The following is a 115,343-nucleotide window of genomic DNA, read 5'->3' as shown; positions in this document are numbered from 1 at the left end:
TTCTAAATCATTAAAGTTAAAATGATTTCTTAAAAATTCATTTTCTTGTGGTGTTGCGTCCTCAAAATCGTACCAAACAATTGTTGCTTCACTAGGAATATCTTCAATTCGACTCACCTTTTTTAAAGGTTCGGTAGATGTTTGGTATCGAACAGTCATTGTCATCTCCATTTACCCCCTGTTAAGCAGTTCTTCATTATTTTATCATGAATTGAATTACGTGTATGTCTTAATTTAATTTAGTAAAATAATTAGCAAGCACACAAAAAAGGAGTAGTTGTCATGTCTCAAACATTTAAGGTAAGTAAAACGGTGACTGAAGATTTTATCGATCATAATAATCATATGCATGATGCATATTATAATATCATTTTTAGTGATGTGATTGATGATTTTAATTATAGTCATGGTTTATCATTAGAAGAACGTGAACAATATAAATACACTACATTTACAATTGAAGAACACACTACATTTTTATCTGAATTAACATTAAATGAGCATTATGATGTTGAGTTATATATTTATGATTATGATTACAAACGTGTTCACTTTTTCTTAAGAATGGTCCGTAATGATGGTAATGTTGCAGCTACAAATGAAGTAATGATGATGGGCATTGATCAAAAACAACGACGCTCAGCTGCCTTTCCAGAAGACTATTACAAACAAATGCAACACTATGCTGACCAACAACAGCAAACAATTGAATGGCCAGACCAATTAGGCCATCGAATTGGTATCCCTCACAAGGAGGATAAATAATGAACGATTCTATTCGCTATACAGTACAAAGTGAATTATTAGATTTATTCGATGATGTTAAATATGCGCTTAGTGACTTAAACGAACAAAAAGCTTTAACGATAAATGGTCCAGGTTCAAAATTATTTAAACGTGCAACACGAATGAGTTACACTCAAGGTCAAAAACAAGCTATTGATGAAATAAATCAACTTCTTGAAAAATATGATGATGACAATCAATTTCTCGAACACTATAATCAACTTGCGAATCGTGTACGAAATGATAATATTGAAAAAGTCTTTTCATTTAGTAATTTAACCGACATACCAAGTCATTTTGAGGACACAATTGCTGACTTATATTTTTCAAAAGGACAAAACTTTATTATTAAACATATTAATTCTATTATGGAATAATATAAAAAGGACGTTTAGCTAAATATCAACTGCTAAACGCCCTTTTCTTTATTTATACATGCTATTTATTTAAAGCTTTGGTAATTTGTTTAACAACTTTATGTGATTCACGAATCGGATAAAGTGGAAAATCATGAACCATTCTTGGATATTCATAAAATTCAATATCTTGTCCAACTGATTCCAATGTATCCTTAAATAAATGCATATCTGGATTAATAATTTCTCTACCTCCACCAAACATAAACACTGGTGGTAATCCTTCAATCTTGCCATATATTGGTGATACACGTGAATTGGTAAGTGGCAATTCATCTGCCCAACGTTTCATAATTTCATTCACACCAAATCTGCTCACTAATATATCTTTGTCTAATAGGTCATCAGTTATATCTTTGTTTGATAATGTCGCATCTAATAATGGTGAAATTAAATATAATTGACGTGGTACTTGTTCATTTTGTTCGATCAAGCTTTGCACTAAGTTTAATGCTAATCCACCACCAGAGCCATCTCCCATGACAATAATATGTTCTGCACCCACTTCAGATACTAATTGATCATAAACATCTTTAACAGCTTTTTGTGTATCATTGATATGATAATCAGGTGCTTTAGGATAAATAGGAAATACAACTTCATGTAACGTTGATAATGTCAATTTATCTAAGAATCTCCAATGAAATGGTGATGGTTGTAATGTATTATATCCACCATGAATATACAAAATTTTTCTTTTGGATTCATGTCTAAAATTAAATCTAAAAACTTGCATATCTCCTAGCATAAGTTTATCTAGATTGGCTTTCACATTCAGTGTAGATGGTTGCTTATGTTTTTTCTCATTTTCAATTTGTCTTTTTTCGAAAAATTTATCCACTGCTTCATCATTATCGAAAAATATTGAACGATTGTGTAGAATATATTTGTTTACTACTCTGTTCATTAAACGATTCTTCATAAATAACTAAACCTACCTCTTATCAATTTTTAAAATTAAAAAACAATTTGATTAAAAACCTACATTCGCAACATAAAAAGGGATATAATTTAAAGTATATTTTAATTTAGTCATGAATTTCATTTTATAAATTGTCTAATTTTTTACTGTCTTTGAATAATCATTATTATAACAAAATCAGACTAGAAATGATAAAGAAAGATATGACTATTTCAAGGGAGGCACCTGCATGTCTAATCAACAAAGCAGATTGGAAAACTTTGACGATGCATTTCAAACGCAAGGTTTGCATCGAGGTAAACAATATGGCAAGAAAAAGCGTTCATGGGTAAGCATGATTATTCAATTAATTGTGCTTGTGTTGACTGCAATTACAGGTTATAGCATGTATAAACAACCCATATTCAATATTGTATTTGCCAAACAAACTATTGATTTTCATCAACTTAAAAATTTCCAAGATACTGTTACACAAATTGGAAATATTAATATCAATTTAGGTAATATTGATCAATTACAACAATCAATTGACCGATTATTGATTGTCTTTTACGCCTTTTTCGCATTATGTATTCTTAGTTTAATTTTATCGATTTTAACAATTATTTTTAATCGTAGTGCTTTAAAGGTTGTAAATATGTTGTTTCTTGCCATTATGCTAGTGATAACAATGTACTTTAGCTATATTATTCATACATTAGCTGAGAAAATTTCTGATTCACTTAAACAATATTACTTAACTGTCTCACCAGATCAGGTAGTGGTAGAAGCCGATGCTATTCACAACGCGCTTATTTTATTAGCTTGTAGCATTGGATTACTAATTATTAGTCTATTCTTTAGAAACAGAAAAATCCGTATTAAATAATATATCTTTTAATAATTAAAAGCGTGTCGAAAGATGATCTTGATAAAGATGTCTTTCAACACGCTTTTTGTGTTTTATTTATTCTTTAGTGGCTCTAACTCATTTCATTCGTTCTTTTCGGTTCGCCTTAAACCATTCTGAACTTCGTTCATATATTGGCAGTAGATGTCTGTCTTGAACGTGCGTATTTCATACTTCCTTCAAGTCTAGCCATCCTTGCCGGGGTGGAACGACGATAAAGAACATCTTAGTCAAAACTAAGATGTAAGTACTACTAACCTAATAAAATTAGGAGTAGTACTTTACATTTCTGTTCTACTCCCATAAGTGGCTCTAACTCATTTCATTCGTAAGAGCCACTAAAAAAAGGGATCGATATCAAAATTGATACCGATCCCTTAAAAATCATGCCCCCACAACACAATTTTTTTAATTAAACTTTATTTAATGTCTATCAACAATTAATCTTCTGCTCTTGATTTTGCAGCTGATGCATCAGCTTTCTTCTTACTTTGTAAGAAGAAACTTAAAATAAGTGCTAATAAACTTATCATAGTTGCAATAACGAATGCATCGTTTATACCTTCAACAGAAGCCAATTTATTTATAAATTGTAATAATACTTTCATTGCACCTTGTTCTCCACCATATTGTTGAGCCAATTCACGCATATGATCTTGAACAACTGGATTTGTTTTATCTAATTCTGTGCCAAATGCGGCAACATGATTAGTTGTTTGTGTTGTCATTACTGTAACAAGAATCGCAGTACCAATAGAACCTGCTAATTGTCTCATAGTATTTACAAATGCATTACCATGAGAAATTAATCGACCTGGTAAAGCGTTCAAGCCTGCAGTCATGATAGGCATCATAATAAATGCCATACCAAATGAACGCAACACATAAATACCCATGATTGAGAAATATGGTGTGTCCATATTTAACTTAGTTAATTCCCAAGTTGCATAAGTCATTATAGCAATACCAAAAATAGCTAATGGTTTAATACCAATAGTATCTAATAACTTACCTGCAACAGGACCAAGTACACCCATTACTAATGCACCCGGAAGCATTAATAGGCCTGAATCTAACGCAGAGAATCCACGTAAATTCTGTAAGTAAATAGGTAATAAAATCATACCACCATATAAACTCATCATAACAATCATATTAATAACTGTTGTTAAAGTATATGTTGGGTATTTCAATACTGTTAAGTTTAACATTGGTGCTTTCATTCTTAATTCTCTAATAACGAATAAGATAATGAATATAACACCAATCACAAACATCGTAACGATTTCAGTTGAACCCCAACCTTTATTACCAGCTTCAGAGAAACCGTATAATAAAGCACCGAAACCAATAGTACTGTAAATAATTCCTGGTACATCGGCTTTAGGGTTTGTGGTTCTTTGATAAAGTCTAAACCAGAAATAACCTACTATGATAGCTACTAATCCTATAAAGAACATACCATAGAACATTATATTCCAATGATAATTTTGAACAATATAACCTGATAACGTTGGGCCAATAGCTGGAGCTAATATCATAGCCACACCCATAATACCCATTGCCGTACCACGTTTTTCTGGTGGGAAGATTGTAACAATAACGTTAGAACCTAAAGGCATTAAAATACCAGCACCAATAGCTTGTAATACACGTCCTACCATCATAATAGGGAAATTCATTGAAATAGCACAAATCAATGATCCTATAGTAAATAGTACAAGACCTATAAGAAATAACTTTCTATAAGAATATTTATTGAATAGAAAAGCACTTATCGGTATTAAAATACCATTTACTAACATAAATCCTGTCATTAACCATTGTCCAGTTGATGCAGAGATATTAAATTCAGTATTAATTTTAGGTAGCGCAACGTTTAATAGAGTTTGGTTTAAAATAGCAATAAACATCCCAAATAACATTGCTGCTAAAATTTTACCTCTAGTGATACCATTACCAAAGATAAAATCACTATGTTGTTTCTTGATTTTTTCATTAACTCTGCCCTCTTCTGAGTCAGGGTTAATTGGATTATGCACTTCTTCGTCTACATCTTCTGTTTCTTCTCTATCAATATTGTTACGAGAAGAATCGTCTGAACGACGTAGTTTCTCTTGGTCATGTGCATTGTTGTTGTCATTTTCAGATTCATTCATTGATTCGAAATGATGTTTTCTTTTATCGTCTTCTATATGATTTGAAGTTGAACCAAAATCATTAGGAGATGTTGTACGTGACTCAGATTGTTTGTCTAAATCACTTGCTTTAAATTTAGATTGATATGATTGACTCTCAGAACCTTTTGTTGAGCGTTGTTCCACTTTTTGGTTTTTAGACTTTTTCTTACTTTTAGAAATAAAGAAATTAATCAAACCAAGAAGTATGAGCGCGATTATAATATAAACAATAATGAAGGTCGCTGTCATTTAATGACCCCCTTAATTTTTATGAATTTTGACTTCAGCGTTCATACCTGGAACAACATTTTTAGATGGTTCAGAATCTAGAGAAATTTTAACTGGTACAACTTGTGATACTTTAGTGTAATTACCATCACTATTTGATGAAGGCATTAATGAGAAGCTATTTGCTGTAGCATCACCAATTTGTTCTACTTTACCACTTACAGTTGCTTTTTGACCGTCGATATCAATATCTACGTCATTTCCTTTTTCAATATCAGCAACATCTTTTTCATCAACGTTGGCAGTAACATATAAATCATCTAAATTATACGCATAAGCGATTGGGTTCCCAGCTTGAGCCATTGAACCTTCCATACCATCTGTTTTTACGATTGTGCCATCTTTAGGCATTTTGATGCTCATTTTTTTAGATTGACCATCTTGACCTTGTCCAACTACTTCAGCTACTTTGTCACCTTTTTTAAGTTTGTCACCTTGTTTTGCATCAAATGATTTGATTTCACCTGCAGTTGGGCTTGCTATTTTCATTTGATCGCCGTCTATTTTGGCGTTATCAGTACTAACATAGCTTGTTGCATTGTTCCAGAAGTAAAAGCCTAATACTCCAATAACAATTAATACTATGATAGTAATGATATTAATTAATACCATTTTCTTCATATATACTTCCTCCTATTTGCTTTTAAAATTCACTTTATCTATTATAGTTACATAGATATAAAAAAAACACCGACACTTTAAAAAAATGTGTCGGTTAAATGAACAAAGGTGAATACTAATGAAAAGAAAAGCAAAATATAAAATTATACAAAGTATGATTGATCTATTAGATGAGTACCCCTTTGAAGATATTACTATTAAAATGATATGTGCTTATAGTGGTGTTAATAGATCTACTTTTTATGATAATTATAAAGATAAATATGATTTACTAGAAAAAATCCAAAACTATCATCTCTCTAAATATACTAAATTACTTACAGCTTTATATAATAATTTTGAAAGTGTAAGAGTAGATACAAGCAAATTATATAAATTTTTCTTAATTGTAGCTAAATATATAAAACGAAAAGAATCGTTTTATCGTGCTATTTTCATTACTTATCCAAATAAAGGATTAGCGTTTGATTATTTTCAAGCTACAAAAAAAACATATGAACATGTTATTAATGATTATCCAAATTCAATTCGTAATAAGTCTTTATTTATCACTTACTCAATTGGTGGTGAAGTGGGTGTTATATTTTATTGGCTACGTAATGGCTGCCAAGAATCACCAGAAGAAATTGCTGAAAATTTACTAGCAAACACAGTTAAACTACAGCGATAATTATATTTGGTAAATGATGAAAAACAACCAAAGTGATTGTATTAATCACTTTGGTTGTTTAATTGTTACGATGTATTTTTGAATTAAGTAATTGTAATATAATTAAAATAATAGCCGTTGAACTAATAATCGTTACATAGGGCATTACATTATGCTCGCCCATAACATTAACCAATGAAGACATTACGCCACCTAATAGGAATTGTACTAATCCTAATAAACTAGATGCACTACCTCTACCTCGTGTACTTTCATCTATAGCAATTGAAAAACCTAAACTTGCCACTGCTGTTACAGGAGAAACTAATATAATAAATCCAATCACTAAAATCCAAAAACTCATATGATTTAACAAAGTAAAGATAACTAAAACTACACCAAATATTTGAATAAAGGTCACTATTTTTAATAAGCGTTGTCTATCCACATAGTCTACAAGAAAGCCTACTAACTGACTTGAAATAATTAATGTAATACCTATACCGGCAAACATAATACTGAATTGTAAAGCTGACATGTGATAGATTTTTTGAACTATAAATGGAGAAGCTGAAATATAGGTAAATAACATAATAAAAGAAAAACCTTGAATTGCCATCGGTAGTACAAACTTAGGTGTAAATAATAAATGCTTAAAGTTTTTAAACATTTCTCTAATACCATTACTATCTTTTTCATCTTCTTGTAAAGACTCTGGCACCTTCGTTAATGTACCAATAACCATTAATACACCAAATACAGTTAAAATAATAAATACCATTCTCCATACCGCAAAGCTTAGTATAACGCCACCAATAGCAGGCGCTATAACTGGTGCAACACCATTAACTAACATTAGTAAAGATAAAAATTTAGTTAATTCTTTACCTTTATACATATCACTAGCAATCGCTCTCGAAATAACAGATGCTGCCCCACCAGTAATTCCTTGTATAAAACGCAAAGCTATCATCACTTGTATATTCGTAACGAAGACAATACCTAAACTTGCAATAGTATAAATAAGCATTGATATCCATAACGGTTTCCTTCTACCAATAGAATCTGATATTGGTCCAGCAAATAAATTACCTAATGCTAAACCAATCATAAATAGAGATAATGTTAATTGAGCATTTGAAGTTGTTGTATGAAAGTCATTTTGTATATCTGGCAACCCAGGTAAAAACATATCTATAGATAATGCGCCTATTGCAGTAAGTGCTCCTAAGATGATTACAAATATAAGAGATTGTGATTTTGCTCGTTCTTTACTATTCATTTTTTGAAACCACCTTGTTTTTATTTTTAATAATAAAAGTTCTAATATTATATGATATAGAAATATTTAACATATGAGATTTTGATAATTAAAAAAATGAGACGTAGGACAATGTCCATAAATGTAAATGAACTTCATTGTACTACGTCTATTTCTCTAATCTGTTTCTTTAATTAAGTTAAAGTCATTCCCACTAGAAGCTTGCTCTAACTCATACTCATTATTAACATACTGACCATTTTCATCGATATGTTGTACAGTTGTTAATATTTTATCTCCACTTTTGCTAGCACTCAATACTTGTGGTGATTGTAATGATACAAGTTGTTGATTACTAATACTATTTTTCATTTTGTCATACATTGAAGAATTCTTTTTAAAATAACTTGATATTAAATCAAAGTTACTTTGATTTTTGGCTGAAGTTAAAGCCATAGAATAACCACTAAAGAATTGTGTGAGTTTGTTCTTCAAACTATTTTCTTCTTTTTCTTTTTTAGTCACATATTTACTTATTTCATCACTATCAAAATCTAAAGTAACTGACGTATTATCTTTTAAGTTAGACGCTTTAATTGTCTTAGTTTCAGATTCAAATGTTTTACCTTTCGCCTTACCTTGAGCTGAAATTGTTATATCTTTATTTTTAGGATAAGGACCGAATTCTTTAGAATTTGAATATGACATTGTACGATCATTAATGATTACTTTTTTCGATTTACTTGTCAGTTTCGTTGCACCTTTTAATTTGATATTTAAATGCGCTTCTTCAAAGTTTTCGTTAACATCTACAGTTTCACTATTACTATTCTTGAAATTAAAATCAAGTGTACCTGTGAATACGCCATTTTTTGTTTCTTTAGTTGCGTCTATGTGATAATTACCAGGAATAAAATAACCTAATGGTGTTGTTTTATTTGCATCTGCAATGACTGTTTTACGTTTACCACCTGATTTAAATTCATATTTAGTATCCACTTTAGGTTTAACGATAGGTTGTTTTGTAGGTGCATTAAAACTCATATTATCAAAAATAAAATATCGTCTTCCGTTTTTACTTACACGTAAAATATCTTGCCCATCTTTAGTTTGGATATACGATGCAACACTTGAATCGCTTTTGTTTAATTTATCAACCGTATTTCTAACATCTCTAACGAAATGCTTCATGCCCACTTCTTTTTTAATATATTTGATGTACGCAGCCGCTTCATCAGGATCGACCTTTTTGTCTTTCGTACCAAGTAAGGTTGCTACCTTTTGATTATCGTCGTTATCAATTGCATTCACTAAAATTTTAGCTTGAGCATTGGGTGAATTATAATTTCTTAGAAGGAAAAATAAAATAACTAATAGTATGATAATAAAAAATATAATTGCCACTGGCACAACTTTTCTGATTTTAATATTCGATGATTGATTAGTTGATTTGTTAGTTCTATCTTTTCGTTTAATATTGTTATTTTTACTACTTTTCTGATTTATTTCTTTTTTTAATGACTGGCCGCAATTATGACAAGTGTGCTCATCATTTTCAACAGAGACGCCACACTGAGGGCACTGTTTCATCGTATCACCTCTATTCACTTTCCAAACTTACTACCATTTATAAATAGTTATATCACTATATTTATATCAAGGGGTTTAATTACTTATGCATCATTTTTTAATATTTAAAATTTATAAATCTTTATTTTTACAGATATTTTCATTATATGACTAAATGAATAACAGTAACATACGTATTTAGTCTTATGTCCAATGTATATACAAATTATATTCCTAATTCTTCTATTGTGTATAGTCTTTATTTAATAATTTTTAAGATAGTTTAGAACTATAATTCGTCATTCTATGATTAATAATATCTAAAACATGTCTTACTTGTTCTAAATCTTCCGCAGAAAAATCATTTGTAAAATCATGAGCAATACTATTAATCAAAGCTTTACGCTCTTTTATATATGATTTTCCGTTATCAGATAACATAATAAATTTGAGTCTTTGATCTATATTAGCGTTAGGTTTTTCTAAAATAACTAAACCTGCATCTAGCAATTTACTAATTCTTCTACTCACTGCCGCTTTATTAACGCCTTGCTTCTCCGTAATTTGACTAATAGTCATAGATTCGTTACTAAGCATCGTTAACACATTAGATTGTTCTAAAGAAATGCCATATTCATTTTGCAAATCTTTCAATAATTTAGCCGTTAAAGTATTTACATTATTGATAAATGTTTATAAAAATGCAATATGATCTTCTAATTGTCTAGTCATATGTATCTCCTCAAATACGCGTAGATTTATATAAAATATTTATTTTTCATCTTATAAATGATATCAAGAAAAATTATAAAATGAAACCTTAAAAACAGTTTTAACTCAATATCTTTTAAGTTGCTTATTTAACTCTTATCAACTACATTTATATATACATATAAGATAGAGGTGGCCCTTTCATGATTCCATTGCTTTTCACTTTATTAATTTTAATAATATTGTTTTCTTTATTTTTCAACCAATTTATAACTTTAAGTATAACTGGATTTATTTCTACTATTATATTAGGTTTTATAACTCTAATTTACCATCTGATTAGTTATTCAATACCTTATGAACTAATAGCAATAATAATAATGATATTTATGTATATCATATTAAAGCATGCCTCTATCTTTCGTAATAAACAAGGGCGTCGTTTTATTAAGCAAATGACTTTAAGTGGAGTTCGGTTAATCCTATTTATAATTGCTTGTTTCTACATTAGTACTTGTCCTATTCCAATATTGAATGGCATTACACTATGGCTTAGTTTCATTGGTTTGTCTACTTTATTCGCTTTCTTTTGTTATGTCTTTTGGTCTTCTGCATATGGTTCAACTCATTTTCAAAAACCAATCGATTTAATCATTATTTTAGGGGCAGGTATTTTTACTGAAGAAGTTACACCTATGCTTAAAGAGCGTTTAGATCGAGCATATGATATTTACCGACAGTTCCATAATTCTCCTATGATTTTAGTTTCTGGTGGTCAAGGTCCAGATGAACCTATTACTGAAGCTTTAGCTATGCAACGCTATTTAATTCATCGCGGTGTCCCAAAAGAACATATATTATTGGAACAACAATCAACAAATACAAATACTAACTTTATATATTCGAAAGAAATAATTAGAAAACATTTCAATATTAAACCCAAAATACTATGTGTAACTAGTCAATTTCATATTTTAAGAGCACTTAAATTGGCTAAAAATCATGATATTCATGCCTATGGTATTGGCAGTCATACACCATACCATTTTTTCCATATTGCGTTAATCAGAGACTTTTTAGGTGTAATGTACCAGTATCGTCTTTTACTAACCATATACTTTGCACTAACCTTTTGGTTAAGTATTATCATTTTATGGATTAAATAAAAGAGACAGTGTACATTCTATACGAATGTATTACTGCCTCTATTTTTATATTAATTTTTAATTAGTCCATCTTCTAAGTAAATAACTTTATCTGCATATTCAAACAATCGCTGATCATGTGTCACCATAATCCCACACATTTGATTGTTTGAAATTTCTTTTTTAATCATTTTTACAACAGATAATGCTCTTTTAGCATCTAAACTTGCTGTGGGTTCATCAGCTAATAATACTTTAGGATTATTCATTAGCGCTCTCATAATAGCTACTCTTTGTTTTTCACCACCTGATAACATATGGGGGTAAGCATTCATTCTTTCATACAATCCTATATCACTTAATAATTTTTCTGCACGACGATATGCTATTTTTTTAGACATTCCTGCTTCACGTCCTACAATTATCAATTGATCAATGACGCTTAAATAAGGTACTAAGTGAGAAGATTGGAAGATAAAGCCTATCTCTGATAATCGACGTTCACTATTTTGTTTAGACGATGAAAATAAAGGTTGTTGTTCATAGTTTATATCCCCATCAGTAGGAGAAAGTAGACCTCCTAATATAGATAACAATGTTGATTTACCCGAACCTGATGCACCTGAAAGAATTACAAATTCACCAGGCTCTATTGTTAAATCGATACCCTTTAATACTTCTGTCTTAGTACTACCTTCTCCAAACGTTTTAATTAATTGTTTAACTTGCAATGTCACTATTCTCCACCTCCAATAGCATCTAATGGATCGATTTTAACGACTTTAATAAATGATAGTAATGAGCCTATGCATGCTACGAGAATGAAAATGACAATAACTAAAATGTAATTAGCGTAGGCTAAATGAAATGGCATTGTTACTGGTATTATGAACGAAACACTTATAATCATAGCGACTGATATTAAAACTGATAATAATGTAATCATTAAAATTTGTGAGGTTAAGGATTTAAGCAAGTGTCTTGTCTTTATACCAATCGCTTTTAAAATACCTATTTCTGATACTTTTTGGATTGTCATGACATAAAAGAAGGCACTAAGAACAATAGCAGAAATAACGAGTAAACTCACTATCATCATGTTTAGTGGTGCTTGTTCAGCTTTATAACTAGCAATATTATCTTTTAATTCATTTTCATCTGTAACTTGGATACCTGTAATATCCTTTAGCTGTTGTTGTTCATGCTTCGATAGTTTATTGAATGGATAAAATGTAGCATACTGTCCTTTAATATCACTGAATCCTTGTTGATTCATCATTACGATTGAACTATGTGAATACATCGCATCTTTAAGAAATCCTGTTACTTTATACGCTTTCTCTTGATTTTTAAATTGGACTTTATCTCCAATATTTATCCCCTTTCCTGTTAATTTTTCATTCACAACAATTTGATTATCGTTTTTCGGATAATGGCCCTTTGACAACTTAAACTTATGTTGTAATGAAGAATCGATTGCTAATACATCTTCATTATTTTCTCCTTTAACATTTAAAGTTTGTTGTTTCATTTTCAAGGGTTTAGTGTTAATGATATTTTCAACCTTAGATTGTTGTTTTTTCGTTAATTGAGATTTTTCAATTTGAGGTGCTTTCATATCTTGGATAATATAATGTTTTGATTTAAGCTGACTAAATAATGAAACATTTTCTCTGCCAAGCCCTTGTGCTAAACCACTAATAAATAACACCATCATACTTAATAAGACAATAATTAGCATAATCAATATATATCTTAGCTTATAAAATTTTATTTCATTCCATGCTAATTTCATTCATATTCACTCCTATTCGATATTTTCACTAGTTGTATATTAATTACTTTTTATGAACTGAATATGAACAATTTCATACATTGTTTTATAAATTTTGCTCATAGTATAATTAAGTAAAAAAGATAGGAGTGTGTATATGAATCGCTGTCTTATCGTCGATGATGATTTAAAAATATTAAATTATGTCTCGACACATTTAGAAAAAGAACACTTTCAAACTTATACTCAAATGAATGCTAAAGATGCACTTGAATGTTTAAATCGTAATCAAATAGATATTGCTATTGTCGATATTATGATGGAAGGTATGGACGGGTTTGAATTATGTCAAATTATCAAAGAAGATTTTGAGTTACCTGTCATTATGTTGACTGCAAGAGATGCACTAAGTGATAAAGAACGAGCATTTCTAAGTGGTACGGATGACTACTTAACGAAGCCATTTGAAGTCAAAGAACTCATATTTCGTATTAAAGCTGTTTTACGTAGATATGATATACATGCAGAAGAACAATTAGTAATAGGTGATTTAACACTCCAACAAGCGTATATGGAAGTTATAGTAAACGATAAAACGATGATGTTACCGAATAAGGAATTTCAACTTCTTTTTCTATTAGCCACTAATAAGAAGCAAATACTTACAAGAGAGCATCTTATTGAAAAAATATGGGGGTTTGATTATGAAGGTGATGAAAGAACAGTTGATGTCCATATTAAGCGTTTACGACAACGTTTAGCTCAATTACATTCTAATGTCACAATTAAAACAGTTCGTGGACAAGGATATAAGGTGGAAGTAAATGTTTAAATCTTTATATATTCGAATTGCTGTATATACAATCGTCGTCATTTTATTTAGTGCGTTTATCAGTTTTATTTTCACAAACATTTATTATCATTTTAATCTAAAACCCTCTAATGATGCGAAAATTATGAAGACATTAAAAGAAGCTAAGGAATTTGAAGATAAACAATCATTTGAACATATTAATACATATTTTAAACACTTGGGAGATATGAATTATCAAATTATGACTGTTGATCAACATGGTAACAAACACTTTTATGGCGCTCCTTTTAGAAAGGATAGCTTACCCAAACATGATATCCAAAAGGTTTTACACGGCGATACTTATCATGGGATAAAAGAGAAGCCTTTTAAACTTTTTATAACGGGTTTCTTTGATAATGAAACTGATAATACTGTAGGTCTTCAATTTAAAAATAATCATCAAGCTATTGCAGTATTTATGCGTCCTGATATAGAGGAAACATTTAGCGAATTCAGAATATTTTTAGCAGTGCTATTAGCATTATTGTTGATAATTTCAATCTCGTTAGTTATAGCTTCTACCTATTCTATAGTAAGACCTGTAAAACAATTGAAACGTGGTACAGAAAGATTAATGAATGGAGATTTTAACACGCCGATTAAACAAACACGAAAAGACGAAATCGGCACATTACAATATCGTTTTGACACAATGAGACAATCTTTAAAGCAAGTTGATGAAATGCGACAACACTTTGTACAGAATGTTTCTCACGAGATCAAAACGCCCCTAACTCATATTAAACAATTATTAGTGGATTTAGAACAAACCGATAATGAAAATAAACGACAAAATAAAATAGAAGAAATCAATCAAATTACAACTCAACTTAGTGATTTAACAAGAGAATTGTTATTATTATCGGAACTTGATAATGCACAACATCTTACATTTTCAGACAATATACAACTTAATATATTGATCAAAGACATTATTCGACATGAACATTTCGCACTAGATAATAAGTCATTAATGATAATGTCTAACTTGGAATCTATTTATTTCCTTGGAAATGAAAGACTATTACACCAAGCTATAAATAATCTTATTATCAACGCCATTAAGTATGCTTATCACGATTCAGTTATTAACATTGCATTAAGGCAAACATCACAACATATTTTAATTCAAGTTACTAATCATGGTGATGTTATAACCGAAACACAACAATCACGAATGTTTGAACGCTTTTATAAACTTAGCCATGATAACAATAGTAATGGCTTAGGTTTGGCAATTACAGAATCAATTATTAAACTTCATCACGGTAAAATTTACGTCTCAAGCACTCAACATGAAGGAACTACATTTACGATTCAATTACCTAACACTTAAATAGCCTATAATATACGATATGCGGTTAATATGATTATATTTTAACCGCATATCTTTATATAGCTACCACATATCTCAATTTAGAGGTATATATACTTAATTCATGATTAAATATGATGTATAGAGGAGGTTAACATTGTGCAATTAAAGTTATTTATCAGTCCTAAAGAAAAAGAGCGTTTTGTAGAGATTCATTCCCCTAGTATGGATAATGATATTAATCACATCATTGAAGCCGTCCAAAATATTGAAAAATTAACTGAAATCAATGGAAGACAAGAAGAAGATATTTATAATTTGAAAATAGAAAATATCACTACATTTCGTACTTTTAATAAACAAGTTATAGCTATTACAAAAGGCGAAATCTATTACATCAAATATAGACTTTATGAATTAGAGCAACATTTGCCAACATCATTTATTCGTATATCCAAGTCTGAAATCGTAAATCGCGATGCAATTATAAAACTTCAATTAGAACCTAATGGATTGATTCGCATTTATTTAAATAACTTAGATAATGATTTTACATACTCCTCTAGAAGATATTTAAAATCTATAAAGGAGAGATTATCATTATGAAAAATATTTATAAATCTCTATTCATTAGTTTAATGATTGGATTAAGTTTGTCTATTATATTTAGTTATCTTTATGCTGAGGGGAATTATCATCCATTATCACCAGTATCTACAATAGGCAAAATTTATTACCAACATTTAACAGAACCAATCATCATGCTTTTATCTATCCTCATTTGGATGCTAATAGGTTTATTATTCTCTATTAATAATTTGATATTTAGTGCAACTGATTGGGGTATTACAAAAGCTACTATTGTCCATTTTATTTGTAGCTATTTCCCTTTTACCATACTAGCTATTTTAGCCGGATGGTTCCCATTAAAATATGATAGTTTAGTTTTCTTCACATTCACCTTTATCATTATTTATATTATTATTTGGTTTGTTAGCTATATAAAAACTAAGAAAGAAATTTTAAAAATAAACCAACAACTTAAAAACTCGCATTCCAAATAAACAAGGATCTGGGACATAAAGTTCTTGGACAAATGAAAAAAGGTAATTTCTATTTTATTTTAATAGAAATTACCTTTTTATTACTTCTTTAATTTTTTAATATGAAATCACATATAAATACGTAGTATTTATGGCAAGACTCCTGAGGGAACAGTACTAGTTGAAGACCTTAGAAATTCTCACAAATTTATCTGTGTAGTATTTCTGGCTGAAACTGTACCATAGGAAGGGACCCAACACAGAGAAACTGATTAAATCAGTTTCTACAAGCAAAGCAAGTTGGGCATAGCGTAGCCATACAATACGAAGTATTGGCATAAAGAAAGTACTAAGATTATTAACATAAATCACCTTAGTGCTATTATTTTGGATTTATGTCCCAGCCTCTTTACTATTTATTTAACTTTCAAATATTTAACTATTTCTTTATTAACAGCATGATAAACATCTTCATGTTCAGTTAATTTTAATCCGAATGAAGGAACCATTTCTTTTATAGCAGATTCCCAACTGTCAAAGTCATCTTTATAACATTTTTGAAGTACATCGAACATAATATCTACAGCAGTAGATGCACCTGGTGATGCACCAAGTAAAGCAGCTAACGTACCGTCTTCTGATGTAATTACTTCAGTACCAAATTGTAAATTACCTTTTGAATCTTTAGTATCTTTAATCACTTGAACACGTTGTCCTGCAGTAATAACTTCCCAATCTTCATCTTTAGCATTTGGTAAGAATACACGTAAGTCATCTATTCTTTCCTCATTAGAAAGCATTAATTGTGATACTAAATATTTTGTTAAGTCAAATTCTTTAACACCTGCAGTTAACATCGTAACGATATTATTAGGTTTCACTGATTTAATTAAATCTAAATATGATCCAGTTTTTAAGAATTTTGGTGAGAAACCTGCAAATGGTCCAAATAGTAATGAACGTTCACCATTTACAAATCGTGTATCTAAATGCGGTACTGACATAGGTGGCGCACCCACCTCAGCTTTACCATAAACTTTTGCATGATGACGTTTAATAACATCCGGATTTTTACATCTTAAGAATAAGCCACTAACTGGGAAGCCACCGATATGTTTAGATTCTTTAATTCCAGTTTTTTGTAGTAATGGTAGGCTTGCACCTCCAGCACCAATAAATACGAAATCAGTTTCATAAGTTGTAACTTGATTATTAGCTAAGTTTTTAACCTCAACTAACCAAGTTCCATCATTTTGTTTAGTTACATCTAAAACTTCATGTTTATAATTAATATCTACATTTTTTTGTTGTAAATTACTAAATAACTTTTTAGTTAGAGCTCCAAAGTTAACATCTGTACCAGTTTCATCATAAGTGATAGCAATTGGTTCTTTGTCTGTTCTACCTTCCATCATGAGAGGTACCCATTCAGCAATTTTATTTTTATCTTCAGAAATTTCCATTTTACTAAATAAAACATTCTTTTGAAGACTTTCAACACGTCTTTTTAAGAAATCAACATTATTCGCACCTTTAACGAAGCTCATATGAGGTACTGTTTTAATAAAGTTTTCTGGATTTTCTAATTGTCCTGTTCTAACTAAATAAGCCCAAAACTGTTTAGAAATTTGAAACTGCTCGTTGATTTTAATCGCTTTAGTAATATCTACAGATCCATCTTTACCTTCTTTAGTATAATTCAACTCACATAATGCTGAATGCCCTGTACCAGCATTATTCCAAACATTTGAACTTTCTTCACCGGGTTGATTCAACTTTTCAAATATTTTAATTTCTTTATCAGGTGATAATTCTTTCAATAATGTTCCTAACGTTGCACTCATGATACCGCCACCGATTAAGATGACATCTGTTTTGCTATGTTGTGTACTCATAACAAATACAGTCCCCCTTTTTTAGTTGATTAATAAAACTATCAAATGACCTAGATTTATATTAAAGCGCTTTCTAAATAGGTAAAAAAATAAAATCAACGATTTCCATTAATTCTAAACAACTTTTATTTTAGATTTATAATTAATGTAATCTAGTCATAATTACTCAATACATTACCTAAAATATGACACTTAAAACATTTAATATTGTACCATATAATCAATACTTAAATGAAATAAACACCTATTTGAAAATGTCAATTTCTTAGTAACATCACACATAGATCAAAATGATATATCTCATTTATTGTTAATACTTATATTTTAACATATTCATTTAACTCATTTGTGAACTATGTCATGATATAATCAATATAAATTCATAAAAATTAAGAGGTGTTCAAATGAAGTCGTTCACATTTTTCATGCATAACATCTATGCAATAGGCGGAACGGTTAAATCTATTTCACAACTTGCTAATGCATTAGCTGAAAAAGGTCATCCAGTTACTATTATTTCTGTCTTCAGAGGTGCCGACAAACCCTATTTCAAATTGCATAAAGATATCAATATTAAAGTATTAATTGATTACCGTATGAAACCATCTAATATTAATGCTATTATTGCGAATCGTATTAAAAAATATACACCGTTCTTAAAACCTAAACAATTATCACAGTATGAACCTGGACTTAATCAATTTTCGAGTTATGTTGAGAAGAAAATGATAAAAGCTATTAAACATGTTTCTACGGATGTTCTCATAGGTACAAGAGCAAGTTTTAATATTTTAATCGCTAAATATCAAAATAAAAAAGTTACAACTATCGCTATGGAACATATGAATTTCAATGCACATGATACAAAGTATCAAAATCAAATCATTAATGCATATCGAGAAATCAATAAAGTCACAACTTTAACTTCAGCAGATCGCGATATTTATCAATCAAAACTAAAAACACCTGTTTATGTTATACCTAATATCATTGATAACAAGAGAATTGCTTCTCAAAAGAAAAATATTATTATTGCTGCAGGAAGATTAGAATATGAAAAAGGATTCGATCTTTTATTAGAAAGCATTAGATTAATTCAAGACGATTTGAGACATTTAAACTATGTATTGCACTTATATGGCGATGGACAAGAAAAAGATTCATTAATTCAATTTATAAATCAATATCATTTACAAGATATTGTCGAACTTTATCCATCAACACCTAAACTTGATCAAAAGCTTGCTCAAAGTAAAATTACTGTCGTTCCATCAAGAAATGAAGGCTTTGGTATGGTCTTACTTGAAGCGATGGCTCAAGATAACATTGTCATTAGCTTTGCTGGTAATACTGGCCCTGATTCTATTATTAAAAATGGTAAAAATGGTTATTTAGTAGAACATGATGATACATCTCAATTGGCTAAACGAATTGATTTAACGATGCATAATGATAGTGAACTCCAATATATCATCAATGAGGGTCGACATACGCTAGAAAATTATACTGCCGAAGCTGTTTATAAAGATTTCATGAAAATGTTCAGCTAAAGTACATTATTAATTAATATTAGCTTTAAAATTTTTAACAGTATATACGTCAAGACACCTTAAAAAGCATATTAATAATATACAAAAAACTGATTTCTCGATATATGAGAAATCAGTTTTTTAAGTTTAACTACTAAATTTAATTTTATAATAATACTGATAAGATGAATGTCCAAATACAGATGAATATTAGTAAGCCAATACTATATCTCAAAGTCATTTTTAGTAATTCAGATTCTTTACCTACTTCTTTAACAGCTGCAGTTGCAATAGCAATAGATTGTGGTGAAATTAATTTAGCTGCAACCCCACCAACTGTATTAGAAGCAACAAGTAATGAACCACTCGTACCAATTTGTTGTGCTACAGATGCTTGGATAGGCGCAAATAATGAGTTGTTATTAACTACTGATCCAGTCATGAACACGCCAATCCAACCTAATATTGGAGAAAGTAATGGGAATACGTTTCCAGCTTTAGCAATACCTTGACCCATTGCACTACTTAATCCACCATAAGTAGTTATTTTAGAAATAGCTAATATGAAGCAAATTGTTAAAATAGGTAACCATAATTCTTTGAAAGTTACACCGAATAAACGTCCCGCATCACCAAAGCCAACTTTTTTAGACATTAATACTGTAATAATAATAGTGATTAAAATCGCAGTACCAGTTTGACCTATAAGATTTAATGATAATGTAATTGGTTTATGTGCAACTTCACTAAATGTTCCCGGTAAATTAAAGTTAAATACTAATCCAGAAAGTTTACCATTAGGTAAGAATAAATTCTTAAATGATGGTGCGCTCCAAATCATAACGATAACTGTTAAGATAACAAATGGGCTCCATGCATAGAAAATTGATTTTGCGCTATGATGTTTAACTGGTTCAGGTTCAACATCTTTTTGTATTCTAAATGTATGTTTCGGTTGGAATTTTCTTGAGAATAAAGCTAAAGCTAACATTGATGCTAATGGAGGAATAATATCTGCTAATTCTGGTCCATTAAATACAGTTAGTAAAGCTTGTAATACAGTATACGTAATAGAAACGACTAATATTGAAGGTAATGTTTCTTTAATTCCTTTAAAACCATCAATTATAAAGATTAATAAAAATGGTATGAAGAAGTTAATAATAACTAAAGTAAATACTGATGTTTGGGATACTCCCATTGCTGTTACACCACCAGGTAAATGAAGTGTATCAACAATCCCCACTGGAATACCAATGGCACCAAATGCACCTGAAGCTGCGTTAGCTACTAAACACAACATAGCAGCTTGTAAAGGTTTAAAGCCCAATTGCGCTAATAATAAAGCACAAATTGCAATCGGAACACCAAATCCTGCTGCCCCTTCTAAAAAGGCATTAAATGAAAAACCTATCAATAATAACTGGATACGTTGGTCTTGAGAAATACTTGTAATACTATCTTGAATCGTAGAAAATTGTCCAGATTCTAATGTGATTTTATATAGTAATACAGCCATCATTACAATATAACCAATTGGAATGATACCTTGGAAGAAACCTTCCACTACCGCACCTGAAGCAATTCCTACAGGTAATTTAAAGAATGGAATTGCAATCAATAAAGTAACGACTAATGTTGTTATAGCAGCATAAATTCCTTTCATTTTGAAAACAGTTAAACATAATAAAAATAAGATAATTGGTACTGCAGCAATAATACTTGATAACACTAAATTATCAAATGGATTGAATGAATTTACTAACATAGTATGACTCTTCCTTTACTTTAAATTTGTTTGTCTCTAGCTAGAGTTATATCAAAATAAAAATATTTATTATCTTTGATTGTGAGTCTTCTTCAAATTGAATTCATTTATAACTTGTGAACTTTTTCACAATTAAAATATATCATCTTATCGTTAAAATTACAACATTGATTTTATAGTTTTGCCCAATTATTTCCCTTTATTTTTTTATTCTTTATTTTTGTCTCAAAAGCTTGTTATGATAACGCTTACATAAATCATTAAACGTCCTCATTATGAATTAATGTGTTACACATGATAAAATAAGAAGAATAAATTTAGCCTAAAGAGGTCAGCGATATGATAAAGCAAATTAATATAACTAGTTTAGAAAACTTAGATATTCAACTTATGAAAGCTTTAGATGAAGGATATACACATTTTGTTCCATACTCTAATGATATAATGCTTCATCAAAAAATGCTTGATGCTGTTGAATTAAAGAGCACTTCAATTATTGTTGATTATACAATAGATAAAACCTATTTAAATGATTGCAGATATTTTGGGTTAGAAACAGTTGATTTTATAGATTGGGTTAAAAATATTAATCACTTTCCTAATGTGATTTATGAAATTAAATCTGCCCTAGTTCATCTTGAAAAATTTAATATTGAGACTATTTTTGATTTAGCTTTAATAACCATTTTAAAAGGCCAACTTGCAGTAGATGGACATGTTGTCTTTGATTTTAAAACACCTATTTATACTAGTAGTCAACTTTGGTCATCTATTGATAAAAATAATATTAGTAAAATAAATCAATTTTATTTAAACAAAATCGCATATGAACATCGTCAAAAAATCCCATTCCCTAGATTTACTTATAATGATCATAGTGAATTAAGATACTCAGATTCTGTATTGTTAAGTACAAAATTCAGATTACCTAAGTGGATGTTCAAACCATTTAAAAATCATTCTTTAAAAAAACATAGAGAATTAAGTTATATCTATGATAAAGATAAGTCATTGCTTAAAGAACATGTTGTCTTTATGGGATTTGATTATGGTTATCGTGGTAATTCTAAATACTTATTTAATTATTTTGTTAAGAGAAATCCAACCATCAATACTTATTTTGTGACAAATGATAGACAAGGGCCACATTTTATATCACCTGAGGATTCTGAAACAAAATCTATGATAGAAACTGCTAAAGTAGTTGTCACGGAAAGTTATATTCCAGATGACATCAAACCAAATGGTACTATTATTCAACTTTGGCATGGTACTCCAATTAAAAAATTATTTTTAGATAGTCATGAACCAAACCAAAACTTAAATATATATAATTATAGAGCTCGTAAATATAACAAGTTAGCTAAACAAGATTACTTAGTATGTGATTCAAAATTTGCTATGGATATGTTCCATACAGCTTTCCCTACTCATGATACTGAAGTGTTACCTATTGGTTATCCACGCGTGCAATATTTACTAAACAAACTAAGTGAGTCATCATTTTATGAACAACTCAAACGCGACTTAAATTGCGACCTAAATAAACCAATATTACTTTATGCTCCAACTTGGTTATCAAATAATGAGTTAGACCCAACATTACCAATCACCGACCAATTATTGGATAAATATAACGTCATATTTAAAGGTCATGTCGAAAGTAGTCAAACCGTAAACTTACCTGATGAAGTGATTATTCCTCAAAAAGGAATAGAAACTCAAGATTTACTACTTATTTCTGATATCGTACTTACAGATTATTCATCTATAGTATTTGATGCACTAACAATTGATAAACGTGTATGCTTATATACACCTTATCATGACCAATACAAAGAAGAGCGAGGTATTTATAATCGTGTGATGAAAAGCTTAGCTAATGTTTGGTATACGGATCCTGATTTATTACTAAATGATTTAGTAACAGATATGATTCCTAAAAACGATAATCCGTATATCAATAAAAATAATCAATCCTTACAATATCTTACGAAGCTAATTCAAAAAGAGTTAAAATAACTAGAAACTAATGTTCTTATAAAGGCGTATCACAAAGTATTTACATTTGATGATACGCCTTTTTTATATCTATATATTTTGAAATAACATACTTTTATTTTCCATAAGCTGGGTCAACAACAACTGGTTCGCCTTGGCTATTTACAGTAACTATAGAATAAACACCATTTTGTTGTGGGTCTTTGAAACTAAATACATATCTATAATTGGCATTCTCACCTTCAATTGCATAATCATTATACGTTTTATTACTACTGCCATATAAATTTGCTTCTTGTCTTGCTAAATCTAAAGCAGTTTGGAAGTTAGGTAATTGTTTTAATGCAGTTGATTGATTAACATTTGATTTTGATAAATTTCTAGCTACTGATGTGGCATTTTCTGATTGATATGGTGCTACGTAACCACTTGTACTTTGTGTTGATTGTGAAGATTGATTTGATGTTTTTTGATTGTTAGTATTACTAGCAGTTTGGTTTGAATTATTATTAGATGTATTCGCGTCATTCATATTATTAGATTGCTGAGTTGAATTGTCAGTACTTTTAGCTTGTTGATTTGAATCATTTCCACTATTATCATCTTGATTCTGACTTGTTGAATCATTACCACTTGTATTGTTTTGGTCATCGTTTTGATCATTATTTTGGTCATCTTTACTTTCCTTAGAATTGCTTTGATCATCTTTATTTGATGTTTTATCTTTTGAATGATCATTTGACTTTTTATCCTTTTGTTCAGTTTTAGATGACTCATCTTTAGAGTTGTCTTTATCTTTGTTGCTATCATCATTCGAACATGCTGTGGCACCTAATAAAAGTGATAATGCCAACAAACTCGTATATAATTTTTTCATCAGTACAACCTCCTAAATAATATTTTTTATTTCCAAAACATCTTCTCACCCTTTTTGTATTTATCTCTCTTTTTAAATATATGAACACACCAATGTCTTGGTCTACAATTAAGCATGTATTTTTCATAAAAAGAAACGAATATAAAAAGGGTATAATATTTAATTACTCATAAATATTATACCCTAAATTTATTAATTTTTCGTGTTATTTTATTAAAGTTTATTCTTCAATATTTTTATGAATTAATTCACCAATATATTGTGATGCTTTACCATCATCTACTGAACAGAATCGATTATAAAAGGCATCAATTTTATCTTGATAATCATGTTGAACTTTATCTAAGTCTTTTAGTTGTTTAGCTAATCCGTATGGTTCAGTAAAAATAGGACCTGGTAAATCTTTTTTATAATCCATATAGAACCCACGTAAGCCTTTATCATACTTGTCTATATCATATGCAAAGAAGAATTGTGGACGTTTTAAAATGCCGTAATCAAACATTACTGATGAGTAATCTGTGATTAGACAATCACTGACTAAGAATAATTCTGAAACATCATTATAATTTGATACATCGATAGCAAAGTTTTCAAATCCAGTTAAATCGATAGCATTTGAAATTAAATAATGCATACGTAATAAAATGACATAGTCTTCTCCTAATTCGTTGTATAGGTTGTCTAAGTCGATTTTTAATTCAAATAGATACTTACCTTTACTTACGAATTCATCATCTCTCCAAGTAGGTGCATACATGATGACTTTTTTATCTTCTGGAATGTTTAAATTCTTTTTGATTTCATTTTTAAATTCTTCGTCGTCTGCTCTATTTACTAAAACATCATTTCTAGGATATCCAATTTCTAAAATTCTTGGTTCATCCATCCAGAACGCACTTTTGAATATTTCTGATGAATATCTATTAGGTGAGATTAAATAATCCCATCTTGACGTTTCACGGTTGAAATTACGTTTATATTTTGGTGTTGTGGTACCTGGCATACGAACTACTTTCATATCATTTGCTAAACGTTTTAATGGTGTACCATGCCATGTTTGGATGTATGTTTGATTTTCTTTTTTATTTAAATATAAAGGCAATCTTGCATTTGAAACCCAGTGACTAGCTTCTGAATAAGCTTGATAAAATGCTTCTGAATTACGCTTAACCACTTCAGCGTCACCTGGGATAACATGGTTATTTGGGTTTTTAAATGACCATACATAACGATAATTTGGATAATACTTTTGCATATATTCATAAATATATTTCGGACTATCGCTATAATTTTTACCACCGAATGATTCAAACACAATCGTTTTAGGTTTTACGTTTTCTTGTTTATCTGTTAATTCATAAACTGAACGATTTTTATTTTTATTACGTAAGACAATATTTTTCACATGTCTTAATGTTTTTCTGAACTGGTTAACTTGGAACGCTTTGTCAGTGTCATCATTCATCAGAAGAATCGTCTCAATTTTATTAATAAGATGTTGATGTTTGATTAAATTAACGTTTAAATAACGTGCTAATTCAACTAATGTTTCTTTGTGTGCAGCATATCTTTTCTTAATATCATGATGTGTTGGATCAAAATCTCTTGCAATTTGTTGTTCCAACTTGTCAATAATGAATGATTTTGTTTCTTTAATTGTGACACGATTCATAGCATCGTAGAACATTTTGACATAATCTTCGAATAAAATATCAAAGTCTTGTTCACTCAATGTTGTACCTTCGAATGGGTCATATACTTCTCCTCGATAGTAGAAAGAGAAATTGGTAATTCTCATGAATTTATTTACATATTTAGAGTATTCGATGACGAAAGACCAATCCGTATATACACTCAAATCTTCGTTGAATTCCAATTGATGTGCTTTTACAATTGCTGTTCTAAAAATAATATTACAAGCTGTTTGCTTTCTTAAAAATGAATTTATATTACTTTTACCAACATAATAATTAACTTTTACTCTATCTAAATCAACAAATTGTGGCTTTTTAAGCGTAAACGAATGTATAGGAGCTATTAAACCATCAGTGAAATTAAATTTTTCCAAATAAAAAGTAATGGCATAAGATGCAAGTTCATCATCTGCATCTAAAAACATGAAATAAGGTGTTTCTACTTCTTTCATTGCAACATTACGAGCATGTGCATGTCCTTGATTCTCTTCTAATTTAATGTAATTGATTTTCTTATCATAATCTTTAAGTGACTCGTTCATTAATCTCTCAGTTTGATCGGTAGAACCATCGTTTACAATGATAACCTCAAAGTCCTGAGTACGTTGTTGCTTAATACTTTCTATACAATTTTGGATATATTCCTCTGAATTGTAATAAGTGACAATAATTGTCAATGAATGCATCTAATACGTCCTTTCCAACGATAAATCTTTTATTTATAACAATATATTTTAAACATAATTTAAAAAATTAACGTCATCATTATATCTGAATTTGAACTAAGATGCGAATATTTCAATACTTTTAATTGATTATAAAAGTCAATTATTTGAAATTATAATTCTTTTTCCATAATAATATCTCTATCAACAACATCACCTGTATAGAATTCATGTTGACCAGTCTGAACAAATCCTCTTGATTTATAAAATTGAATTGCATTTGGATTATGTTCCCACACACCAAGCCATATTTTAGATTTTCCAAATGATTTGGCTTTTTCTACAGCTAAATTAATCAATTCTTTACCTCTTCCTCCACCTTGATGAGTTTGATAGAAGTAAATACGTTGTACTTCTAGGTAATCTTCTCCATGAGGTTCAGTTTGTGCGTTATCAATATTAAATTTCGTATATCCAACAATTTCATTATTTTCTTTAAAAAAGTAATGGAAAGATTCGGGATTGTTTAATTCTGTTTTTAACTTTTCAATATTATATGCGTCCTCAAAAAACTTTTGTAAATTTTCTTCAGTATAATATGGTTTAAATGTTTCATAAAATGTATCAATAGCTATTTTTTGAAGTGCTTTAACATCTTCAATATTAATTTCTTCAATTTGTCTCATTATATGATAATCCCCCTTTAGTAATGCAATTTAACAATACTCTATATTATTTTTCAGAATATTTCATTTATTATATATTATAAACTAGAATAATTGAAGACGATTAAACTATTTTGAGTGAAATGCATTTAATATAACTACGACGATTAAATTACTACAAAAACCAAATTATTTATTGATAATCTTTATCAATAAGTATAAAGTTATAATTAATCAAGTACTATTATAAAGGATGATAAAAATGGAAAACATGTTTGTATTAGGAATCGCTGGACCAACAAGCCTTGTCATTATAAGTATTATTGCATTAATTATTTTTGGACCAACTAAATTACCTCAATTTGGTCGTGCTATTGGATCTACGTTAAAAGAATTTAAATCAGCTGCTGAAAATATAGATGAAGATTCTACAGAAACTCCCAGTAAATCTTCAAAATCACAACGTGAACAATCAAAATAGTGCTACTTTACTAGAGCACTTCACTGAATTAAGACAACGCTTAGTACGCGTACTCATATCATTTATTGTCGCAACTATTATCATTTATATATCGTCTCATTGGTGGATTAAACCTTTTTTACATTATATAAAGCGTTCAGATGTAACATTGCATACATTTTCTTTTACTGAAACGATTCAAATTTATATTATGATTATCTTTTCAGTAGCTGTATGTATCATCGCACCCATCATCTTCTACCAACTTTGGGCATTTATTGCACCAGGTTTACACCACTATGAACGCAAATTTATATATAAATATAGTATTTTTTGCGCTGGATCATTTTTAATTGGTGTTGTATTTGCCTTCTTTATTGGGTTTCCGCTTATTATTAATTTTTCAATTAATTTATCGGATGCTCTTAGTATTGAACCTATTATCGGTTTAAAGGCATACTTAGGTGAATTAATACGATGGTTACTTGTCTTTGGATTTTTATTCCAAATACCCGTGTTATTTATGGGATTAGCTCATTTTGGTTTGATAGATCCTCATCAATTAGGAAAATATCGTAAATATATTTACTTTGCTTGTTTTGTTGTAGCAAGTATTATAGCACCACCAGATTTAGTTCTTAATTTACTATTAACGTTACCTTTAATCATCTTATTTGAATTTAGTATGTTAATTGCTAAAATCACTTACAAAAGGCAAAAAATCTCGAATGAAGTCTAGTTATTATAACTTCACTCGAGATTCTTTTTTTATTTTTTACGTCTTTTTAAGACAAATGCAAGTATAAGTATGATTAAAATCACTTGTGCAATAATTGTTTCTACACTTGGATAAAAACCAATCCAACTAATTGTTGGTAAGCCTTCAATACTATGTTGGGACATATAACCTAGTAATTGTAATTTTTGAATACTTACACCTAACATTTTAAATGTCATAACAAATATTAATATGGATAATACTCTGAAAATAAAGCGTACTGGGATTAATTTAAGAATAAATCTAAATGCAAAAGCAAAGATAACTAGTATTACTATTGCTAGTGCTATACCTAGAATAAAATCTTTTGTAGTGATACTACCTATCATACCCATATAGAATATGATAACTTCAACGCCTTCTCTTAATACTGAGATAAGACCAATAGTACCGAGAAGTATTAAGTTTCCATTGCTCATTGCACTGTTATACATATTTTGAATCATTTCATTCCAACGTTGTGCATTAGATCGACGATGCATCCAAATACCTACAATGTACATTAAGACAACAGCAACAATGCCGAGCACCGCTTCCATACCTTCTCTGACAACGCCATTATTACCTATTGTATAAATAAAGGCAATACCTAGACCAATACTTAAAGCAAGCCCTAATAATCCACCACCAATAACACTTGATGTACCTTTAACATCATTAACTTTACGTGTCATTGTTGTTAACGTCATGATAATTAATAAGACTTCTAGACCTTCTCTTAAGAAAATAATCATTACATCAACAAAAGAATATTCACCTTGACCAACTGTATCTTTAATTTCTGTATTCATTTCTTGTAGACCTTTTTTCACACGATCTTTATTTGAATCATCTAAAATACTTTGGTAATAAGGAATTTTGTCTTCTATTTTAGTGTATAAGCTACTATTTTTAGTTTGAATTTTACCCTCAACGTAAGGCCATATTTTAACAAATCTTGATAATGACGCATCTGCTTTATCTAAATCATTATCATTGATTCCAGCGATAGCTTTATCTAATTCATCATTAAGTTGAGTTACTTTGTATTTATCTGAATCTGTATCAGATTGCTTTTGATCAACAGTATCAATACTATCTTTAAATGTAGACCATGTAGATTTAACTTTATCCACATCTAAAGGTTCTTTTTGCACTGCAACTCGTAATTGCATTAAGTTCACTTCGATTTGGCCATATTTCCCGTCATCATAATTACGAATAACGGTTTCATTACTTGTCCAAATTGTATTCAGTTGATTGTTAAGCGATTGTAACTCTGTTTGATTTTTATCTTTGATTGCTTTTTTCATTGGTGCATCTTTTGCATCAACTGCTTGCTTTAACTCTTTGATTTTTCCTGAAGCATCTTTTGAAGATTGTTTATCTTCATAAGCAATAAGCGCCTTTGTTAACTCAGAAAGTTTATCAGCTTTAGTTTCATCTGATGAAGCATTTTCAACTTCCTTCAACTTACTGTTAACTTTCTTGCCTTCTTTACTATTTTTTATTTTTAAAGATTTGATTTCTTTTTTTACTTCTTTTAGTGCTTTAGATTTATCTGATGCACTTTTATCTTTATCTTCTATTGTTGATTTTGCATCTGTAATAGCAACATATGTTTCGCTCATTGAAGAAGTTTCGGCATAAGCAGGCGCAAACTTAAAGATAGTTAACCCAAGAATGATAATAGTAACAATCTTAATTAAATAGCGATTCACCTAGGTAGCCTCCCTTTTGTACACCTGGTAATACAATAAATGTTGCAGTTCCTCTATGTGTAATATATTCATTCAATTTGTCTTGATGTCCTAGATGATTTTGAATATCAATGAATTGTTGTGGAGACTTTTGGAAACAAATAAATAGTAGACCTGTTTCTAAGTTTCCTGTTTTCTCATTTGTTCCTGCCGTATAGTTATATGCACGTCTTTTTATTGACGTTTTAGCCTCTTTCGCTAAACGCGCATGTGCATCTTTAGGAATAACATATTCCCCTGTACTATCTTTAGCTTTAAGATCCATTTCATCAAATTCTTTTTTACCTGTTAACGGTGCACCAGAAGCTCTTTTTCTACCAAATGTAGCTTCTTGTTCTTCTAGTGCTGTACGATCCCACGTTTCAATATGAATTTGAATTCTACGTATAATGCAATATGTACCATTTTTAGCCCAACCATCATCAATATATACATAATCCTTATATTCATTTGTTTTGCGTGGATTGACTGTACCATCTTTAAATGCCATTAAGTTTCTAGGTGTTTCTTTTCCTTTGACTGATACAAAACCATTTTGAGACCATTTCACTTTGATTAAATCTCTAAATGGACGAATTAAATTATGCACAGCATGAAACGTTACCTGTTCATCATTTGAACATGCTTGAATCATGATATCGCCATCACTGTAATCATCTGTAATTTGGTCATTAGGGAAATGCGGTAAATCTTTATAATCTTTTCTAATTTTATTAGAAAGACCTAATTTTTTTAAAAATGATTTACTTACTCCAAAAGTGATGGTTAATTTACTGGCACCTAATCCAATAGCTTCACCTGTATCAACAGGTGGTAATAATGGATTTTTACTATCCTTTTCTACTGCATCGCCATCTGTCATATTGGCAGCCATCTTAGTCCATTCTTTAAACATATCTTTGATCGCATTTTTATCTTTAGATTTCAGTTCTAAAGATACGAAATTACAAGTTTTCTGAGTTGGTGTAGTAACACCCGCTTGCACTTTACCATAAAACTCGTAAGCATCTTTTTCTTCATCTTCTGGAGTGTCAAACATTGATTTAAATGAAAATACACTTCCTGCACCACTAGCACCTATAACGACACCGGCGCCACCTATACCCATCATTTTTAAAAATGATCGTCTAGTTACAGATGATGACTTTTGATTGTCTAGTTTACTCATTCAGTAACCACGGCCATTTTACTTAGCGGTTCTCCTAATGAATTCACAGCATCTGAAAGTGCTTTTCTATCTTTCTTAGTTACATCATTATATGATTTATAGCCATCGCCATCTTTATATTTATCTAGTAATTCATTTACTTTATCAAAGTTCTTTTGAATATCTGCACTTAATTTTTTATCTTTTTTCTCTAAAGTTGGTTTGAATAACTCATAGATTTTTTGTGCTCCTTCAATATTAGCTTTGAAGTCATATAAGTCTGTGTGTGAATAAATTTCTTCTTCACCAGTAATTTTAGAAGTAGATACTTCGTTTAATAAATCTACTGAACCTTGTAGCATTAATTTAGGTGTAATATCTAAAGTATCTGCTTTGGCGTGTAATTCTTTGGCATCTTTAAGTAATTGTTTAGCATCTTTTTTAGTTGTATCATCAATTTTGTTGTCTTGGTAAAGTTGCTTTTCAATTTTATGATAACCAGTCCATTCGTCCTCTTTCTTTTCTTCTTTCATATCTGCTAAACGCGCATCAATTTTAGGATCTAAATCACCAAAAGCTTCTGCAACTGGTTCAGAACGTTCATAATACATACGTACTTTAGGATATAATTCTTTAGCTTTATCCATATCATTGTTATCAATAGCATCTACAAATTGTTGTGTTCCTTTTAAGAACTCGTCTAATTGTTTGTCTGTGTATTTTTCATATTTTTTAGTAGCCTCTTTTAATTCGGCTTTATTTCCACTATCATTATTGCTCTTATTAGAACTATCTTTACTACTTTCTCCGTTATTTCCACACGCTGCTAAAAGTAATGACGACGTTAATAAAATTATTGGTAATTTTTTCATTATTACACCCCTACATAAATTTTTATTATTAAAAACAACTAGTCGCAATTGATAATCATTATCAAAATAATTATATGTTTCTCCTTTAATTGTGTCAATAACAATTCTTTTCAAAATTTATGAAACACTTTTTTTAACAATTTTATTTCTAAAACTTTATGACAATTCGTCACAATTTATATTAAAATAGTCGTGGCTAATTTTTGTCATTTTAAATTAAGGAAAGTTTTTATCATTTTAATAAGTAGAAGAAAACTTTATAATGAAGGTCATAAATATTGAAGGAGTGAACTTATAGTGTCAGAAAAATTTAAAGCTTATCTCGTAGATAGAGACGATGAAGGAAACGTCTCTTCAGATTTTAAGCAACTTACAGTAGATGATTTACCTGAAGGTGATGTACTGATTAAAGTACATTATTCAAGTATTAACTATAAAGATGCATTAGCTACTCAAAATAACAATGCAATTGTAAAACAATACCCAATGGTACCGGGTATCGATCTATCTGGTGAAATTGTTGAATCAAATGCACCAGGCCATTATGTAGGTGATAAAGTTATAGTAACTAGTTATGATTTAGGCGTAAGTCATTTTGGAGGATATAGTGAGTATGTTCAAGTTAAAAGCGAGTGGATTATTGATTTACCAGAGGATTTAACTTTAGAAGAAGCAATGATCTATGGAACAGCAGGCTATACTGCAGGATTAGCCATCGAACGTCTAGAAAATGATGGAATGACTATTGAAAAAGATAGTGTACTTGTCAGAGGTGCTTCTGGTGGTGTAGGTATGTTATCTGTTTTAATGTTAAATAAATTAGGTTATGACGTAGTTGCTAGTACTGGACGTAAAGATGTAGATGATAAATTAAAAGCGATTGGTGCTAAAGAAGTTATCGATCGTTTACCTGAATATGATCATAAGCCTTTAGCATCTAGAACATGGCAAGCAGCCATCGATCCTGTAGGTGGTGACAGTTTATCTAATATTGTAAATAGACTCGATAATAATGGTAGTGTAGCAGTAATCGGCATGACTGGCGGTACTAAATTTGAAAGTTCTGTCTTTCCGCTTATTTTAAGAGGCATAAGTGTACTAGGTATTGATTCGGTATTCACTCCTATCAAATTGCGTAAATTAGTTTGGCGTCGTCTAGCCAAAGATTTAAAACCAAAACAACTGCATGATATTAAAGATGTCATTTCATTTAAAGATTTACCAAAAGGTATCGAACGTGTGATGAATCATCAACACATGGGTCGTATCATCATTGACTTTGGTGTTAAATAAATCTTAAAAATAAAATAAAGACGTGCTCGTTCAATATAATGTAAACTCAAAAATTTAGATTAAAAGTTCTAATTTTTGAAGTTCATTACAATGATGAGTACGTCTTTTTATTATCCTAAAATAGGATATACATACCTGTTGAATGGGGTTCAGTAGACTGGAACCCAAATTTTTCATATAGTTTATCAGCTGGATAATCGGCCATTAAGCTTACATATGTACCTGTTACAGCATTTTCTTCCACATATTTCATAATATGTTCCATAATTGTACGGCCATAACCTTGTCCTTGATAATCAGGATGTAGTGCTACATCGACAACTTGAAGTGTAGTACCACCATCACCGGTAACTCTTCCCATCCCTATCAAAGTTTTATCATCATACAATGTGACATTGAAACATCCATTCGGCAATCCTTTTTGTGCCGCTTCTACCGACTTAGCACTCATTCCTGCATCTACTCTTAATTTCAAATAATCATCTACAGATGGTGCTTCATATTTAATGTTTATCATTTTGTTCCCCCGTTTTATATTAATATAGATATTGATTCATAATTTCTTTGTTTGATTCTTTAAATATTTCATTATGACTTGAAACATATCCTTCTGCAGCAGCATCAGGTTGGATATAAGTTTTAGCAAGGTTAGCAGCATTACCTGCGTCACTAAACGCACTTGCAATCAAATGAACCTTAGCTTCATGATGAACAATATCGCCACAAGCGTAGATGCCAGGAATATTAGTCGTTGTATTTCCAAATCCTTTTACTCGATATTCATCATACAACTCAAATTGAGACGTACAATCTTTTAATAATGGATTTTCATGATCGAATCCATGACTTATAATAACATCATCAAATGAATGAGTCGAAGTTAAACCGGTTTGTAAGTTAGTTAATTTAACTTGATGAATATAATTGTCTTCGTCGTTACCAATCAGTTCACTAATTTGTGTATAAGGTATCAACTGAACGCCTAAATCTTCAAGCACCTTAGTCATCGCTTCATAACCAGTTATCTCTGGTTTTCTAAAAACTACGGTCACACTTTCAGCTATTTTAGCAATATCTCTCGCCCAATCTAATGCTGTGTTACCCCCTCCAGAAATAAGCACATGTTTGTCTTTAAATCTAGAGAATGATTGTACAACATAATGTAAGTTTGTAAGTTGATAACGCTCAGCACCTTTAATTTTCAGTGGTTTGGGATTAATAATACCTCCACCAATAGCAAAAATTACAGCTTTTGAATGATATACTTGTCCTTCTTCAGTTTCTATTTCAAAATGTCTTTCGTCTATTTTTCTTATATCAATAACACGTTCATTTAAATTCACTTTGGGATTAAAATGTAGGCCTTGCTGAATCATATCTTTAATGACTTCATGACACGGCTTAGGTGCTACGCCACCAATATCCCAAATTATTTTCTCTGGATACACTTGCATCTTACCACCAAGCTTATCTTGAACATCAATAATTCTCACAGACATACCTCTAAGCCCGGAATAAAAGCTAGCAAATAAACCTGCTGGACCGCCACCTATAATTGTAACGTCTTCCATTTAGTTTCCCCCTATTTAAACACTGTAAATAACATTTATATCATTTCTAAATGAAAATAATTATCATTCAATACTTTTACATTATACTATAAGGTATTTTACATATGAAGCAAATCATTTTATAAAAAAACTCGTGAGTCACTACCACTCACGAGCTGAAATTAATCTTTAGGTTCTTTAATGATTGCTTGTCTTAATAAGAAAAATAGTATTAATAATGCTGCTAACATAGCAGTATGACCCATTCCTGCAAATCCAGGGAATGAAGCCGGTACTGTTTTTCCTAATACTTGATAAGTACCTTTAACTGTCATCATACCAACTGTTACTAATACACCGATATGATATATAACAAAGAACCAATTAAATAAATAATAACTACTTAATTTAAATGACTTTTCTAATGATAATAGTAATAAAAACATAAACATACCTAAAATCAATGTATGTGTATGTACTAATGATAATTGTGTATCACCCGTAAAATGATGTGCTTTAGTTAGTTCTCTATAATAAAACCCACTAAATAATCCAATAATCATGTAAAAAAGAAATGAGTATAATAATCTTCGCATGATTCTTCCTCCCTCACGATTATATTATAAAACATATTCATTATTATGAAAGTGACAAAACAACAAATATTTAAGTTATAAAAGAGGACGCGACCTATCAAAATCGCATCCTCTATGTTTAATTATTTTTTTGATTTTTTGAAAATAGCTACTAGAGAAAGTAAAATTGCTACAATTGATACAACCCATAACGCGATAGAACTACCACTTGTTGATGATTCATCACTTTGTGAACCAGTTGGGTTAGCCCCTTTTTTCACTGTTGTAATTGGTGCTGGGTGTTCACTATCTTCTTTACCGTCCCATTTAACAACATCGCCATTGTCATACGTTTGAACAGCTTTCCATTTAAAGCTACCTTCTTTATCTGGATTAGCTGCAACAATTGGGAATTCTATAAATTCATTAGGACCGATACCCTTACCAGTCGCTTTCCAAGTTACTTTAGTAATGTTACCTTTTTTATCTTTTTCAAATGAATGCTTAAATCCTTCAACTGGTGCTACATTCTCAAGATTAACGCCTTTTGGTACAGTTAATTCAACTTTTACCGTATTGTCATTTTGTTCAACTGGCACTCTCACATCATATTTATCATAAGATTCTGGTTCGCTTTCATTTGGATTTAAAGTTACATGTGCATCTGCAACCTTAAAAATTCCTAACGTAAAAAATAAAATAAAACTCATTGAAATTAATTTTTTTAACATAATTCGGCTCCTTAACCTGGTATATTGATTTGACTCATCATCACACCTACGAATATAAGTATGATTCCTATAATTAATTCTATTATTAACGTCACTTTATTAACTTGTTGACGTTTACCTAAAGCTTTCGTGGTTTGATATAAACCTAAAGCCATTATTATTAATGTACCAATGACTTTTACAAGTATTAGTATTGTCCATGTTTGCATGTTGGACCAAATTGCTAAAATATTCGTTTCATCAATAGCCATTAACACACCTGAAATAATTATCATTGCAACAGCAATAGTATTCACCTTAAATAGCATTGAACGTATATTTTTTAACCGCTCAGATGAATTGTTATTCACTATATACCAAACAAGATATGCAAGTGCACCTAACCATAATGTCATACCTGCAATATGTACCGTTCTAATTGCGATAGACCAAATTGGAATTGATTGAGACCATGCATGACCAGACATACTTATTGTTAGTATCATTACTATTGAAACTAGCCAATACCAAATTCGATCCATATTTCTAATTATAATCAATGCATATAATACTATCATTGCAATTGAACTTAAAATAAATGGAAATTGCATTAAAACATCAATTTTAAGTGATAATATAGCATCTACAACATCTGAGGTTAATGTCATCATGTATAACAATAATGCCATTATATACGCCATTATCATCATAAATGAAATACTCATTTGTTTAGGAAATAATTCAAATGAATGTAATTGCCGACGTTTAGCAATACCGTTTAACCAAAACAGACCTACTAAAATAATGGTTGTTCCTTCAGCAATATATCTTATTACTCCAAACCAAAAACTTGGTTCTGCATAAAAAGCGCTAGATGTATCTATATCTTTGGCAGTTACTTTACCTACCGAAAATTCAAATTGATCTCCTACTTCATGCCCGTCAGCTGAGATGGCTTGCCATTTAAAAGTATGCGTACCTTTACCAACTTTATCTGGTGAAAAAGTTAAAGTTTTTGCCCAGCCAGATGTTGATGGCTTAACTTTACCTAATTCTTTACCTTCATCATTATATAAAGTGATATTGGAATACTTCGAATTTACTGGTTCATTAAATTCTAATTCAATTTCTTCAGGCATTTGTTTCACAACGCCATCTTGCTTAGGATTCGTCTTTTCTAATGTTGCATGAGCTGAAGCTTGATTCATCATGGAAGGCAACAAAGAAAGAAAAAACATCACCATTACGGCAATAATAATCTTAGGGTACTTATTAATATGTACCATCGAACCCCCTTTATCTAAAATAACTCGTAAATTATTCCATATTACATCATAACGATTACTACTTTAATTCACAATAATATTGAAAATTGTTCATTATTTAGTCACAAAAGAAAAAGGGCAACCATCGTTTTAATAATAATGATTGTCCCTTTATTTACAATTATTCTTCTAATAAAGCTTCTTTATCAACTGTTAATTTATTTCTTAATAAGTAAACGATTAACATCGCTGCTAAAGCACATAATGTTTCTGCAATTAATAGTGACCATACTACCCCTGTTAAACCAAACAAACTATTCATGACAAATAATACTGGAATGATTACTGTACCTTGTAAAATAGCCATAATTGTTACAAGCGACCTTGTCCAGTCGCTTGTAACATACCAGTGAATAAGAAACCAATACCATTTAATAATAAAGATGTCATTGTCACTTGTAACATGAATGTAGCAAGATCAACAATGTGTGGATCTGTACTAAATAATTGAATGATTTGGTGACCAAACACAAATACTATAATCATACTTACTGCAAAAATCGCAAAGATAGAAATGATAACAGCTTTAACCGTATCTTTCATTCTTGATTTATTAGCAACAAAATTATAAGCAATCAAAGGTACAACGCCTTCACTTAATCCCATAATAATTAGTTCTGGAAATTGTACTAATCTAAATTGAATACCATAACTGGCAATAGCATAGTTACCATAATTAGCTAAAAACAAATTCAATACTAATCCAGTTACACCCATAAGTACAACCATTAAGAAAGCTGGAATACCAATTTTGAAAATTTCTGCCATCATTTCTTTATTTGGTTTAGCAAATTTAACATTTACAGAAAGTGATTCAATTTTTTTCATAAAATAAAGAATAAAGAATATTGCAGCTACTAAGTTTGAAATTGCAGTACCTAAAGCAGCACCAACTACATTTAAATCAAAACCGAAAATAAAAATCGGATCTAAAATCATATTTAATACAACACTTGCTAACATTCCTACCATAGAAACTATTGGTGCTCCCACTGCACGTGCAAATTGTTCTAAAATAAAGAATAAAATAACAAATGGGGAACTTAAGAACATAATTCTTAAATAATCACTTGTAAATTTGATTGTTTCACCATGTGCTCCTAAAACTTGTGCAATTTGATCAGTAAACGGTAATGTCACTAATGCAATAATGACGCCAAGTAATAATCCTCCATACATTGAAAAGCTACTAACGTATTTACTTTTACTGTAATCTTTGGCTCCTAATAATCGTGAAATATAAGTTCCACCCCCTACACCAAATAGATTACCGAATCCCATTAATGCAGCAAATATTGGTAATGTTAGTGATATTGCTGAAATCATATGGCTATCATCTAAAAATCCTATGAAATATACATTTAAAATCCCATAAATTACACTTAATAAACTTCCTATCATCATTGGTAATGAGAAATGCATCATTGCTTTAAATACTGGTGCTTTTTCAAAAAAATACAATTGTTCGTCTTTCATTATTCTTACTCCCTTTTAATTAGATGGCTAACAGTTAGATTTCTAACTATATATCGAAAAATATAGTGGCTATTACTCTAAATAATAACCACACATTATTTCAAGTTTTTCATCATTTGTTCTATAATTTCTTTAAATTTCAGTTGATCTTCATCTGAGATATTTAATAGTAATCTTTCTTCAATTTCATCAAATACTTTAGTAAAAGATTCTACTAGTTCTAGACCTTCGTCCGTTAATTTCAAAATTTTACTACGTGTATCTTCTGGATTAACTTTCCTAAAAACTAAATGATTTGCTTCTAGATTTTTTATTATACTGCTGACCGTTGAACCTTTTCTACCAAAGAATTCCATTAATTCTTTTTGCGATATACCTTTTTCTTGATAACGATATATATATCCTAATGTATGACTTTGTTCTTGTGTAATTCCAAAATCATCTAATCGTCGATCTGCATAATTCTTCATCTCATGCGCTAAGCTTCTTAATAGAAATTGATATGTCACTTCCATCGCTTCACCTCATTTAGTTAGATATCTAATGAATATATTAACACGGTTTTCAAGAATTACAACCGATATATTAAAGTTCTAATTTTCTGATTATTTATCGTTTATTTTAAAATATAAAGAAGGTAATCTCTATATCATTTGTAATAGAAATTACCTTCTTTATTAGTCTGATAACATAATGTCTTAGACCTTTTAAAAAATTACAATATTTAATTAGTGATTAACACGTTTCCAAACTAATTTTTGGTTTGGCACATTACCATTAACAATGCTTAAAGTGTCACCTTCAAGTTCGAATAAACGTGGTTGTGTATCGCCTAACCAAGTTGGGTTCATACTTACTTCCATAGTGTGATAAACTGTTGAATTTTCTTCATCTAATTCATATTTACCTGAGTAAGCAACATAACCATGTGCAGCTTCTGCCATTTCATCTTTTGTACCAGTGTGTAAGTCACCAGAAGCATAAGCAGATCTACCTTGTTGCATTAATTGAGCTGACATATAACCATCTGGATTATACATAATAAAACCAGTTGCGTCTTTACCTAAAGGATAGAAGATATTACCATTTTCATCTTCATCTTGATAATTAACTAATGCCCATGTTCCAATTAATTGTTCTTTTAAATTACTCATATTTATTCCTTCTTTCTATAGATTTTGAAATAATGAATTATGCGTTAGAGCCACCAGATACACTAATAGTTTCACCAGTAATAGCTGAAGCACCATCAGAAGCTAAGAATAGAACAGTATCAGCAATTTCATGTGGTTCTAATAAACGATTCATTGGCATTTTACCAGTGATATATTTTTCCATAGCTTCTTGTTCTGTTGAATTATCTTGTTCTGCTAAGTTAGCAAGTTGATTTTCAATTAATTTAGTACGAACTGGTCCTGGTAAAACTGCATTTGATGTAATACCAAATTTAACAGTTTCTAGCGCTACAGTTTTAGCAAATCCGATTTGAGCAAATTTTGAAGCTACATATGCAGATTTAAATGGGTCAGCCATTTCATCATGTGCTGAAGAAATAGTGATGATACGTCCTTTTTCTTGTTGTTTCATACTTGGGATTGTATGTTTTGTCATTAAGAATGTACCTGTTTGAATAACACCTAATACTTGGTTCCATTTTTCTAATGGGAAGTCTTCAACTTTAGAAATAAATTGGATACCTGCATTATTAACTAATACATCAATTTCACCATATTTACTTCTAATGTCAGCGATAGCTGATTTAATAACTTCTTCATCTGTTACGTCAACTTGATAAGCCACGCCATTTTCTAATGAGTCTGCTGCTTTTTCAGCTGCATCTTTACTCATATCAAAGATAAATACACGATCGCCTTGTTTATCAAATCCTTGTGCGATTGCGTAGCCAATTCCTTGTCCTGAACCTGTTACAATTACGTTTCTAGTCATATTAAATTCCTCCTAAAATGTTTATATAAATGCGGATGCGATGATTACAACAATAAGCGCTAATAAATTGGCACCCGTATTAGTAATAAATAAATATTTAAAGCCATTTTTGTGATTTAAACCTGTCAATGCGAATAGTGTTAATACAACACCAGTATGTGGCATAACAGTAAATACAGATGAAGACATTACTGCAACTCTGTGAATTGTATCTGGGTCAATACCCATATCAACATACTGTTTACCAAATGCTTGCATGACAATACCTAGTGAACCTGAAGCAGAACCTGTTATAATACCGAATAACGCAGAAGCTACAGATAAACTTATTAATGGATTTCCTGGTATATTTAATATTAAAGATTTAATACTTGAAAATCCTGGTGCTAAAGTAACTACTGTACCAAATGCAATTGCAGAAGCAGTTAAGAACATTGGTGTTACTGAACTACCAGCACCTTCGTTAATAACTTCTCTATGGATATTGATGTGTTTATGGAATAAAATGGCAGATAAAATAATTGAAATAGCTAAACTAATAAGAATAACGTTATCAATTTTTAATATACTACCAATAATATTGATAATAATTAACATAACGATAGGTAAAATACTTAGATAAAAATTAGGTGTAGATTTTTCTTCATTTTCTAAATCTAAATTACTCGTATTAAAATCATCAAAAGTTTCACCTTTTGCAAGACTTTTATTTAATGCATGTTTCATGTACCATAAACCAAATACTATGGCAACGATTGTTCCAATGATTCCTAATAAAGGTGCTGCTGTTAATGTTGTACCCAAATATTTAGTTGGTACAACATTTTGTACTGAAGGTGTACCTGGTAACATTGTCATAGTAAATGTTCCTAAACCTAACATGATAGGAATACAAATCAAATTCCATGCAATATTCAATTGTTTGAATAAAGGTTTTGCTAAAGGCACGATAACGAAGACAACCACGAATAAGCTAATGCCTCCGTATGTTAAAATTGCAGTGATTAAAAATATAGAAACTAATATAGAATATGGATTGCTAGTACCAATTTTACTAATTATTTTAGAGGCGATAGAATGTGCTGCACCACTTTGATCCATGTATTTTGCAAGTAATGAACCAAGTAAGAACACGCCAAAGAAACTAATAATAAATTGAGCCAATCCAGTAATATATGATTCTTTAGTTCCAATTAAGGAATTAAAGAAAGGTAAACCGTTTGTTAAAATAACAATAATTGAAGCAATTGGACCTACTATTAAAATAGAATATCCATTCATTGAGAAATAGATAATGAATAATATCCCGATAATAATACCAATTGTATCGATGATTTCCATATTGGCCCTCCCTTAAAGTAGAATTTCAAGTTTAATTTTTGTCTATTTGATGACAATTAATATTATCAACCCAAAATTAGGTTTTGTAAAAGATTGTTTTAGGTATAAAAACTATAACTAAAAGGTTATATAGAGGAAAGAGTGTCTAAATGATAAACACAAGATCAAGTAAATATTTAGAGGAAATCAATAGATTTGGTAGTATTTCCCAAGCAGCAAAATATTTATACATTTCACAGCCGTATTTAAGTAAGTTTATTAAGGAATTAGAAACTGACTTAGGCACAGAGTTATTAAATAGAGAGAAAAATCCAATTACTTTAACGTACGCTGGGGAACGTTATATAGAATATATGAATCAAATTAAATATACGTATGATGAAATGAAATCGGAATTACAAATGATTTCTGGATTAAAAAAAGGTCGTTTAGTCATAGGAATTAATCCTATACTAGCAGCCCATGCATTATATAAGATATTGCCAGAATTTATAAAAGAATATCCAGGTATCGAATTAAAGTTAATAGAAGAATCAGCTCATCGAATTGAGCAATTACTTATTGATAATAAGATTGATATAGCAATTACGATTTTGCCTTTTTATCAAGGTGTATTCCAGTTTGAAACTCTATCTAAAGAACCCATATATTTGATGATTCCATCCAATCATTCATTAATTACAAATGATAATTACAAAAACAAATCAATTTTTGAAATTCATCAAGAACTAGTAAATGATAATTTTATATTGTTAAAACCGAATATGGCTTTGCGTAAAATCACTAATCAAATATTAGAAGACAATGAGCTTGAACCCAATATTGCGATGGAAACGATCAGCATTGATAATGCTTTAAGATTGGTAAATGAAGGCTTAGGGATTACTTATGTACCAGAAAGCGTTAAAAACAGTAGTAAACATTTTGAAGGGTTAAGTATTAAATTAGAGAACCCTAGCTATTTTAATCAAGTTGTAGTGGCATATAAAAGTGATAAATTTAATCACTTGTCTAAAGCTGCACATATGTTTATAGAATTAGCTAAAGCTACATATAATAAAAATGAAGATGAATGAATTTAAAATTATAGCCTGAGACATTAATTGTCCCAGGTTGTTTTATTTTATATAAATTTCAAGAGTAGTAATTATATGAAGACACTAATCAAATAGTGTTTTTAAGTAGTAGTTGAATACAAATGAGCATTCATTTATGTTTCTATGGTGAACTTATTATTTAAAAAATGTAATATGAAAATAAAAATTTATAAAAGTAGGCGTTTGCACTAGGAATTTTATATATCTTATTTTAAAATGGATACATACATAAACATAAGGAGATGGATTAAATGTCAGTATTAGATAAATTCAAATTAGAAAATAAAGTAGCTATCGTAACAGGAGGAGCTTCTGGTTTAGGTAAATCTATGGGAAAAGCTTTAGCTGAAGCAGGTGCTAATCTTGTAATTGCAGATATGAATTTAGAAGTTGGACAACAAACTGCTAAAGAATTTGAAGAAGAAACAGGAAATAAAGCCATTGCATGCAAAGTAGATGTAACAAATGTTGATCAAGTAAACGACATGGTAAAAGAAACAATGGATACATTTGGTCATATTGATATCTTGTTTAATAATGCAGGTATTAATGAACATGTTGATTTTGAAGATATGCCATATGAACGTTGGAAAAAAACAATGGATGTTAACTTAAACAGTATGGTACTAGTTACAAATGCTGTTGGTGAAGTCTTCCGTGAACAAAAGAGTGGTGTTATTGTTAATACATCTTCAATGTCAGGTGTTATTGTAAACACACCACAACCACAAGCAGCATATAATACTTCTAAAGCAGCTGTAATTATGCTTACTAAAAGTTTAGCAAATGAATGGGCTAAACATAATATTCGTGTAAATACAATTGCACCAGGATATATGAAAACAGAATTAACTAAAGATTATTTCGCTAAAGGCGGAGATATGATTGATACTTGGATGAATATGACTCCTATGAATCGTCCAGGTGTACCAGAAGAATTACAAGGTGCAGCACTATACTTAGCTTCAGATGCATCATCATTCGTTACTGGTTCAGTTATTACTGTTGACGGTGGTTACACAGCACTTTAATCCTATTCAAAATTGAAGTGTCTGAGACATTAAGTTTTGAGACAAAGGATAAAAGGCAATTTCTATTGAAAAATATAGAAATTGCCTTTTTCTTTGACTCAATGTATACATTACTGAGTAACGAATACATGTCTTATTAATATTTATTTACACAAAAAAACTGCCGATAAGAAATACATCTTATCGACAGTTTTTGAAATTTACCGTGCTATAATTATGCTGGAATTTCAGTACGTTTGTTACTATGTTTTCTAAGAGCTGCTGCTAATAAGCTTGATACTACTCCGAAAATCATGAATCCAATAAGCATCCACATTGTTGTATTTAACTCTAGATGATGATTCATATAGATAATTTCTTTTAAGCTTGTTGAGTAATGTGCAAATGGGTTCCAATCATAAATATATTTTTGATAGAACTCAGGTAGCATTTGTTTTGGTAACATTACTAATTGCATACTAAAGAACATTGCAATGAAGAAGATTGGTACTGATTTCATACCTAACCATGTCATTGTTCCAAGAATTAATCCAACGAATCCCATAATAGCTAATGCTACAAATATAGAAACTCTATTTGGATGATCAAAATGGAAATCTAACGCACCTTTCATAAAATATACATATGCGAAACTACCAGCAAATGCTGTAATAGCTGTAAATATCATTTGTGCTACAGACGCAATTAAACGATGTGCAATTTTAACGTTATTACTAGTTCTAAATGCAAAGAATAATAAGATTGATGCAACAATAGAACCCATCCAAACTGGCATGAACATTAAGAATGATGCATTGCCGCCACCTTGGTGATCTTTAACTTCATTAATTTTATCGTTATTGATTTTAACTGGATTAGTTACAGCGTTAATATCTTTTGCATCAACTTTAACATTTTGTTTTTCTAATGTTTGAAGACTTTGTTTTGTAATTTGATTATTAATATTGTCACCCATACCTGACAATACGCTACTAGCCATTTGAGAACCTTGTAAACTTGTTCCTTCACTTACTATTGTTTTAAATTGTGCTTTTTTAACGTCAACTTTTTGGTTGCCCATTTTTTTAGCCATTTGTTGTGCTTGTTGAGCTGGAATTTCACCTGATTTTACTTTATCTTGCATTTCAGATTTTTTACTATCCATTACGACTTTTTGAGTTTTACTCATAGCATTTTTTGAAAAGTCTTTTTCAAAAATTGCAGCCCCATAATATTTCTCTTTTTCCATACCTTTTTTAGCGTCTTTTTCACTGTCTACTTTAACCCATTTAACAGCGTCAGAATCGCTATCTAATAGTTTATCTTCTAATTTATCACCAATATTTGTTTTCTTACCTTGAATAGAAGTACCTTCATCGTGATTTACGATAGCAATTGGCATATCTTTTGGTTTAGGATTAAAGGCTGGGTAAAATGCAACCGCGAAAATCATTAATATTAAAATGATTGCTATAGGCGTCAACCATAATAATTTACTTTTAAATATATTCATAACTTTTTTCCTCCCTTGAAACAATTCAACAATTTGTTGAACATTTATCACTTTTACAATTATAATGAGTTTAAATAAATAAACAACAATCAATTAATAGAAAAACGTCTTTTATTGAACACTTTGGTGTATATTGTCTATTAATTATGGGAGGTTTTACATTTTTGAAGGAAGATCGACGTGTCCGTAAAACAAAATCAGCAATAAAGCATGCCTTTATACAATTATTAAAGGAACAAAATATTGAAAATATTACAGTGCAAGACATTGCAGATAAAGCTGATATAAATCGAGGTACATTCTATTTACATTATGAAGATAAATATTTATTATTAACCGATATGGAAGACGAATGTATTGCTCAAATATCTAAATTCACCACCTTTTCAGAAATTGAAGGTGAAAATGTTGAAATGATTTCGACACTATTTATAGATAAAGTATTGCGAAACATCATTCAACATGTATATGATAATCTAGACTTTTATAATACGATTCTTAATTTGGAACGAAAAAGTCGTTTAGAAGAAAAAATAAGCGACCTGATACAATATAATATGAAGAATCAGATCAGTATTAATAATGAAATTGAAGGCATACCAGAAATGTATTTTCATAGTTATGTGTCAGGTGCCACAATCTCAATTATCAGATATTGGGTATTAGATTCTAATCGTATTTCTGTTGATGACCTTGTCACTCATATTTTCAAAATTATTTATTATGGTCCGTTACGAATTATGGCAGAACAAAAATACAATCAGTCTCGTTAAACACATTGCTCGTAAAATATTGTGATGCGTTTGAAGTTAAAAAGCTTGTGAAAGGACTTTTACAAATGATCACTGCATATAAACATTCAAATCAAATTAATAATGAAATTATCGAAACGACTCTTGATCAACAAGCATTGTGGATTAATGTAGTTGAACCTGATAGAGAAGAAATAGAACATTTAATGGAATATTATAATTTACCAGAAGACTTTATTCGAGATCCACTCGACTCAGAAGAAAGTGCTCGTATTGAGTATGACGAAGATACTGGATACTCACTGATTATTATCGACTTACCTCTAGTTAATTCAACAAATCGCAGTGTCCTATCCTTTATTACAATTCCATTAGGCATAGTCATTGGTAATGGTATCGTAATGACTATTTGTGACGCTGAAAATGAATTTTTAGAGAACTTCTCTAGACAAGACAATATTAATCTGAAGTTTCATAGTCGCTTTGCACTAGAAATCTTAACAACGATTGCGAATCATTATAATAGAAATTTAAGATTATTGAATAAATCACGTATTCGTATCGAAAGAGAATTGAAAAATAATATTACTAATAAGCAACTTTTCAAACTAATGGAAGTTGAGAAAAGTTTGGTATACTTCTTAGCGGCTTTGAAAGGTAACGATACAATAATTAAAAAGTTATTCCGTCTACCTGCTATTAAACGTTTTGAAGATGATGAAGAGTTACTAGAAGATTTAATTATCGAAAATAACCAAGCAATTGAAACAACCGAACTACATCAACGTATCTTAGAAAGTATTACAACTTCTTATGCATCATTATTATCTAATGATATGAATACGATTATGAAAACATTAACTATGTTTACTGTATTATTAACCCTACCTACACTGGTATTTAGTTTCTTTGGAATGAATGTACCATTACCACTAAGTGATCATAGTTACATTTCTTGGATTATCGTTGTCGTTATTTCTCTTATTCTTGTTGCAATCGTCAGTGTTTATTTATGGCGAAAACAAAAGCTATAGCTATAACAAAATTAAAAAAATCACTTGGGACATAAATCCCAAAATAATAGCACTAAGACGATTTATTTTAATCATCTTAGTGCTTTCTTTATACCCAATACTTCGTATTGTATGGCTCTCTTTGCCCAACTTGCTTTGCTTGTAGAAACTGATTTAATCAGTTTCTCTGTGTTGGGTCCCTTCCCATGGTACAGTTTCAGCCAGAAATACGGCACAGATAAATCTGTGAGTATTTCTAGTGTCTTCAACTAGTACTGTTCCCTCGGGAGTCTCGCCATAAATACTACGTATTTTGTGTGTAATTTTACATTATAATACTTTTAAAGAATAAGGCCTTCTGTATAATTTAATAGATATCATCAAAGTAAATTAACGAGTTGTCTTTTTTATAACCTACTTTATTGAACTTCTTTATATTTATTTCTTTTAGATAGAACAAATGTCACAAGAACTGAAACGACAAATGCTATTACCATTCCTATGAGGTAATGTAGCCACCCACCATGGTTTGGATTGATTGATATAAATCCAGGTATACCTGCTGTACCTAAAGCTATTGCTTTAACTTTAAAGAATGAAATATACGCTGCACCAAGACCTGATCCAATAATAGCACCTATGAATGGGTATCTTAATTTAAGATTTACACCGAACATCGCTGGTTCCGTAATACCTAAAACTGCTGAAATACCTGCAGCTGATGCAACACCTTTTAATTTTTTATTATTTTTAATAATAAAGAATGACGCTAACGCTGCACCACCCTGAGCGATATTTGACATGGTAGCAATTGGGAAGATAAATGAACCACCAGTTTTAGCCTGATCAGCAATTAATGTTGTTTCTACTGCAATGAAACTATGATGCATACCAGTGATAACGATTGGTGCATATAATAAACCAAAGATTAATCCGCCTATTGCACCACCAAATTCGTAAAGCCATGTTAAGCCATCTGATAACCAGTATCCTAATTGTCTTGTAATAGGACCAACAAATAAGAATGTAATAAATGCTGTTACAAAGATTGATAATAGTGGTGTTACTAAATTATCTAATACTGTTGGTATGACTTTGCGAAGCCATTTCTCAATAGTAGCTAATATATAAGCTGCCACTAACATAGGTAAAACTTGTCCTTGGTAACCTACTTGATTAATATGTAATCCAAATACATCCCAATATGGAATTGATTTACCCGCTTCTACTGCTTTCGGAAAATCATAGGCACTCATCAAACTTGGATGTACTAATATCATACCAAGTGCTGCGCCTAAGTATGCATTACCGCCAAATCGTTTTGCTGCACTAAATCCAATTAAAATCGGCAATAATGTAAATGGTGCATTGGCAAAAATATTAATCATCTCTGCTAATCCAGCAAATTGATCATGGACTTCAATCAAAGATTTGCCATCATAAAATAAGTCCTTAGCAGTTAATAAATTGTTTAGACCCATCAACAAACCACCGGCAACGATTGCTGGAATAATCGGAACAAAGATATCAGATAACATTTTCACAAAGCGTTGTAATGGATTCATATGTTTAGTTGACTTCTCTTTTACTTCAGAAGTTGTAGATGCTTCTTTACCAGTAATATTCTCCATTTCGTTAAATACTTTATTTACAGTCCCTGACCCAATAATAATTTGGTATTGACCACCAGTTGAGAATGTTCCTTTAACGACATCCATTTTAGATAATGCGTCTTCATCTACTTTACTTTCATCATTTAATATTAATCTAAGTCTCGTCGCGCAATGTGCCATTGAATCTAAATTCTCTTCTCCACCTATTGCAGTTAATATATCTTCTGCTGATTGTTTATAGTTCATTTGTATAAACCCTCCCAATTTTTTGGAACCAGTTCCAAAATTACTAACTTTATTGTAAACGGTTGCAATAATTAAATCAACCTCATTCAATAAAGTTTTAAATTTAATCGTTGTCATGACAGTTAATTAACTTATATTAATTTACTTTTCAAATGGGTATAAGAATATAAATAATTAAAAATGAAAGGAGTTAGTTTATTGAAAGAACGTGGATATATTGAAAAGTTATGGCGTGAAGAGAAATATCGTGTATTACTCCATAGTCAAAGTCATTACAATGCTATACGTAAAAGACTTAAACATAATCCCTCATATAATGAAATTAATCTAATAGTAAAAGAAGCAATTCAAATACCCCCTAGTCAAGGAAGTGTTATGAATGCCTACGATCATATGTGGGGGTATTTCAAAAAGTTAGCTACAGAAGAGGAAAAGGAAACTGCTACAAAATTAAAACATCAATTTAAACATCAAGATATTCCAATAGAAGATTTATTATCATTTTTAAGATCGTTAGCGTATCAATATGATGTTCAATATTTAAAAGATAGCACAGTATTAAAAGCATAAAAAAGACAAACCACACTTTTATAAGTGGTTTGTCTTTTTTGTAAGTAAAGGTAATAAACCTTTATTGACTCATTAAATGTACATTATTATAAATGTCTGAAGAAAGATTAATTCTAAGTTGTATCACTAAATAATTATAAACAATATAAAGGACTTATTTTTACATCCAGTGAAACGAATTGTCATGCTTCATTTAATTTGTTAGTACTTCGGGGTGAGTATTTCAAATTAATGTTTTTAAAAATCGCTACTTAAATATTGATGTTTCATCATACTTTAATTTTCAGAAGATGGTTATTCATTGGATGTCGTTTAAATATTTCTACCAAATATGAAATATGTTGTTGATTCTTGTTGTCATTGCTTCATATATTCAACATTGTTTCATGATGTCTAATTACTAGTTGCTAATGTGTTAGTAAAAATATTTAAAGTATGAATATAATCCTTGTTGTTTATACTAATGTTAAGTTAATCAATTTTTATTCACTAAATATGGTATATGTGATTCTATGTTGTCTCTCTCTTTTTGTTGTTATATCTAAGTTGTGTATATAACGTACATTTAATACCATAGATTACAACCCTTAATCAATTTAAGTTTTTTAAAATTTCTTTTGGATTGGAATCTATATTTATTATGTACTAAAAAATGAGATTACACGCTATTGAAAATTTCCAAATATACAATACTATATTTCTAAAACTCCTTTTATGTTGCAAACAATACAAAAATGGCTACGTTTTCACAAAATTTTTACTATGAACTTTATTTTTAACTATTACTATTTGAAGGCGAATCTATTATAATATCAATTATTATTTAATCGCGTATTAAATGCCACAGACATTGAATATCATAAAAACTATTCAATGCAAACAATTTATAAGTGATGATTTTTTTAGATTTTCAAAACAAACATAGAGGAGCTTCGTAATATCATATGACATGTAACCTAAACCTTTTTCATCAGTACAGCACCAAGCCATTTCGTAATATTAATAAAGTCATCATCTTATTTTCATTAACTAATGACTTGAACATTAAAATCAACGGAGAAGTTAAAGATTTAGATGCACACATTGCTATAATTAATCATGGTGACATATTTGAAGTTGAAAATGCTCATAATATAGTACAATTAACGATTCCGATCTTTTATTTTTATGTAGAAGATGACGACTTTTTCCAGTGCTATTTCGATAGACATTTATTACAATCTAGTGGTTATATCAAAACGCTTATTCTACAAACTATACAACAATATTCAGAGGACCAAACGGTTGATCATCAACTTTGTTCCAAAGTAATTCAGACCTTGTATAAAGAAGCAGTTATAAAATACGATGTTGATTATATCCCCAATATGTCAATTAGTAATACTTTGTTTTCAGAGTGTTTACTTTTTCTTCAAGATAGAATAACTCAAACTATTTCTTTAAAAGATGTCGCTATAAATAGTAGTATTTCAGAATCTTATTGTTCAAATTTATTTATACGTTATTTAAATATGAATTTTAAAGATTACTATACAAGTTTGAAAATTCTTCATGCTATTAAACTATTAATGACTACTAATTTATCAATTAACACTATATCAGAAGAATCTGGGTTTAGTAGCCATACTAATTTTACAAATCAGTTTAAAAACTATTTGAATTTTAGCCCAAAACAGTATCGCTCTTATATAGTCAAAATGGATACTTTGCCTCATTTAAATATAGAAGATAAGGATTATTCACCTTTTTTACCATTAATTAATCATTTTGATTTTAATAATCAATTAGCTACAGAGATTACTGAAATCAATATAGATAACTTTGATCCTAAAGATTATTCCAAACCCTCAAAAGCATTTATTAGACTTGATAATTTTAATGAATTATTTCATTTTACGTTCAATGAGTATTTTGATATTGATTTTTCATTTTTACCTGAACCAGTCATTCTTATTGAAAATGTTAGCGACGTAACTTCTAATCAAATTAACTATCATTTGTTACATAGATGCCTTGATAAATTATTTGAGAGACATATTGGTTTAGCAATAAAAATTAAATCTACAAATCAATTTAATGTAGTTAATCAATTTATTTTGAAGTTTTTACAAGGACATAATGACTATAAATTAAATAAAAAAGTCGTAAAATTAATGCTTATTTTTGATTCGTCTAAAACGTCTACACAAGATATACATCTTTGTCATTTAAAAATTAAAAATAAAAATAAAGATATCCAATATGGTATGACTGTAGACGGCCTATTACGTCAAAATCAGACTGTAGAAAAAACATACGATACTTTAAAAAGACTTAATTTTGATTACTATTTAATTGATATTGAAAATATTGAAACGAAATTATCTTTAATTAATAAAAGAAGAACATATAATCATTCGACGACACATTTTGAAAATTATAAGCAGTTCATTTTAGATTCAGGCATAGACTCCACTCATTTTGTGTATGATTATTTATCTTTGAAATGTTTCAAATATGCTAGCAATAGTTCTAATCCTTTACAACTAGCTGATTTAGTTTGTCATATCATTGCTTTACTACGCTATGGTGGTGGTATTAGTTACCAACTCATTGCAGACGAAACGAAGTACTTGTCATTATTTAATGAATTCGGTAATGCATTACCTCTAATTCACATTTATAAAATGACTCACCCTTTTGTAAATGAAGAATTACAAATTTGTAATAACTACATTATGAGTCGTAAAGATGGCAATTATCACTTCATATTATTTAACAAAATAAACGATCGCTATTTATCTGATAGTCAACAGAAATTTATTTTCAAAAACACATTGAAATCACATTCATTAACAATAGTTCAAACTTTGAATAGTGAGCATGGGACAATAGATAATTTATTACCGCAAACTAAAGAACAACTGTTTCTTGATAAAGATATTATTAATCAATTGGATCAATGCAATCATCCAAAAACAGAATTATTCATTCAAGAAAATGATAATCAAGACGTTAATGTTGTTCTCAAACATGATGAAGTAAAATATGTATGTTTCAAACCTATTTAATCTTTGTTGGTATGAATGATGGTGTCTTAAGTTTAACAATCTCTGATTAAGGATATATTTAGTATTAAGGAGATGATAGGATTGGATAATCAAAAAGCAACTGAAGCAATTGAAAAAGTATTAGATCATTCAAAAGTGGGTGTTTTATCAACCGCTTATAATAATAAACCTAATAGTAGATATATGGTATTCTATAATGACGAATTGACACTATATACTAAGACAAATATTAATTCTATAAAGGTTGAAGAAATTGAAGACAATCCTTATGCTTATATTTTATTAGGCTATAACGAAACAACTAACAATAGTTTTGTTGAAATCGATGCAACTATTGAAATTGTTAAAGATGAAAAAACAATTGACTGGTTATGGGAAACTCAAGATAAATCATTTTTCGATTCTAGTAAAGACCCCGAATTATGTGTATTAAAAGTAAATCCTAAATCAATTAAATTAATGAACGACAAAGATTTAGACACACCTTTCACAATTGAGTTATAAATGAATGATTAATCTCAACTTAAATAAGTTGGGATTTTTTGATGTGATACAAATTCGTATATTTGATGAAAATATCAAATTATAATATCCACTTATATTTTAAATTTAATTGCAAATCACTCTATTTTTCTGTATAAATGAAATAGTAGATAGATAAACAATATTAAAGGAGATTTTGCTGAATGAAAGGTAAAAAAGGACTCGCTTATAGTCTTATTGCAATCATGGTCATTATATGTATTGTTCTAGTTATTGCTATGATGGCAGGCGGTAAAAAAGAAACTTATTATGGCGTAATGAAGAATGGTACAACAATTGATAAAATGATTAGTGAAAAAGACGAAAAAATCGAAAAGAACGTTAAACTTCCATCAGATGCTGATGTATCTGTTAAAAAAGAGGATTTCGTAAGAATTACTAAAAATGAAAAATCTGGCAAAATTGCTAGTGTTAAAAAGGTAGATCATGATGATGTACCACATGGATTAATGACTCAAATCCATGATATGGGCGATATGCATATGTAATTTTAAAAGAAGCAAGTCGATAATGACTTGCTTCTTTTTTATGTTATACGAACGAATATGTTAAGTTATAATCTATCAACCACTGCCTCTAACCATTAAAATGGAGGTACTTTTAAGGGTCACAGTAGCTTTCGCTACTGCGTAAGAAGTACTAACCATTGAAATGGAAGTACTTCTTTATAATCGCTAAAGCGATTTTCTTCTTGGTTCGCCTTAGCTTTGCTAATGCATAAGAGCCCCTAATCGCTAAAGCGATAAGGGGCTCTAAAATGTCAGATTTATTATTTTATAATGTTTTTAAGTACTCTTGACCTTGTTTTTTATCATAAACGTTTTCCCATTTAGCAATGACAACTGTAGATAAAGCGTTACCCATAACGTTAACTACTGTACGTACCATGTCTAATAAACGGTCAACCCCTATAATTAAAGCAAGTCCTTGAGCTGGTAATCCCATTGCACCTAATGTTGTTAATAACACAACGATTGAAGTACCTGGAACTGCTGCCATACCTTTTGATGTAAGCATTAACGTTAACATTAAAACTAATTGTTCAGTTAATGTTAAATGCATGCCATACATTTGTGCTACGAATAATGCAGCGATAGATTGATATAAAGCTGATCCATCTAAGTTAAATGTATAACCAATTGGTATAACAAACGATGTAATATCTTTCGGCGAACCGAATCTTTCCATCTTTTTCATCATTACTGGTAATACTGCTTCTGAACTTGAAGTTGAGAAAGCCAAAAGTATTTCGCTTTTTAGTATTTTCATAATAGAGAAAATACTAATGCCACACATTCTAGCTACAATTCCTAATACTACAACTATAAAGAATACCATTGCGAAAATTACAACTAATACTAGTTTTAGTAAAGGAAGTAACGCTGATGCTCCGAATGTAATGATTGTTGTACAAATAAATGCAAAGACACCAAGTGGTGCTAATTTTAATATTTTATTAATCATCCAGAAAACTGCTTCTAAAGTTCCACTTAAGAAAGATTTTACTGGTTCTGCTTTTTCGCCAACGGCAGCTAAACCTAAACCGAAGAATACAGCAAAAAAGATAATAGGTAATAATTCACCTTTGTTTAAAGCTTCAAAAAAGTTTGTTGGTACAATGTTTACTATAGTATCAATAAAATGATTACCATATGTAGTTTGTTCTGCAGCATGTGCAGATGTTTGATATTTAGAAATATCGCCCTTTGGTAATTTTGATGGATCTAATCCAGAACCTGGTTTAAATAGGTTTCCGAAAATTAATCCAAGACCAATAGCGATTGTTGTTATAATTTCAAAGTATAATATTGTTTTCCATCCGTAGCGACCTACAGTTTTCGATTCCCCAACGTTCGAAATAGATAGTGCTAAAGAACAGAATACAACTGGAATAACAATCATTTTAATTAAGTTTAAAAAGATGTCTCCAAATGGCTTTATGTAGTTAGCCGCTTCTTCATTTCCATATAATATAAGTCCAACGACAACACCTAGAACCAATGCAATTAATACTTGCACAGGTAGACTGATTTTTCTCTTAAACAGAGCCATATTGCAAACTCCCCTTCATCTGACATCACTTAATTATATCAGATAAGTTAAAAATAGCTATAATTATTTATATAACAAATATAAATAATTGTATTGAAATGTTTTAACTTTTATGAATCAAGAGTAGTTTACTATGTTTATTTTTTATTTCTTTTTAAAGGTTCTTCATTTCTATTCTTTAATTTTAACTGATACCCAAAATAAAAAAGTTACCAAATGTTTTTCAACTTGGTAACTCATCTTATTGCAATTATTTTGAAGGTTTATAGTTTTTATTAAAGTAATTATGCTTAGCACTTTTTATACTTTTCTTAGTTTCAGTATCAAAACCTTCGGCAAAAACACCTTTTCTAGTACTAATAGGTTGAATGACATAAGTTATTTTAGGTTCATCTTTAAAAATAACTTCCTTATAATAAACACCCTTTTTAGCGCTATAAAGAGTTTCTTGTTTTTTAACTTTATCTTTTAAATGGTGTTCTTTTAAATAACTATCAACCATTTCAATATTTTTGTGACCTTGATATGATTTAAGCGCGAAGAAAAACGCAAACGCAATCACTAATGAAATAATTAATATAATAATAATTCTGATTAATTTCTGCTTCTTACTCATTTTATAGACTCCTTTTGCCTTATCTTAATTAGTATGAACGAAATTTATGCATTTTTAAAGTCTTATAAAAATTTTGTAACAAAATATTCTTAACTCATTGATATAATACAAAGATGATTCATATGTTAATTAAAGATACTGTCTTACATCATCAAGTGGTAAACGTACTGATTCATGGGCTTCTTGTGCACCTTTACCTATAGCAATTGCTACAACTGGTACAAATCGATCGCTATCTATCCCTAACACATTTGCAATATTAGCTTTATCAAATCCGCCTATAGCATTAGTATCGTAGCCATGCGATTTAGCCACAAGCATTAATTGCATTGCCATTAAACTACTATCAATATTAACGATATCTTTCATACCTTCTCTAGATAATCCTTTATAATGAGGCAATACCCAACTTAACATCTTATCTTTAATTTCTTCTGTCATATGATTCTTGCTTACTGCGTCACCGTATATCTGTTCAGCTTTTTCATAATTTTTCAAGTCTCCAAATATGATTATCATAGCTGAAGAAGTATTGACTTGTCTCGAATTCTTACCGAAAGATGGTAATATTTTCTCCTTACCTTCATCAGAATCTACAACTATTAATCTCCATGGTTGCATATTCACTGAAGATGGTGCTTTGGTTGCTTTTTGAATGATATCATCCATTTCTTCATGGCTAATTTTATGTTCTGTATCAAATACTTTTACTGATCTTCTTCCTTTTAATACATCGTCAAATTGAGTGATTTTCTCCATTATATGTACTCCTTATTTTTTATAAGTCATTGGATTTTTCAAATCAATAATCTTTAATTATGATTTTCTAATATTTAAATGAAAAGCAATTTAACTTTACTATCAAAATAGGCACTTGACAAGTCACACACTTCATAATATGGTTACCATAACAAGGAGTGATTTAATGTATGTCGAAAATAGTTATTTAAGCAAACAATTGTGCTTTTTATTCTATGTTTCATCAAAAGAAATTATCAAAAAGTATTCCAATTATTTAAAGGAATATGAACTCACGTACACTGGTTATATAGTGCTAATGGCGATTGAAGAAGATGAGAAACTTAACATCAAAACTTTAGGTGATAGAGTTTTCTTAGATTCAGGCACTTTAACACCATTATTAAAAAAATTAGAAAAGAAAAATTACGTTGTTCGAACTCGTGAAGAAAAAGATGAACGAAATCTTCAAATTTCACTAACAGAACAAGGTAAAAGTATTAAAAAACCTTTATCAGAAGTTTCGCAAAAGGTATTTGGCGAATTTGATATAGATGTAAATGAAGCTAAGGAATTAGTTAACCACCTTCAACTTTTTGTTTCTAAAAACTTCGATAAATCCTCAGAAAAATAATCTTATATAGAGAAAAAAGGCAAAAGTAAACTTGCCTACTTTCATCCCTTTCTTATGCGTTGATAAAATCAAGTTTTGTAAACTTTTGTCTATATTCTCTAGTACGAATTATCACTCTATTAATAATCCATTTTACTTTACCTCATAACAAACACTTCATATAATGAATTTACAATTAAATATAGTTAATTTATAACTGTAAAAGGAGCTAATAATATGCCAAATAATGACTTCTTTAATAATTCATTTTTGAAAAATGATCCAACTGATTTATTTAGAGATTTAGGTAAACAAGTATTCAATCAATTTTCATCTCAAGCTTTCCCTGTTAATTTATATAATGAAAATGATCATTACTTAATTGAAGCTGAACTTTCAGGTGTGAAAAAAGAAGATATTTCATTAACTTTTGAGCAACATACGTTAACTATTAAAGCTAATAAATATATTGAATCTCATAATGGACAAACGCAATTAAATGAACGTTCTAGTGGTGAATTAGTGCGCAGATTTGAATTCGAGGATATAGACAAGTCTCTTATCAAAGCAACATTTGAAAATGGCATTTTAAGCGTACGCTTGCCTAAACAACAGCAAGAAGCTGAAGATGCAACAACAATTTCAATTTCATAATATAAAATAATAGACCTTGTTATGGATTTACCATAGCAAGGTCTGTTTTATTAATGAATTGTTTTCGCGTCTTTTTTATTAACTAAAAACATTGTAATTACAGCAATAATAGCAAATATTGCTAATAATATAAATGCGAGATGGCTTGTACCAGTGATACTAGATACATAAGTGATTACTATTGGTGGGAAGAATCCTCCTAAGCCACCCATCATTGATACGATACCATTTGCTGTCCCAGCTTCTTTTGAAAAGTATGATGGTACAAGTTTAAATATTAATCCGTTACCAATACCTGCACATATACTAATTAATAAGCAACCTATTGTAAATAATACAATGTGAGAAGAAATGCCCAGGATTACTGCGCCTATAATCATAGCAATGAAATCTAGAATTAATACTTTAACAGCATTTAATTTATCACCAAGCATGCCTCCGATTGGTCTAAGGAATGTTGCTAAGGCGATAAAAATACCTGACCGAATTCCTGCATCTACTTTATCAATACCAAAATGATTAACTAAAAAGTTAGGTAAGAATAGACCAAATGCTACAAATGAGCCAAATGTTATAAAATACCATAAGCTTGTATAATATAATTTAGGATTTTTAGCTAATATTTTAGTTTGTGCCACTAAAGGTACTTTAACTTTTGTTTCTTTATTATCACCAAAAATAAACATTAATATAGCAAATAAAGCAATAAATATTAAATACATTCTTACTGTTGTTTGCCAACCGATAATGCCTGCAATAGGTGGTGCTAAGAATGATGAAACTGCTGTCCCTATGTTCCCCATGCCGTATATACCATTTGCTAACCCTACTTTTTCTTTAGGGAAGTATTTAGGAATGGAAGTGACACCTACTGAAAATATAGCGCCCCCTACTCCTAAAAAGAACCCTGAAAGCATTAGCATTCCCGGAGATTTAGCTTGAGCTAAAAAGAATATTGGGAATAATAGTATTATGAAACTACAGAAGAAAACCCATTTAGCTCCAATAATATTTGTGAGATATCCAAACGGAACTCGTAAAATGGATCCTAAAATTACAGGTATTGCTAAAATAATCGATAGTTGTGATGCTGGAATTTTAATATCTTGTGATATGTAAGGCATTAAAGGAGATATGATATTCCAAGCCATAAATCCAACTACTAAACTTAACGTTTGTAAACCTAGTTGAAAACCACCTTTTCTTTTGTCCATGTCTTCACCTTCATAAATTATAATTATTTAGTACTTTAATGAATAAATCATTTAATAATTGTGAGTGTTACTACTTCTATGCAAAGTACTAACTATAACTATATTTTATGATGTTTGTGAAAAATTGAACATTAGTGTAATCCCTTATTTGTTTACCTTTTTCCCCTATAAAAATAAATGAGTTCAGTAAAATTAAAAGCATTTATTAATAGAACATATGAGGCATGTTCATGCGTTGGAAATACTAGTGGTTATAGTGGAACACATGAGGTGAACTCATGTGTAAGAAATACTAATTTCTAAAGAAAAAGTATTTCTTTAAATGCATAAGATCCCCTAATCGCTAAAGCGATTTTCTTCTTGGTTCGCCTTAGCTTCGCTAATGCATAAGAGCCCCTAATCGCTAAAGCGTTCCTCTTCTTCGGTTCGCCTTAGCTTTGCTAATGCATAAGAGCCCCTAATCGCTAAAGCGATAAGGGGCTCTAAAATTCTAATAGTTTCTTTTTCATAGCGTATTCAACTAATTCTGGTTTTGTTTTTAATCCTAATTTGTTCATAATATGTGTTTTATGTGCTTCTACTGTTTTTACAGAAACAAATAATTTTTCAGCAATTTCTTTATTACCGTACCCTTTAGCTATCAACGGTAATATTTCTAATTCGCGTTTTGATAAAATTTTAAAGGGATCAGACCCATCTGTAGGTTCTTGGTTGTTGTTATTAACGAATTCATTAACAAGTGATGTTGTTAATTTCATATCGACATAAGTATCTCCTTGATAAACAGTTCTAATCGCAAGAATTAATTGTTCATCAGGCGCATTTTTTAAAATATAGCCCTTTGCACCATTTCTAAGTACATGAAATAAATATTCTTCGTCATCATACATTGTTAATATTAATATTTTAGTCTCCGGAAAACTTTCATTGATTTTGCTTGTCGCTATTAAACCAGATTCACCTGGTGGCATACTTAAATCCATAAGAAGAACGTCTGGTTTATGTTCTAACACCTTTTGATATGCTTCAACACCGTCAGCAGCTGTAGCCACTACTTCCATATCTTGTTGATAGTTTAATATCATGGAAAAACCTGTTCGAACAACTGCATGATCATCAGCTATCACAATTTTCAATTTAATTCCCCCAAAAATTTTCACAAAGGTACTTCTAATGTAACTATTGTACCTTTATCAATATGTGTTTCTATATCTACATGCCCGTACACTAATTCAGCACGCTCGCGCATACCGTATAAACCTAGTCCAGATCCTTTTGGTTGAGAATTTGGATTAAATCCGTATCCATGGTCAATAATTTCTGCAATTAAATTATCATTATTTTTTTGAATCATTACATCTACTTCACTAACCCCTGCATATTTTAACGCATTATAAATCGCTTCTTGAACTACACGATAAACAACTGTTTCAACTTCACTATCAAAACGTTGCTGTGAAATATTAGATGTGTAATTGATTTGAATTCCGAAATTTTCTTCAAACTGTTTAAAATAAGATTTAAATGCGGCTTCTAAACCTAAATCATCTAACGAAGCTGGTCTTAATTCAACAGATAAATTTCTAACGTCATCGACTAATTGAGACATGATGCCCTCAATATTTTCAACATCATTCAATATTTTTTCTCTATCCTGTTGATACTTTAATAAGCGTAATTGAACGTTTATATTTAATAGTTCTTGAACTAGACTATCATGTAATTCTCTCGAAATACGTTTACGTTCATTTTCCTGTGCAGAAATGGTTTTTCTCATCATCCTACGTTGGTTCATTTTTTCTTGACGTTCAATCTGAGGTGCAACATCTTGCAAAGTAAATGCATTGATACCTTTTTCTTTATCAATTGTTTGATATGTAGCAGTAAATGGTGCAATTTCTCTTTGATTAGTTTTCATAAAAACTTGAAATGTAGATCTATTAGGTTGTTCTACATCTAAAAAACAATTTTTACATGATTGCAAATCAAATTCATTGGTATAACCTTCACATCTACGACATATTGCATTGGTCATCGTACTATAATTATCTTCCATTGAAATCACTTCATTAGCTGCTTCATTCATAGCTATTACTTTGCCATCATTATTAACAAACACAATTTTCTCATTTGTGCACTCATAATATTTTTTCAATAAAGTTTCAAGTTTGATATCATCATGTCCCAACAATTTAATCACCTAATATCTTCTTTTAATTCACCTAGTCGCTCATTGATAATAATATTTTCTATATTATCAGGCAATGGTTTGTGATTTCTTTGGCCAAATAGTATTACACCATAAACTTGGTTATTAAAGCAAAGTGGTACTGCTATCACCGCTGTTAAACTTTCACTTAATAAAATGGGATATTTTACTTTTTCATCTGGTGACAGCGCCATATCTACATTAGAAATTAGCATTCTTTTCCCTGTTTTCATGACGTTACCAGCTAATCCACGACCTTTTCGTAGAACGATAAGTTTATATCTATCGTTGTTATTTCCGGATACATATTGCCATTTTATTGGGGAATAAGTACTTGAATGCTCACAAAATGCAATCGCTGCAAAATCGACGCCTTCTTCTTCTCTTAATTTATCAATATTGTATTGAATATTTTGCAGTTTCATATTTAAACCTGGAGTCATTATCATTCCACCTTTGGATCATTACAATTTATTTTTTCGATATATAATATATCTTCTATTAGTATAAGATAACGGTACACTCCATACATGAACTAAACGTGTAAACGGCCAACATGCTAATATTGTGAATCCTAATAATACATGAATTTTAAATTGAAGTGGTACCTCTAACATTAATTCGGCATGAGGTCTAAATAAAAATAACTGTCTAAACCACACTGAAATTGTTTCACGATAGTTAAATCCTTCATTTGTTATATTAGTAACAAGCGTTGAGTAACATCCCATAAAAATAATTAAAAGTAATAAAAAATTCACGAAGATATCAGAAAATGAACTCAAGCGTCTTACATTTTCAAATGTTATACGTCTTGCTGTTAACAATAACATACCAATCAATGTCATTATACCAAAAATGCTTCCTATATAAACGGCACCAAAATGATAAATTCCTTCAGTAACACCTAATGCTTCTGTCCATGATTCCGGTATTGCCAAACCAACAACATGACCAAAAAACACAGGAATAACTCCTAAATGAAATAATAGACTTCCCCATTTAAGTTGTTTCTTTTCAATTAATTCACTAGACTTGGCTGTCCAAGAAAATTGATCATATTTATATCTTGCAATATGTCCTATAATAAAAATCATCAAACATAAGTAAGGATAAATGACCCACAAAAATTGACTAATCATGTTGCGTCACTCCTTCTGGTGACTTTAGACATAATTTTAATGTCTTACGTAATGCTTGGATAACATATCCATAAGGATGATTATGTTTACCAAGCTCATTTGCCAATGCATACGTACCGTCTTCAATAATCATAATTACAAGTTGAATATTTTCTTCCGCTCTATCATCGCCATACCATTCGATAGTTTGTAGAAATTCTAACATTAACGGTAAATAATCAGATAATTCATTATCTACCATTTTTAATCCAAACATTTCGTATAATACTTTAAGTTTGGCTAACATTTGTCCTCGTTCTTTTTGAGTTTCAAATTTGTTATATGTCATATATAATGGAGAATTTTTACTGAAATCAAATGTATCTGTATAAATTTGTTTTGCTTCAGACAAAGTATAATTCATCATAACTTCTCTAAAATTAACAATATCTTGATAACCAGGATGTTGTGAAGTAATGGATTCATTAAACACATTTTCATTAAATGTTAATTTTTCTGGAAAGCTTAATAACATTGCTATATAACCAAAACTATCTTGATATTTTTTTAAATTATCGAAATTAATCACGGAATATCCCTCCATAAAAGTTTTCGTTATATATTTCTTGGCCTGTTTTTCCAGAACCAACTGCAACGCCGCATCCTTCACAATTTGCACCGAAGTTCTCTCCACCATATCCTTGAGATCCTTGAGCATGATAAGTATCTAAATATGTTTCTTTATGTGATGTTGGTATTACAAAACGTTCTTCATATTTTGCTAAACCTAATAATCGATACATATCAGAAACTTGTCTTTCAGTAAGATCTAAAGCATCTAGCTTTTTAACATCAAATGGTCTATTAGTCACTTTAGCTCTCATATAGCTACGCATCATTGCCATTTTTTGTAATGATTTTTTCACTGGTTCAGTATCTCCAGCAGTAAACATATTAGCTAAATATTCGATAGGTAATCTCATTTCTTCAATTGCTGGGAAAATCATGTCTGGATCTTGTTGTGTATTTTTACCTTCGAAATAACTCATGATTGGGCTTAATGGTGGACAATACCAAACCATTGGTAAAGTACGATATTCTGGATGTAATGGGAATGCTAATTTATATTCAATAGCCAATTTATATATTGGTGATTGTTGTGCCGCTTCAATCCATTCGTGGTTGATACCATCTTTTTCAGCTTGAGCAATAACATCTTCGTCATATGGATCTAAAAATAATTCTAATTGTTTTTCATATAAGTCTTGTTCGTTTTCAGTTGATGCGATTTCTTCAACGCGATCAGCATCATATAAAAGTACGCCTAAATATCTCATACGACCTGTACATGTTTCTGAACATACAGTAGGCATACCTGCTTCAATTCTTGGGAAACAAAATGTACATTTTTCTGCTTTATTTGTTTTCCAGTTGAAGTAAACTTTTTTATAAGGGCAACCAGTCATGCAATATCTCCAACCTCTGCATGCATCTTGGTCAACCAATACAATACCATCTTCATCTCTTTTATACATTGCACCTGAAGGACATGATGCTACGCAACTTGGGTTTAAGCAATGTTCGCAAAGTCTAGGTAAATACATCATAAATGTTTCATCAAATTGGAATTTAATATCTTCTTCAATTTTTTGGATGTTAGGGTCTTTAGGGCCTGTAACATTAGCACCTGCTAAATCATCTTCCCAGTTAGGTCCCCATTCAATATCCATATTTTTCCCAGAAATAACGGAATACGCTCTTGCTACTGGTGAATGGTTACCTTGTTTAGCTGAAGTTAAATGTTCATAGTTATAATTCCATGGTTCATAATAGTCTTGTATTAAAGGCATATCTGGGTTATAAAAGATTTTACCTAAAGCAATCTTAGACCATTTACTACCTGATTTAAGTTGTAATTTTCCTTTTTTATTTAAAACCCAACCACCTTTGTAATGTTCTTGGTCTTCCCATCGTTTCGGATATCCTGTACCTGGTTTAGTTTCAACGTTGTTAAACCACATATACTCAGCACCTGGTCTATTTGTCCATGTGTTTTTACATGTAACACTACAAGTATGACATCCTATACATTTATCTAAATTCAACACCATTGCGATTTGCGCTTTAATCTTCAAGCCAATTGACCTCCTTCATTTTTCTAACTGCAACGTAAACATCTCTTTGATTTCCTATCGGACCGTAGTAGTTAAAATGATAGCTAATTTGAGCATATCCGCCGACTAATTGTGTCGGTTTCAAATGTATTCTAGTTGGTGCGTTATGTGAACCACCTCTTGTATCTGTAATTTCAGATCCAGGTGTTTGAATATGTTTATCTTGAGCATGATACATAAACATTGTTCCTTGAGGCATTCTGTGAGAAATAACCGCTCTAGCAGTAACAACACCGTTTCGGTTGTAAACTTCTAACCAATCATTATCTTTAATATCATGTGCCTCAGCATCTACATTCGAAATCCAAACATTTGGACCACCTCTGAATAGTGTCAACATATGTTTATTATCTTGATACATTGAATGAATATTCCATTTACCATGTGGTGTAAGGTAACGTAATACTAATGCATCCGTGCCACCTTTAATTTTTTTATCTCTTGTACCAAATACCATTGGCGGTAAAGTTGGTTTATATATTGGTAGACTTTCACCAAATTGTTGGAACACTTCATGGTCTAAATAATAACTTTGTCGTCCAGTTAATGTTCTAAATGGTACTAAACGTTCAATATTAGTTGTAAATGGAGAATAACGTCTTCCATTTTTATTTGAACCTGGAAATACCGCTGTTGGTATAACTTCTCTAGGTTGCGATGTAATATTTAAAAATGTAATTTTTTCAGAAGCTCTTTCACTAGATATATCTGCTAATTTCATACCTGTTTGTTGTTCTAAATCTTGGTAAGATTTTTGAGATAATTTCCCATTAGTAGCTGATGAAATATTTAGCATGGCATCTGCAACATTTCGTGCTGAATGAATACGTGGTTTATCATTTTTAATTGAGTCTGGATCGGTATCATTCCATGTACCTAACATACTTTTAAGTTCTTCATATTGATCTTTAACGCTAAAGCTAACTCCATGTGCGCCTATTTTACCTGTCTCAAGTTTAGGTCCTACTGTAACGTATTTATCATAGATTAGTGTGTAATCTCTTTCTACGATTGAAAAGCTAGGCATTGTTTGACCAGGAATCGGATCAATTTCACCTTTAGACCAATCTTTTACAATTCCGAGTGGCGTACCTATTTCTTGTTTTGAGTCATGACCTAATGGTGATGTAACCACATCTTTAAATGTACCTGGAAGATAATCTTTAGCCATTTCAGATACTGCTTTAGCTAATGTTTTATAAATATCCCAATCTGAACGTGATTCCCATAATGGATCAATAGCCGGATTAAATGGATGAACATATGGATGCATGTCTGTTGATGATAAATCGTGTTTTTCGTACCAAGTCGCTGCCGGTAAAACAATATCAGAATATAATGGCGTTGCTGTCATTCTAAAATCAAGTGATACTAATAAATCTAATTTTCCTGTTGTTTCTTCTCTCCATTTGATTTCTTCAGGTTTGTCATCTTCGTTTGGTGAAGCTAATAAACCTGATTTCGTACCTAATAGATGTTTCATGAAATATTCTTGTCCTTTAGCAGAACTTGATATTAAATTTGAACGCCAAACAAACAATGTTTTAGGATGATTTTTTCTTAAATCTGGATCTTCTACTGCAAATTTAGTTTTCTTAGATGTCACTTCATCTATAGCGCGTTTAAGAATTGCTTCATTTGAATTGTCACCATTTTCTTTAGCTTCTTCACCAAATAACAAACTATTTTTGTCAAATTGAGGATATGATGGTAACCAACCTAATTTTGCTGCTGTCACATTATAATCAGCAGGATGTTTATGTTTAATATTTTTAGCTAAAGGTGATTTTAATTTATCTACATCTGATTCTTCGTATTTCCATTGATCAGTAGCAAAGTAAAACCAACTAGTTCCATTTTGTAAACGTGGTGGTCCTTGCCAGTCTTTTGCAAATGCAAGTGTATTCCAGCCTTCTATTGGACGACATTTTTCTTGACCAACGTAGTGAGCCCATCCGCCTCCGTTAACGCCTTGGCAACCACATAACATAACTAAATTGAGTATTGCACGATAAATAGTATCTGAATTGAACCAATGGTTTACGCCAGCGCCCATAATAATCATTGAACGACCTTCAGTATCAATAGCATTTTGTGCAAATTCTTTAGCTACTTGAGTGACTAAATTACTTTTAATACCTGTTATTTCTTGTTGCCATGCTGGAGTATATTTAGAATCTTTATCTTCATAACTATCTGCTTCTAAATCATGGTTAAATCGACGTACGCCATATTGACTTGCCATTAAATCAAATACTGTTGTGATATATGTTTCTGTTCCGTCAGCTAAAGTGACTTTTTTAGTAGGAATAGGTCTTTCAAATATTCCATCACCATTACTATCAAAATATGGAAATTGAATTTGCTGTAATTCATATTCACTATCAGCCATGGATAATGAAGGATCTATTTTGTTTCCTTCATCATCTTCTAATTTAAGATTCCATTGTTTGCCTTCTTCCCATCTTTGTCCCATTGTGCCGTTAGGTACTGTTAACTCATTTGAAATTTCATCAAAAATTAATGGTTTCCATTCCCCATTTTCAGTTTGTTGACCTAAATCAGTAGCTCTTAAAAATCTGCCTGCTTTAAATCCATTTTCATCTTTATCTAACATCAATACGAAAGGCATATCAGTGTATTGTTTAGCGTAATCGATGAAACGTTGGTTTGGTTTGTTTATATAATATTCTTGTAAAATGACGTGTGTCATTGCTTGCGCCACTGCTGCATCTGTACCAGGATTAGGCGCTAACCAATTGTCCGCAAATTTAACGTTCTCTGCATAATCTGGTGCTACAGAAATAACTTTAGTACCTTTATATCTAACTTCTGTCATAAAGTGAGCGTCCGGTGTACGTGTTAAAGGTACATTTGAGCCCCACATAATAATATATGATGCGTTATACCAATCACTTGATTCAGGTACATCAGTTTGTTCTCCCCAAATCTGTGGAGAAGCAGGTGGTAAATCTGCATACCAATCATAAAAGCTAAGCATTTCGCCGCCGAGTAAATTAATAAAACGTGCACCTGCAGCGTAACTCACCATTGACATTGCAGGTATAGGCGTAAATCCTGCAATTCTGTCAGGTCCATCTTTTTTTATTGTGTATAATAATTGAGCTGCTATGATATCAGTAACATCTTTCCAATTAGATCTTACATGGCCACCCATACCTCTTGCAGATTTATACTGTTTAGCTTTTTCTTCATCTTCAACAATAGATGCCCATGCCGCAATTTTATTACCTTGATTTTCTTCTAGTGCTTCTTGCCAGAGTTCTAATAATTTTCCTCTTATATATGGATACTTAACTCTTAAAGGACTATATTCGTACCATGAGAATGATGCTCCTCTTGGGCAACCTCTAGGTTCGTATTCTGGCATATCAGGACCACAGCTTGGATAGTCTGTTTGTTGGTTTTCCCATGTAATAACACCATTTTTAACAAATACTTTCCATGAACATGATCCAGTACAGTTAACACCATGTGTAGTTCTAACTTCTTTATCATGGCTCCAACGTTCTCGATACATTTTCTCCCATTCTCTGCTTTTACTTTCTAATACTGACCAGTTCCCGTTAAATTTTTCTGTTGGTTTAAAAAAATTCAATCCAAATTTCCCCATATATATCCTCCTACACTAGCAAAGTGATTATCTATGTCCGTTAATTAATTTCGCTACTTTTTCTTATATTCAAATTGTATATTTTTTCACAAACTTTTTATATTAGGGAAAGTCCTAATTGAAGGTATAAATCCCCTATGATTTTTTATAATCTTTCAATATTCTTTTTAATAAAAAAAGACCACCTCTTATAGGTGGCCATACTGAAGTCTAAGACAAAGATATAATGTACTCTCTTTTTATTATTGAGTTAGTCATATTTAGGGCTAGCTCCCAAAGGAACAATATAGAATCTAGACTTTAATAAATTGATGATAATATTGATTTTTGATTTTTTCATATAATTGTTGTTGTGAAATATGGTATTTGTCTTTATTTTTTACTTCAATTATGCAACCATATCCTTCATCACTTAATATTTCGCATTTTTCCATTGCTCTTCCTTTTTCCCCTTGGACAATGTAAAAAGGTTGGTCTGGTTTACTATCAATTTTAGATTCCACATAGTTAACGATATCTCCAATAATACAAACGCCTGGCATACCTTCAAGTTGATGAGATTTTATCTTTTGTTGAATATCGCTTAATGTTCCAATAATTACTTTTTCATCAAATAAGGAAGCTCGGAAAATAATAGCGATTGGAAAATTGATATCACTGAATTGTTGTATCTGATTTATTATTTTTGGAAGTCGTTTCACTCCCATATATATTGCTAATGTACCTTTATTAAGGAGCGGAGTAATATCCAACTGATTTTCTTGATTATCTTTAAAATGACCAGTTGAAAAAGTTACGTTTTTAGCTATACTTCTCATCGTCAACCCAATATTCATGGATTGTGCAGCAGCACTTGCAGAAGTTACTCCTGGAACTATTTCAAAATTGATATCTAAATCACTTAGTGTCTCAACTTCTTCATGTAAACGTCCAAATATCGCTGGATCTCCGCCCTTAAGTCTCACAACATGGTTGTGTTCTGAAGCTGCTTTAACCATGAGTTGATTAATATTATCTTGTTGAATATGTTTGGTATAAGGTTTCTTTCCTACATCTACAATTTCTATTTCAGGTTTAGCATACTGTAAAATTAATGGATTTACTAATCTGTCATATAGAATAATATCTGCATTTTCTATAAGACGCTGCGCTTTCTTAGTTAGAAAATTAGGATTACCTGGTCCAGCACCTACTAAATATACTTGACCATAGTTACTTACAGACATATGAATATATCTCCATCGATAATTTCCACAGGATAAGTTTCTACACAACCGGTATCTGGTTCTTGCACATTACCAGTAGTTAAGTCTATTTTTTGGTCATGTAATGGACAATAAACAAAGTCTCCACTTACTGTGCCTTCTGATAATGGTCCTTGTTTATGTGGACATACATTATTCACTGCAAAAATTTTGCCTTCATTCGTTAAAAATAAACCAATTTCTTTATCTTTTACAATTACTTTTTTTCCAATGAGTGGTGTTAATTCATTCAAATTAGAAACTTTAATCTTTTCCATACTTTTCATAACTATACCCTCTCAACTTCAAAGATTTTTTGTGATGCTTTGTCATTGGCTATTCCTTGCCATGGTTCTTCTTTAATTGCTTGTTTAGCATCCATCACTCTATCGAATAAAGCTTGTTGGCGTTCAGGGTCCAATAAAACTTCTTTTACATTTTCAAATCCAAGACGTTCTAACCAAGGCGCTGTTCTTTCAGCATATATACCAGTTTCACGATAATATTGCATTAACGCACCGCACATACGTATTACGTCATCTTCGGTTTCTACTGTAGTTAAGAACTGTCCTTTTGTTACTTCAGTTCCTCCATTGCCACCAATATATAATTGGTATCCATTTTCAACAGAAATGACACCAAAGTCTTTCACACCAGATTCTACACAACTTCTAGGACAACCTGATACGCCCATTTTAAATTTATGAGGTGTATCAATATATTCAAAGGTTTTCTCTAATCTGATACCTAATCGTGTTGTATATTGCGTTCCAAAGCGACAAAATTCTTTACCAACACAACTTTTAACGGATCTTGTTTTTTTACCATATGCTGAAGCAGAACGCATACCTAAATCTTTCCATACTTGTGGAAGTTCATCTTTTTTCAATCCATATAACCCAACACGTTGTGATCCTGTTACTTTTACAAGAGGTACATCATATTTTTTAGCAACTTCACCAAGTCTAATTAATTGATCTGCATCTGTCACACCGCCACGCATTTGAGGTATTACAGAGAAAGTACCATCATTTTGAATATTTGCATGATATCTTTCATTTGCAAAACGTGATTCTTTTTCATCTTTATGTTCATATGGATATACCATATTCAAATAGTAATTAATAGCTGGACGACATTTAGGACATCCATTTTTATCTTTGAAATCAAGGACATGTCTAACTTCTTTTGATGTTTTTAAACCTTTTGCTCTAATTTGAGTTACAATTTGATCACGTGTTAAATCTGTACAAGCACATATTCCTGAAGGTTTAGCGGCAACAAAATCATCACCTAAAGCATATTGTAAGATTTCTCCTATTTGACCTTTACATTTACCACATGAATTACCTGCTTTTGTTGCTTTAGTTACTTCATCTACAGAAGTTAGTCCGTTCTCTTTAATAGCTTTGACAATAGTGCCTTTGTCTACACCATTACATCCACATATTGTTTCATCATCAGCCATATCTTCTATAGAGTTACTAGCTTCCTCTCCACCTTTAGTTAGTAATGAAACTAATGTATAATCTTCAATTGATTCATGTTTTTTCATCATATTGTAAAATCGTGAACCATCATCTGTATTTCCATATAGTACTGCACCAACAACTTCGCCATCTTTTAGAAATACTTTTTTATAGTTATTATCTACACTATTAAAAATTTCAATGCCTTTAATTTCAGGTGATTCAACTATTTGACCGGCGCTGTATAAATCACAACCAGATACTTTTAATGACGTAAATGTTGTTGAACCTTTGTAACCTTCTGTGTCATTATCATTTAAATAGTCAGCAAGTACTTTACCTTGTTCATATAATGGTGCAACTAATCCATAAACTTTACCTTGGTGTTCAGCACATTCTCCTACAGCATATATATTAGGGTCGCTCGTTTGCATCATATCATTAACTACAATACCTCTATTTACTTCTAAATCACTTTGTTTAGCTAATTCAGTATATGGTCTTATTCCAACAGCCATAACGACTAAATCCGCTTCTAAAACACGTCCATCAGCTAAACGTACAGCTTCAACATCTTCTTCACCTAAAATTTCTTTTGTATTAGCTTGTAGTTCAAAATTCATTCCTTGCTTTTCTAAGTCAGCTTTTAACATTTGTCCAGCTTTCGCGTCTAATTGCATTTCCATAAGCCATTCAGCTAAATGAATTACCGTTACTTCCATACCTTGGTCCAGTAAACCTCTCGCACATTCTAAACCTAAAAGGCCCCCACCAATAACAATTGCATGTTTTTTAGATTTAGCAATTTCCATCATGCGTTTAGTATCATCAATCGTTCTCCATCCAATGACACTTGGAAAATCAGAACCTTGGATTGGTAAAACAAATGCTTTAGATCCAGTTGCAAATATACATTGATCATAATCAACTTCGATGCCACTCTCTGTCATAACTTTTTGATTATTACGATCTATTTTAATAGCTGGGTCATTATTAATAAGTTGGATATTATGCTCATCATACCAATCATATGAATTCATTATCGTCTCTTCTACTGACATTTTATTTTGTAAAATATTGGATAACATTATTCGGTTGTAATTTGGATATGGTTCCTTACCGATAATAGTAATATCAAAACGTTCATCGTCTCTTTCAAGAATCTCTTCAATCGTTCTCAAACCTGCCATACCATTTCCTATCATCACTAATTTCTTTTTAGCCATAAATATGCCCCTTTATCACTTGTGAATAGTTTTTATTAAAGGATTGGATAATTAGGCACATAGATTTTTCTTATACATATAATGCTTCGAATCGCTCTCTAATGATTAATTTAAGTGAATCATCAAAGTTAATTGAAGGTGTGATGTGTAGATTGCAGTGAATAGGCATCTCATCAATCACTCCTTTCACTTTGTTGACTAATCTGCCATCAAAAAAGAACAAAGGCACTATAATAAGTTCATCATATTGTTTTGATATTTCTTCTAAGTCATTTCTAAATGTTAATGCACCGTACAATGTGCGTGCATACACAGGTTGTTTCGAATCAACTGCTTCTACAAAGTCTTTAAGTTCATCATGAGCCTTTGTAAATCGACCACTACCATTACCATGTGCGATAATAACAACCGCTGCGTTAGAATCATCGGATAATTTAACATCATCAATTCTTCTTTCAACTAATGCTTTCATATATGGATGTGTTCCTAACGGTTCACTAATATGACTAGAGATATTCGGATACTTATTTTGCATTTTCATTAAAATATCTGGAATATCACTCATATAGTGCATTGCACTAAAAATAAGTAATGGTACAATTCTAAATTCTTTAATACCTTGATGAATCATTCTTTCCATCGTTAATTCTAAACTTTGTGTATCACTCTCTAAAAATGCTAATTCATAATGGTAGTCTTCGTCTTTCAATAAAGTTGCAATAAATTCTGCTAAGGCCTTATTCTGATTTCCTTTTCTCATACCATGTGCCACTAAAATATTGCCTACCATAAAAACCAATCCTTTCACCTTGAATTGTAAACTAATTTCATGTGTTTTTGTGATTATTTTCACATTTTAAGGAAAAATCAGGGAATCCCCTTATATAACAAGTATTATTTATATAGGTTTTTGGGTCTTATAAAAAGCTATGAATAAAGATTTATTTTACATGAAATAAGATATATAATTGAATAGTTGGTTGTTAATATATTACACAAGTAATCACTATTCTAAATGAATAGTCATATACATAATGATTCGCACCTAATTATTAATTAACAACTTAATCTATTTTCATATTAGAGAGGAGATATGTTCGTGAAAAGATTTACCTTTTTAATTATTATTGTATCTTTTATTTTAGCGAGCTGTAGTAATAATAACGCTTCTAAAAAGGATACTTTAAATGTTGAGATACCGTTAAAAACAACATCTATTGCACCTTATGAAACTGACGTACCTGTCAAAGTTGGAGCATTAGAATCTTTATTTAAAATGTCTAAAGACGGTAAAGTGAAACCTTTGTTAGTGAAATCATACAAACAAAAATCTAATGACACATTAACACTTACACTTAAAGACAACATCAAATTCCAAAATGGTCATAAATTAACTGGTGATGCAGTGAAACGAAGTCTTGAACAAGGTATAGAAAAGAGTGATTTATTAAGAGGTTCATTACCAATAGATAACATTACTGCTAAAGGTCAAAAAGTGACTATCAAAACAAAAGAACCTTATCCTGAATTAAAATCAGAACTTGCTAGTCCATTTGCTGCTATTTATGATACGAAAGCAAAAGAAAAAGTCGCTGATCAACCTGTTGGTACAGGTCCTTATAAAATTGACAATTATAAACGTTCACAAAAAATTGAACTATCAAAATTCAAAGATTATTGGCAAGGTAACCCTAGATTAAGTAAAATTAACGTCACTTATCATGAAGATGGTAACACTCGTGTTAGTCACTTACTATCTGGCAAATCTGACTTAACAACAGACGTACCAATCGATCAAGTCAATGATGTAAAGAAATCTAATAAAGCAAATATCCAAAGTACTTCAGGTTTCCGAACTCATTTATTACTTTATAACCATGACAGTAAAAAAATGAATAAAAATGTTCGTGAGGCCTTTGATTCAGTCATCAATCGTAAAGAAATAGCGAAAACTATTTCAAAAAATTATGCTAAACCGGCATCTGGACCTTTCAATAGTAGATTGAAAAATATTGATGAAGGTAAAGTTCAACCTCAAGATATTAACAAAGCTAAAAAATTATTGGCTAAAGAAGGATACTCTAAATCTCATCCATTAAAAATAAATATGGTAACTTATGATGGTCGACCAGAATTACCTAAAATTGGACAAGTCATTCAGTCTGAAGCTAAAAAAGCTAATATTGATGTAAAACTTCGAAATGTAGATGATATTGAAGGTTACTTGAAAGATAAAAATACTTGGGATGCATCGATGTATAGTTATTTAACTGTCCCTAGAGGAGATACTGGTTACTTCTTTAACACTGCTTATTTACCAAAAGGTGCTAACAATAAAGGAAACTATGATAATAAAGAAGTCACTCAACAAATCAAACAACTTAATCAAACATTTAGTCAATCTCAACGTGAACAAATGACTAATAACATTTTGAGAACATCTAACAAAGATATTCCAAATAGTTATATTACTTATAATGATCAAATTGATGGTGTAAGTAAAAATGTTAAAAACTTTAATGTTACACCAGAATCAATCTATTTAATTGATTATAAAGTAGATAAGAAATAAATATTAAAAGAAACTAGGACATAAATCCTAGAAAAATAGCCAGTAAATGAGTTTATCCAAAAAACTCATTTACTGGCTTCTTTATTTATAATACTTCGTATTATCGGCTCGCTTTCTTAGGGGACAGCTTCAGCCTGTAGTCTTCAGCTTGTCCTGTTCCCTCAAGAGTCTCGCCAAAATACATCGTATTTATATGTAATTTTACATCAAAACAATTTTAAAAAATAAGGCCCCTTCGTACAATTTAATAAACATCACTAAACAAACTTAACGAGATACCTTATGTATAAAAATCAAAACATGACTCAACTTACACTACTAATGGAAACTTCAGTTCTTATCCCCACAAATTATATGTCACGACATGTTAATAAAATCGTTGAAACTATTCCACATAATGAATTCGATGAATTCAAACATCATCGTGAAACCATATCATATCATCCTAAAATAATGTTGAAAGTCATTTTATATGACTATACACAATTTGTATTTTCTGGTAGTAAAATAGAAAAATTACTTAACGATAGTATACGAATGATGTGGCTTTCACAAAATCAAACGTCTTATACATTTGTATGGAAAAAGAGTTTTCAAAATTATGAATCCAAAATGAATAAAGATTCTAAAGCACTTTATCATGAACTAGTGACAAATCAGTTCGGAACTTATTAGTTCCGAGCTTTTGAATTTTAAAATGGCGGTTGTCCTAATATTTTTTCTTCAAAGCGTTCTGGAATTAAAATTTTTCTCATGATAACACCTAAATCGCCATCGTCATTTTCATGCTTTGCATAAATTTCATAGCCTCTTTTTTCATAAATGCTTAATAGCCACGGATGCAAACGTGCTGACGTACCTAACGTCACCGCTGCTGCTTTTAATGTATCTCTTAAAAAATCTTCTTCTACATATTTCAACAACTGACTTCCATAGCCTAGTCCATCAAATTCTGGTTTAGTTGCAAACCACCATACAAATGGATAACCAGAAATACTTCTAACACTTCCCCACGGATAACGAACCGTAATTGTTGAAATAATTGTATTATCTAATTCTAATACGAAAGTTGTATTATTCTTGATATTATCTTTGACCATTTCAATGCTAGCATTGACTGATGGCCAATCTATACCTAATTCTCTTAAAGGTGTAAAAGCCTCATACATTAATTGGTGAATTTCTTTAGTGTCTTTCTCGTTTGCAATTCTTATAATGACATTACTCATCTTATTCACGTCCCCATTTTTCTCATTTCATGATTTTAAGCGTAAAAAGAAATGAGTATATAGTCAATTAACTTGATTCAGCTTACATTAATTTCTAAAAAAAGCATAAGTCGTTCAATGTTTATTATGAACGCTTACGCTTTATTATCAATTTATTTTAATTGATTTCTTTGGCCATTTAGATACGCATAGACTAATCCTACAAAAATACCGCCACCAATGTAGTTACCAATTAAAGCAAATACGATATTTTTCAAAACACCTAAACCTGATAAGGCATCTATATTAAAAAATAACATCCCTGAAAATAGTCCTGCATTGAAAACAACGTGTTCATATCCCATGAATACAAAAACAACAACGCCACATGCAATAAAGAACGCTTTAGCCAATCCTTCTTTAAATTGCATAGAAACAAATATTCCAATATTAATGAAGAAATTACAGAAAATACCTTTAACTAGAATAGTTAACCACGTGGACGCTTCTGTTTTCTTATGTACTGTTTCAGTTAATGCACTTGTCATTTCTGGAGTCATAATATGTGCATATTTCATTAAGAAAAATAAAATGATGCCCCCAATAATGTTGCCAATAAAACAAAATGTAAATATCCAAATCATCTTATTTAAGCGAATCGCTTTATAATACCAACCTACAGTTAAATACATAAAGTTACTAGTAAGTAATTCTGAATTGGTCAATACGATTAATACTAAGGCTAAACTAAATGCAATAGCACCTAATAAATTAATCAACCCATCAATATGTGTAGATGCAAATTGTGTTTTAATGGCAAGCATAAACACAGTAACAATGGCTAACAAAAAACCAGCCATCATTGATTTTAAAGCATATCTCATAGGTGTTTTATCAGCCATCACTTCTTTCATTTGTGTTTGGCCGACGATTGTTTCTATAATCTCTTTCGTCACATATGTATCCTTAGTGCTTTTACGATTTTCTATCATTTCTATCCTCCATAAATATCTCACTCTTTATTCTAACCACACTTATTATATGTGGAATTAAAGATAAAAAATAGAGGCAAATCTACTAAAAATTAAAGTTTCACTATAATTAAACTACTTTTCATTTTGATAAATAGCAAAAATACTACCTACATCAACAACTATGACGTAGGTAGCTAATATTCTTATGTTTAGTAATTAATACATTATTTTGCTTTTCTTTTTAATTTAGCAAAGTAATGTAATCCTGTAGCAAAAATACCATATCCTAATAATGTTCTTAATACAAAGCGTAAATAACGATTAGATATACATTTTGAACTAACAGTTATAGCTGAGACTAAATGTGTTAATGAGTATAATACTAATACAATAAGATATCTTTTCTTCATTTAAAATCTACCTCTTCTTTTGATTTGTTTATACCTATATTATACATCACTCATCCAACACTAAATGGTACAATTCGTTAACAATTATGATTCTAATAATTTTTCTAGTTGATCTAATGTTGAATTCATACCTTGTTCGACACCCATATCAAGCGCTTGTTGAGCAGCATCTTCTGTTGGGAAGACTGACGTCGATGTTACTGTTGTTTGATTGGGTTTTTCTTCGTTAAATTCGATAACAATATGCATACCTGGCATACTTGTATCCTTTTCCCCATCAGGTGTAGCAAAGAAGTCTAAATACTCTATATAATTCGGTTTCTCAACTTTTTTATACTCGGACAAAGTGTAACTTGTCATGCTAGGTGTATGAATTGCGAAAAACGCGTGCCCACCTTCTTCGACATTAAATTCAAATACTTCAGTTGAAGCGCCTGCAGGGTGAAACCATTGCTTAAATAAATCCTCTTGAGTATAGGCATTGAACACTTCATGTATTGTACCTTTAAATGTTCTTGAAAAAATGATTTTATTTTTATCAATGTTAATAGTCATAGTCCATCTCCTAATTCATTATGTTTTAACCAGTTTAATCATAGCAAAATATAGAAATAGTTACTAAAGAATTTATTTATTAAAAAAGCACTTCAAAAGTTAAATGCTTGGCTAACTTTTAAAGTGCTTAATATAGGTTTAAGGGGTAAATCTATTAGTGATGATGCTCGTGCTCATCGTCTTTGACTTTAATCTTACTATCTAATGCTTTTTTAATATTTTTAATATTTTCTTTCATTAGGGATTGATAAGATAGTCCTTTTTCATTTTGTTGTTCTTTTGTCACTGATTCCATATTATTAAATTTCAATGGTTTAGCATCAGTTTCTTTTCGAATCGTTTCAGTGATTTTATTTGATACATTTTCTTCATATAAAATATATTCCACTTTATTCTTTTTAATTTCTTTTACTATGTTAGTTAAATCTTTTTGAGATGGATCTTCAGCACTCATATTTTGTACACCTACTTGTTTAAATCCATATCTATTAGATAAGTAACCTAAAGATTCATGTGATATAAATACTGCATTACCTTTTTTACCTTTAGTAGCATCTTTCATATTTTTATCAATATTCTCTAAATCTTTATTTAATTTCTTATAGTTCTTTTCATAATATTCTTTATGATCTGGATCTTTTTTCACAAGTTGGTCTTTAATTTCTTTAGCAAATGTTTGGTCCATTTTTGGATCTAACCAAATATGTGGATCATATTTACCATGATGGTGTTCTTCTTCTCCATGATGTTCCTCTTCACCCTCGTGATGATGGTGATCTGCTAATAAATCGTTCTTGCTAATTTTATCTTGTAAAGATAATTTTTTATTATCATTTTTGATTGTTGAAGCTACTTTTTTTGCGACTGGATCTAAATCATCGCCTGTATAGATGAATAAATCTGATTTAGCTGCATTCAACATGTCTTTTTGTGTTGGTTCATAACTATGTAAATCAGCACCTGCTGGATAAATTGATTTTACATCAACATGCTTTCCACCAATTTGTTCTGTAAACGACTTAAGTGGATATACCGTCGTGCTAACTTTGAACTTATCTCCTTTGTTGTTAACACTATCGTTGCTGCAGGCTGCTAGTGCAAATATCATTAGAGGAATAAGAATTAATAAACTTAGATTTTTTTTCATATCGCTTCTCCTAAATAGTAATTATTACGATTAATGATTATATACCTTCTTTCTTAAAAAAACAAGTACCTGATTATACTTTTATATACTTATTATGTCTTTATGTATATTTAAATTTATTTATTCGAATACTCAATTTATTTTTGAAATTAAAAACTGCTAGCAAAGCAAGAAGCTTTGTTAGCAGTTCAATATCAATTCTCTTTTAAGACTTTATCATATTCTTTGAAATGATATGGATCTTCAATTTTCTTTCCTTTTATAAATACTGTAGGTGCTGTAGAAATATGATGTTCTTTGGTATCTTTTTTATCTTTTAAAGCTGCTTTCCATGATTGACTATTCTTGGTTTTATATTCCTCTTTGATTTTCTCTTTTTGATCTGAGGTAATATTAAGATGATTAATTTGTTGGTCAACCACCTTTTCAGTAATCCACTGTTTCTTTTCATCTTTTTGGTGTTCGAACATTAATTTTTGAAATTCTAAATAAGATTTAGGGGCAATTTGTTGGACAGCATGCCCTGCTCGGGATCCTATAATTGAGTCTTTACCTAAAAATGCCATATTTACATATTTAATTTTAGCTTTATTTTTGTCTAAATAATGGTCTTTAAGTTTAGGCATGACATTTTTCTCTACTTTTTTACAGTAAGGGCATTTAAAGTCACCATAAATGACGATAAGTGGTTTGCCATCTTTTGTTGCCTCGGGTGCTTTTTCTTGTTCTTTACCGCAACCACTAATTAACACAACAATTAAACATGCGCTTATTATTCCTATTAACTTTTTCATTGTTGCTCCTTATAACTAATAGCTAATGCATATTTTCTTCTTTGTAATCAGGATCATGTTGTTGATAATAACCTTTTGAATTGAAATTTTCTTTATATTTAGCTTTCTTGCCTTTAAATTCATAAGTGTAGTAATGTACTTCTTCATCATCGTTTAAAGGTTTATAAGCCAAAATGACATATTTTCCTTTATCGTACACATAAATGTTAGCATCCTTTTTATCAAAGTGTTTAACTTCGTCGCCAGCATCTCTTTTAGCTATTTTTGATTGTTTCTTTTCTTGTAATTTAACTGCTTTATCAATTTTGTCAGTATACTTACCGCTACTACATCCAACTAATACAAGCGTCAATACAGCAATAACTGCCACTATCTTCTTCAATATATTCACTCCCGATAATATGAATCACTTTATATGAAATCTTATTTTAAATCCGTGTCATCTTTCACTTTAAATTTTATCACAGAATTCATAGCATCACAGTAATATTTAACGTAAAAATAACGATTTTAAAGCTTTTTTTAAATTTAATTAAATACTTAGTATTTGTTTTATCGTACAAAAGTATGACGCTATTTTTTATGTTATGATGTGTAATGTTTGCAGGAATTTGATAATATGAATATTAACGATTCATTTAATAGTTCTATTTCTAGAGGGGAAGATATATATTGAAATTTGTTAACTTAACATCAGAGGAGTTTGGTAAATTTACAGCCGAACATTTCTCACATTATACACAATCAAGTATCCATTACGATAATCGTAGTGAGATGAAAGGAGACGTCCATCTTGTCGGCGTAAAAGACGATCAAGATGAAGTTATCGCTGCTTGTCTTTTAACAGAAGCACGTACGTTAAAATTCTTTAAATATTTTTATACACACCGAGGACCAGTGATGGACTTCAAAAATTTATCACTTGTTCGTTTCTTCTTTAAATCTTTAACATCATATTTAAAAAAACATAATTGTTTATACGTACTTGTAGACCCATATATTCTTGAAAATGTTAGAAATGCTGACGGTGAAATTTTAACATCTTACGATAACCGTGCATTTGTTAAGACAATGGAAGACCTAGGTTATAAACATCAAGGTTATACTGTTGGATATGATTCAATGAGTCAAATTCGTTGGCTTTCTGTATTAGATTTAAAAGATAAAACTGAAGATCAATTGATGAAAGAAATGGATTATCAAACACGTCGTAATATTAAAAAGACTTACGAAATGGGTGTTAAAGTAAGAACGTTACCTATTGAAGAAACAGATACGTTCTTTGATTTGTTCAGAATGGCAGAAGAAAAACACGGTTTCAAATTCCGTGAAAAACCTTATTTCGAAGAGCTACAAAAGACATACGAAGATCAAGCTATGTTGAAACTTGCTTATATTGATTTGCAAGAATATCTCACTACTCTAGAAGATAAACATAAAGAATTATCAAAACAACTTCAAGAAGTAGAAACAGCGTTACAAGAAAATCCTAATTCTAAGAAAAACAAAACGAAACATACTCAAGTTAAACAACAACATGATAGTAATGAAAGAAAAATCAATCAAACAAAAGATGAAATTGCTCAAGAAGGCCAAGTATTGAATTTAGCTGCTGCAATATATATTTATAATGACCATGAAGTGTATTATTTATCAAGTGGTTCTAATCCAAAATATAACCCTTATATGGGTGCATATCGTTTACAATGGGAAATGATTAAATTCGCTAAAGAACATAACATTGATCGCTATAATTTCTATGGTATCACTGGCGACTTTAGTGAAAATGCTGAAGATTTTGGTGTACAACGCTTTAAAGAAGGCTTCAATGCTGATGTCTATGAATATATTGGTGACTTCATTAAACCTATTAAACCAGTATTCTATCAAGTAAAAGAACTTCTTGAAAAAAGAAAATAGCACGTTTATTTCCAACTTAGTAACATATAAAAACCCAGTGAAATTAAATTCACTGGGTTTTTTATATCGTCATTTATTGTATTACATTTAAAAAGCGTTTAAGTTCGTCCGTTTTCGGATGATTGAAGATGCCTTCTGGGGAACCTTGTTCACCAATTTTACCTTCATGAATAAACACTATTTGATTTGAAACTTCTTTCGCAAATCGCATTTCGTGAGTGACAATAACCATTGTCATACCTTCTTGTGCTAAATCTTTAATAACTTTCAACACGTCATTAACAAGTTCAGGGTCTAATGCTGATGTTGGTTCGTCAAACAACATCACTTTAGGATTCATAGCTAATGCTCTTGCTATAGCTACACGTTGTTGTTGTCCACCAGACAATGCATGTGGTCGTTGATCTTTAACGTGGGTTAAACCGACTTTTTCAAGTAAATCTAACGCTTTATTTTTAGCTTCTGATTTACTTTGCTTTTTAACTGTGACTAAACCTTCCATCACATTTTCTAATGCTGTTTTATGCGGGAATAGATTATAACTTTGAAATACCATTCCAGATTGTTTTCTAACTTCTATTTGTGACTTTTTATCCTTTTCAGTGTATGTCTTGCCATTTACATAAACTGTTCCTTCAGTAGGAATTTCAAGTGCATTCATCATACGTAAAAGAGTCGTTTTACCTGAACCGGAACGTCCAACTAATGTCACAACTTCGCCCTGATCTACTTTTAAATCAATACCTTTAATCACTTCTGTTTGATTAAATGATTTATGAATATTCGATAATTCAATCATGAGCGATACCCTCTTTCAATGTATGATTCATAAAAACTTTGGATTACAGATATAATGAAACAAATTACCCAATACATTAATGCAACAAGAATATAAATTGTTAAATATTCATAAGTTGTTGAAGCTACTTCTTGAGCTTTACGGAACATTTCAGCCACTAAGATAAATCCTAATAGAGATGTATCTTTAATTAGGCTTAAGAACGTATTACCTAGTGCAGGGATGGAAACTCTTATCGCTTGCGGTAAAATAATACGTTGCACAGTTTGGCGGTAATTCATTCCGATTGAATATGCCGCTTCTGTTTGACCTTTTGGTATAGAAATAATTCCGCCACGAATGATTTCTGATGCATATGCACCTACATTGAGTGACAAACCAATAATTGCTGCTACAACAGGAGCTAATGTCCATTGATTATCAGCATCATTGGTTATTAATCTGCCTAATTCTGGAATACCATAAAATATAATAAATAATTGAACAATCATCGGTGTACCACGAATAATCGATACATAAACTCTTGCTACACCTTTTAAAAATTTACTTGTAGAGATACGCATTAATGCTGTAAATAAGGCAATTATTAAACCTAATACGAATGTAACAAGTGTAATCGGGATAGAATATTTAACTAACCCTTCTAACATTGGTCCAAATGCTTGCTTTGCAGCGTCTAATGCATGAAGTTGCTCACTATTCAGGTTTAGAGACATCTTGACCAAACCATTTCTTACCTATTTTTTTAAGTTCGCCACTCTCTTCGATTTTTTTCAATCCATCGTTGAATTTTTGAACTGTTTTATCATCAACTTTTTTAGAGAAGGCAAATGCTGATTTATTTTTCTCTGCGTCACCTTTGATTGCTTTGATTTTAGCATTAGACTTTTGTTTTTTATAATCTAAATAAGATAGGCTATCATTAAATGTAGCATCTACACGTTTAGATAATAATAAATCCATAGATTGGTTAAAACCATCTACTTTAGTAATTTTAGCACCTTTATCTTTTGCTAATTGACCGTAATTAGAAGTAAATGTTTGTGCTAATTTTTTACCTTTAACATCATTAAAAGATTTAATATTCTTTTCGTTATCACGAACTACTAACACTGCGCTTGAATAAGTATATGGATTAGAGAATTTATATTTTTTCTCTCTATCTTTATTAATACCTACTTGGTTAGCTATAACATCAAAACGACCTGCGTCTAATCCAGCAAACATAGAATCCCATGATGTTTCATTAAATTTTAATTTAAGTCCTTCTTCTTTAGCTACTGCTTTAATAACGTCGATATCATAACCAGTTAATTTGTCTTGTTTATTGTGGAACGAGAATGGTGCATATGTACCTTCTGTACCCACTTTAATCGTATTATCATCTTTACTGCTTGATTTACTGTCTTTACTAGAATTATTACCACATGCTGCTAGTACGAATACTAATGCAAAGACACAAAATAATAGTCTTTTCATTAAACATTTCTCCCTTATCCTTATTATTCTAATCGGAATAAAAATATTTTAATCCTTAATGGGTGTGAAGTCAATAACTTGTTTCGTGATTCTTACTGTCATTTCAACTTTCAACCACTTATTTATCATTTGGAGTTTGAGCATTTCTTTTTAACATAAACGAACATAAGAAACTTACTATTGTAATAATAACTGCAAATAAGAATCCAGCATGATAACCATGTAACATTGTATCTATTTTAATTTGACCTAACATTTCACTGCGTTTCATACCATCATAATCACTCATATTAGGCGTATAGTTTTTACTAGCTTGGCTTAAGATTGTAATTAAGACTGCTGTCCCTATTGAGCCGGCAATTTGTTGAGCTGTATTCGTCATAGATGAACCATGTGCATTCATTTCATATGGCAATTGATTCATTGTATGTGTCATGACAGGCATTAAACCAAGCGCAATACCAATCATGCGTATACCATATACCGTTGCCAACATTGTCGAACTTGTATTTTCATCCATCACAACAAAGTAAGTAGTTGTGATGACTACAATTAACATACCTATTAATGCTAAAGGTTTAGCACCAAATTTTTCATAAAGTGATCCTGAAGCAAATGACATAATTGCCATTACAATTGCACCAGGTAATAAAATTAAACCAGAATCTAGAGGCGTACGATTTAGTAAGTTTTGGACAAACATAGGTAAAACAGTTTCTGAACCAATCATTGAAATCATCGTTACTGCCATAATTAAAATACCAATTGCGAATTGTGAATTTTTGAAAACATCAAAGTTTAACAATGGGACCTCGAGTTTTGATTGTCTCCAAATAAATAACACAACTAAAATAACGCCACCAATAATAGTGGTTAATACAATTGGATCGTTCCAGCCATCGTGTGATATAGAACTAGTACCATACAGTAAGCCTCCAAATCCTAAGACAGACAATATGATAGACAATACATCAATTGGGGCCTTAACAATTTGTCCTACATTTTTAACTGTAAATATTGCGATAATAAATACGAGTGCCGCGATAGGCGCAACAACATGGAATAATGATCTCCAGTTAAAATATTCAACTAAATATCCTGATAAAGTGGGACCAATTGCCGGTGCCAAACCAATCACTAAACCAAACATCCCCATATACTTACCGCGTTCATGTGGTTCAAATATATTTAAAATACTAGTCATCATGAGGGGCATCATGATACCTGAACCTAACGCTTGAATAATTCTTGCAATTAATAAAATAGTGAAATTAGGACTAAATCCACCTAATATTGTTCCAATAAAGAATACTAAAATAGCTATTAAGAAGACCTGTCTAGTGGTATATCTTTGAATAAATAAAGCTGATAGTGGAATGACTATGCCGTTCGTTAATAAAAAGGCGGTTGTTAGCCATTGCACTTGTGAATATTGGATATCAAAATCTTTCATAATACTAGGTAGAGCTGTTGTTAATAATGTTTCATTTAGTAAACCAAAAAAGCCACCTAGTAACATCGTAATAATCATTACCAATTTTGCTTTAAGTGTCACGTTAATTCCTCCTTACTTTCCTTTTCAATTATCACAACATTATACATAAGTTATATGCAATATGCATTTTATTAGTTTAGAATTAATATTTTCTTACAAATCGTAATAATTACTATTTACATTTTCGAAACTTTAATTCATAATATTACTACATAAAGGAGGTCATTTTATGAAAACTGATTTACAAACTGCACGCCGTAATTTGAACAGCCCAAATATTAAAACGAGAAAACGTGCTTTAAAAATTATTAAACAACATAAAAAAAATAAAATAATTAGACATATCTGTTTTTGCAATGCTCATATATTTAATTTCTAATCATACTAAGCATAAATTTAGATAATAAAATGCTTAAATTCTTATTTAAATTACTCCACAAAAAAGGTCACTTATTGATGCTTTTCAACATCAGTAAGTGACCTAATTTTTTTATTTTATAAATAATATTTATCTTTAACTTCTAAATCATCAGTCAATTCATAAACAAGTGGTGCACCTGTTTTAATTTCATAACCAATAATATCCTCATCAGAAACATTTTCTAAATATTTGATTAATGCTCTAATGGAATTACCATGAGCTGAGACAAGTACAGTATTACCATCTAATAAATGTTGAGATATTTGATCTGTCCAAATAGGCACCACACGTTCTAAAGTATCTTTTAAACTTTCAGAATATGGCATCATACGATGATCTAAATAACGATATCTTCTATTTTTTAGGTATTCATTACGTTGTTCTTCACTTTCTGCTGGTGGCTGTACATCATAAGAACGTCTCCATTGATGAACTTGTTCTTCACCGAATTGCTCTTTAGCATCGTCTTTATTTAACCCTTGTAACGCGCCGTAATGACGTTCATTCAAACGCCAGCTTTTATTAACAGGAATCCATTGTTGTTCAGATTGAGCTAAAATATGTTGTGTTGTTTCAAGTGCTCTTGTTAATAATGAAGTATATGCAACATCTATTTCTAATTGGTTTTCTAATACTTTTTTACCTGCTGTAGTCGCTTCTTCAATTCCTTGTTCAGATAATTTCACATCTGCCCAACCAGTAAATAAATTTTTCGCATTCCATTCACTTTGACCGTGACGACATAATATAAGTTTTGGCATAATTTAACACCTTCCTATTTATATAACGAACTAACTTGGATGTTAGTTGATACAATTAATGATTTAAATATAAAATAGATGACATTCATTACTAAATGATGACATGGTTCTATTTATATTTTTACTGTATATCTTTATTATAGAACGCACTTGTAGATTTTCAATCAATAACGTTTGCTTTAGCTTTTGTAACTTTTGAAATATTCCTTTTTAAATTTGAAATGCTTGTATTCTAACTAAAATGTGTGTCATTACCTTTTTATATTCATGTAACCTATGCAATACCTTTAGATGATATAGTATGAACACACCTTAAGAAATCAACACATTCAAATATGAACAGACACATATCCTTGGGATTATTTTTTAAGTCTGATTGAAATCACATACTAAAGGAGTTAACTATTATGAAAAAATCAATATTAGCAATTATCGCTACAGTTTCTATAGGGGCAACAGGTTTAGAAGCGCATCAAGCACATGCAGCTGAAAACAATCAACCTTCACAATGCTCTCCTCAACAAAATCAATCATTTGGTAATCAACAACAAGATAAGTCTTCATCAGTTTCTTCAAATTACCAAACAACTCAAACGTCTACACAAAGCACTAGTACGGAGAGTAAATCATCATCTAGTGAAGATTCATCATCAAGCAGTGAGTCATCAAGTGATGTCTATAAAGAATTTATAGACGCAGGTGGCACAAAAGAATTATGGGATAGCGTAGTAATGCCAGAATCTGGTGGTGATCCAGATGCTTCAAACGGACAATATCATGGTTTAGGTCAAACGAACCAATCATGGGGCTATGGTTCTGTAGCTACTCAAACTAAAGGTATGATTAACTACGCAAAAGAACGTTATGGTTCAATTGATGCAGCTATTTCTTTCCGTGAATCAAACGGTTATTGGTAAGATTGCTTTATATAAATAATAATAAGCGCCAAACAGAAATCGACGTTGATTTCTGCTTGGCGCTTATTTTGTTTAAATTTCTATACTTAATTATGTATCTCATTACTTAAATTATCATTCATATTAGGTTCAGGATGTACATATACAGAAGAAATTCCCTTCTCATGTAGATGATCTTCAACTTTATCGCAAATTAAATGTGCTTGACTAATAGATAAATTGGGCTCTACCACTATCGTAACTTCTAAGAAAATACTACTTCCATGATAACGTCCCTTAATACTTCTAACATCTAACACATCGTCCACTTCTAATATATCATTTCTGTATTCTTCCAAATCTTTTTCATTAAATCCATCACTCAATGTAAAAATAGACTCTCTAAAAATTCCAAATCCTGTATAAATAATAAGCAAACCTAGTAAGGTTGCTAAAATAATATCCACGATTGGAAAGCCAATCTGAGTGAAAACCAAACCAATTGCTGTACCTATACTAACTAAACTGTCTGATAAATTATCTTTAGCGGCTGATTTTAGTGAACTACTTTTGGTTTTCTTTGCTAATTTTTGATTCACTAAAAATACACCTAGCATGATTAAACCACTTATAATACTTACTAAAATTGTAATTGGACTCGGTACATTTTTATCTTGTGTTAGAAGCCTTGGCGCATTTTCAATAACAACTTGTATACCTACAAACATGATTATAAATGAAACCAACAATGTAGATATATTTTCTGATTTTAAATGGCCATATGGATGGTTTCTATCAGCTGGTTTAATTGATATTTTTAATCCAATAATCACAGCAATAGAGACAACTATATCTGTCATATTATTTAATGCATCGGCTCTCACGGCAGCTGAATTAAAAACGAATCCTGTAACATATTTTGCTATAGATAATATGATATAAACGACTAAACTTAAATATGCACCTCGTTGTGCAATCTTTAAATTTTCATTTTGAGACATGACCTTTGACCACCTTGAATTCCTTTAGTAATCATAGTATGAATCATAAAAAATATTTTTACAACGTTTTTTAATTTCTATATTTTTTATATAATTAAGCTAATTATTTTTTTAGACTTCCCTAAAAAATTAACTCTTTTCTATAGAATAAATGCTAAAATGCTCTGTTAAAATTAACTTAGTTATGCTTAAAAATAACAAAGCAAAAAGCCTATAAATGCGCTAACCAACTCATTCATAGGCTTTCAAATTATGTATTTCATTTTTAGCATTAATCTTTTAATATCCATTTAGATAAAATAAAGGTTATAGGTATCGTAATAATTAAACCCGCAAATGGTGCAATTTCTGACGGAAAATGAAACCACTGTACAAAAACATATAATAGTAACGTTTGCATTCCCATATTCACAATTTGTGTCAGTGGAAAACTTATAAATTTACGTAATGTTGGTTTCACTTTATACACAAAATAACAATTCAAATAGTAAGAAATGATGAAACTAACTAAAAATCCAGTAATATGACTAATTAAATAATTCACATCTAGTAATTTTAATAATAGTAAATAAACGATGTAGTAATTTAATGTGTTCAAGCCACCGACTATTATAAATTTAATAATCTCAATATGCGTTTGAGTTAATTTCATACTTAATCTCCTTCAAGTCTCGCCAAGCTTGAACCATAAGGTACTATTTTCAGCTTAACATTCTGAGGTATATCATAATACATTTTAAATGATTTGTGTTGCATATTAGAAGTTGGCGTTGCCTTATTTAAGATATTTTCAAATGGTAACCTCTCTAACACGACAACATGTTTGTATCGATGTGTATCAAGTTGTTTGTTTATCACATCAATGCGTTGAATATTATTAAAATATATCACACTCATTGTAACAATAAAAATAAATGCCAATGCTATTGAAAATCCTTTTAAACCAATCCATATTGACTGACACTGTATTTTATATTGAGAAATTAATAATAATAAGTACAAACACCACAATACATAAATAGTATAAAAATTACCTGCCCCTAATGGAGATACTAATAATAACGGCAATGTTACCAGTGGTATCGATCCAAGTGCATAATAACCTAGATTCCTTATAACTTGTTCTTTAAAAATAAAACGAACTGAAATTACTAATGCTATAAAAAACCATCCACATATGAATGTGTTTAGCAACGCAACCGCTAATGAACCTTTTAATAGATTAAATTGAAGAAAATCATAAACAAAAAGTTTATAAAAAGGCAATATCGCTATACTTAATATTAGAAGTATCTTCCAATATAATTTCGTATGAGCAAACAACTGATTTTTAATAAGAAAACCAATTGTGATAAATCCAATCATACTTACAATTAAAAATTGATCGATAAATATATATTCTGGTATTTGCTTTAACAATGTATAACCTATTTTATGTTTTAACCCGAGTTTATCTGAGAAACGAAAATAACTATCTCCTCCTCGATAAATACTAATGTAAATAGGATTGATAAACATTAACATGGCACCAATTAAACTCAACATAAAACCTATAATTAAATAATAATTAAAATTACGATGTCTTATCATAAATACAATATTACCAATAAGTAATATCAATATATTGTAAAGGGTTATATTTTCTACAAAAAATTGCCCTAGCAATGTACAAATCAAGAATAAGACTATCCATTTTGTTGATAGCATTTCTAATTTATATATCGTTAATACGACAATAAATAATATAAATACAGAGATTAAAGTACTTGGCACATATCTAAAAAACCCATCAAAGCCCCCGTATGTTTCTCTGTAAATCACTCTTGGCATTATTAATAGTAATATAAATGATACTACGATATAAAAATTGAAGTGTTGCTGTTGTTGCTGTTGTTGCTGTATTAGTGCTAGTAAATAGACAAGTCCAAATGAAATAATCGCATATAATATGTAGCGTAAAATATTAATCTTCATAGCTGTCATTGCTAATAAATGACATAAATACCTTCCATCCGTATATTCAATCATTTCTCTATAATTAGATGCTTTATTTACAACAGACCATTTAAAATCATCTGCTGACAAAGGCGTTAATATACTGATTAATAAATAAAATAAAAAAATGAAAATACATCCAACGTATAATTCATTCATTCTAAACTTTATCATGTTGTACATTTCTGGTTGTTCTCCCTACTCCTAATAATTACTAAGTTATTTTATTATACTATTATATAATAAAATTTTCATATAGACGTTTCCATAGTAGCAACGTTATCTCATATATAAATACTTATATTTTGTCTTTTGTTTTAACCTGACCTCTTATAAAATAAAGATAAATAAAACGATGAGGAAGTGTTGATTCATGAAAATAGTCATCGCACCAGATTCTTTTAAAGAAAGTATGTCTGCAAGACAGGCAGCCGAAGCTATACATCAAGGCTTTTCAAAAGTATTACCATCTTCAACGGTTTATGATCTGATTCCCATGGCCGATGGTGGTGAAGGTACTACTGAAGTTTTAATGGAAGCATTAAAGGCAAGTACTATTGAAGTTGATGTTAAAGATCCACTCCTTAGAGATATACGTGCACGGTACGCTTATGCACAACACAATCAAACTGCGATCATTGAAATGGCAGCCGCTTCAGGGTTAGATTTATTATCTACGAATGAGAAAAATCCAATGACAACTAGTTCTTATGGTACTGGACAACTTATCAATCATGCTTTAGAACAAGGCGCTAAAAAAATTATACTTGGCATTGGTGGCAGTGCTACAAATGATGGGGGTGTCGGCATGTTACAAGCATTAGGCGTAAAATTTTCAGATTCAAATCATAGTAGTATTGCACCAGGAGGCATTCATTTACTTGATATAGACAATATAGATATTTCACAGTTAAATCCAAAACTTAAAGACGTTGAAATTAAAGTTGCTTGTGACGTTACTAACCCTTTACTAGGAGACAATGGTGCTACTGCCATTTATGGCCCTCAAAAAGGCGCAACTGCAAAGATGATACCAAAGTTGGATACCGCATTAAGTCATTATCATGATAAGATAAAATTACAACTAGAAAAAGATGTCAAAGATGTACCTGGTGCAGGTGCAGCTGGTGGTATGGGAACTGCATTATTGGCTTTCCTAGATGTAGATTTAACTAAAGGCATTGATGTTGTCTTAGAAGAAACCCGTTTTACATCTAGAATTGAAAATGCCGATCTTGTAGTAACTGGTGAAGGAAAAATTGATAATCAAACAATATTAGGTAAAACGCCTATTGGTGTTGCTCGAGCGTCAAAACAAATCAATATTCCAGTTATAGCCATTGGAGGAAGTTTAGGAGAAAACTACGAAGCTGTTTATGATTATGGTATTGATAGTGCCTTTAGTATTATGAATCAACCCAGCGACCTTAAAAATGCTTTAGATAACGGATATGAACTTTTAACTAAAACAGCCCACAATATAGCCCGTACACTAGTGTTAAATTTGCCATTAAATTAATAATCCAGAAATGCCATTAAAAATGAGGTGGACAGTATGAAAAGAACTGATAAGTATAAAGATTCTTATCGATATGATGATCAATATCAAAATCATCGTAGACAAAGTGAAGAACGAGATTATAGAAACCAAAGTCAATATGATGATCGACGTGAATATAATGAAAATGAATATGAACAAAATCCAGAACGCTATTACAACGGTAGAGATTATAGAAGAGAACAAGAGCTACATGAAGAAAACCAAAAAACACGTAAATCTAAAAAATGGTTGATAGCCATTATCGTTATTCTGTTAATTATTGTAGCTATCTTCGTAACCAGAGCTGTATTAAATCATAATAATGATAAAGTTAGTAATGATCCTGACGTATCACAAAACTATAAAAAAGAAGTCGAAAGTCAAAACGATGATATTAATAATAAAGTTGATTCAGCTAAAAATGACATTAAACAAAATAAAGATAGCCAATCACAAATCAATCAATTACAACAAGACATCAATAATTTAAAACAAAAAGAAGAAACAAACGCAGATTCTAAACTGACTAAATTTTATCAAGATCAAATTGATAAACTGAAAAATGCTAACACTGCTCAACAAAATAATGAAAATCAAAGTAAAGTAAACAGTATGTTACAAGATATTAATACAAAGTTTGATAGCATTAAATCTAAAATTGAAGAATTAATAAATGGCTCTAGCTCAAACGGTCAATAAATAATGTTGTAATAATTTAAAACCAAAATAACAGGCTTGTATTCCCTAATTTGATAGGTATATACAAGCCTGTTAGTTATTACATTTATATTCACTGCACGCTTTAAAAGCAAAATTTTCCCCTTATAAATTATATTGATGATATAAAAAGTGAAATAACTACATACAAATATGTGTAAAACGTATATAATTTGTTCTATAAATTCTTAAAAAGGAGAACGCTTATGCAAAATTCAAGTGCCAAGCACTTTCCATTCATATTAATTATCATTTTTGGGGTGATGACGACTTTTGGTCCCTTATCAATTGATATGTATTCACCATCATTGCCAAACGTTCAACATGACTTTGGCTCAACAACTTCAGAAATTCAATTAACTACATCGTTTGCGATGATTGGCTTAGCACTTGGGCAATTCTTCTTTGGCCCGTTATCAGATGCTTTTGGTCGCAAGAAAGTCGCATTAACCATTTTAGTTATATATTTACTTGCATCTTTAATTGCTGTTTTTACAACTAGTCTATATTTCTTTTTATTCTTAAGATTAATTCAAGGATTAATGGCAGGCGGTTCTATAGTTATAGCCAAAGCTTCAGTTGGAGATAAGTTTAGTGGTGACGAGATGGCTAAAATGTTAACTTCACTTATGGTAGTTAATGGAATTATTACAATTATAGCGCCATTACTTGGCGGTTTTGCTTTAACGATATCTACTTGGAGAAGTATCTTTATCATCTTAACTATTATTACACTTATCGTCATTATTGGTGTATTCATGAAGATGCCACCATCAACTAAAGCCGAACAGACTACATTAAACTATTCACGAATATTTAAAGACTTTGGTACATTATTAAAAAAACCATCCTTTGTTATTCCAATGTTGTTACAAGGTTTAACTTATGTCATGTTATTTAGTTATGCATCTGCATCACCATTTATTACACAAAAAGTTTATAATTTAACACCTCAACAATTTAGTGTTATTTTAGCCGTTAACGGTATAGGTTTAATTTTAGTAAGTCAAATCGTAGCATTATTAGTAGAAAAATTAAGCCGATATACTTTACTTATTTACTTAACTGTCATTCAAATTATAGGTGTAATACTGATTATTATTACATTATCTATGCACTTACCTATTTGGTTACTTATCATAGCATTTTTCTTAAATATAAGCCCTGTAACGTCTATAGGACCTTTAGGCTTTGCATTAGCTATGGAAGAAAGAACTGGAGGTAGCGGTAACGCTTCAAGTTTATTAGGATTATTCCAATTTATTCTTGGTGGTGTTATTTCTCCTTTAGTTGGACTAAATGGCGAATTTGATCCGACACCGTATTTAGTTATTATTTCAATCACAGCAATCTTGTTAGTGTTATTACAATTCATTTATTTCAAACTTAATCCAACAAAATAACGTTCTTAAACTAAAAACGCAAATGTAAGGCATTAGTCAGATTTAATATCTATTCTATGCCAAACACTTGCGTTTTTTATTATTTACTTTGCTCTATTGGTAACCAAAGTTCAGTTACATAGTTATCGTCTTGAGTATCGCCATTAGGATACAATTCGAAAAATGGCGCCTGTTTTAACTGAATATGTTCCTTAGGCAATAACTCATTATGAATGTGACGCATCGCATGTCTAATAGAATAAGGCACTTTACCTACTGCATTAACAACAAGATAGTCATTATCCTCTAACTGGTACGTTTCTAATCCATCATTAGGTGTTTTGTCACTAGGAACACCAATCATATAATTCATTTTTCCATCTTGCTGTGGTATACACAGACCAACTAAGCCTTCAAATGATTCATCACTTTTCTCTGACAATCTGCGATCTAAACCTATTATTGTCACATCTTCCCAAAAGTCTGGGATATTACTTTGTGCATGTCCCCCACTCTTAAATTGGCGTTTTACACCAATAAGATTAATAGCTTCCATACTTTTTATTTGATAATTCATTTTTGACTCCCCTTAAAAAATTCTGCTTTCTACTATTTATAACCTTTCTGATTCTGAAATAACATTAAAATGAACATTTCCAAACAAATAATTATCCAAAATATAAAGACTCAGTATATAATATTGAATACTATATAAACGTTTATCAGCTTAAGGAGATTACCGATGAACAAAACGATTCTACCTGTTAAACCCATTAGCCAATTGTTTCCTATCCCTATGGTCATGGGATGTGAAGGCGTATCTGCTTCAATGATGTTTCAATTTAATCAACAGCCTATTAAAGCAACTGACATAATGAAAAATTGGCCAACACACCCAAATAACCCTTATAAAGGTTATGTAGGCAATCATTTGCTAGTTAAATTTGGTTACCATCAAACTATTTTTCCAGAGGCTTTTGTTCCATTTTTACAAAAATATAATTCAAATGTCATTAACGGTACAGGTACAAGTTTAGCTGAATTGGAAAAAATTATTGACCAACAACAACCAGTAGTCATGTATCATACGAGTTTAGGCGCTAAACCAATGCGTTGTAGTTTTAAATTTGATGGTTATAAAATTCGACTTGTATCAAACATTCATGTCACACTTCTTATTGGCTATGATAAAGACAATTATTACTACATCGATCCACTTTGGAGTCATATCAGTAAAGGAATTGTATTCCCTGCTATTATTCCAAATAGTAAACAAATCATTAAAATCAAAAAATTAAAAATGGAACGAAGTTTTAATGCACCAGGCCGTATGTGTCTATATATTAAACCTAATAACTAAATCTCCTTAATTTATACCGTCATCATATTTTCATATAAATAGATTGACGGTATTTTAAATGATAAAGTCAACCAAAGTATGATTTATTTCCTGAGAAATATCATCTGTACGCCATTGACGTGGATAACCTAAACAAGGACAAATATAATGTATATTATTTTCAATGAAATTTTTTCTAAAATGAACATGCCCCATAATACTATACTGAATATTGTTTTGTTGATAAATATGGTTAAAATCACTTGTTCCAATATATGCATTAAAGAAATCAAAAATGCGATGAGGTGTTGGCACGACAAAGGCTGGATGCGTAACGATATGAGTAACTAGAATAACTTGTCGATCGCCTATTGCTGCTATATCCTTTTTAACTTGATTAGCTGCTTGTAATGAACGCTCTCTATCAGATAGATTACAATCTATTCTTACTTTATCTTGCCATGTTGCACCATAATGTTTTCCCTTTTGTAATTTTTCCTTTGAAAATTTTGTATCGGCAAAGGAATAATCATACCACCCTGTATGACCAACAATTGCCCAATTTTCATTAATCATATATGGGCGCTCGATTAAACAATCTTCTTGTTGTTTAAATATTTCAAAAATCTCTTTAGAACTTTTATTTGTACTATCCGACCATAAATCATGATTACCTGGTACAAATAACACAGGTATTTCAAGTTTATTTCTCAAATCTTTAATAAATTGGATAGATTGACGATAATCATTTGAAATATCACCTGCAATAATGAGTAATTCGATTTCTCTCTTCATTATTACATTTACTAATGTTTCAAAATAATAATGTGAATTTAATTTTGGGTTTCGATCAACATGTAAATCAGAAATAGCCCCTATTTTCATTTTAGATTCCTTCTTCATATATTTTTCATTGCTATTCATTATTACACATCCCTATTTATATTTAAAATGACAATGTTTGAAACTTAATTTCACAAATCATTTCAAAAATGATTGACTTATCATTATAATAGTTATGTTTTCTGTAATTAATAACTAATGCTACTACCCCTGATTTACAGAATAATGTGATTTTTCAAAAAATATAAGTAATAATTATCATACAAAGCTTAATAAATGTATTTACTTATATTTTAAAAATTAATTGCTTTATTCCAAATAGTTCTATAGTATTAATTTTAAGAAAACGCTTTCATAAATTGTTTATTTTGCTTTCCTGAGGAGGAAAATTATGGCAAGACAACTGCATAGAGAGTTGAATAATAGACATATCCAATTAATTGCAATTGGGGGAGCAATTGGTACTGGACTATTCTTAGGTTCCGGACAAACGATTGCATTGACCGGACCTTCATTATTATTCACATATATGATTATTGGAATGATACTTTTTGCATTTATGCGTGCTTTAGGGGAATTATTATTAAGTGGTACACACTTTAATTCTTTTGTAGATATAGCTAATGAATATATCGGACCTTTTGGTGGTTTCGTCATTGGTTGGACCTACTGGATTTGTTGGATTGTTTCAAGTATGTCTGACCTAACAGCAATGGGACAGTATTTTGCTTTTTGGTATCCACAAGTACCCCATTGGTTAACCGTGTTATTCATAGTTTTAATCTTGATTTCATTTAATTTATTAGGTGCTAGATTATTTGGTGAACTAGAATTTTGGTTCTCTATTATCAAAGTTGTAACTATTGTAGCTATGGTAATTGTAGGTTTAGTATTAATCTTCTTTTCTTTCAAGACACACTACGGGCATGCGTCTTTTACTAACCTAGTTAAACATGGTGGTATGTTCCCGCATGGTATATTTGGGTTCTTAATGTCATTCCAAATTGCTGTCTATTCATTTATTGGTATTGAGTTGATTGGGGTTACGGCTGGGGAAACTAAAGATCCTCAAAAAACGATTCCAAAAGCAATCAATAATGTACCTATTCGAATTTTACTATTCTATATTGGCGGTCTACTTGTCATTATGTCTGTCATTCCGTGGAATGGTATTGATCCAGATAGCAGTCCATTCGTGAAGTTATTTACATTGATTGGTATCCCATTTGCTGCCGGTATTGTTAACTTTGTAGTTTTAACTGCAGCAGCTTCTGCAACGAATAGTGGTATTTATTCAAATAGTCGTATTCTATTTGGTTTATCTAAACAAGGCTTAGGACCGAAAGTGCTAAGTAAAACAAATTCAAATGGTGTTCCATATTTATCTATGTTCGTATCATCATTTACTTTATTAGTTGCAGCATTACTTAACTTCATCTTTCCAGATGCCATTCAATTATTTATATATGTCACTACACTATCAACAGTATTATTCTTAGTAGTTTGGGCAATGATTATTGTTTCTTATATTATTTACGTTAAAAAGAATCCTCAAGAACATAAAAATAATAAATTTAAATTGTTCGGTGGACAAGCAACTGCCTATGTCGTATTAGCATTCTTTGCATTCGTATTTATATTATTATTCTTTAGTGATGATACTAGAGCGGCTATCTTTATTTCACCATTCTGGTTTATCTTCTTATACTTTTATTATAAAAAGTACAAAAATAATGCTAAAGAATTAGCTGAGAAACAAAAATTAGCTGATAAAAAACATACTGAAAACCTATAATCTTAAGATTAATATAGAGTTTGCAAAGTTGATTTTGCTAACTCTATTTTTTTATATAACTTTGAAATTTACAAAATTTAAATGGTATATTTCATGTTAAAATAATACTTATTATTGATATAAGGAGATTAAGATGGAATTACTTGAAGCATTTTTAATATTTATATTTGCTGTTATATTAAGTGCAATCATTAATAATCGTTTTCCTAAAATTCCCACAGCGTTTATTCAGATTGCACTGGGTGCAGCCATTTTCACCTTACCTATTCCTATTCATTTTGACTTTGATTCTGAAGTGTTTATGATGGCTGTCATTGCACCATTATTATTTGTAGAAGGTACTCATATTAAAAGATCAAAATTAATGGAATATAGAACACCTATCATATTGATGGCAATGGCATTAGTATTCACAACAGTTATCGGTGTCGGCTACTTTATACATTGGATTTGGCCCGAGCTACCAATGCCTGCCGCATTTGCAATTGCAGCAATACTTTGCCCAACTGATGCTGTAGCCGTATCTGCTATAACTAAAGGAAAGATTTTACCAAAGGGAGCAATGTCTATTTTAGAAGGAGAATCTTTACTTAACGATGCTGCTGGTATCATTTCTTTTAAAATTGCTGTTACTGCCCTTGTTACTGGTATGTTCTCGGCAGTCAGTGCAATTGAACAATTTATAGTATCAACAATTATAGGGATATTAGTTGGTGTCATTCTTGGTATTTTAGTAGTGCAGTTACGCGTCTTTTTAACTGCAAATAAAGGTTTTAAAGATAATAATACTCTCACTTTTATTCAGTTACTTACACCATTCGTTATATACTTTATTGCCGAAGAATTACATGCCTCTGGTATTATTGCAGTTGTGTTTGCCGGATTAGTACATGGTTTAGAACGAGATAGATTACTTCGTGCTCAAACAGAATTACAAATTAACTATTCCCAGATTTGGAATACATTGAGCTATGCATTAAACGGTTTTGTATTCGTCGTTTTAGGGTTTATCGTACCTGAAGTAGTTATAGAAATTGTGAAAGTTGAACCTGATAATCTTAAATTTTTAATCGGTATTACATTGCTTATTTCATTAGCTATTTATAGCTTCCGTTTCATATGGGTCTTCTTATGGTATAAAGATTTTTATTATCCTAAAAATATACAACGTTATATTGAAGATGAAGAATTAGCAGAAGAAAAGCCACCAAACCGAATACTTTATTCATTTATCATGACTATGTGTGGTATTCATGGGACGATTTCTGTATCAATGGCTTTAACCTTACCTACAATGATGAGTCACCATCAAAACTTTGTATATAGAAATGATTTATTATTTATCGCATCATTAATGGTTTTAATTAGCCTTATACTAGCTCAAATCGTCTTACCTCTTATTACAAAATCGGAAAACAAAGATACTAAACAAGGTATGACATATCAAGCGGCTAAAATACTTATCATTCAGTCTGTCATACAACAACTGAAAAAGAATGCTAAAGAAAATGAAAACATTGATTATAGACCTTTATTCAATCAATATTTCACTGAGCTTTCGTTCTTAATTAATGTAGAACCAGATAACAAAGATACTAAAGAACTACACAGATTAACCAAAATTGCTGAAGAAGAAGAAACAGCAACCTTAGAACGTCTTATTAATAAAGGGAAAATTACATCTCAAGAATTATCTAATTACCGAAATATTGTAGAGTTGAGTAAATCCTATAAAGAAGCATCGTTTATCACAAAATTCTCACGTTTCTTTAACATGATTTATTTAAGATTCAAAGCGAGAAAGAACTATAGAAAACACGCTGCCCATACCCTTTCTTCAGAAGTGCAAAATAAAAATAAAGATAAAGTTAACTCAACTCATCATGAGAAAATATCAGTTGAACAAAATAATGAAAGACACAAACCTTCAAGAGATCAAATTGAAGAAAGACGTACTGAAATGTTGAAGTCATATAAAAATGAACTAAAAAGTGTACAAAAAATTATGCGCGTGGTGAATCATCAAATCACACTTAGATTACACAAAGAACAAAACAGTTCAAATGTGCTTGAAACATCACTTGTTGTGAACCAATATTATAATTTGATACGTACATTACGTAAAAGACAAAGTACCACTCAAAGTAGAAACAATAATGCAATAACTAATTTTTCTTCAGAAACACAATTGTCTTTACGTTTACACGCAATTTATACCGAAAGAAAATTTTTAGATGAATTAATTAAGCAACAAAAAGTCACATCAGAAATTGCTAAACAACTAAGAGAAAATATTAACTACAATGAAATTATTATTGCTGAAGAATCATAAATAAAAAACCACAATGACTATTTATTCACTTATCTGAATATCAGTCATTGTGGTTTTTAATTATTTTTTAAGTTTAAATGGAATTGTACAGAGGATGACGTTTTTCTGATAAATCAAATGCATTTTTAAGCGTAAGCTTGTTTGGTTGTGTAATAGATGATGCCATGGTTTCTTAGGTATAAATTCTGGCACAACAACCGTGATTAAATAATTTTGATTTTCTGCTTTACGGTGAATTTTATCGATAAATCTAGAAATCGGTCGTATAATACTTCTGTATTCGGAGTGTAAAATAATAAGCCGTACATCTGGATAATGTTGTTTCCATTTTTCTTGAAATGCTTTTTCATCCTCATCACCAAATGATACATGCACTGCAATCACATCATTATTAGCTAACATTTGAGCGTAATAAATAGATTTGTCTACTACAGTCGTAATACTCATAATAGGTACAATGGCTAAACTACGATCTACAACTGGTACATCGTATACATCTTTATCTGATCGCAATTGTTCAGCGACATTACGATAATGCATTTTAATTCTTACAAAGATTGATACAAAGAATGGTAAGAACAATAATATTGGCCAGACATGTGTAAATTTAGTAATTAAAAATATCATAAATACAACAAATGTAATTGTTCCACCTAGTGTATTGATTGCTAGTTTCGCTTGCCAACCCTTTGGTCTCTCTCTAAACCATTTTAATACCATACCAAATTGTGCCAGTGTGAATGGAATAAATACACCTACTGCATATAATGGAATAAGATTTTCAGTTTTACCTTTGAATAAAATAATTAATATAATAGCAAAAATTCCTAATACTAAAATTGAATTAGAATAACCTAATCGGTCACCTCTGACTGTAAACATTCTAGGCATATACTTATCTTTTGACATAGACGCAGCTAACATTGGAAATGCAGTAAAACCTGTATTAGCAGCCAATACTAAAATCATTACAGTTGTTGCTTGTACAAAATAAAAGGCCACATTATCACCAAAAATTTGTGATGCTAATTGTGATAATACTGTCGTTTCAGTTTGCGGCATGACACCATAAACATAAGCTAATCCTACGATACCAACTAAAAGGAATGCTAAAATACTTCCCATTGTTACTAATGTTTTGACTGCGTTTTTAGCAGCTGGATCTTTAAAATTTGTAACAGCATTTGAAATAGCCTCTACCCCTGTTAAAGAAGAAGCCCCTGAAGAAAATGCTTTTAATAGTAAAAAGAGTGTTACACCATGTACTGATGTTCCAATTGACGATTGCATATGTGGTTGTATATCACCAGTAGCAACACGCCATGTACCTATCACTATTAACACAACTAATCCTATGATAAATAAATATACTGGGTAGGATAATAAAGTCGCTGATTCAGTTAACCCTCTTAAGTTCAATATCAAAATAAACAAAACTAATAGACAAGCTATTAATACCTTATGATGATATAAACCTGGAAATGCAGCTACAAATGCATCGGCTCCAGAAGAAATACTTACAGCTACGGTTAAAATGTAGTCAACCAGTAAGGAACCTCCAGCAAGTAATCCCCACTTCTCGCCTAAATTCGTTTTTGACACCATATATGCTCCGCCACCTTTAGGGTATGCATATATAATTTGTCTATACGATAATATAAGTGCTGCTAATAAAATCAATACACCTGCAGCAATTGGTAATGTATACCATGAAGCGACTGCCCCAACGACTGATAACGTAATTAGTATTTGCTCCGGCCCATATGCAACAGAAGATAAGGCATCTGATGATAATATCGCTAGTGCTTTGAATTTAGTAATCTTTTCATTTTTTAAGTCCCTATTCTTTTTAGGACGCCCAATTAAAAGTCTTTTAATTTGATTAAACATAACTCCAATACCTCTTTGTATGTTGATGGATAAACTATACTCCCAACACAGTCAGTTGTATAGATTCTCCCTTAATATTTTTAAGGTCTATATACAACTTAATTGTTATATTACACTTTTATTTATGTGTATTCTAATGATTAACCATTTTGATTGCAAGCACTTTAACTCGCTAAAATATTTCTAAACCTGCTATAATAAATTACACTTAATAAAACTTTATGCAACATATTTTAAAAAGGGAACTCTAACTATGAAAAAAAGGCCATTTATCATCACTCTCATTTTTACGATAGTTATACTTATAATCGTTATTATTACGAAACATTTTTTAGCTTATAATAAAAGCGAAACATTACTAACGAAATCATCACAAAACTTTATTGATACAATTGTACAATCAGATATGAAAGCTGGAGATATTCCAGGTGCTTCAATTTTAATAGTGAAAGATAATAAAGTCTTTTTAAATAAAGGATATGGCTATGCAAATGTTGAAAAGAAAATAAAAGCAAAACCAACAACAAAATATGAAATTGCTTCTAATACAAAAGCTTTTACAGGATATGCCATATTAGATTTAGCACATAAAGGAAAGCTTCATCTCAACGATAAAGTATCCAAATATATACCTGGATTCTATATGACATATAATGATAAAAAATATGATATCACTATCAAGCAACTTCTGGGGCAAAAGAGTGGCATTCCTTCGAACATTACTAGTGAGGATCAAACCGAGCAATATGGTGATTCAATCAACAATTTAGTTAATAGTATCAAAGGAAAAGAATTAAATCATAAACCTGGAGATACATTTGAATATTCAAATATGAATTACGATGTATTGGGGTTAGTTATACAAAATGTTTCTAAGGAATCTTATCAAACCTATATTACAGAGAATATTTTAAAACCGCTTCATATGAATCAAACATCATTTAAAACTACAAATACAAAGCATAAAAATGAAGCAGTTGGCTATGAACAAGCCAGTGGAGTTATTAAACAAAGTGCTCCATCGTTCAATATTGGAGACACACCTTCAGCTTATTTAATGTCGAATACTAGAGATTTAGAACATTGGGTTAAAATGCAATTATCACCTTCTAACAAAACAAAACGTATTGTTAATCAATCACATCAAACTATCAATGAATCAAGAGGTGAAGATAATGCAAATGGTTATGCTGCAGGTTGGTTTACCAATTCAAATAATAATTATGTATATCATATTGGGACGCTAGATAACTATTCCTCAATTATATTACTCAATCCTAAGAAGTCGTACGGTATCGTTATTTTAGCAAATTTAAAATCTACCAAAGTATCACAACTAGCAGATCACTTGAATGCACAAGTCATGAACCATAAACATTATACGACTATCGAAACTAAGATAGAACAAGCGTATGACATAAATATTGTTATTACTATTTTATCGGCATTAGGTATTTTAATTAGCTTATATTTTATTTTTAAACGTTTATTTGCTATCAAAAATGGCTTATATAAAGTTCAAAGAAGTAAAGCTTCTCTCTATGCCTTTATAGCATTAATGTTGGTATTCGTATTAATCAGTGTAGCTATTTATTTAATTCCTTATTTTGTATTAGGAAATAATAGTTGGTCATTTGTGATGACATGGTTACCTACCCACGCCAAATTTGCACTGTTTAGCTTTTACGGTTGTGTTATTTCAATAACTATTTTACTCATTATTATTATTTTAAGTAAAAAATCCTATAAATAAGTGACACACTTACGTTCAAATAGTTAACAGTTACGAATAATTTGATAAAACGCCCTCTTATTTCTGTTATATTAAACATAAAATAATTGTGTTATTGCAAAAAGCTCATATCTTTACACGAAAGCTATATTTTATAAAGAGGAAGTCATTTATGGCCAAACGTATATCAATATTATTAGTTGTAGTTTTATTTTTAACAGGTTGCGATTATTCAAAATCTGACAATCGTGCTGGTGTTTTTTATAATACATTCGTCCAACCTATGGATAAGTTACTACATTTATTAGGTAGATTATTTAACGAGAACTATGGGCTAGCTATCATAACAATAGTACTCATTGTACGTTTTATTCTATTACCATTTATGCTTATTCAAGTTAAAAATATGCATATCATGCGAGAAAAAACGAAAGTAGTTCAACCACAAATAGATAAAATTAGAGAAAAAATTAAAAATGCATCTTCTCAAGAAGAGCGTAATGCAGCTAATCAATTATTAATGAAAAAGTATAAACAATACGGTATTAATCCATTTAAAAATGTCGTTGGTTGTTTACCAATCGTGATACAAATTCCTATATTAATGGGACTATATATGAGTTTGAAATATCCCAGTAGTGATGGTATTACTAAATATCCACATTTTTTATGGTTTAATTTAACAGAGCCGAATATTGTGATGACTTTGATTGCTGCTTTAATGTATTTTATTCAGCCATTAGTCAATTCTATTCATTATTCTAAAAAAGAACGCAAAACCTATTATGTCATGATGGTGTTATCTCCTATATTTATTACTTATGCATCTTTAACATCTGCATCTGCTTTAGGCCTATATTGGTCTATAAGTGCTGCATTTTTAATTATTCAAATGCATTTTGCCCATCGTCATTATTCAAAAGTAGGACAATTAGAAGCTGAACAACTTAGAAAGTCATTAAACACTAAAAATGATAACCATTAAATAACTAATCAAAAAATAAAAGCGACTTAATGTCACCTTTATAAAAGGTAACATTAAGTCGCTTATTTTAAATTACTATTTGATAGGATTCATACCATCTTTCCAAGTTGAATAAATTAATTTACCACCTTGGGCTTTAAATTTATCATTTGTGATACCACGTTCAAATGGTTGTGCTGGTTGAATATCAATTTCAGGATCAACATTTAATTGTTGTTTATACCATTCAGCAAAGTCAGAACCTTTAACTGGTTCGTCATCAGCAACGTTATAAATACCATTATCAAAGTTTAACGCTTGAATTGATGTTTCAACTGCATCATCAATATGAACAAATGAAGTAACGCCATCTGACAATGTTACTTTACCATCGATAAATTGATTATAAATCATTCCGTCTTTTCCATACCAAGTACCTGGTCCGTATAACCAACCAAATCTTAATACGACATATTCGTCCATGCGAGATGTTTCTTCTTCAAGACCAATAACACCATCAACTGTAATTTTACGATCACCTGTTGAATCTAAATCTAATGATGTTTCTTCAGTTGCAAGACCTTCACCTGCTTCATAAACGAAACCAATACTTTGTGCAATGACTTTTTTCACATCATATTTTTGAGCAGCATCAATTAAATTTTTTGATCCTTCAACACGTACTTTAGTATTAGCAGACATATCAACATTTTTTAAATCTGTGATTTGATTGATAATGATTTCTGGACGGAAATCTGCAATAGCACTATCAATAGTATCGTATTTTAGAATATCTCCAATATATGCTTTTACATTAGATGATTCTAATTTTTCTTTACCATTTTCAGATGTAGTAAATCCAGCTACATCATGTCCTTCTTCGATTAATCTTTTAGTTAATTTTGTTCCGATTAAACCTGTCGCTCCAGTTACAAAAATTTTACTCATATTCTCACCTTTTCTTTATTTTTTCTATTAGGGGGATATTTTTACTTGTTAGATGAGTGTACAAAATCTATCGTATTCATCCAAATAATATGCCCAAGTAATTCAGATAATCTTTCTTCTTTAGGTAAATCTTCCACTTTTGGTGTTAACGATAATTTAGGTAATAAGTATTCATGTAATGCTATATTAACTATTATTCCGAAAATAGAACCGTTTAAAGCTTTCACTTGTGGACACTTATCAGCAATCAATGCATAGCTCATTGCATTTACAATGGAAAAGCCATAATGTACACCCATAATTGTTAAAGGTATGTCATTTCCGTTGTAGTGATAAGTAGCATTTTTAATGTTTTCGGGTAAGCCAAGTTGGTTCAACAATGTCATTGGTGGCGGTTCTTCATCACGTTCAGGTGTTCTAGGTGGCATTAATGCTTCCCAGCCCATTTTGACAGCTCCACCTAAGAAACCACCAACAATACCAGTTATTAATACATTTTTATATGAAATATTCATATATGCATCTCCTTAATTCAACATTTTAATTTATTTACCCTATCACGATATTTTAAGTCATTCATCATCAATTATTTCAATAATTGATATATTTACTATTGAATCAAATCCTAAAAAATAAGCTTATAAGCAAAAATTTCTATACGCTTATAAGCTTAAAATATACTTCATCTATTGGGCGTCTAATTTATTTTCTTTAGCATGAATAAGATTAGCAACAAATTGATTTACTGGTGCATCAATACCGTTCTCAACACCTAATTTAGCTACAGCACCATTAATATAATCTATTTCTGTTTTGCGATGATTATTAATTAAATCTTGATACATGGATGGATAATGAGGACCGACTTTTTCATTGATATCAAGTAGATATTCGAATATTTCATCTAGATTTAAATGAACATTATCAATAGTTGCTACATGTACAATTTCCTGGGTAATTTTATAAATAAGATTTTTCGCATCGTTACTTTCATTTAATGAAGACATTTTGCATTCTAAAATCGTGCATAATGCATTCGCTGTTCCATTGACACAAATTTTCTTCCAGATAGACTGATGCAAATCTTCACTCAACACACCATTTAAACCAGCTTGATTTAATATTTCAACAATGGTTTGAGCATTGTTATTTCCTTCAGTCACCACTCCACCTACTTCAACTGGGCCACTACCTAACAAGTGGGTACAACCTGGACTTTCTATTCCTGCTGTCCAAGTTGTTACACCTCTTACAATTTGCGATGTTTTAACATATTGTTCAATTAAACGTTCATGTTTCAAACCATTCATAGTACAAACAACAATAGACGTTTCACTTAAATGCGGTTTGATATAATCTAGGACATCTTTTAGTTGCATCGATTTTGGAAATAAAAATACTATATCATAAACATCATTATTAGGTATGTCTTCATGACTATACATTGGTATGTCTAAATGACAACGTTCTCCATTTATATCAATATGCAAGCCATTGGTTTGAATCGCTTTAACATGAGTCATCCAACTATCAATTAATGTCACATCAAAACCTTGTTGAAATAGTTTAGCACCAAATCCACATCCTAAAGCACCTGAACCTGCAATAGCAATCTTCATTCAAATCCCTCATTCCATGATAAAGTTAAACTTAAAATACTATTTAATTGCTATAACGTCAACGTGAATAGCAAAATCTTCATAATTTTCTAACATTAATGAGTATAAATAAAGATCGAGACATGCTTTTGTCTCGACCTTAATAATAACGTTTATTCTATTCTTATAAATTTGTTTGTTTCTTAGGTACTAATAATAAAATGGCAAAGAATGCAATTAGTGCGATGACTGCATTTAAGACAACGCCCATAAAGCCACCTAATGCCATATTCATTTGCGAAGCAAAAGAACCATATATTGTTCCCGAAATAGCTACGCCAAATGCATTACCTAAAGAAGAAGCCATTTTATAAACCCCTGAAGCAACACCTACTTTATCATCAGGGGCTTGTGCAACAGCTGTATCAGTTGATGGTGTCGCATAAATACCAAGTCCTGTACCAAATAATAAATATCCGATAACACTTGAAGTAATGTACCAAGGTTCTGGTAAGAAAGTTAAAGATAGTAAGACTAATCCAATAGCTGTTATACCACTACCCATTAATAATGGTCGTTTCGGACCTAGCGCTTGAAGAATCTTCTCACCTACACGAATCATAATTAATACAGCGATTAAATATGTAAGAGAAATTACACCTGTTTGAGATTCATTAAAATCAAGTTGCTGCTGGTAATAAGTGTTTACTACGATTAGCGTACCACCTGCAACACCATTTAACATAAAGTTAGAAACAGTAGCTCCACTGTACCCTTTATTAGCAAATAAGCTAAAGTCTACTAAAGGATATTTAATTTTATTTTCGTACATAATAAATCCTATTAGTGAAACAAAAAATACTACGATTAAACTTATAATAATTGGTGAAAATAATCCTAATTTAGAAGATTGTGTAATAATAACGTTAATACTTAACATACAAATAATTAGTATTATTAAGCCAACAATATCAAATTTCTTTGCTTCACCATTTTTAGTGATTACTGGTTCTGCTTTCGTTTCTGGAGTGTGTTTAATTAAATACATAGACAATAATGTCAATACAATTGATACAATAAAGATGGTTCTCCAACCAAAGTGTGTGGACATTAGACCACCAAATAGCGTACAAATACCACTACCACCCCAAGATCCAATTGACCAATAACTTAATGCTCTTTGTCTTGCAGTTCCAATATAATATTCGTTAATAATAGCTAAGGTTGCAGGCATAATACATGCTGCTGATAAACCTTGAAATATTCTACCTGCAATTAAAAAAGGTATTAACGGTGTAATAATAATTAATAAAGACCCAATAATATTTAATATTAAGCCAATGTATGCAACTTTTACGCGCCCATACTTATCTGCGAAATCACCAGCACCTACAATGAATAGTCCTGACATTAAGGCTGTTAAACTAACAGCTATATTAATAGTGCCAATATCACTTTTAAATGATGTTTGTAATGGCACAACTAAATTGACTAATGATTGTGCAAATAACCAGAAAGTAATAACACCTAAAATAATACCTAGAAGAAGCCTATTGTCTCCTTCAAACTCCTTTGAAGTTTTGTTCATAAAATATTAATTCCTCCTACAAAACACTTTCCATATTCTACTTACTCATTTTAAATCGATTTATGTAAAAGTTTTTACTTAAAAAAACAACTGCTTTCCCTTTTCTATTTCTCTATTTGCTTGATTACTTTTAGATCGATTTTATCAGTTTTTTACAATACCCTTTAATTTCTTTTAATATTTAGAATATTTGTATATATGAATACATATTTTACACCAATTACTTTTATTTTTCCATTACATCTTGAAGTATATATTTTTTAGTATTATCTTTAAAATAGGTAAGCGCTTACTATATAATAATAAATGAATTTGTCGAAACTTACTAAAAAATAAAAGGATAAATTTTTTGAAAATTGTCACGAAAACGACGAATTCAATGTACAAATTAATATGAATTATATTGTATAATTGCTCGTGAATTACTTCACAAAAAATTCGTTTGAACTTTGCAATTGATTTTTTTATTTTTTAAAACTAAATAACTTTATCTTTTAGTTTACGTTTTAAATTAGTAAGTGAATCCTATTTTTGACAAATCCAAACGTTCTTACCGAATCCATATACAAATAGAACAGGAGGAATGTATGTTATGGCTAACTCATCTTCTACAAAAGAAAGAGTTCAACATACATCTGGAAGAGTGTACAATTTCTTCCAACAAGCTTTAACAATTGCAGTTATTTTGTTTATCTCTAAGATTATTGAAGCATTCATGCCTATCCCAATGCCCGCTTCAGTAATTGGTTTAGTATTATTATTTATCGCTTTATGTACTGGAATTGTTAAATTAGAACAAGTCGAAACAGTAGGAACTACTTTAACTAATAATATTAGTTTTTTATTCGTTCCAGCCGGCGTTTCAGTAATCAATTCATTACCTGTATTAAGTCAAAGTCCAATATTGATTATTTTATTAATCATTTTATCTACAATCTTTTTATTAATTTGTACTGGTTTCGCTTCTCAATTATTAGTGACAAAATCATTGTTCCCTAGTAAAGAGAAAAATGAAGAAACTAGTCGTATAGGAGGTTAATCATGGTAGAACATTTAGGTATTAATACTCCATATTTTGGTATTTTAGTTTCCCTTATTCCATTTGTAATTGCTACATATTTTTATAAAAAAACGAATGGATTTTTCTTACTTGCACCTTTATTCGTTAGTATGGTTGTAGGTATTGCTTTCTTAAAATTGACAGGAATTAGTTATGCAAACTATAAAATAGGTGGAGATATTATTAATTTCTTCTTAGAACCAGCTACGATTAGTTTTGCAATTCCTTTATATAAAAAACGTGACGTATTAAAAAAATATTGGTTACAAATATTTGGTGGTATTGCTTTAGGTACTATCGTTGCACTTATTTTAATCTATCTAGTTGCAACTTTATTCCAATTCAGTAATCAAATTGTTGCTTCAATGTTACCTCAAGCTGCAACAACAGCAATCGCTTTACCTGTATCAGAAGGTATCGGTGGTATGAAAGAACTTACATCATTAGCGGTTATTTTAAATGCTGTAGTTATTTCTGCATTAGGTACTAAAATTGTAAGATGGTTCAAAATTTCAAACCCAATTGCACGTGGTCTTGCTTTAGGTACTAGTGGTCACACATTAGGTGTAGTTGCTGCTAAAGAATTGGGAGAAACTGAAGAATCTATGGGTAGTATTGCAGTTGTTATTGTAGGTGTTATTGTAGTAGCAATCGTACCTATTTTAGCGCCAATATTATTATAGGTTAAACGTTGTAGTAAGTTAAAATTAATAAAACAAGGTCAGGGCTATGAAAGTAGTCCTGACCTTGTTTTATATTTATTTAATTTGTTGTGGTTGATGTTCAAATTTCTTTTTGTTTTTACGAGTTGGATCTAGTCGTTTTTCTAAGAAACGTAATCCTAAATCAATTAAAATAGCTATTAAAGCAATTGGTATCGCTCCTGCTAAAATGAATGTTGTACCGTCTGTTGAGTTAGTTCCACGAATAATAATATCACCAAGTGTTGGTGCACCAATGAATGACCCAATAGCAACAATACCGATTGCAACTACTAGTGCAATACGAATGCCACCTATAATCACTGATAAAGATAATGGTAACTCAATCATTCGTAATACTTGGTTTCTAGTCATTCCCATACCCTTACCAGCATCTTTAATATTTTCATCTACATCTACAATACCTGTATAAGTATTTTTAATAATTGGGAGTAGCGAATATAAGAAAACTGTTACAACAACAGTTGTTGGACCTAGTCCCATAGCTAACATCAAAATCGCAAGCATTGCTATGGCTGGTACTGTTTGAATAATATTAGCAATTGTAATAATAGGCCAAGCTAGTTTCTTATATCGAGCTATGACAATGCCTAATGGAATACCTATAATACAAGCAAACAGTACACCGTAAACTGACATTAATAAATGTTTAAAGAATAATTCCATAAGGTAGCCAAAGTTCAATGAATAATATTCAATAATAGATTGGAATAAATTACCTTTCATAATTATTGACCACCTTTCTTACTATTTTTGTCACCATCAAAATAGTTATGTTTTTTCAAGTATTCTTCTGCAATAATTGCAGGTTCTTTCCCTTTACCGTCAGCTTCATAATTTAACTTTTGCATTTCTTTAGTTGAAACTTTACCTTCTAACTTTTTCAAAGCTGTATCAATTTTTGGATTATCTTTAATCACTTTTTCTGTAGCCAATGGACTACCATCATATGGTGGGAAAAATTTACGATCATCTTTTAAAATTTTCAAATCGTAAGCTGCAATACGTCCATCAGTAGAATATCCCACAGCTACATCCAATTTTTTATTTTTTAGTGCATCATATACTAAACCTATTTGCATTGGTCGTGCACTTGCAAATTTAAATCCGTAATCTTTAACGAAGGCTGGATATCCATCTCCTGCTCTATTCATCCATTGTGTATCCATACCTAATTTCAAGTCGTTTTTATGTTTTTCTAAGTCTGAAACTTTTTCTAAATGGTATTTTTTAGCTGTTTCTTTTGTCACCATAAATGCGTACGTGTTCGCAAATCCTAATGAATTATAATATTTTTGATCATATTTTTTCTTGAAAAGCTTTTGTGATTCAGACATCGCTTTTTTAGGATCTTTTGTTGGTTTTGCATTTAACACACTAGTTAATTCTGTACCTGTGTATCTTACAGCTGACATATTAACGTCGCCGCGTTGCAATGCGTTATGTTGAATAATACTTGATCCTAAGTTCCCAATGATTGTCGGCTTGATTTTGCCTTTAGTTTCATGTTCAATCATTAGTTTCTCCATATTTGCAATAATCTTTGTTTCACTTGTTTCAGTAGTCGTGATTTTAACATCATCTTTTGAATTGCCGTCACCTAAACCTGGTAAACTACATCCAGATAATACTAAGAGGGACAAGGCAATAAGAATCACTGTATATTTAATATGTTTCTTCATATTGTTACATCCTCCCTTTTCTTATCTAGATACTTTTAATCCTTTAGGTACCGCCCATTTTTCAACTAATGATAATAGCATGTCGACAATTAATGCTAACAATGTAACTAAAATAGCTGCACTAATAATCATAGGTGGTTGATATAAATTTAATCCATTGAATACTAAGTCTCCTAGTCCACCAGCACCAACATAACTCGCTAAAGTAGCCCAGCTGATGACATAAACACTTGAAAGTCTAATGCCACTAATAATTAATGGTAAAGCTAGAGGCAATTGGACATCTTTCATTAATTGAAATTGTGTCATACCCATACTTTGTCCAGCTTGTATAACATTTTTGTCTATATTTTTGACACCTAATACAGTATTATTCAATATCGGTAATAATACATAAATAAATAATGCAACAATGGCAGGTGTCTTACCTACTCCGAAAATAGGTATCATAATGGCCAATACAGCTAAAGTCGGTATCGTTTGAAGTACGCCAGCTATCGTTAATACAACATTAGCAGTTTTAGTCGTTTTAGATAATAAGATGCCAACAGGAACAGCTACGACGATTGCAATTAATAAAGCAATGATAGAAATATAGAAATGTTCAATCGTCTTTGATACGAGCTGGCTTCCATATTCATTCAAAAATGCTTTCATTATCGTTCATCTCCCGCTTCATCTTTATTCATCTCGTTTATAGAAGATGTATTCACATGTTGATGAGTGTCGTCTTGATTGTGAAGATTATTTAAAGATTCATTCCCATTTGAAATGTTTGTCTCATTTGGCTCTACAGATTCTGACATTTCAGTATCACCGTCGCCCCAAATGGAGTCATATACGATATCAACTAAGTTTGCACGTGTGATAAGACCTATTAATTTATTGTCATTATCAACAACAGGTATGTTTCTCACATTACGTTTTAAAATAGTTCTAACTGAATCTTGTAATTTGGAATCAATATGTACTTTATAAATATCACGTTGCATTGTATCAATCAGTTCTTTTTTAGCTCTTAAACCCTGGTTAATATCTTCTATATCTAAGAAACCAAGTAGTTTGTCATGGCTATTCACCACAAATATTGTATCTACACGTCTCTCACGCATGATATTAACTGCATCATTCAATGAATCATCTGCATGAACAGTAACAGGTTTAATCATGGCACCTTCAACTGTTTTCATATTTGGTCTATCTTGGATCAATCTGTTTTGACCAATAAAGTCTTTAACGAAATCATTGGCTGGGTTTCTTAATATATTATCTGGCGTATCAAATTGCACAACTTTACCTTGTGACATGATGCAAATTTTATCTGCGAGTTTAATTGCTTCATCCATGTCATGTGTTACGAAAATAAATGTTTTACCTAATTTTCGTTGTAATTCTTTAACTAAATCTTGTAATGTATCTCGAGTTATCGGATCAAGCGCACCAAAAGGCTCATCCATTAAAATGATATCTTGTTCAGCAGCTAGTGCTCTCACTACACCAATACGTTGTTGTTGTCCACCAGATAATTCAGCTGGATAGCGATCTAAATATTCAACTGGTAAATCAACAAGTTGAATTAACTCTTTTGCTTTTGCATCTTTCTTTTCTTTAGACCACTTTAATAATTTAGGTACTAATACAATATTTTCTCTAATTGTCATATGCGGCATTAAACCAA

105 protein-coding genes and 4 pseudogenes (2 of these 109 only partly in view) are annotated in these 115,343 nt (G+C 30.5%); 39 read left to right on the top strand and 70 right to left on the bottom strand.

The genetic code is table 11. The annotated features are described in order from the left end of the window. Nucleotides 1-165, bottom strand: partial view of a magnesium/cobalt transporter CorA gene (corA, locus tag NSQ15_RS02585; RefSeq protein WP_126568236.1) — the 5' portion only. The gene continues 783 nt to the left of window position 1, outside the view; only the first 165 of its 948 coding nucleotides appear in the window; the start codon lies at nt 163-165; the stop codon falls past the left edge of the window. Nucleotides 166-282: 117 nt separating this feature from the next. On the opposite strand from corA, the gene NSQ15_RS02580 reads away from it, so the two are divergent. Together NSQ15_RS02580 and NSQ15_RS02575 are read left to right on the top strand one after the other, a co-directional pair. Next, nucleotides 283-765, top strand: coding sequence for a thioesterase family protein (locus tag NSQ15_RS02580; protein ID WP_017636502.1), 483 nt, complete (start codon nt 283-285; stop codon nt 763-765). Then, nucleotides 765-1,163 (top strand): hypothetical protein, encoded by a 399-nt coding sequence (locus NSQ15_RS02575; protein WP_046467101.1) that lies wholly within the window; start codon nt 765-767, stop codon nt 1,161-1,163. Before NSQ15_RS02580 ends, NSQ15_RS02575 begins: the two co-directional genes overlap by 1 nt. Nucleotides 1,164-1,224: 61 nt before the next feature. Here NSQ15_RS02575 and NSQ15_RS02570 read toward each other — a convergent pair whose 3' ends face one another. Then, on the bottom strand, nt 1,225-2,124 hold the full coding sequence (locus NSQ15_RS02570) for an alpha/beta hydrolase fold domain-containing protein (protein ID WP_017636504.1): 900 nt from the start codon (nt 2,122-2,124) through the stop codon (nt 1,225-1,227). Between the two features lie 229 nt (nt 2,125-2,353). Between NSQ15_RS02570 and NSQ15_RS02565 the strand changes: the two genes are divergently transcribed. Continuing rightward, nucleotides 2,354-2,992: a hypothetical protein gene (locus tag NSQ15_RS02565; RefSeq protein ID WP_017636505.1), complete on the top strand. Its 639-nt coding sequence runs from the start codon at nt 2,354-2,356 to the stop codon at nt 2,990-2,992. A gap of 461 nt (nt 2,993-3,453) precedes the next feature. Here NSQ15_RS02565 and NSQ15_RS02560 read toward each other — a convergent pair whose 3' ends face one another. Together NSQ15_RS02560 and NSQ15_RS02555 are read right to left on the bottom strand one after the other, a co-directional pair. Next, nucleotides 3,454-5,442, bottom strand: a complete 1,989-nt coding sequence (locus NSQ15_RS02560; protein WP_117238790.1) for a DHA2 family efflux MFS transporter permease subunit — start codon at nt 5,440-5,442, stop codon at nt 3,454-3,456. A 12-nt stretch (nt 5,443-5,454) separates the two neighbouring features. Then, nucleotides 5,455-6,102, bottom strand: a complete 648-nt coding sequence (locus tag NSQ15_RS02555; RefSeq protein ID WP_017636507.1) for an HlyD family efflux transporter periplasmic adaptor subunit — start codon at nt 6,100-6,102, stop codon at nt 5,455-5,457. Between the two features lie 118 nt (nt 6,103-6,220). On the opposite strand from NSQ15_RS02555, the gene NSQ15_RS02550 reads away from it, so the two are divergent. Continuing rightward, nucleotides 6,221-6,772 (top strand): TetR/AcrR family transcriptional regulator, encoded by a 552-nt coding sequence (locus NSQ15_RS02550; RefSeq protein WP_029055793.1) that lies wholly within the window; start codon nt 6,221-6,223, stop codon nt 6,770-6,772. Between the two features lie 58 nt (nt 6,773-6,830). Here NSQ15_RS02550 and NSQ15_RS02545 read toward each other — a convergent pair whose 3' ends face one another. From NSQ15_RS02545 to NSQ15_RS02535, 3 genes are all read right to left on the bottom strand, one after another. Further along, on the bottom strand, nt 6,831-8,033 hold the full coding sequence (locus NSQ15_RS02545) for a multidrug effflux MFS transporter (protein ID WP_340746909.1): 1,203 nt from the start codon (nt 8,031-8,033) through the stop codon (nt 6,831-6,833). Nucleotides 8,034-8,189: 156 nt separating this feature from the next. Then, nucleotides 8,190-9,602, bottom strand: coding sequence for a zinc ribbon domain-containing protein (locus tag NSQ15_RS02540; protein ID WP_017636510.1), 1,413 nt, complete (start codon nt 9,600-9,602; stop codon nt 8,190-8,192). Between the two features lie 252 nt (nt 9,603-9,854). After that, a complete protein-coding gene (locus NSQ15_RS02535) occupies nt 9,855-10,268 on the bottom strand; it encodes a MarR family winged helix-turn-helix transcriptional regulator (protein WP_340747183.1) in 414 nt (137 codons plus the stop codon). Between the two features lie 227 nt (nt 10,269-10,495). Here NSQ15_RS02535 and NSQ15_RS02530 point away from each other — a divergent pair, with 227 nt between their 5' ends. Next, nucleotides 10,496-11,458, top strand: a complete 963-nt coding sequence (locus NSQ15_RS02530) for a YdcF family protein (protein WP_117238787.1) — start codon at nt 10,496-10,498, stop codon at nt 11,456-11,458. A gap of 50 nt (nt 11,459-11,508) precedes the next feature. Here NSQ15_RS02530 and NSQ15_RS02525 read toward each other — a convergent pair whose 3' ends face one another. Together NSQ15_RS02525 and NSQ15_RS02520 are read right to left on the bottom strand one after the other, a co-directional pair. Beyond that, nucleotides 11,509-12,174: an ABC transporter ATP-binding protein gene (locus tag NSQ15_RS02525; RefSeq protein WP_017636512.1), complete on the bottom strand. Its 666-nt coding sequence runs from the start codon at nt 12,172-12,174 to the stop codon at nt 11,509-11,511. Further along, nucleotides 12,174-13,232: an ABC transporter permease gene (locus tag NSQ15_RS02520; protein WP_117238786.1), complete on the bottom strand. Its 1,059-nt coding sequence runs from the start codon at nt 13,230-13,232 to the stop codon at nt 12,174-12,176. The genes NSQ15_RS02525 and NSQ15_RS02520 overlap by 1 nt, the downstream gene beginning before the upstream one ends. 136 nt (nt 13,233-13,368) lie before the next feature. On the opposite strand from NSQ15_RS02520, the gene NSQ15_RS02515 reads away from it, so the two are divergent. From NSQ15_RS02515 to NSQ15_RS02500, 4 genes are all read left to right on the top strand, one after another. Continuing rightward, nucleotides 13,369-14,043, top strand: coding sequence for a response regulator transcription factor (locus NSQ15_RS02515; RefSeq protein ID WP_108000680.1), 675 nt, complete (start codon nt 13,369-13,371; stop codon nt 14,041-14,043). Next, nucleotides 14,036-15,403 carry a sensor histidine kinase gene (locus NSQ15_RS02510; RefSeq protein ID WP_340746908.1) on the top strand — a complete coding sequence of 456 codons (1,368 nt, stop codon included), beginning with the start codon at nt 14,036-14,038 and terminating at the stop codon, nt 15,401-15,403. The genes NSQ15_RS02515 and NSQ15_RS02510 overlap by 8 nt, the downstream gene beginning before the upstream one ends. Nucleotides 15,404-15,538: 135 nt before the next feature. After that, nucleotides 15,539-15,988, top strand: a complete 450-nt coding sequence (locus NSQ15_RS02505; RefSeq protein WP_232159957.1) for a LytTR family DNA-binding domain-containing protein — start codon at nt 15,539-15,541, stop codon at nt 15,986-15,988. Continuing rightward, on the top strand, nt 15,985-16,446 hold the full coding sequence (locus tag NSQ15_RS02500; protein ID WP_126568256.1) for a DUF3021 domain-containing protein: 462 nt from the start codon (nt 15,985-15,987) through the stop codon (nt 16,444-16,446). The genes NSQ15_RS02505 and NSQ15_RS02500 overlap by 4 nt, the downstream gene beginning before the upstream one ends. Nucleotides 16,447-16,841: 395 nt before the next feature. Here the strand turns inward: NSQ15_RS02500 and mqo are convergent, their stop codons facing one another. Further along, nucleotides 16,842-18,320, bottom strand: a complete 1,479-nt coding sequence (gene mqo, locus NSQ15_RS02495) for a malate dehydrogenase (quinone) (RefSeq protein ID WP_340746907.1) — start codon at nt 18,318-18,320, stop codon at nt 16,842-16,844. 404 nt (nt 18,321-18,724) lie between these two features. Between mqo and NSQ15_RS02490 the strand changes: the two genes are divergently transcribed. After that, nucleotides 18,725-19,870, top strand: coding sequence for a glycosyltransferase family 4 protein (locus tag NSQ15_RS02490; protein WP_154835253.1), 1,146 nt, complete (start codon nt 18,725-18,727; stop codon nt 19,868-19,870). Between the two features lie 145 nt (nt 19,871-20,015). On the opposite strand, the gene NSQ15_RS02485 is transcribed toward NSQ15_RS02490, so the two are convergent. After that, entirely contained in the window at nt 20,016-21,617 is a 1,602-nt protein-coding gene (locus NSQ15_RS02485; protein WP_029055783.1) for an L-lactate permease, read from the bottom strand. Nucleotides 21,618-21,956: 339 nt separating this feature from the next. Between NSQ15_RS02485 and NSQ15_RS02480 the strand changes: the two genes are divergently transcribed. Continuing rightward, a complete protein-coding gene (locus NSQ15_RS02480) occupies nt 21,957-23,639 on the top strand; it encodes a CDP-glycerol glycerophosphotransferase family protein (protein WP_154874129.1) in 1,683 nt (560 codons plus the stop codon). A 94-nt stretch (nt 23,640-23,733) separates the two neighbouring features. Here NSQ15_RS02480 and NSQ15_RS02475 read toward each other — a convergent pair whose 3' ends face one another. From NSQ15_RS02475 to NSQ15_RS02465, 3 genes are all read right to left on the bottom strand, one after another. Further along, nucleotides 23,734-24,495, bottom strand: coding sequence for a hypothetical protein (locus NSQ15_RS02475; protein WP_046467087.1), 762 nt, complete (start codon nt 24,493-24,495; stop codon nt 23,734-23,736). A 220-nt stretch (nt 24,496-24,715) separates the two neighbouring features. Continuing rightward, nucleotides 24,716-26,878, bottom strand: coding sequence for a bifunctional glycosyltransferase/CDP-glycerol:glycerophosphate glycerophosphotransferase (locus tag NSQ15_RS02470; protein WP_117238779.1), 2,163 nt, complete (start codon nt 26,876-26,878; stop codon nt 24,716-24,718). 152 nt (nt 26,879-27,030) lie between these two features. After that, nucleotides 27,031-27,546 carry a GNAT family N-acetyltransferase gene (locus NSQ15_RS02465; RefSeq protein ID WP_181299901.1) on the bottom strand — a complete coding sequence of 172 codons (516 nt, stop codon included), beginning with the start codon at nt 27,544-27,546 and terminating at the stop codon, nt 27,031-27,033. Between the two features lie 238 nt (nt 27,547-27,784). Between NSQ15_RS02465 and tatA the strand changes: the two genes are divergently transcribed. After that, entirely contained in the window at nt 27,785-28,003 is a 219-nt protein-coding gene (gene tatA / locus NSQ15_RS02460; protein ID WP_017636815.1) for a twin-arginine translocase TatA/TatE family subunit, read from the top strand. Then, the gene (tatC, locus tag NSQ15_RS02455) at nt 27,987-28,721 is read left to right on the top strand and encodes a twin-arginine translocase subunit TatC (protein WP_340746906.1); all 735 of its coding nucleotides are present in this window, start codon (nt 27,987-27,989) and stop codon (nt 28,719-28,721) included. Before tatA ends, tatC begins: the two co-directional genes overlap by 17 nt. 29 nt (nt 28,722-28,750) lie before the next feature. Here the strand turns inward: tatC and NSQ15_RS02450 are convergent, their stop codons facing one another. Genes NSQ15_RS02450 through efeO form a run of 3 tightly spaced genes read right to left on the bottom strand, consistent with a single transcriptional unit; the run spans nt 28,751 to nt 32,518 of the window. Beyond that, nucleotides 28,751-30,460: an FTR1 family protein gene (locus NSQ15_RS02450; protein ID WP_154874127.1), complete on the bottom strand. Its 1,710-nt coding sequence runs from the start codon at nt 30,458-30,460 to the stop codon at nt 28,751-28,753. Further along, nucleotides 30,441-31,667: an iron uptake transporter deferrochelatase/peroxidase subunit gene (gene efeB / locus NSQ15_RS02445; protein WP_017636818.1), complete on the bottom strand. Its 1,227-nt coding sequence runs from the start codon at nt 31,665-31,667 to the stop codon at nt 30,441-30,443. The genes NSQ15_RS02450 and efeB overlap by 20 nt, the downstream gene beginning before the upstream one ends. Further along, a complete protein-coding gene (gene efeO / locus NSQ15_RS02440; RefSeq protein ID WP_046467084.1) occupies nt 31,664-32,518 on the bottom strand; it encodes an iron uptake system protein EfeO in 855 nt (284 codons plus the stop codon). The genes efeB and efeO overlap by 4 nt, the downstream gene beginning before the upstream one ends. Before the next feature lie 297 nt (nt 32,519-32,815). On the opposite strand from efeO, the gene NSQ15_RS02435 reads away from it, so the two are divergent. Further along, complete coding sequence (locus NSQ15_RS02435; RefSeq protein ID WP_154874124.1) at nt 32,816-33,811, top strand: acrylyl-CoA reductase family protein; 996 nt, start codon at nt 32,816-32,818, stop codon at nt 33,809-33,811. Nucleotides 33,812-33,926: 115 nt separating this feature from the next. Here the strand turns inward: NSQ15_RS02435 and NSQ15_RS02430 are convergent, their stop codons facing one another. From NSQ15_RS02430 to NSQ15_RS02385, 10 genes and pseudogenes are all read right to left on the bottom strand, one after another. After that, the gene (locus tag NSQ15_RS02430; RefSeq protein WP_017636821.1) at nt 33,927-34,328 is read right to left on the bottom strand and encodes a GNAT family N-acetyltransferase; all 402 of its coding nucleotides are present in this window, start codon (nt 34,326-34,328) and stop codon (nt 33,927-33,929) included. A 19-nt stretch (nt 34,329-34,347) separates the two neighbouring features. After that, entirely contained in the window at nt 34,348-35,382 is a 1,035-nt protein-coding gene (locus tag NSQ15_RS02425; protein ID WP_154835265.1) for an NAD(P)/FAD-dependent oxidoreductase, read from the bottom strand. Between the two features lie 161 nt (nt 35,383-35,543). Further along, entirely contained in the window at nt 35,544-35,957 is a 414-nt protein-coding gene (locus tag NSQ15_RS02420) for a DUF2871 domain-containing protein (RefSeq protein ID WP_017636823.1), read from the bottom strand. Between the two features lie 122 nt (nt 35,958-36,079). After that, complete coding sequence (locus NSQ15_RS02415; RefSeq protein ID WP_017636824.1) at nt 36,080-36,667, bottom strand: YcnI family protein; 588 nt, start codon at nt 36,665-36,667, stop codon at nt 36,080-36,082. Between the two features lie 11 nt (nt 36,668-36,678). Then, nucleotides 36,679-37,932, bottom strand: a complete 1,254-nt coding sequence (locus tag NSQ15_RS02410; RefSeq protein WP_154874122.1) for a copper resistance CopC/CopD family protein — start codon at nt 37,930-37,932, stop codon at nt 36,679-36,681. A 160-nt stretch (nt 37,933-38,092) separates the two neighbouring features. Next, a pseudogene (locus tag NSQ15_RS02405) lies at nt 38,093-39,447 on the bottom strand (MATE family efflux transporter). Between the two features lie 95 nt (nt 39,448-39,542). After that, entirely contained in the window at nt 39,543-39,962 is a 420-nt protein-coding gene (locus NSQ15_RS02400) for a MarR family winged helix-turn-helix transcriptional regulator (protein ID WP_017636827.1), read from the bottom strand. A 213-nt stretch (nt 39,963-40,175) separates the two neighbouring features. Continuing rightward, the gene (locus NSQ15_RS02395; RefSeq protein WP_017636828.1) at nt 40,176-40,601 is read right to left on the bottom strand and encodes a lipocalin-like domain-containing protein; all 426 of its coding nucleotides are present in this window, start codon (nt 40,599-40,601) and stop codon (nt 40,176-40,178) included. A gap of 37 nt (nt 40,602-40,638) precedes the next feature. Further along, nucleotides 40,639-41,394 (bottom strand): SDR family NAD(P)-dependent oxidoreductase, encoded by a 756-nt coding sequence (locus NSQ15_RS02390; protein ID WP_154874119.1) that lies wholly within the window; start codon nt 41,392-41,394, stop codon nt 40,639-40,641. 21 nt (nt 41,395-41,415) lie between these two features. Continuing rightward, a complete protein-coding gene (locus NSQ15_RS02385) occupies nt 41,416-42,735 on the bottom strand; it encodes a GntP family permease (RefSeq protein WP_340746905.1) in 1,320 nt (439 codons plus the stop codon). A gap of 149 nt (nt 42,736-42,884) precedes the next feature. On the opposite strand from NSQ15_RS02385, the gene NSQ15_RS02380 reads away from it, so the two are divergent. Next, nucleotides 42,885-43,811 carry a LysR family transcriptional regulator gene (locus NSQ15_RS02380; protein WP_017636831.1) on the top strand — a complete coding sequence of 309 codons (927 nt, stop codon included), beginning with the start codon at nt 42,885-42,887 and terminating at the stop codon, nt 43,809-43,811. Nucleotides 43,812-44,083: 272 nt separating this feature from the next. Beyond that, entirely contained in the window at nt 44,084-44,863 is a 780-nt protein-coding gene (locus tag NSQ15_RS02375; protein ID WP_017636832.1) for an SDR family NAD(P)-dependent oxidoreductase, read from the top strand. A 214-nt stretch (nt 44,864-45,077) separates the two neighbouring features. Here the strand turns inward: NSQ15_RS02375 and NSQ15_RS02370 are convergent, their stop codons facing one another. Continuing rightward, entirely contained in the window at nt 45,078-46,355 is a 1,278-nt protein-coding gene (locus tag NSQ15_RS02370) for a YhgE/Pip domain-containing protein (RefSeq protein WP_108000389.1), read from the bottom strand. 164 nt (nt 46,356-46,519) lie between these two features. On the opposite strand from NSQ15_RS02370, the gene NSQ15_RS02365 reads away from it, so the two are divergent. Both NSQ15_RS02365 and NSQ15_RS02360 read left to right on the top strand, forming a co-directional pair. Then, the gene (locus tag NSQ15_RS02365; RefSeq protein ID WP_029055770.1) at nt 46,520-47,128 is read left to right on the top strand and encodes a TetR/AcrR family transcriptional regulator; all 609 of its coding nucleotides are present in this window, start codon (nt 46,520-46,522) and stop codon (nt 47,126-47,128) included. A 65-nt stretch (nt 47,129-47,193) separates the two neighbouring features. Continuing rightward, on the top strand, nt 47,194-48,141 hold the full coding sequence (locus NSQ15_RS02360) for a magnesium transporter CorA family protein (RefSeq protein WP_017636835.1): 948 nt from the start codon (nt 47,194-47,196) through the stop codon (nt 48,139-48,141). A 398-nt stretch (nt 48,142-48,539) separates the two neighbouring features. Here the strand turns inward: NSQ15_RS02360 and NSQ15_RS02355 are convergent, their stop codons facing one another. Next, nucleotides 48,540-49,979, bottom strand: coding sequence for a sucrose-specific PTS transporter subunit IIBC (locus NSQ15_RS02355; RefSeq protein ID WP_046467078.1), 1,440 nt, complete (start codon nt 49,977-49,979; stop codon nt 48,540-48,542). Nucleotides 49,980-50,177: 198 nt separating this feature from the next. Here NSQ15_RS02355 and NSQ15_RS02350 point away from each other — a divergent pair, with 198 nt between their 5' ends. From NSQ15_RS02350 to NSQ15_RS02335, 4 genes are all read left to right on the top strand, one after another. Beyond that, the gene (locus NSQ15_RS02350) at nt 50,178-50,549 is read left to right on the top strand and encodes a YbgA family protein (protein WP_340746904.1); all 372 of its coding nucleotides are present in this window, start codon (nt 50,178-50,180) and stop codon (nt 50,547-50,549) included. A 944-nt stretch (nt 50,550-51,493) separates the two neighbouring features. Beyond that, nucleotides 51,494-53,599 carry an AraC family transcriptional regulator Rsp gene (gene rsp, locus NSQ15_RS02345; protein ID WP_217194094.1) on the top strand — a complete coding sequence of 702 codons (2,106 nt, stop codon included), beginning with the start codon at nt 51,494-51,496 and terminating at the stop codon, nt 53,597-53,599. Between the two features lie 81 nt (nt 53,600-53,680). Beyond that, nucleotides 53,681-54,103, top strand: a complete 423-nt coding sequence (locus NSQ15_RS02340; RefSeq protein ID WP_046467075.1) for a pyridoxamine 5'-phosphate oxidase family protein — start codon at nt 53,681-53,683, stop codon at nt 54,101-54,103. Between the two features lie 182 nt (nt 54,104-54,285). Then, nucleotides 54,286-54,630, top strand: a complete 345-nt coding sequence (locus NSQ15_RS02335) for a DUF4889 domain-containing protein (protein ID WP_017637748.1) — start codon at nt 54,286-54,288, stop codon at nt 54,628-54,630. 286 nt (nt 54,631-54,916) lie between these two features. Here the strand turns inward: NSQ15_RS02335 and NSQ15_RS02330 are convergent, their stop codons facing one another. The 3 genes from NSQ15_RS02330 to NSQ15_RS02320 form a co-directional block, all read right to left on the bottom strand. Then, on the bottom strand, nt 54,917-56,194 hold the full coding sequence (locus NSQ15_RS02330) for a dicarboxylate/amino acid:cation symporter (protein WP_017637747.1): 1,278 nt from the start codon (nt 56,192-56,194) through the stop codon (nt 54,917-54,919). 250 nt (nt 56,195-56,444) lie between these two features. Then, entirely contained in the window at nt 56,445-56,810 is a 366-nt protein-coding gene (locus NSQ15_RS02325) for a DUF3139 domain-containing protein (protein WP_017637746.1), read from the bottom strand. A gap of 129 nt (nt 56,811-56,939) precedes the next feature. Then, nucleotides 56,940-57,569: a nitroreductase family protein gene (locus NSQ15_RS02320; RefSeq protein ID WP_017637745.1), complete on the bottom strand. Its 630-nt coding sequence runs from the start codon at nt 57,567-57,569 to the stop codon at nt 56,940-56,942. Nucleotides 57,570-57,735: 166 nt separating this feature from the next. Between NSQ15_RS02320 and NSQ15_RS02315 the strand changes: the two genes are divergently transcribed. Continuing rightward, nucleotides 57,736-58,182, top strand: a complete 447-nt coding sequence (locus NSQ15_RS02315; protein WP_017637744.1) for a MarR family winged helix-turn-helix transcriptional regulator — start codon at nt 57,736-57,738, stop codon at nt 58,180-58,182. Nucleotides 58,183-58,398: 216 nt separating this feature from the next. After that, nucleotides 58,399-58,815 (top strand): Hsp20/alpha crystallin family protein, encoded by a 417-nt coding sequence (locus NSQ15_RS02310; RefSeq protein WP_029055764.1) that lies wholly within the window; start codon nt 58,399-58,401, stop codon nt 58,813-58,815. Between the two features lie 50 nt (nt 58,816-58,865). Here the strand turns inward: NSQ15_RS02310 and NSQ15_RS02305 are convergent, their stop codons facing one another. The 12 genes from NSQ15_RS02305 to NSQ15_RS02250 form a co-directional block, all read right to left on the bottom strand. Beyond that, nucleotides 58,866-60,029 carry a nitrate/nitrite transporter gene (locus NSQ15_RS02305; protein ID WP_340746903.1) on the bottom strand — a complete coding sequence of 388 codons (1,164 nt, stop codon included), beginning with the start codon at nt 60,027-60,029 and terminating at the stop codon, nt 58,866-58,868. Nucleotides 60,030-60,511: 482 nt separating this feature from the next. Further along, on the bottom strand, nt 60,512-61,165 hold the full coding sequence (gene nreC, locus NSQ15_RS02300; protein WP_029055762.1) for a nitrate respiration regulation response regulator NreC: 654 nt from the start codon (nt 61,163-61,165) through the stop codon (nt 60,512-60,514). A 20-nt stretch (nt 61,166-61,185) separates the two neighbouring features. Then, nucleotides 61,186-62,229, bottom strand: a complete 1,044-nt coding sequence (nreB, locus tag NSQ15_RS02295; RefSeq protein WP_391556787.1) for a nitrate respiration regulation sensor histidine kinase NreB — start codon at nt 62,227-62,229, stop codon at nt 61,186-61,188. Continuing rightward, nucleotides 62,226-62,681, bottom strand: a complete 456-nt coding sequence (nreA, locus tag NSQ15_RS02290) for a nitrate respiration regulation accessory nitrate sensor NreA (RefSeq protein WP_029055761.1) — start codon at nt 62,679-62,681, stop codon at nt 62,226-62,228. Before nreA ends, nreB begins: the two co-directional genes overlap by 4 nt. 21 nt (nt 62,682-62,702) lie before the next feature. Beyond that, entirely contained in the window at nt 62,703-63,380 is a 678-nt protein-coding gene (gene narI, locus NSQ15_RS02285) for a respiratory nitrate reductase subunit gamma (RefSeq protein ID WP_017637738.1), read from the bottom strand. Beyond that, nucleotides 63,373-63,948, bottom strand: a complete 576-nt coding sequence (gene narJ / locus NSQ15_RS02280) for a nitrate reductase molybdenum cofactor assembly chaperone (protein WP_017637737.1) — start codon at nt 63,946-63,948, stop codon at nt 63,373-63,375. The genes narI and narJ overlap by 8 nt, the downstream gene beginning before the upstream one ends. Next, nucleotides 63,941-65,494 carry a nitrate reductase subunit beta gene (gene narH, locus NSQ15_RS02275; protein ID WP_017637736.1) on the bottom strand — a complete coding sequence of 518 codons (1,554 nt, stop codon included), beginning with the start codon at nt 65,492-65,494 and terminating at the stop codon, nt 63,941-63,943. The genes narJ and narH overlap by 8 nt, the downstream gene beginning before the upstream one ends. Then, nucleotides 65,484-69,167, bottom strand: a complete 3,684-nt coding sequence (locus tag NSQ15_RS02270) for a nitrate reductase subunit alpha (RefSeq protein ID WP_017637735.1) — start codon at nt 69,165-69,167, stop codon at nt 65,484-65,486. Before NSQ15_RS02270 ends, narH begins: the two co-directional genes overlap by 11 nt. Nucleotides 69,168-69,460: 293 nt before the next feature. After that, on the bottom strand, nt 69,461-70,393 hold the full coding sequence (gene cobA / locus NSQ15_RS02265) for a uroporphyrinogen-III C-methyltransferase (RefSeq protein ID WP_017637734.1): 933 nt from the start codon (nt 70,391-70,393) through the stop codon (nt 69,461-69,463). Further along, on the bottom strand, nt 70,384-70,698 hold the full coding sequence (nirD, locus tag NSQ15_RS02260) for a nitrite reductase small subunit NirD (RefSeq protein WP_017637733.1): 315 nt from the start codon (nt 70,696-70,698) through the stop codon (nt 70,384-70,386). Before nirD ends, cobA begins: the two co-directional genes overlap by 10 nt. 2 nt (nt 70,699-70,700) lie before the next feature. Continuing rightward, nucleotides 70,701-73,106: a nitrite reductase large subunit NirB gene (gene nirB / locus NSQ15_RS02255; RefSeq protein WP_340746902.1), complete on the bottom strand. Its 2,406-nt coding sequence runs from the start codon at nt 73,104-73,106 to the stop codon at nt 70,701-70,703. A gap of 70 nt (nt 73,107-73,176) precedes the next feature. Then, nucleotides 73,177-73,896 (bottom strand): sirohydrochlorin chelatase, encoded by a 720-nt coding sequence (locus NSQ15_RS02250; protein ID WP_154835280.1) that lies wholly within the window; start codon nt 73,894-73,896, stop codon nt 73,177-73,179. A 303-nt stretch (nt 73,897-74,199) separates the two neighbouring features. On the opposite strand from NSQ15_RS02250, the gene nikA reads away from it, so the two are divergent. Beyond that, entirely contained in the window at nt 74,200-75,678 is a 1,479-nt protein-coding gene (gene nikA / locus NSQ15_RS02245; RefSeq protein WP_254388044.1) for a nickel ABC transporter substrate-binding protein, read from the top strand. A gap of 282 nt (nt 75,679-75,960) precedes the next feature. Next, nucleotides 75,961-76,338 (top strand): annotated as a pseudogene (locus NSQ15_RS02240) (transposase); the annotation flags it as partial. 32 nt (nt 76,339-76,370) lie between these two features. Here NSQ15_RS02240 and NSQ15_RS02235 read toward each other — a convergent pair. From NSQ15_RS02235 to NSQ15_RS02205, 7 genes and pseudogenes are all read right to left on the bottom strand, one after another. After that, nucleotides 76,371-76,907 (bottom strand): GNAT family N-acetyltransferase, encoded by a 537-nt coding sequence (locus NSQ15_RS02235; RefSeq protein ID WP_017637728.1) that lies wholly within the window; start codon nt 76,905-76,907, stop codon nt 76,371-76,373. A gap of 152 nt (nt 76,908-77,059) precedes the next feature. Beyond that, on the bottom strand, nt 77,060-77,878 hold the full coding sequence (locus NSQ15_RS02230; protein WP_017637727.1) for a formate/nitrite transporter family protein: 819 nt from the start codon (nt 77,876-77,878) through the stop codon (nt 77,060-77,062). 206 nt (nt 77,879-78,084) lie between these two features. After that, on the bottom strand, nt 78,085-78,270 hold the full coding sequence (locus NSQ15_RS02225) for a hypothetical protein (RefSeq protein ID WP_017637726.1): 186 nt from the start codon (nt 78,268-78,270) through the stop codon (nt 78,085-78,087). Between the two features lie 84 nt (nt 78,271-78,354). Further along, nucleotides 78,355-78,825, bottom strand: coding sequence for an SRPBCC family protein (locus NSQ15_RS02220; RefSeq protein WP_046467062.1), 471 nt, complete (start codon nt 78,823-78,825; stop codon nt 78,355-78,357). 157 nt (nt 78,826-78,982) lie between these two features. Beyond that, nucleotides 78,983-79,972: pseudogene (locus NSQ15_RS02215) on the bottom strand (metal ABC transporter solute-binding protein, Zn/Mn family); the annotation flags it as partial. A gap of 194 nt (nt 79,973-80,166) precedes the next feature. Beyond that, nucleotides 80,167-80,766, bottom strand: coding sequence for a DsbA family protein (locus NSQ15_RS02210; protein WP_017637723.1), 600 nt, complete (start codon nt 80,764-80,766; stop codon nt 80,167-80,169). Between the two features lie 22 nt (nt 80,767-80,788). Next, nucleotides 80,789-81,148, bottom strand: a complete 360-nt coding sequence (locus NSQ15_RS02205; RefSeq protein WP_017637722.1) for a DUF4467 domain-containing protein — start codon at nt 81,146-81,148, stop codon at nt 80,789-80,791. A 290-nt stretch (nt 81,149-81,438) separates the two neighbouring features. Between NSQ15_RS02205 and NSQ15_RS02200 the strand changes: the two genes are divergently transcribed. After that, nucleotides 81,439-82,686, top strand: coding sequence for an aminoacyltransferase (locus tag NSQ15_RS02200; protein WP_046467059.1), 1,248 nt, complete (start codon nt 81,439-81,441; stop codon nt 82,684-82,686). A 73-nt stretch (nt 82,687-82,759) separates the two neighbouring features. On the opposite strand, the gene NSQ15_RS02195 is transcribed toward NSQ15_RS02200, so the two are convergent. From NSQ15_RS02195 to NSQ15_RS02180, 4 genes are all read right to left on the bottom strand, one after another. Then, on the bottom strand, nt 82,760-83,485 hold the full coding sequence (locus NSQ15_RS02195; protein WP_340746901.1) for an amino acid ABC transporter ATP-binding protein: 726 nt from the start codon (nt 83,483-83,485) through the stop codon (nt 82,760-82,762). Continuing rightward, entirely contained in the window at nt 83,482-84,201 is a 720-nt protein-coding gene (locus NSQ15_RS02190; RefSeq protein ID WP_017637719.1) for an amino acid ABC transporter permease, read from the bottom strand. The genes NSQ15_RS02195 and NSQ15_RS02190 overlap by 4 nt, the downstream gene beginning before the upstream one ends. Continuing rightward, nucleotides 84,182-84,964, bottom strand: a complete 783-nt coding sequence (locus NSQ15_RS02185) for a transporter substrate-binding domain-containing protein (protein WP_340746900.1) — start codon at nt 84,962-84,964, stop codon at nt 84,182-84,184. Before NSQ15_RS02185 ends, NSQ15_RS02190 begins: the two co-directional genes overlap by 20 nt. 118 nt (nt 84,965-85,082) lie before the next feature. Further along, nucleotides 85,083-86,519, bottom strand: coding sequence for an MDR family MFS transporter (locus tag NSQ15_RS02180; protein ID WP_017637717.1), 1,437 nt, complete (start codon nt 86,517-86,519; stop codon nt 85,083-85,085). Between the two features lie 169 nt (nt 86,520-86,688). Here NSQ15_RS02180 and NSQ15_RS02175 point away from each other — a divergent pair. Further along, a pseudogene (locus NSQ15_RS02175) lies at nt 86,689-86,790 on the top strand (putative metal homeostasis protein); the annotation flags it as partial. Nucleotides 86,791-86,954: 164 nt separating this feature from the next. On the opposite strand, the gene NSQ15_RS02170 reads toward NSQ15_RS02175, so the two are convergent. Then, complete coding sequence (locus NSQ15_RS02170; protein WP_340746899.1) at nt 86,955-87,641, bottom strand: 2,3-diphosphoglycerate-dependent phosphoglycerate mutase; 687 nt, start codon at nt 87,639-87,641, stop codon at nt 86,955-86,957. 407 nt (nt 87,642-88,048) lie between these two features. Between NSQ15_RS02170 and NSQ15_RS02165 the strand changes: the two genes are divergently transcribed. Continuing rightward, nucleotides 88,049-88,558 (top strand): transglycosylase, encoded by a 510-nt coding sequence (locus NSQ15_RS02165; RefSeq protein WP_070451516.1) that lies wholly within the window; start codon nt 88,049-88,051, stop codon nt 88,556-88,558. A gap of 86 nt (nt 88,559-88,644) precedes the next feature. On the opposite strand, the gene NSQ15_RS02160 is transcribed toward NSQ15_RS02165, so the two are convergent. The 3 genes from NSQ15_RS02160 to NSQ15_RS02150 all read right to left on the bottom strand — a co-directional run bounded on the left by NSQ15_RS02160 (nt 88,645) and on the right by NSQ15_RS02150 (nt 91,716). After that, nucleotides 88,645-89,538, bottom strand: coding sequence for a cation diffusion facilitator family transporter (locus NSQ15_RS02160; RefSeq protein WP_154874101.1), 894 nt, complete (start codon nt 89,536-89,538; stop codon nt 88,645-88,647). A 271-nt stretch (nt 89,539-89,809) separates the two neighbouring features. After that, the gene (locus NSQ15_RS02155; protein ID WP_017637712.1) at nt 89,810-90,190 is read right to left on the bottom strand and encodes a GtrA family protein; all 381 of its coding nucleotides are present in this window, start codon (nt 90,188-90,190) and stop codon (nt 89,810-89,812) included. Between the two features lie 2 nt (nt 90,191-90,192). Further along, nucleotides 90,193-91,716, bottom strand: coding sequence for a hypothetical protein (locus NSQ15_RS02150; RefSeq protein WP_340746898.1), 1,524 nt, complete (start codon nt 91,714-91,716; stop codon nt 90,193-90,195). Nucleotides 91,717-91,906: 190 nt separating this feature from the next. Between NSQ15_RS02150 and NSQ15_RS02145 the strand changes: the two genes are divergently transcribed. The 3 genes from NSQ15_RS02145 to NSQ15_RS02135 all read left to right on the top strand — a co-directional run bounded on the left by NSQ15_RS02145 (nt 91,907) and on the right by NSQ15_RS02135 (nt 95,193). Further along, the gene (locus NSQ15_RS02145) at nt 91,907-93,052 is read left to right on the top strand and encodes a glycerate kinase (protein WP_119622941.1); all 1,146 of its coding nucleotides are present in this window, start codon (nt 91,907-91,909) and stop codon (nt 93,050-93,052) included. Nucleotides 93,053-93,088: 36 nt separating this feature from the next. After that, entirely contained in the window at nt 93,089-93,772 is a 684-nt protein-coding gene (locus NSQ15_RS02140) for a hypothetical protein (RefSeq protein WP_108000329.1), read from the top strand. 224 nt (nt 93,773-93,996) lie between these two features. Continuing rightward, nucleotides 93,997-95,193, top strand: coding sequence for a multidrug effflux MFS transporter (locus NSQ15_RS02135; protein ID WP_154835292.1), 1,197 nt, complete (start codon nt 93,997-93,999; stop codon nt 95,191-95,193). A 79-nt stretch (nt 95,194-95,272) separates the two neighbouring features. Here NSQ15_RS02135 and NSQ15_RS02130 read toward each other — a convergent pair whose 3' ends face one another. After that, nucleotides 95,273-95,749 (bottom strand): GyrI-like domain-containing protein, encoded by a 477-nt coding sequence (locus tag NSQ15_RS02130; RefSeq protein ID WP_154835293.1) that lies wholly within the window; start codon nt 95,747-95,749, stop codon nt 95,273-95,275. 165 nt (nt 95,750-95,914) lie between these two features. Between NSQ15_RS02130 and NSQ15_RS02125 the strand changes: the two genes are divergently transcribed. After that, on the top strand, nt 95,915-96,532 hold the full coding sequence (locus NSQ15_RS02125) for a C39 family peptidase (protein WP_340746897.1): 618 nt from the start codon (nt 95,915-95,917) through the stop codon (nt 96,530-96,532). Nucleotides 96,533-96,586: 54 nt separating this feature from the next. On the opposite strand, the gene NSQ15_RS02120 is transcribed toward NSQ15_RS02125, so the two are convergent. Continuing rightward, nucleotides 96,587-97,396, bottom strand: coding sequence for a metallophosphoesterase (locus tag NSQ15_RS02120; RefSeq protein WP_154835444.1), 810 nt, complete (start codon nt 97,394-97,396; stop codon nt 96,587-96,589). A gap of 349 nt (nt 97,397-97,745) precedes the next feature. Between NSQ15_RS02120 and NSQ15_RS02115 the strand changes: the two genes are divergently transcribed. Together NSQ15_RS02115 and NSQ15_RS02110 are read left to right on the top strand one after the other, a co-directional pair. Beyond that, nucleotides 97,746-99,149 carry an amino acid permease gene (locus tag NSQ15_RS02115; RefSeq protein ID WP_017637582.1) on the top strand — a complete coding sequence of 468 codons (1,404 nt, stop codon included), beginning with the start codon at nt 97,746-97,748 and terminating at the stop codon, nt 99,147-99,149. A 133-nt stretch (nt 99,150-99,282) separates the two neighbouring features. Continuing rightward, entirely contained in the window at nt 99,283-101,481 is a 2,199-nt protein-coding gene (locus NSQ15_RS02110) for a cation:proton antiporter (RefSeq protein ID WP_108000330.1), read from the top strand. A gap of 60 nt (nt 101,482-101,541) precedes the next feature. Here the strand turns inward: NSQ15_RS02110 and NSQ15_RS02105 are convergent, their stop codons facing one another. Beyond that, the gene (locus NSQ15_RS02105) at nt 101,542-103,371 is read right to left on the bottom strand and encodes an APC family permease (RefSeq protein ID WP_046467049.1); all 1,830 of its coding nucleotides are present in this window, start codon (nt 103,369-103,371) and stop codon (nt 101,542-101,544) included. Between the two features lie 253 nt (nt 103,372-103,624). Here NSQ15_RS02105 and NSQ15_RS02100 point away from each other — a divergent pair, with 253 nt between their 5' ends. Then, nucleotides 103,625-105,124, top strand: a complete 1,500-nt coding sequence (locus NSQ15_RS02100) for a serine hydrolase domain-containing protein (RefSeq protein WP_017637579.1) — start codon at nt 103,625-103,627, stop codon at nt 105,122-105,124. 151 nt (nt 105,125-105,275) lie between these two features. Further along, nucleotides 105,276-106,088: a membrane protein insertase YidC gene (gene yidC / locus NSQ15_RS02095; RefSeq protein WP_154874091.1), complete on the top strand. Its 813-nt coding sequence runs from the start codon at nt 105,276-105,278 to the stop codon at nt 106,086-106,088. Nucleotides 106,089-106,163: 75 nt separating this feature from the next. Here yidC and NSQ15_RS02090 read toward each other — a convergent pair whose 3' ends face one another. The 4 genes from NSQ15_RS02090 to NSQ15_RS02075 all read right to left on the bottom strand — a co-directional run bounded on the left by NSQ15_RS02090 (nt 106,164) and on the right by NSQ15_RS02075 (nt 110,201). Next, complete coding sequence (locus NSQ15_RS02090) at nt 106,164-107,015, bottom strand: NAD-dependent epimerase/dehydratase family protein (RefSeq protein WP_340746896.1); 852 nt, start codon at nt 107,013-107,015, stop codon at nt 106,164-106,166. Nucleotides 107,016-107,056: 41 nt separating this feature from the next. After that, the gene (locus tag NSQ15_RS02085; RefSeq protein WP_154874088.1) at nt 107,057-107,530 is read right to left on the bottom strand and encodes a DUF1440 domain-containing protein; all 474 of its coding nucleotides are present in this window, start codon (nt 107,528-107,530) and stop codon (nt 107,057-107,059) included. A 171-nt stretch (nt 107,531-107,701) separates the two neighbouring features. Then, nucleotides 107,702-108,634, bottom strand: coding sequence for a 2-dehydropantoate 2-reductase (locus NSQ15_RS02080; protein ID WP_154874085.1), 933 nt, complete (start codon nt 108,632-108,634; stop codon nt 107,702-107,704). Nucleotides 108,635-108,797: 163 nt separating this feature from the next. Continuing rightward, nucleotides 108,798-110,201 carry an MFS transporter gene (locus NSQ15_RS02075; RefSeq protein WP_029056139.1) on the bottom strand — a complete coding sequence of 468 codons (1,404 nt, stop codon included), beginning with the start codon at nt 110,199-110,201 and terminating at the stop codon, nt 108,798-108,800. A 592-nt stretch (nt 110,202-110,793) separates the two neighbouring features. On the opposite strand from NSQ15_RS02075, the gene lrgA reads away from it, so the two are divergent. Continuing rightward, nucleotides 110,794-111,240 (top strand): antiholin-like murein hydrolase modulator LrgA, encoded by a 447-nt coding sequence (gene lrgA / locus NSQ15_RS02070; RefSeq protein ID WP_017637574.1) that lies wholly within the window; start codon nt 110,794-110,796, stop codon nt 111,238-111,240. 2 nt (nt 111,241-111,242) lie between these two features. Next, a complete protein-coding gene (gene lrgB / locus NSQ15_RS02065; RefSeq protein WP_340746895.1) occupies nt 111,243-111,944 on the top strand; it encodes an antiholin-like protein LrgB in 702 nt (233 codons plus the stop codon). A gap of 75 nt (nt 111,945-112,019) precedes the next feature. Here the strand turns inward: lrgB and NSQ15_RS02060 are convergent, their stop codons facing one another. The 4 genes in view from NSQ15_RS02060 to NSQ15_RS02045 are tightly spaced (at most 21 nt apart) and all read right to left on the bottom strand, a layout consistent with a single transcriptional unit that may run on beyond the window. Then, nucleotides 112,020-112,709, bottom strand: a complete 690-nt coding sequence (locus NSQ15_RS02060) for an ABC transporter permease (RefSeq protein ID WP_017637572.1) — start codon at nt 112,707-112,709, stop codon at nt 112,020-112,022. 2 nt (nt 112,710-112,711) lie between these two features. Continuing rightward, nucleotides 112,712-113,665, bottom strand: coding sequence for an osmoprotectant ABC transporter substrate-binding protein (locus NSQ15_RS02055; RefSeq protein WP_154835304.1), 954 nt, complete (start codon nt 113,663-113,665; stop codon nt 112,712-112,714). A gap of 21 nt (nt 113,666-113,686) precedes the next feature. After that, nucleotides 113,687-114,322 carry an ABC transporter permease gene (locus tag NSQ15_RS02050; RefSeq protein ID WP_029056137.1) on the bottom strand — a complete coding sequence of 212 codons (636 nt, stop codon included), beginning with the start codon at nt 114,320-114,322 and terminating at the stop codon, nt 113,687-113,689. Beyond that, nucleotides 114,322-115,343, bottom strand: the 3' portion of a protein-coding gene (locus tag NSQ15_RS02045) for a betaine/proline/choline family ABC transporter ATP-binding protein (RefSeq protein WP_154835306.1). Its footprint extends 253 nt past the window's final position; the window shows 1,022 of its 1,275 coding nt (coding positions 254-1,275); the start codon falls outside the window, past its right edge — the gene reads right to left on this strand; it ends in the stop codon at nt 114,322-114,324. The genes NSQ15_RS02050 and NSQ15_RS02045 overlap by 1 nt, the downstream gene beginning before the upstream one ends.

Source organism: Staphylococcus sp. FSL W8-0774, from assembly GCF_038006785.1.
Classification (GTDB): Bacteria; Bacillota; Bacilli; order Staphylococcales; family Staphylococcaceae; genus Staphylococcus; species Staphylococcus pasteuri.
The sequence above is the reverse complement of the archived record's forward strand: the minus strand, read 5'-3'. Positions and strand labels throughout refer to the sequence as shown.

Coding starts and splice junctions, on each gene's coding strand:
- NSQ15_RS02580 (WP_017636502.1), top strand. CDS start 283: ATGTCTCAAACATTTAAGGTAAGTAAAACGGTGACTGAAGATTTTATC.
- NSQ15_RS02575 (WP_046467101.1), top strand. CDS start 765: ATGAACGATTCTATTCGCTATACAGTACAAAGTGAATTATTAGATTTA.
- NSQ15_RS02570 (WP_017636504.1), bottom strand. CDS start 2,124: ATGAAGAATCGTTTAATGAACAGAGTAGTAAACAAATATATTCTACAC.
- NSQ15_RS02565 (WP_017636505.1), top strand. CDS start 2,354: ATGTCTAATCAACAAAGCAGATTGGAAAACTTTGACGATGCATTTCAA.
- NSQ15_RS02560 (WP_117238790.1), bottom strand. CDS start 5,442: ATGACAGCGACCTTCATTATTGTTTATATTATAATCGCGCTCATACTT.
- NSQ15_RS02555 (WP_017636507.1), bottom strand. CDS start 6,102: ATGAAGAAAATGGTATTAATTAATATCATTACTATCATAGTATTAATT.
- NSQ15_RS02550 (WP_029055793.1), top strand. CDS start 6,221: ATGAAAAGAAAAGCAAAATATAAAATTATACAAAGTATGATTGATCTA.
- NSQ15_RS02545 (WP_340746909.1), bottom strand. CDS start 8,033: ATGAATAGTAAAGAACGAGCAAAATCACAATCTCTTATATTTGTAATC.
- NSQ15_RS02540 (WP_017636510.1), bottom strand. CDS start 9,602: ATGAAACAGTGCCCTCAGTGTGGCGTCTCTGTTGAAAATGATGAGCAC.
- NSQ15_RS02530 (WP_117238787.1), top strand. CDS start 10,496: ATGATTCCATTGCTTTTCACTTTATTAATTTTAATAATATTGTTTTCT.
- NSQ15_RS02520 (WP_117238786.1), bottom strand. CDS start 13,232: ATGAAATTAGCATGGAATGAAATAAAATTTTATAAGCTAAGATATATA.
- NSQ15_RS02515 (WP_108000680.1), top strand. CDS start 13,369: ATGAATCGCTGTCTTATCGTCGATGATGATTTAAAAATATTAAATTAT.
- NSQ15_RS02510 (WP_340746908.1), top strand. CDS start 14,036: ATGTTTAAATCTTTATATATTCGAATTGCTGTATATACAATCGTCGTC.
- NSQ15_RS02500 (WP_126568256.1), top strand. CDS start 15,985: ATGAAAAATATTTATAAATCTCTATTCATTAGTTTAATGATTGGATTA.
- mqo (WP_340746907.1), bottom strand. CDS start 18,320: ATGAGTACACAACATAGCAAAACAGATGTCATCTTAATCGGTGGCGGT.
- NSQ15_RS02490 (WP_154835253.1), top strand. CDS start 18,725: ATGAAGTCGTTCACATTTTTCATGCATAACATCTATGCAATAGGCGGA.
- NSQ15_RS02485 (WP_029055783.1), bottom strand. CDS start 21,617: ATGTTAGTAAATTCATTCAATCCATTTGATAATTTAGTGTTATCAAGT.
- NSQ15_RS02480 (WP_154874129.1), top strand. CDS start 21,957: ATGATAAAGCAAATTAATATAACTAGTTTAGAAAACTTAGATATTCAA.
- NSQ15_RS02475 (WP_046467087.1), bottom strand. CDS start 24,495: ATGAAAAAATTATATACGAGTTTGTTGGCATTATCACTTTTATTAGGT.
- NSQ15_RS02470 (WP_117238779.1), bottom strand. CDS start 26,878: ATGCATTCATTGACAATTATTGTCACTTATTACAATTCAGAGGAATAT.
- tatA (WP_017636815.1), top strand. CDS start 27,785: ATGGAAAACATGTTTGTATTAGGAATCGCTGGACCAACAAGCCTTGTC.
- efeB (WP_017636818.1), bottom strand. CDS start 31,667: ATGAGTAAACTAGACAATCAAAAGTCATCATCTGTAACTAGACGATCA.
- efeO (WP_046467084.1), bottom strand. CDS start 32,518: ATGAAAAAATTACCAATAATTTTATTAACGTCGTCATTACTTTTAGCA.
- NSQ15_RS02430 (WP_017636821.1), bottom strand. CDS start 34,328: ATGATAAACATTAAATATGAAGCACCATCTGTAGATGATTATTTGAAA.
- NSQ15_RS02425 (WP_154835265.1), bottom strand. CDS start 35,382: ATGGAAGACGTTACAATTATAGGTGGCGGTCCAGCAGGTTTATTTGCT.
- NSQ15_RS02420 (WP_017636823.1), bottom strand. CDS start 35,957: ATGCGAAGATTATTATACTCATTTCTTTTTTACATGATTATTGGATTA.
- NSQ15_RS02415 (WP_017636824.1), bottom strand. CDS start 36,667: ATGTTAAAAAAATTAATTTCAATGAGTTTTATTTTATTTTTTACGTTA.
- NSQ15_RS02410 (WP_154874122.1), bottom strand. CDS start 37,932: ATGGTACATATTAATAAGTACCCTAAGATTATTATTGCCGTAATGGTG.
- NSQ15_RS02400 (WP_017636827.1), bottom strand. CDS start 39,962: ATGGAAGTGACATATCAATTTCTATTAAGAAGCTTAGCGCATGAGATG.
- NSQ15_RS02395 (WP_017636828.1), bottom strand. CDS start 40,601: ATGAGTAATTTAAAAGAACAATTAATTGGAACATGGGCATTAGTTAAT.
- NSQ15_RS02390 (WP_154874119.1), bottom strand. CDS start 41,394: ATGACTAGAAACGTAATTGTAACAGGTTCAGGACAAGGAATTGGCTAC.
- NSQ15_RS02385 (WP_340746905.1), bottom strand. CDS start 42,735: ATGGAAATCATCGATACAATTGGTATTATTATCGGGATATTATTCATT.
- NSQ15_RS02380 (WP_017636831.1), top strand. CDS start 42,885: ATGATAAACACAAGATCAAGTAAATATTTAGAGGAAATCAATAGATTT.
- NSQ15_RS02375 (WP_017636832.1), top strand. CDS start 44,084: ATGTCAGTATTAGATAAATTCAAATTAGAAAATAAAGTAGCTATCGTA.
- NSQ15_RS02370 (WP_108000389.1), bottom strand. CDS start 46,355: ATGAATATATTTAAAAGTAAATTATTATGGTTGACGCCTATAGCAATC.
- NSQ15_RS02360 (WP_017636835.1), top strand. CDS start 47,194: ATGATCACTGCATATAAACATTCAAATCAAATTAATAATGAAATTATC.
- NSQ15_RS02355 (WP_046467078.1), bottom strand. CDS start 49,979: ATGAACTATAAACAATCAGCAGAAGATATATTAACTGCAATAGGTGGA.
- rsp (WP_217194094.1), top strand. CDS start 51,494: ATGACATGTAACCTAAACCTTTTTCATCAGTACAGCACCAAGCCATTT.
- NSQ15_RS02335 (WP_017637748.1), top strand. CDS start 54,286: ATGAAAGGTAAAAAAGGACTCGCTTATAGTCTTATTGCAATCATGGTC.
- NSQ15_RS02330 (WP_017637747.1), bottom strand. CDS start 56,194: ATGGCTCTGTTTAAGAGAAAAATCAGTCTACCTGTGCAAGTATTAATT.
- NSQ15_RS02325 (WP_017637746.1), bottom strand. CDS start 56,810: ATGAGTAAGAAGCAGAAATTAATCAGAATTATTATTATATTAATTATT.
- NSQ15_RS02320 (WP_017637745.1), bottom strand. CDS start 57,569: ATGGAGAAAATCACTCAATTTGACGATGTATTAAAAGGAAGAAGATCA.
- NSQ15_RS02315 (WP_017637744.1), top strand. CDS start 57,736: ATGTATGTCGAAAATAGTTATTTAAGCAAACAATTGTGCTTTTTATTC.
- NSQ15_RS02310 (WP_029055764.1), top strand. CDS start 58,399: ATGCCAAATAATGACTTCTTTAATAATTCATTTTTGAAAAATGATCCA.
- NSQ15_RS02305 (WP_340746903.1), bottom strand. CDS start 60,029: ATGGACAAAAGAAAAGGTGGTTTTCAACTAGGTTTACAAACGTTAAGT.
- nreA (WP_029055761.1), bottom strand. CDS start 62,681: ATGACTCCAGGTTTAAATATGAAACTGCAAAATATTCAATACAATATT.
- narI (WP_017637738.1), bottom strand. CDS start 63,380: ATGATTAGTCAATTTTTGTGGGTCATTTATCCTTACTTATGTTTGATG.
- NSQ15_RS02270 (WP_017637735.1), bottom strand. CDS start 69,167: ATGGGGAAATTTGGATTGAATTTTTTTAAACCAACAGAAAAATTTAAC.
- cobA (WP_017637734.1), bottom strand. CDS start 70,393: ATGTCTGTAAGTAACTATGGTCAAGTATATTTAGTAGGTGCTGGACCA.
- nirD (WP_017637733.1), bottom strand. CDS start 70,698: ATGAAAAGTATGGAAAAGATTAAAGTTTCTAATTTGAATGAATTAACA.
- nirB (WP_340746902.1), bottom strand. CDS start 73,106: ATGGCTAAAAAGAAATTAGTGATGATAGGAAATGGTATGGCAGGTTTG.
- NSQ15_RS02250 (WP_154835280.1), bottom strand. CDS start 73,896: ATGGTAGGCAATATTTTAGTGGCACATGGTATGAGAAAAGGAAATCAG.
- nikA (WP_254388044.1), top strand. CDS start 74,200: ATGTTCGTGAAAAGATTTACCTTTTTAATTATTATTGTATCTTTTATT.
- NSQ15_RS02235 (WP_017637728.1), bottom strand. CDS start 76,907: ATGAGTAATGTCATTATAAGAATTGCAAACGAGAAAGACACTAAAGAA.
- NSQ15_RS02230 (WP_017637727.1), bottom strand. CDS start 77,878: ATGATAGAAAATCGTAAAAGCACTAAGGATACATATGTGACGAAAGAG.
- NSQ15_RS02225 (WP_017637726.1), bottom strand. CDS start 78,270: ATGAAGAAAAGATATCTTATTGTATTAGTATTATACTCATTAACACAT.
- NSQ15_RS02220 (WP_046467062.1), bottom strand. CDS start 78,825: ATGACTATTAACATTGATAAAAATAAAATCATTTTTTCAAGAACATTT.
- NSQ15_RS02210 (WP_017637723.1), bottom strand. CDS start 80,766: ATGAAAAAGTTAATAGGAATAATAAGCGCATGTTTAATTGTTGTGTTA.
- NSQ15_RS02195 (WP_340746901.1), bottom strand. CDS start 83,485: ATGATTGAATTATCGAATATTCATAAATCATTTAATCAAACAGAAGTG.
- NSQ15_RS02190 (WP_017637719.1), bottom strand. CDS start 84,201: ATGTCTCTAAACCTGAATAGTGAGCAACTTCATGCATTAGACGCTGCA.
- NSQ15_RS02185 (WP_340746900.1), bottom strand. CDS start 84,964: ATGAAAAGACTATTATTTTGTGTCTTTGCATTAGTATTCGTACTAGCA.
- NSQ15_RS02170 (WP_340746899.1), bottom strand. CDS start 87,641: ATGCCAAAACTTATATTATGTCGTCACGGTCAAAGTGAATGGAATGCG.
- NSQ15_RS02165 (WP_070451516.1), top strand. CDS start 88,049: ATGAAAAAATCAATATTAGCAATTATCGCTACAGTTTCTATAGGGGCA.
- NSQ15_RS02160 (WP_154874101.1), bottom strand. CDS start 89,538: ATGTCTCAAAATGAAAATTTAAAGATTGCACAACGAGGTGCATATTTA.
- NSQ15_RS02155 (WP_017637712.1), bottom strand. CDS start 90,190: ATGAAATTAACTCAAACGCATATTGAGATTATTAAATTTATAATAGTC.
- NSQ15_RS02150 (WP_340746898.1), bottom strand. CDS start 91,716: ATGTACAACATGATAAAGTTTAGAATGAATGAATTATACGTTGGATGT.
- NSQ15_RS02145 (WP_119622941.1), top strand. CDS start 91,907: ATGAAAATAGTCATCGCACCAGATTCTTTTAAAGAAAGTATGTCTGCA.
- NSQ15_RS02140 (WP_108000329.1), top strand. CDS start 93,089: ATGAAAAGAACTGATAAGTATAAAGATTCTTATCGATATGATGATCAA.
- NSQ15_RS02135 (WP_154835292.1), top strand. CDS start 93,997: ATGCAAAATTCAAGTGCCAAGCACTTTCCATTCATATTAATTATCATT.
- NSQ15_RS02130 (WP_154835293.1), bottom strand. CDS start 95,749: ATGAATTATCAAATAAAAAGTATGGAAGCTATTAATCTTATTGGTGTA.
- NSQ15_RS02125 (WP_340746897.1), top strand. CDS start 95,915: ATGAACAAAACGATTCTACCTGTTAAACCCATTAGCCAATTGTTTCCT.
- NSQ15_RS02120 (WP_154835444.1), bottom strand. CDS start 97,396: ATGAAAATAGGGGCTATTTCTGATTTACATGTTGATCGAAACCCAAAA.
- NSQ15_RS02115 (WP_017637582.1), top strand. CDS start 97,746: ATGGCAAGACAACTGCATAGAGAGTTGAATAATAGACATATCCAATTA.
- NSQ15_RS02110 (WP_108000330.1), top strand. CDS start 99,283: ATGGAATTACTTGAAGCATTTTTAATATTTATATTTGCTGTTATATTA.
- NSQ15_RS02105 (WP_046467049.1), bottom strand. CDS start 103,371: ATGTTTAATCAAATTAAAAGACTTTTAATTGGGCGTCCTAAAAAGAAT.
- NSQ15_RS02100 (WP_017637579.1), top strand. CDS start 103,625: ATGAAAAAAAGGCCATTTATCATCACTCTCATTTTTACGATAGTTATA.
- yidC (WP_154874091.1), top strand. CDS start 105,276: ATGGCCAAACGTATATCAATATTATTAGTTGTAGTTTTATTTTTAACA.
- NSQ15_RS02090 (WP_340746896.1), bottom strand. CDS start 107,015: ATGAGTAAAATTTTTGTAACTGGAGCGACAGGTTTAATCGGAACAAAA.
- NSQ15_RS02085 (WP_154874088.1), bottom strand. CDS start 107,530: ATGAATATTTCATATAAAAATGTATTAATAACTGGTATTGTTGGTGGT.
- NSQ15_RS02080 (WP_154874085.1), bottom strand. CDS start 108,634: ATGAAGATTGCTATTGCAGGTTCAGGTGCTTTAGGATGTGGATTTGGT.
- NSQ15_RS02075 (WP_029056139.1), bottom strand. CDS start 110,201: ATGAACAAAACTTCAAAGGAGTTTGAAGGAGACAATAGGCTTCTTCTA.
- lrgA (WP_017637574.1), top strand. CDS start 110,794: ATGGCTAACTCATCTTCTACAAAAGAAAGAGTTCAACATACATCTGGA.
- lrgB (WP_340746895.1), top strand. CDS start 111,243: ATGGTAGAACATTTAGGTATTAATACTCCATATTTTGGTATTTTAGTT.
- NSQ15_RS02060 (WP_017637572.1), bottom strand. CDS start 112,709: ATGAAAGGTAATTTATTCCAATCTATTATTGAATATTATTCATTGAAC.
- NSQ15_RS02055 (WP_154835304.1), bottom strand. CDS start 113,665: ATGAAGAAACATATTAAATATACAGTGATTCTTATTGCCTTGTCCCTC.
- NSQ15_RS02050 (WP_029056137.1), bottom strand. CDS start 114,322: ATGAAAGCATTTTTGAATGAATATGGAAGCCAGCTCGTATCAAAGACG.